The sequence below is a fragment of the Bradyrhizobium sp. JR4.3 genome, from assembly GCF_040547695.1.
GTDB lineage: Bacteria > Pseudomonadota > Alphaproteobacteria > Rhizobiales > Xanthobacteraceae > Bradyrhizobium > Bradyrhizobium canariense.
On the sequence record NZ_JBEPQF010000023.1, the window covers coordinates 1 to 112,244 of the forward strand.

General features: G+C 64.2%; 107 protein-coding genes (1 of these 107 running past the window's edge). 66 read left to right on the forward strand and 41 right to left on the reverse strand.

The genetic code is table 11. The annotated features are described in order from the left end of the window. Together ABIB91_RS29045 and ABIB91_RS29050 are read left to right on the forward strand one after the other, a co-directional pair. Window positions 1–285, forward strand: a 285-nt coding sequence (locus ABIB91_RS29045; protein WP_354169591.1) for a cupin domain-containing protein, incomplete at its 5' end; no start/stop codon positions are given. Between the two features lie 74 nt (window positions 286–359). Beyond that, a complete protein-coding gene (locus tag ABIB91_RS29050) occupies window positions 360–1,250 on the forward strand; it encodes an aldose 1-epimerase family protein (RefSeq protein ID WP_007595264.1) in 891 nt (296 codons plus the stop codon). A gap of 30 nt (window positions 1,251–1,280) precedes the next feature. On the opposite strand, the gene ABIB91_RS29055 is transcribed toward ABIB91_RS29050, so the two are convergent. Continuing rightward, window positions 1,281–2,129 (reverse strand): MBL fold metallo-hydrolase, encoded by an 849-nt coding sequence (locus ABIB91_RS29055; RefSeq protein ID WP_007595263.1) that lies wholly within the window; start codon window positions 2,127–2,129, stop codon window positions 1,281–1,283. 248 nt (window positions 2,130–2,377) lie between these two features. Here ABIB91_RS29055 and ABIB91_RS29060 point away from each other — a divergent pair, with 248 nt between their 5' ends. Continuing rightward, window positions 2,378–3,190 carry a response regulator transcription factor gene (locus ABIB91_RS29060; RefSeq protein ID WP_007595262.1) on the forward strand — a complete coding sequence of 271 codons (813 nt, stop codon included), beginning with the start codon at window positions 2,378–2,380 and terminating at the stop codon, window positions 3,188–3,190. Window positions 3,191–3,422: 232 nt separating this feature from the next. On the opposite strand, the gene ABIB91_RS29065 is transcribed toward ABIB91_RS29060, so the two are convergent. After that, window positions 3,423–4,229 carry a transglycosylase SLT domain-containing protein gene (locus tag ABIB91_RS29065; RefSeq protein WP_219684509.1) on the reverse strand — a complete coding sequence of 269 codons (807 nt, stop codon included), beginning with the start codon at window positions 4,227–4,229 and terminating at the stop codon, window positions 3,423–3,425. Window positions 4,230–4,326: 97 nt separating this feature from the next. After that, complete coding sequence (locus tag ABIB91_RS29070) at window positions 4,327–5,469, reverse strand: alpha/beta hydrolase family protein (protein ID WP_354169594.1); 1,143 nt, start codon at window positions 5,467–5,469, stop codon at window positions 4,327–4,329. 143 nt (window positions 5,470–5,612) lie between these two features. Between ABIB91_RS29070 and pgm the strand changes: the two genes are divergently transcribed. From pgm to ABIB91_RS29095, 5 genes are all read left to right on the forward strand, one after another. Continuing rightward, on the forward strand, window positions 5,613–7,259 hold the full coding sequence (gene pgm, locus ABIB91_RS29075) for a phosphoglucomutase (alpha-D-glucose-1,6-bisphosphate-dependent) (protein WP_354169596.1): 1,647 nt from the start codon (window positions 5,613–5,615) through the stop codon (window positions 7,257–7,259). Window positions 7,260–7,553: 294 nt separating this feature from the next. Next, complete coding sequence (locus ABIB91_RS29080; RefSeq protein ID WP_354169598.1) at window positions 7,554–8,603, forward strand: aromatic ring-hydroxylating dioxygenase subunit alpha; 1,050 nt, start codon at window positions 7,554–7,556, stop codon at window positions 8,601–8,603. Window positions 8,604–8,609: 6 nt separating this feature from the next. Further along, window positions 8,610–9,362 carry a GntR family transcriptional regulator gene (locus ABIB91_RS29085; RefSeq protein WP_007595257.1) on the forward strand — a complete coding sequence of 251 codons (753 nt, stop codon included), beginning with the start codon at window positions 8,610–8,612 and terminating at the stop codon, window positions 9,360–9,362. Window positions 9,363–9,372: 10 nt separating this feature from the next. After that, complete coding sequence (locus ABIB91_RS29090) at window positions 9,373–10,353, forward strand: PDR/VanB family oxidoreductase (RefSeq protein ID WP_219684446.1); 981 nt, start codon at window positions 9,373–9,375, stop codon at window positions 10,351–10,353. A 180-nt stretch (window positions 10,354–10,533) separates the two neighbouring features. Next, complete coding sequence (locus ABIB91_RS29095) at window positions 10,534–11,628, forward strand: serine hydrolase domain-containing protein (protein ID WP_502917022.1); 1,095 nt, start codon at window positions 10,534–10,536, stop codon at window positions 11,626–11,628. A gap of 31 nt (window positions 11,629–11,659) precedes the next feature. Here ABIB91_RS29095 and ABIB91_RS29100 read toward each other — a convergent pair whose 3' ends face one another. Together ABIB91_RS29100 and ABIB91_RS29105 are read right to left on the reverse strand one after the other, a co-directional pair. Next, window positions 11,660–13,621 (reverse strand): putative bifunctional diguanylate cyclase/phosphodiesterase, encoded by a 1,962-nt coding sequence (locus ABIB91_RS29100; protein WP_354169603.1) that lies wholly within the window; start codon window positions 13,619–13,621, stop codon window positions 11,660–11,662. 421 nt (window positions 13,622–14,042) lie between these two features. Beyond that, window positions 14,043–14,414 carry a hypothetical protein gene (locus ABIB91_RS29105; RefSeq protein WP_007595254.1) on the reverse strand — a complete coding sequence of 124 codons (372 nt, stop codon included), beginning with the start codon at window positions 14,412–14,414 and terminating at the stop codon, window positions 14,043–14,045. A 662-nt stretch (window positions 14,415–15,076) separates the two neighbouring features. On the opposite strand from ABIB91_RS29105, the gene ABIB91_RS29110 reads away from it, so the two are divergent. Continuing rightward, window positions 15,077–16,534 (forward strand): DUF1254 domain-containing protein, encoded by a 1,458-nt coding sequence (locus ABIB91_RS29110; protein ID WP_354169747.1) that lies wholly within the window; start codon window positions 15,077–15,079, stop codon window positions 16,532–16,534. A gap of 165 nt (window positions 16,535–16,699) precedes the next feature. On the opposite strand, the gene ABIB91_RS29115 is transcribed toward ABIB91_RS29110, so the two are convergent. Continuing rightward, window positions 16,700–17,065 (reverse strand): nuclear transport factor 2 family protein, encoded by a 366-nt coding sequence (locus ABIB91_RS29115; protein ID WP_219684449.1) that lies wholly within the window; start codon window positions 17,063–17,065, stop codon window positions 16,700–16,702. 98 nt (window positions 17,066–17,163) lie between these two features. Here ABIB91_RS29115 and ABIB91_RS29120 point away from each other — a divergent pair, with 98 nt between their 5' ends. Genes ABIB91_RS29120 through hemC form a run of 3 tightly spaced genes read left to right on the forward strand, consistent with a single transcriptional unit; the run spans window position 17,164 to window position 20,439 of the window. Beyond that, window positions 17,164–17,754: a TetR/AcrR family transcriptional regulator gene (locus ABIB91_RS29120; RefSeq protein WP_354169605.1), complete on the forward strand. Its 591-nt coding sequence runs from the start codon at window positions 17,164–17,166 to the stop codon at window positions 17,752–17,754. A 53-nt stretch (window positions 17,755–17,807) separates the two neighbouring features. Continuing rightward, on the forward strand, window positions 17,808–19,433 hold the full coding sequence (locus tag ABIB91_RS29125; RefSeq protein WP_354169607.1) for a GMC family oxidoreductase: 1,626 nt from the start codon (window positions 17,808–17,810) through the stop codon (window positions 19,431–19,433). 25 nt (window positions 19,434–19,458) lie between these two features. After that, window positions 19,459–20,439: a hydroxymethylbilane synthase gene (gene hemC / locus ABIB91_RS29130; protein ID WP_354169609.1), complete on the forward strand. Its 981-nt coding sequence runs from the start codon at window positions 19,459–19,461 to the stop codon at window positions 20,437–20,439. Window positions 20,440–20,657: 218 nt separating this feature from the next. Here hemC and hemE read toward each other — a convergent pair whose 3' ends face one another. Next, complete coding sequence (hemE, locus tag ABIB91_RS29135; protein ID WP_354169611.1) at window positions 20,658–21,692, reverse strand: uroporphyrinogen decarboxylase; 1,035 nt, start codon at window positions 21,690–21,692, stop codon at window positions 20,658–20,660. A gap of 110 nt (window positions 21,693–21,802) precedes the next feature. Here hemE and ABIB91_RS29140 point away from each other — a divergent pair, with 110 nt between their 5' ends. After that, window positions 21,803–22,018 (forward strand): hypothetical protein, encoded by a 216-nt coding sequence (locus tag ABIB91_RS29140; protein WP_007595236.1) that lies wholly within the window; start codon window positions 21,803–21,805, stop codon window positions 22,016–22,018. Window positions 22,019–22,188: 170 nt separating this feature from the next. Beyond that, window positions 22,189–24,093 carry a sensor domain-containing diguanylate cyclase gene (locus ABIB91_RS29145; RefSeq protein ID WP_354169614.1) on the forward strand — a complete coding sequence of 635 codons (1,905 nt, stop codon included), beginning with the start codon at window positions 22,189–22,191 and terminating at the stop codon, window positions 24,091–24,093. Window positions 24,094–24,099: 6 nt separating this feature from the next. On the opposite strand, the gene ABIB91_RS29150 is transcribed toward ABIB91_RS29145, so the two are convergent. Together ABIB91_RS29150 and trhO are read right to left on the reverse strand one after the other, a co-directional pair. After that, the gene (locus ABIB91_RS29150) at window positions 24,100–24,318 is read right to left on the reverse strand and encodes a SlyX family protein (RefSeq protein WP_007595232.1); all 219 of its coding nucleotides are present in this window, start codon (window positions 24,316–24,318) and stop codon (window positions 24,100–24,102) included. Beyond that, window positions 24,308–25,105, reverse strand: a complete 798-nt coding sequence (trhO, locus tag ABIB91_RS29155) for an oxygen-dependent tRNA uridine(34) hydroxylase TrhO (protein ID WP_219684455.1) — start codon at window positions 25,103–25,105, stop codon at window positions 24,308–24,310. Before trhO ends, ABIB91_RS29150 begins: the two co-directional genes overlap by 11 nt. 185 nt (window positions 25,106–25,290) lie before the next feature. Here trhO and ggt point away from each other — a divergent pair, with 185 nt between their 5' ends. The 5 genes from ggt (at window position 25,291) to ABIB91_RS29180 (ending at window position 31,502) form a co-directional block, all read left to right on the forward strand. Next, a complete protein-coding gene (gene ggt, locus ABIB91_RS29160) occupies window positions 25,291–26,877 on the forward strand; it encodes a gamma-glutamyltransferase (RefSeq protein ID WP_354169617.1) in 1,587 nt (528 codons plus the stop codon). Between the two features lie 169 nt (window positions 26,878–27,046). Further along, on the forward strand, window positions 27,047–27,661 hold the full coding sequence (locus tag ABIB91_RS29165) for a (2Fe-2S)-binding protein (protein WP_354169619.1): 615 nt from the start codon (window positions 27,047–27,049) through the stop codon (window positions 27,659–27,661). Between the two features lie 4 nt (window positions 27,662–27,665). Further along, a complete protein-coding gene (locus tag ABIB91_RS29170; RefSeq protein ID WP_354169621.1) occupies window positions 27,666–28,682 on the forward strand; it encodes an FAD binding domain-containing protein in 1,017 nt (338 codons plus the stop codon). Window positions 28,683–28,684: 2 nt separating this feature from the next. Further along, window positions 28,685–30,976 carry a xanthine dehydrogenase family protein molybdopterin-binding subunit gene (locus ABIB91_RS29175; protein WP_007595217.1) on the forward strand — a complete coding sequence of 764 codons (2,292 nt, stop codon included), beginning with the start codon at window positions 28,685–28,687 and terminating at the stop codon, window positions 30,974–30,976. 61 nt (window positions 30,977–31,037) lie between these two features. Further along, window positions 31,038–31,502, forward strand: coding sequence for an FKBP-type peptidyl-prolyl cis-trans isomerase (locus tag ABIB91_RS29180; RefSeq protein ID WP_007595215.1), 465 nt, complete (start codon window positions 31,038–31,040; stop codon window positions 31,500–31,502). 58 nt (window positions 31,503–31,560) lie between these two features. On the opposite strand, the gene ABIB91_RS29185 is transcribed toward ABIB91_RS29180, so the two are convergent. After that, complete coding sequence (locus tag ABIB91_RS29185; protein WP_007595214.1) at window positions 31,561–31,779, reverse strand: CsbD family protein; 219 nt, start codon at window positions 31,777–31,779, stop codon at window positions 31,561–31,563. 128 nt (window positions 31,780–31,907) lie between these two features. Here ABIB91_RS29185 and ABIB91_RS29190 point away from each other — a divergent pair, with 128 nt between their 5' ends. The 3 genes from ABIB91_RS29190 (at window position 31,908) to ABIB91_RS29200 (ending at window position 33,509) form a co-directional block, all read left to right on the forward strand. Continuing rightward, the gene (locus ABIB91_RS29190; RefSeq protein ID WP_007606929.1) at window positions 31,908–32,420 is read left to right on the forward strand and encodes a cupin domain-containing protein; all 513 of its coding nucleotides are present in this window, start codon (window positions 31,908–31,910) and stop codon (window positions 32,418–32,420) included. Between the two features lie 131 nt (window positions 32,421–32,551). After that, on the forward strand, window positions 32,552–32,980 hold the full coding sequence (locus ABIB91_RS29195) for a VOC family protein (protein ID WP_219684461.1): 429 nt from the start codon (window positions 32,552–32,554) through the stop codon (window positions 32,978–32,980). A 40-nt stretch (window positions 32,981–33,020) separates the two neighbouring features. Beyond that, window positions 33,021–33,509, forward strand: coding sequence for a VOC family protein (locus ABIB91_RS29200; RefSeq protein WP_354169624.1), 489 nt, complete (start codon window positions 33,021–33,023; stop codon window positions 33,507–33,509). A gap of 124 nt (window positions 33,510–33,633) precedes the next feature. On the opposite strand, the gene ABIB91_RS29205 is transcribed toward ABIB91_RS29200, so the two are convergent. After that, window positions 33,634–34,794: a hypothetical protein gene (locus ABIB91_RS29205; RefSeq protein WP_354169626.1), complete on the reverse strand. Its 1,161-nt coding sequence runs from the start codon at window positions 34,792–34,794 to the stop codon at window positions 33,634–33,636. A gap of 2 nt (window positions 34,795–34,796) precedes the next feature. Continuing rightward, entirely contained in the window at window positions 34,797–35,498 is a 702-nt protein-coding gene (locus ABIB91_RS29210; protein WP_354169628.1) for a FecR family protein, read from the reverse strand. A gap of 51 nt (window positions 35,499–35,549) precedes the next feature. On the opposite strand from ABIB91_RS29210, the gene ABIB91_RS29215 reads away from it, so the two are divergent. Continuing rightward, window positions 35,550–36,980, forward strand: a complete 1,431-nt coding sequence (locus tag ABIB91_RS29215; protein WP_354169630.1) for a phospholipid carrier-dependent glycosyltransferase — start codon at window positions 35,550–35,552, stop codon at window positions 36,978–36,980. A gap of 56 nt (window positions 36,981–37,036) precedes the next feature. Here the strand turns inward: ABIB91_RS29215 and ABIB91_RS29220 are convergent, their stop codons facing one another. Further along, window positions 37,037–37,678 carry an OmpA family protein gene (locus tag ABIB91_RS29220; protein ID WP_354169632.1) on the reverse strand — a complete coding sequence of 214 codons (642 nt, stop codon included), beginning with the start codon at window positions 37,676–37,678 and terminating at the stop codon, window positions 37,037–37,039. Between the two features lie 500 nt (window positions 37,679–38,178). Here ABIB91_RS29220 and ABIB91_RS29225 point away from each other — a divergent pair, with 500 nt between their 5' ends. The 3 genes from ABIB91_RS29225 (at window position 38,179) to ABIB91_RS29235 (ending at window position 40,077) form a co-directional block, all read left to right on the forward strand. Beyond that, complete coding sequence (locus ABIB91_RS29225; protein WP_018455000.1) at window positions 38,179–38,424, forward strand: hypothetical protein; 246 nt, start codon at window positions 38,179–38,181, stop codon at window positions 38,422–38,424. Window positions 38,425–38,543: 119 nt separating this feature from the next. Then, the gene (locus ABIB91_RS29230) at window positions 38,544–38,798 is read left to right on the forward strand and encodes a hypothetical protein (protein WP_354169634.1); all 255 of its coding nucleotides are present in this window, start codon (window positions 38,544–38,546) and stop codon (window positions 38,796–38,798) included. Window positions 38,799–38,913: 115 nt separating this feature from the next. After that, window positions 38,914–40,077 carry a winged helix-turn-helix domain-containing protein gene (locus ABIB91_RS29235; RefSeq protein WP_354169636.1) on the forward strand — a complete coding sequence of 388 codons (1,164 nt, stop codon included), beginning with the start codon at window positions 38,914–38,916 and terminating at the stop codon, window positions 40,075–40,077. Window positions 40,078–40,169: 92 nt separating this feature from the next. On the opposite strand, the gene ABIB91_RS29240 is transcribed toward ABIB91_RS29235, so the two are convergent. Next, window positions 40,170–40,598, reverse strand: a complete 429-nt coding sequence (locus ABIB91_RS29240; protein ID WP_007595193.1) for a ribosomal maturation YjgA family protein — start codon at window positions 40,596–40,598, stop codon at window positions 40,170–40,172. Window positions 40,599–40,676: 78 nt separating this feature from the next. Here ABIB91_RS29240 and ABIB91_RS29245 point away from each other — a divergent pair, with 78 nt between their 5' ends. From ABIB91_RS29245 to ABIB91_RS29290, 10 genes are all read left to right on the forward strand, one after another. After that, window positions 40,677–42,011: an MFS transporter gene (locus ABIB91_RS29245; protein ID WP_354169638.1), complete on the forward strand. Its 1,335-nt coding sequence runs from the start codon at window positions 40,677–40,679 to the stop codon at window positions 42,009–42,011. Window positions 42,012–42,233: 222 nt separating this feature from the next. Further along, on the forward strand, window positions 42,234–43,340 hold the full coding sequence (locus tag ABIB91_RS29250) for an efflux RND transporter periplasmic adaptor subunit (RefSeq protein WP_354169640.1): 1,107 nt from the start codon (window positions 42,234–42,236) through the stop codon (window positions 43,338–43,340). A 179-nt stretch (window positions 43,341–43,519) separates the two neighbouring features. Beyond that, window positions 43,520–46,657 (forward strand): efflux RND transporter permease subunit, encoded by a 3,138-nt coding sequence (locus ABIB91_RS29255; protein WP_354169642.1) that lies wholly within the window; start codon window positions 43,520–43,522, stop codon window positions 46,655–46,657. A gap of 35 nt (window positions 46,658–46,692) precedes the next feature. Next, window positions 46,693–47,292 carry a TetR/AcrR family transcriptional regulator gene (locus ABIB91_RS29260; RefSeq protein ID WP_007595185.1) on the forward strand — a complete coding sequence of 200 codons (600 nt, stop codon included), beginning with the start codon at window positions 46,693–46,695 and terminating at the stop codon, window positions 47,290–47,292. A gap of 178 nt (window positions 47,293–47,470) precedes the next feature. Continuing rightward, entirely contained in the window at window positions 47,471–48,094 is a 624-nt protein-coding gene (locus ABIB91_RS29265; RefSeq protein ID WP_354127407.1) for a flavin reductase family protein, read from the forward strand. Window positions 48,095–48,373: 279 nt separating this feature from the next. Continuing rightward, window positions 48,374–50,641, forward strand: coding sequence for an acyl-CoA dehydrogenase (locus tag ABIB91_RS29270; protein WP_354169645.1), 2,268 nt, complete (start codon window positions 48,374–48,376; stop codon window positions 50,639–50,641). Then, a complete protein-coding gene (locus ABIB91_RS29275) occupies window positions 50,641–51,924 on the forward strand; it encodes an acetyl-CoA C-acetyltransferase (RefSeq protein ID WP_354169647.1) in 1,284 nt (427 codons plus the stop codon). Before ABIB91_RS29270 ends, ABIB91_RS29275 begins: the two co-directional genes overlap by 1 nt. A 2-nt stretch (window positions 51,925–51,926) precedes the next feature. Further along, window positions 51,927–54,023, forward strand: a complete 2,097-nt coding sequence (locus tag ABIB91_RS29280) for a 3-hydroxyacyl-CoA dehydrogenase NAD-binding domain-containing protein (RefSeq protein ID WP_354169649.1) — start codon at window positions 51,927–51,929, stop codon at window positions 54,021–54,023. Between the two features lie 37 nt (window positions 54,024–54,060). Beyond that, a complete protein-coding gene (locus ABIB91_RS29285; RefSeq protein ID WP_247372636.1) occupies window positions 54,061–54,471 on the forward strand; it encodes an acyl-CoA thioesterase in 411 nt (136 codons plus the stop codon). A gap of 216 nt (window positions 54,472–54,687) precedes the next feature. Continuing rightward, on the forward strand, window positions 54,688–54,879 hold the full coding sequence (locus ABIB91_RS29290) for a hypothetical protein (RefSeq protein WP_007595173.1): 192 nt from the start codon (window positions 54,688–54,690) through the stop codon (window positions 54,877–54,879). A 223-nt stretch (window positions 54,880–55,102) separates the two neighbouring features. Here ABIB91_RS29290 and ABIB91_RS29295 read toward each other — a convergent pair whose 3' ends face one another. Then, on the reverse strand, window positions 55,103–55,579 hold the full coding sequence (locus ABIB91_RS29295; RefSeq protein ID WP_027516360.1) for a nuclear transport factor 2 family protein: 477 nt from the start codon (window positions 55,577–55,579) through the stop codon (window positions 55,103–55,105). Between the two features lie 154 nt (window positions 55,580–55,733). Between ABIB91_RS29295 and ABIB91_RS29300 the strand changes: the two genes are divergently transcribed. Further along, window positions 55,734–56,408: an HAD family hydrolase gene (locus ABIB91_RS29300; protein WP_354169652.1), complete on the forward strand. Its 675-nt coding sequence runs from the start codon at window positions 55,734–55,736 to the stop codon at window positions 56,406–56,408. 90 nt (window positions 56,409–56,498) lie between these two features. Next, entirely contained in the window at window positions 56,499–57,344 is an 846-nt protein-coding gene (locus ABIB91_RS29305) for a DeoR/GlpR family DNA-binding transcription regulator (protein ID WP_007595163.1), read from the forward strand. Between the two features lie 2 nt (window positions 57,345–57,346). Here ABIB91_RS29305 and ABIB91_RS29310 read toward each other — a convergent pair whose 3' ends face one another. Continuing rightward, window positions 57,347–57,772: a type II toxin-antitoxin system VapC family toxin gene (locus ABIB91_RS29310; RefSeq protein ID WP_354169654.1), complete on the reverse strand. Its 426-nt coding sequence runs from the start codon at window positions 57,770–57,772 to the stop codon at window positions 57,347–57,349. Further along, window positions 57,769–58,050 (reverse strand): type II toxin-antitoxin system Phd/YefM family antitoxin, encoded by a 282-nt coding sequence (locus tag ABIB91_RS29315; protein WP_354169750.1) that lies wholly within the window; start codon window positions 58,048–58,050, stop codon window positions 57,769–57,771. The genes ABIB91_RS29310 and ABIB91_RS29315 overlap by 4 nt, the downstream gene beginning before the upstream one ends. A 231-nt stretch (window positions 58,051–58,281) precedes the next feature. Here ABIB91_RS29315 and glpD point away from each other — a divergent pair, with 231 nt between their 5' ends. The 7 genes from glpD (at window position 58,282) to ABIB91_RS29350 (ending at window position 65,984) form a co-directional block, all read left to right on the forward strand. Then, complete coding sequence (glpD, locus tag ABIB91_RS29320) at window positions 58,282–59,832, forward strand: glycerol-3-phosphate dehydrogenase (RefSeq protein ID WP_354169656.1); 1,551 nt, start codon at window positions 58,282–58,284, stop codon at window positions 59,830–59,832. Further along, the gene (locus tag ABIB91_RS29325) at window positions 59,829–60,968 is read left to right on the forward strand and encodes an ABC transporter ATP-binding protein (protein ID WP_354169658.1); all 1,140 of its coding nucleotides are present in this window, start codon (window positions 59,829–59,831) and stop codon (window positions 60,966–60,968) included. Before glpD ends, ABIB91_RS29325 begins: the two co-directional genes overlap by 4 nt. A 12-nt stretch (window positions 60,969–60,980) precedes the next feature. Beyond that, window positions 60,981–62,066 carry an ABC transporter ATP-binding protein gene (locus ABIB91_RS29330; protein ID WP_354169660.1) on the forward strand — a complete coding sequence of 362 codons (1,086 nt, stop codon included), beginning with the start codon at window positions 60,981–60,983 and terminating at the stop codon, window positions 62,064–62,066. Further along, on the forward strand, window positions 62,066–62,968 hold the full coding sequence (locus ABIB91_RS29335) for a carbohydrate ABC transporter permease (RefSeq protein WP_219684474.1): 903 nt from the start codon (window positions 62,066–62,068) through the stop codon (window positions 62,966–62,968). Before ABIB91_RS29330 ends, ABIB91_RS29335 begins: the two co-directional genes overlap by 1 nt. Beyond that, window positions 62,968–63,774: a carbohydrate ABC transporter permease gene (locus ABIB91_RS29340; protein ID WP_007606994.1), complete on the forward strand. Its 807-nt coding sequence runs from the start codon at window positions 62,968–62,970 to the stop codon at window positions 63,772–63,774. Before ABIB91_RS29335 ends, ABIB91_RS29340 begins: the two co-directional genes overlap by 1 nt. Window positions 63,775–63,784: 10 nt before the next feature. Next, window positions 63,785–64,114, forward strand: coding sequence for a DUF2160 domain-containing protein (locus tag ABIB91_RS29345; RefSeq protein ID WP_354169663.1), 330 nt, complete (start codon window positions 63,785–63,787; stop codon window positions 64,112–64,114). A gap of 127 nt (window positions 64,115–64,241) precedes the next feature. Further along, entirely contained in the window at window positions 64,242–65,984 is a 1,743-nt protein-coding gene (locus tag ABIB91_RS29350) for an ABC transporter substrate-binding protein (protein WP_035993295.1), read from the forward strand. A 188-nt stretch (window positions 65,985–66,172) separates the two neighbouring features. Here ABIB91_RS29350 and ABIB91_RS29355 read toward each other — a convergent pair whose 3' ends face one another. From ABIB91_RS29355 to ABIB91_RS29365, 3 genes are all read right to left on the reverse strand, one after another. Next, on the reverse strand, window positions 66,173–67,273 hold the full coding sequence (locus ABIB91_RS29355; RefSeq protein ID WP_007595144.1) for an alkene reductase: 1,101 nt from the start codon (window positions 67,271–67,273) through the stop codon (window positions 66,173–66,175). Window positions 67,274–67,456: 183 nt separating this feature from the next. After that, window positions 67,457–67,960, reverse strand: a complete 504-nt coding sequence (locus ABIB91_RS29360; RefSeq protein ID WP_007595142.1) for a DUF1993 domain-containing protein — start codon at window positions 67,958–67,960, stop codon at window positions 67,457–67,459. Between the two features lie 260 nt (window positions 67,961–68,220). After that, window positions 68,221–69,522, reverse strand: a complete 1,302-nt coding sequence (locus ABIB91_RS29365; protein WP_354169665.1) for a lytic murein transglycosylase — start codon at window positions 69,520–69,522, stop codon at window positions 68,221–68,223. A 299-nt stretch (window positions 69,523–69,821) separates the two neighbouring features. Between ABIB91_RS29365 and htpX the strand changes: the two genes are divergently transcribed. Both htpX and ABIB91_RS29375 read left to right on the forward strand, forming a co-directional pair. After that, window positions 69,822–70,757: a zinc metalloprotease HtpX gene (gene htpX, locus ABIB91_RS29370; RefSeq protein ID WP_354169667.1), complete on the forward strand. Its 936-nt coding sequence runs from the start codon at window positions 69,822–69,824 to the stop codon at window positions 70,755–70,757. 134 nt (window positions 70,758–70,891) lie between these two features. Further along, window positions 70,892–71,533, forward strand: a complete 642-nt coding sequence (locus tag ABIB91_RS29375) for a tetratricopeptide repeat protein (RefSeq protein WP_354169669.1) — start codon at window positions 70,892–70,894, stop codon at window positions 71,531–71,533. A 4-nt stretch (window positions 71,534–71,537) separates the two neighbouring features. On the opposite strand, the gene ABIB91_RS29380 is transcribed toward ABIB91_RS29375, so the two are convergent. Both ABIB91_RS29380 and ABIB91_RS29385 read right to left on the reverse strand, forming a co-directional pair. After that, window positions 71,538–71,885: a hypothetical protein gene (locus ABIB91_RS29380; protein WP_007595135.1), complete on the reverse strand. Its 348-nt coding sequence runs from the start codon at window positions 71,883–71,885 to the stop codon at window positions 71,538–71,540. Window positions 71,886–72,049: 164 nt separating this feature from the next. After that, window positions 72,050–72,856: a hypothetical protein gene (locus ABIB91_RS29385; protein ID WP_354169671.1), complete on the reverse strand. Its 807-nt coding sequence runs from the start codon at window positions 72,854–72,856 to the stop codon at window positions 72,050–72,052. 230 nt (window positions 72,857–73,086) lie between these two features. Here ABIB91_RS29385 and ABIB91_RS29390 point away from each other — a divergent pair, with 230 nt between their 5' ends. Further along, entirely contained in the window at window positions 73,087–73,380 is a 294-nt protein-coding gene (locus ABIB91_RS29390; protein WP_007607017.1) for an antibiotic biosynthesis monooxygenase, read from the forward strand. A 111-nt stretch (window positions 73,381–73,491) separates the two neighbouring features. On the opposite strand, the gene ABIB91_RS29395 is transcribed toward ABIB91_RS29390, so the two are convergent. Continuing rightward, window positions 73,492–74,937, reverse strand: a complete 1,446-nt coding sequence (locus ABIB91_RS29395; RefSeq protein ID WP_354169674.1) for a helix-turn-helix domain-containing protein — start codon at window positions 74,935–74,937, stop codon at window positions 73,492–73,494. A gap of 226 nt (window positions 74,938–75,163) precedes the next feature. On the opposite strand from ABIB91_RS29395, the gene ABIB91_RS29400 reads away from it, so the two are divergent. The 3 genes from ABIB91_RS29400 (at window position 75,164) to ABIB91_RS29410 (ending at window position 77,786) form a co-directional block, all read left to right on the forward strand. Further along, window positions 75,164–76,795, forward strand: a complete 1,632-nt coding sequence (locus ABIB91_RS29400) for an isocitrate lyase (protein ID WP_354169676.1) — start codon at window positions 75,164–75,166, stop codon at window positions 76,793–76,795. A 30-nt stretch (window positions 76,796–76,825) separates the two neighbouring features. Next, window positions 76,826–77,032, forward strand: coding sequence for a DUF4170 domain-containing protein (locus ABIB91_RS29405; protein ID WP_007595122.1), 207 nt, complete (start codon window positions 76,826–76,828; stop codon window positions 77,030–77,032). A gap of 199 nt (window positions 77,033–77,231) precedes the next feature. Further along, window positions 77,232–77,786: a hypothetical protein gene (locus ABIB91_RS29410; RefSeq protein ID WP_219684479.1), complete on the forward strand. Its 555-nt coding sequence runs from the start codon at window positions 77,232–77,234 to the stop codon at window positions 77,784–77,786. A gap of 113 nt (window positions 77,787–77,899) precedes the next feature. Here ABIB91_RS29410 and ABIB91_RS29415 read toward each other — a convergent pair whose 3' ends face one another. Further along, the gene (locus ABIB91_RS29415) at window positions 77,900–78,781 is read right to left on the reverse strand and encodes a metallophosphoesterase family protein (RefSeq protein ID WP_354169679.1); all 882 of its coding nucleotides are present in this window, start codon (window positions 78,779–78,781) and stop codon (window positions 77,900–77,902) included. Between the two features lie 80 nt (window positions 78,782–78,861). Between ABIB91_RS29415 and ABIB91_RS29420 the strand changes: the two genes are divergently transcribed. From ABIB91_RS29420 to ABIB91_RS29440, 5 genes are all read left to right on the forward strand, one after another. Next, entirely contained in the window at window positions 78,862–79,353 is a 492-nt protein-coding gene (locus tag ABIB91_RS29420) for an NUDIX domain-containing protein (RefSeq protein ID WP_219684481.1), read from the forward strand. A 62-nt stretch (window positions 79,354–79,415) separates the two neighbouring features. Further along, entirely contained in the window at window positions 79,416–80,363 is a 948-nt protein-coding gene (locus ABIB91_RS29425) for a glycosyltransferase family 2 protein (protein ID WP_354169681.1), read from the forward strand. Between the two features lie 67 nt (window positions 80,364–80,430). After that, on the forward strand, window positions 80,431–80,946 hold the full coding sequence (locus ABIB91_RS29430) for a GNAT family N-acetyltransferase (RefSeq protein ID WP_007595102.1): 516 nt from the start codon (window positions 80,431–80,433) through the stop codon (window positions 80,944–80,946). A 35-nt stretch (window positions 80,947–80,981) separates the two neighbouring features. Next, entirely contained in the window at window positions 80,982–81,659 is a 678-nt protein-coding gene (locus ABIB91_RS29435; protein WP_354169684.1) for a methyltransferase domain-containing protein, read from the forward strand. A 33-nt stretch (window positions 81,660–81,692) separates the two neighbouring features. Then, window positions 81,693–82,850, forward strand: coding sequence for a hypothetical protein (locus tag ABIB91_RS29440; protein WP_354169686.1), 1,158 nt, complete (start codon window positions 81,693–81,695; stop codon window positions 82,848–82,850). 22 nt (window positions 82,851–82,872) lie between these two features. Here ABIB91_RS29440 and ABIB91_RS29445 read toward each other — a convergent pair whose 3' ends face one another. The 7 genes from ABIB91_RS29445 to ABIB91_RS29475 all read right to left on the reverse strand — a co-directional run bounded on the left by ABIB91_RS29445 (window position 82,873) and on the right by ABIB91_RS29475 (window position 94,105). Continuing rightward, complete coding sequence (locus ABIB91_RS29445; RefSeq protein WP_354169688.1) at window positions 82,873–85,230, reverse strand: TonB-dependent receptor; 2,358 nt, start codon at window positions 85,228–85,230, stop codon at window positions 82,873–82,875. Between the two features lie 147 nt (window positions 85,231–85,377). After that, window positions 85,378–85,782 (reverse strand): DUF2946 domain-containing protein, encoded by a 405-nt coding sequence (locus ABIB91_RS29450; RefSeq protein ID WP_354169690.1) that lies wholly within the window; start codon window positions 85,780–85,782, stop codon window positions 85,378–85,380. Window positions 85,783–86,008: 226 nt separating this feature from the next. After that, window positions 86,009–87,022: an alpha/beta fold hydrolase gene (locus ABIB91_RS29455; RefSeq protein WP_354169692.1), complete on the reverse strand. Its 1,014-nt coding sequence runs from the start codon at window positions 87,020–87,022 to the stop codon at window positions 86,009–86,011. 259 nt (window positions 87,023–87,281) lie between these two features. Further along, complete coding sequence (locus tag ABIB91_RS29460) at window positions 87,282–89,345, reverse strand: hypothetical protein (RefSeq protein WP_354169694.1); 2,064 nt, start codon at window positions 89,343–89,345, stop codon at window positions 87,282–87,284. Between the two features lie 7 nt (window positions 89,346–89,352). Then, the gene (locus ABIB91_RS29465; RefSeq protein WP_354169696.1) at window positions 89,353–92,166 is read right to left on the reverse strand and encodes a DUF4159 domain-containing protein; all 2,814 of its coding nucleotides are present in this window, start codon (window positions 92,164–92,166) and stop codon (window positions 89,353–89,355) included. Beyond that, complete coding sequence (locus tag ABIB91_RS29470) at window positions 92,163–93,107, reverse strand: DUF58 domain-containing protein (protein WP_007595084.1); 945 nt, start codon at window positions 93,105–93,107, stop codon at window positions 92,163–92,165. Before ABIB91_RS29470 ends, ABIB91_RS29465 begins: the two co-directional genes overlap by 4 nt. Further along, on the reverse strand, window positions 93,107–94,105 hold the full coding sequence (locus ABIB91_RS29475) for an AAA family ATPase (RefSeq protein WP_354169699.1): 999 nt from the start codon (window positions 94,103–94,105) through the stop codon (window positions 93,107–93,109). The genes ABIB91_RS29470 and ABIB91_RS29475 overlap by 1 nt, the downstream gene beginning before the upstream one ends. 276 nt (window positions 94,106–94,381) lie before the next feature. Between ABIB91_RS29475 and ABIB91_RS29480 the strand changes: the two genes are divergently transcribed. The 5 genes from ABIB91_RS29480 to ABIB91_RS29500 are packed head-to-tail and all read left to right on the forward strand — an operon-like array spanning window position 94,382 to window position 97,951. Continuing rightward, entirely contained in the window at window positions 94,382–94,993 is a 612-nt protein-coding gene (locus tag ABIB91_RS29480) for a DUF1285 domain-containing protein (RefSeq protein WP_219684492.1), read from the forward strand. Then, a complete protein-coding gene (locus ABIB91_RS29485) occupies window positions 94,990–95,661 on the forward strand; it encodes a CoA pyrophosphatase (protein ID WP_007595081.1) in 672 nt (223 codons plus the stop codon). The genes ABIB91_RS29480 and ABIB91_RS29485 overlap by 4 nt, the downstream gene beginning before the upstream one ends. Then, the gene (locus tag ABIB91_RS29490; protein WP_354169702.1) at window positions 95,658–95,921 is read left to right on the forward strand and encodes a DUF6111 family protein; all 264 of its coding nucleotides are present in this window, start codon (window positions 95,658–95,660) and stop codon (window positions 95,919–95,921) included. The genes ABIB91_RS29485 and ABIB91_RS29490 overlap by 4 nt, the downstream gene beginning before the upstream one ends. Window positions 95,922–95,930: 9 nt before the next feature. Further along, window positions 95,931–97,187, forward strand: coding sequence for a CCA tRNA nucleotidyltransferase (locus tag ABIB91_RS29495; protein WP_354169704.1), 1,257 nt, complete (start codon window positions 95,931–95,933; stop codon window positions 97,185–97,187). Then, entirely contained in the window at window positions 97,184–97,951 is a 768-nt protein-coding gene (locus ABIB91_RS29500; protein WP_354169706.1) for a sulfite exporter TauE/SafE family protein, read from the forward strand. Before ABIB91_RS29495 ends, ABIB91_RS29500 begins: the two co-directional genes overlap by 4 nt. Before the next feature lie 43 nt (window positions 97,952–97,994). Here ABIB91_RS29500 and ABIB91_RS29505 read toward each other — a convergent pair whose 3' ends face one another. After that, a complete protein-coding gene (locus ABIB91_RS29505; RefSeq protein ID WP_354253291.1) occupies window positions 97,995–98,489 on the reverse strand; it encodes a nuclear transport factor 2 family protein in 495 nt (164 codons plus the stop codon). Here ABIB91_RS29505 and ABIB91_RS29510 point away from each other — a divergent pair. Further along, window positions 98,455–101,976, forward strand: coding sequence for a LuxR C-terminal-related transcriptional regulator (locus ABIB91_RS29510; RefSeq protein ID WP_354169710.1), 3,522 nt, complete (start codon window positions 98,455–98,457; stop codon window positions 101,974–101,976). The two genes, ABIB91_RS29505 and ABIB91_RS29510, sit on opposite strands and share 35 nt — an antisense overlap. Window positions 101,977–102,076: 100 nt before the next feature. Here the strand turns inward: ABIB91_RS29510 and ABIB91_RS29515 are convergent, their stop codons facing one another. Next, a complete protein-coding gene (locus ABIB91_RS29515; RefSeq protein WP_354169712.1) occupies window positions 102,077–102,382 on the reverse strand; it encodes a hypothetical protein in 306 nt (101 codons plus the stop codon). A gap of 300 nt (window positions 102,383–102,682) precedes the next feature. Here ABIB91_RS29515 and ABIB91_RS29520 point away from each other — a divergent pair, with 300 nt between their 5' ends. Further along, a complete protein-coding gene (locus ABIB91_RS29520) occupies window positions 102,683–103,756 on the forward strand; it encodes a TauD/TfdA family dioxygenase (RefSeq protein ID WP_354169714.1) in 1,074 nt (357 codons plus the stop codon). 243 nt (window positions 103,757–103,999) lie between these two features. On the opposite strand, the gene ABIB91_RS29525 is transcribed toward ABIB91_RS29520, so the two are convergent. Both ABIB91_RS29525 and ABIB91_RS29530 read right to left on the reverse strand, forming a co-directional pair. Beyond that, window positions 104,000–104,197 (reverse strand): DUF1127 domain-containing protein, encoded by a 198-nt coding sequence (locus ABIB91_RS29525; protein WP_354127387.1) that lies wholly within the window; start codon window positions 104,195–104,197, stop codon window positions 104,000–104,002. 41 nt (window positions 104,198–104,238) lie between these two features. Next, entirely contained in the window at window positions 104,239–105,648 is a 1,410-nt protein-coding gene (locus tag ABIB91_RS29530) for an MFS transporter (RefSeq protein WP_354169717.1), read from the reverse strand. A 248-nt stretch (window positions 105,649–105,896) separates the two neighbouring features. Here ABIB91_RS29530 and ABIB91_RS29535 point away from each other — a divergent pair, with 248 nt between their 5' ends. Then, complete coding sequence (locus ABIB91_RS29535) at window positions 105,897–106,676, forward strand: ArsR/SmtB family transcription factor (protein ID WP_354169719.1); 780 nt, start codon at window positions 105,897–105,899, stop codon at window positions 106,674–106,676. Window positions 106,677–106,853: 177 nt separating this feature from the next. Here ABIB91_RS29535 and ABIB91_RS29540 read toward each other — a convergent pair whose 3' ends face one another. The 6 genes from ABIB91_RS29540 to ABIB91_RS29565 all read right to left on the reverse strand — a co-directional run bounded on the left by ABIB91_RS29540 (window position 106,854) and on the right by ABIB91_RS29565 (window position 110,671). Further along, window positions 106,854–107,057 carry a YodC family protein gene (locus ABIB91_RS29540; RefSeq protein ID WP_354169721.1) on the reverse strand — a complete coding sequence of 68 codons (204 nt, stop codon included), beginning with the start codon at window positions 107,055–107,057 and terminating at the stop codon, window positions 106,854–106,856. Window positions 107,058–107,428: 371 nt separating this feature from the next. Next, a complete protein-coding gene (locus tag ABIB91_RS29545; RefSeq protein ID WP_354169723.1) occupies window positions 107,429–108,175 on the reverse strand; it encodes an HAD family hydrolase in 747 nt (248 codons plus the stop codon). Next, the gene (gene hemF, locus ABIB91_RS29550) at window positions 108,172–109,059 is read right to left on the reverse strand and encodes an oxygen-dependent coproporphyrinogen oxidase (RefSeq protein WP_354169725.1); all 888 of its coding nucleotides are present in this window, start codon (window positions 109,057–109,059) and stop codon (window positions 108,172–108,174) included. The genes ABIB91_RS29545 and hemF overlap by 4 nt, the downstream gene beginning before the upstream one ends. A gap of 119 nt (window positions 109,060–109,178) precedes the next feature. Next, a complete protein-coding gene (locus tag ABIB91_RS29555; protein WP_354169752.1) occupies window positions 109,179–109,544 on the reverse strand; it encodes a 6-pyruvoyl trahydropterin synthase family protein in 366 nt (121 codons plus the stop codon). A 17-nt stretch (window positions 109,545–109,561) separates the two neighbouring features. Then, complete coding sequence (gene queE, locus ABIB91_RS29560) at window positions 109,562–110,194, reverse strand: 7-carboxy-7-deazaguanine synthase (protein ID WP_354169727.1); 633 nt, start codon at window positions 110,192–110,194, stop codon at window positions 109,562–109,564. A gap of 18 nt (window positions 110,195–110,212) precedes the next feature. Beyond that, a complete protein-coding gene (locus ABIB91_RS29565; RefSeq protein WP_007595044.1) occupies window positions 110,213–110,671 on the reverse strand; it encodes a tRNA (cytidine(34)-2'-O)-methyltransferase in 459 nt (152 codons plus the stop codon). A gap of 288 nt (window positions 110,672–110,959) precedes the next feature. Between ABIB91_RS29565 and petA the strand changes: the two genes are divergently transcribed. Together petA and fbcH are read left to right on the forward strand one after the other, a co-directional pair. After that, window positions 110,960–111,490, forward strand: a complete 531-nt coding sequence (gene petA, locus ABIB91_RS29570; RefSeq protein WP_007595042.1) for a ubiquinol-cytochrome c reductase iron-sulfur subunit — start codon at window positions 110,960–110,962, stop codon at window positions 111,488–111,490. Between the two features lie 62 nt (window positions 111,491–111,552). Next, a protein-coding gene (fbcH, locus tag ABIB91_RS29575; protein ID WP_354169730.1) for a cytochrome b/c1 crosses the window boundary here: on the forward strand, window positions 111,553–112,244 show its 5' end (the start). Its footprint extends 1,381 nt past the window's final position; the window shows 692 of its 2,073 coding nt (coding positions 1–692); it begins with the start codon at window positions 111,553–111,555; the stop codon falls past the right edge of the window.

Here is a 112,244-nt window from a genome sequence, read left to right on the forward strand (position 1 = left end):
CACCAGGTCAAGCGCATCGTGGTCAAGCCGGGCGGACGTCTGTCGCTGCAGAAGCACCATCATCGCGCCGAGCACTGGATCGTCGTCCGCGGCACGGCCCGCGTCACCGTCAACGAGACCGTCAAAAGCGTGCACGAGAACGAGTCGATCTACATCCCGATGGGCGCGGTGCACCGGATGGAGAACCCCGGTAAAATCATGCTGGAGCTGATCGAGGTCCAGACGGGAAGCTATCTCGGGGAAGACGACATCATCCGGATTGAAGACGACTATCAAAGGTCGTGAGCAGAGTGTCTCTCCAACATTCCGCGAACATTTGGAAATTGTCCTGCGAACTGCGATGATCTGAACAGGCTGTTATGACCGACGATACGCACACGATCCGCAGCGGTGGGCTCACGGCCATTATCAAGGCGCAGGGCGCTGAGATGTGTTCGCTGGCGAGCGATGCCGGCATCGAGTTCGTCTGGCAGGCGGAGCCGGCCTGGCCGCGCCATGCGCCGCTGCTGTTTCCCATCGTCGGGCGTCTCGCCAATGACGAATTGCGGCACCGGGGCAGGACCTACCGGATGACCCAGCACGGCTTCGCGCGTGACAGCCGCTTTGCGTGGGCGGAACGTGGCGAAAGTCGCTGTGTCCTGGTGCTCGAAGACAGCGAGACGACGCGCGCGCTCTACCCCTTCGCGTTCCGTCTGACGGCAACCTATGCGCTCGACGAATCCGGTCTCGATCTTTCACTCACGGTCGCGAACACCGGCAAGGAGATATTGCCGGCCTCGCTCGGCGGCCATCCCGCTTTCAACTGGCCGCTCCAACCGGGACTGGCGAAGGAGAGCTACGCGCTGAGCTTCGCGAACGCAGAACCATCTCCCGTCCGCCGACTCGACGGCGGCTTGCTGCGTCCGGCAACGGAGCCGAGCCCGATCAAAGGCTCCGTGTTGCCCTTGTCCGAATCCTTGTTCGTCGACGACGCAATCATCTTCGATCGGATCGCGAGCAATTCGGTCCGCTATGCCGCCGAGCAGGGGGCGTCCACCGGGCCGTGGTTGAAAATGTCATGGGACGGCTTTCGCGAGCTTGGCGTCTGGTCGAAACCGTCGGGCGCGCCGTTCCTCTGCATCGAGCCCTGGCGCGGCTATGCCACTCCGGCCGATTTCGACGGAGAGTTCAGCGACAAGCCGGGTCTGATGCACATCGCGCCCGGAACGGAAGAGCGATTGTCATTTCGGGTTGAGGTTGGATCGGCCTGAGGCCGGACGGCGTTCGCACATCTCAAGTTCTCAGACCTCGATCCGTGTGAGGTCCTCGCCGAGCACGACAGGACCCGAGTAGTCCCGCCTGACGTCCACGAGCAGCGCGTTCAGCATGGAATCGTCGGTGCGAGGCCGGTGATGGGTCAGCGCGAGCTTCTTGACGCCGGCCTTGGCCGCGACCTTGCCGACTGTATCGCCGCAGGCCATCGTGAATTTCGCAAGCCGGCGTAGGTGCTCGTTGTCGATCTCCGGCGTGGCGAGGAAGCAGCACTGGACCAGCAGGTCGGCCCCCTCAGCCAACCGCTCGAGACCGGGGCAGGGCACCGTGTCGCCGGAAATTGCGATGACCTTGCCCTCGGCCTCGAAGCGGTAGCCGAGACACATCCAGCGTGCGAGGAAGGCCGGTGACATGTCGAGGCCGTCGCCATGCGAGACGAGTTCGGCGCTGATCTTCCAGCGCCCGGTGTCGAGAACGGGGCCCGCTATAATGTCGGTCGCGACGACAGGTTTCCAGCCGCCGAAGCTCGGCTCGCCCTGATCGCGCCAGGCGATGTCCTTGTCGTAGACCTGCGTGACGAGCGTATTGACGAGCCGTTCGGTATCCGGCGGTCCATAGATGCGCAGATCGTCTTTGCGCCCGTGCAACCATGAATTGAGCATCACGTCGTAGAGGTCGCCGATGTGGTCGAAATGGTGATGAGTAAGGAACACCGTGTTGATGGAGCCGAGCGGCACGCCGGCCTTGCTGAGCTGCACCATGACGCCGCGGCCTGCGTCGATCAGGATATTTTCCTCGCCGAGCCTGATCAGCGTGGTCGTCGCCATGCGGCGCGGGTCCGGGCGCGGGCCGCCGGTGCCGAGCAGGATGACTTCCATGGCGCCACCTCCTGGGGCAGACTTTTCGGGACGCCACAGTAGATTTGAAGCTCTTGGCGTGGCAAGCGGCCGCGGGATGGGCTTCAGCCCGCACAACAGCCGCGCGTACGGGGCCCTCGAACATGCTGCGCGAGATGAGAAGTGTGGGCCAATTCATACTTAATCCAGCTGGATCGTGACCAATGTTGTTTGGGCGCGCTAACGCGCCTAGTATTGCAGCAGGCAATTCGAGGGGGCTCGAACAAGTCGTGAATGTACGTTCACAGGGCGGCGCGCTCGGCGACCTGAGCTTCCAGGTCGGCCCGCAAGCACACAGGACATCCAACATCGTGGCTGATTCCGCAGTTCAGGAATTGCGTGTCGCCGGCCGCGAGCGACTGATCGTCGTCGAGGACGATCCGGTGACGCGGACGATGCTGGTCGGTTATTTCAGCGAGAACAATTTCGACGTGGTCGGCGCCGGCTCCTGCGCGGAATGCCGCCAGGCGCTGCGGATGCGGACCGATCTCGTCTTCCTCGACGTGCAACTGCCCGACGGCGACGGTTTCGATCTCGCCAAGGAGATCCAGGCGACCAGCAATGCGGGCATCATCTTCGTCACCCGCCGCGACACCGACGTCGATCGCATCCTCGGCCTCGAGGTCGCGGGCGACCACTACGTTACCAAGCCGATCAATTTGCGCGACCTGCTCGCGCGCGCGCGAAGCGTGCTGCGGCGGCGCTCGATCGACCGCAAGGCGGCGCGCACCCACAATTCGATCGCGTTCGGCGACTGGATCATCGACCTGACGCGGCGCGAGCTGCTCGGCAGCGACGGCAAGCCGGTGGCGCTGACACGCGCCGAATTCGACCTGCTCGCGGCACTCGTCGGCGCCGACGGCAGGCCGCTTAGCCGCGACTATCTGATCGAGGTCGTCAGCAACCGCCAGGCCGAGGTCGACATCCGCACCGTCGATGCCTTGGTGGCGAGGCTGCGCCGCAAGCTCGTCGGCAGCGGCACGCCCGTCATCACCACGGTCACCGGCGTCGGCTACAAGCTCGCCCTGAGCGAGCGGCTCTAGACGGAGGCGCAGCACGAAATCGTGCCGGCTGCGCCATCGGGTTCAACCACTGAAACCGACGAGGAACCGAATGGCGAGAAAGGCGGACAGCGCCACGGCGCCGGTCGCGACGATTGCAAACAAAACTCTCAAACTATTGTGCATGATCTCTATTCACGTTCGGTTTCAAAGTTCGGTTTCAAAAATGTCGTTCGTCCAACCGCTGCTCGTCTCAAGGCAAGCAACTCTAATTCTATTGGCGTGATGCGACCCGTTTCCACTTGGCTTCGACGCGAGCCTTGATGAGGCGAACCCGGGCTTCCTGTGCTGCCCAATATGCCCTGCTCGCCGCGGCCGTGCCTTGGCGGTAACGCGCGTAAACGTCCTTCGGCTGTGCTGGTGTTTTTTGATTATGCGCTGACTTCTGATTGTGCGCGGACGTCGAGACGGTGGGTGTCGCTGTTGGCGCCGGTGCCACATCTGTGACGGCCGCAGCCTGGTTTCCTACATTCGTCGAGTTCATGGAGACCAGACGGTTGCGGGCGCGATGACAATAGACCTGCGAGCGCGGAGTCATGGACTCCTCGTCGTGACCTGCTCGATATTTCATCAGGGCACGGCAAAGGTCCCCGCCTGCGAGGCGCCATGCGCGGCTCAGATAGAGAACGCCGTAGTGGATGTTGATATCGGGCTCTGCGAGTTCTGCGTTATTTCCCCGAAATCCAAGCATCGCTGCCGTTTCGGGCCGAACCTGCATGAGGCCGATCTCGCCGACGGCGCCGATGGTGCCCGGATTGTATCCGCTTTCAACGAAGACGACGGCCTCCGCGATGTCCGGGGGCAGATCGGTCTTGGCCGTTTCTCTTTCGATGATTTTTCGGATTGCCGCCCGCGAGGCCGGCGTCTCTCCGGCGCCGAGATCTGCATTGTGACCGCCAGCCGCCAACGCCGGTTCCACGTCGTTCTGGGCGTACACGGAGGTGGATGCCAACCAAAGCACAGCGATCGCAACGTGTGTCCACGTCGCGCGGGCATTGATGTGTGTTCGATCCCGCAGCATGGACACGTATTATATCTTTCGAGTTAACAACCGATTTTCTGGCGGCCCGGGGGACGGCCCGGCCCGGACGGCGCGAGCGGCCGGCGGCGCAGCGAGGCTATCGCGACCGCGAGCTCTGGTCGGTTGATATGCTTGGCGCAGCCCCGGCCAATTTGTCGTCGACCGCATAGAGCGTGCAGGTGGGCGACCATTTTGTGCAGGCGGCAAGTGAATCGCGCTGGGCGTCGTCTACCGTTGCCCGCCCCGAACGCCAGCCGTAACCGCCGTTCGGCGACACCGCAAAGGCCTTGTGCGGCATCGTGCTGGTAAGATAGCGCGCGAACTCGGCGCGCGCGGCCTCGCTGAGCTGGCCCGGCGGCGGGAGCGGATCAGGCGGGCTCAGGACATCGTGGCCGAGACCTCGCTCGCGCAGGAAGGCGTCGAGATACGGCGTCCATTGCGGACGGCTCACGACCGAATAGAGGTAGTGGCCATCGTCGCCGTAAGGCGGCGCTGCGACGAATTTCGCGTTGCCGCCATTGGCGCGAAATTCGTCAAGGAGGCGCCGCGCGAGTTCGGGACCGAAGTATGAATCGTTGGCGGCATAGACCCACAGCATCGGCGCGCGCGAGGTTTTGCCGAACGTGGCGAAGGTCTGCACCAGCCCGTCGGGATTGCAGATATCGTCGTCGTCGCGCGAGCCGCGCCCGCCGGCAAAGCTGATCGCGGCAACGAGACCCGCTGGCGCCTGCGCGGTCAGGGCGACGGTGGCGAACCCGCCGGCAGAATGACCGGCCGCGATCATGCCCGAGGTGGTCACGTCGGCCCTGCGCACCATCGCATCGATCGCCGCGCGCAAATCCGCCACCGCGACCGCCGCGGCCGGCAGATAAGCGGCATTGGCGCAGCCGCCGACGCTGTCGACGCGCCCACCGGGCGAGGTGCCGTAGCCGCGCCGCATCACGATCAGCGCGGCGAAGCCGCGCCGGGCATATTCGAGAGCGATGCCGTAATATTTGTGCGCGGACATCGTCGCGCGATCGTCGAAACTGCGCGGCGAACCGTGGCTGAGCAGCGCGAGCGGATAGCGCTTGGTCCCGGCCGGCCGGACCAGGAACGCCTCCAGCCCCTGCGGTCCAGCCTCGACCATCGGGATACGCAAATCCTCGGTGTAGAACTCCGCGGCCATCGCATCGGGCACGATGCCGGCCGTCGCAAGCCAAGCCATCAGAACAACCAAGAGCCTCTGAAACAGCGTCATGCCCCGACTCGAAAAGCCCCGATCGGAAAGACCATAGCATGATCCCAGGAACGGCCGCCCCATTGCGGGTGTTGTGCTCTTGGCGGGGGCTTGGCCGATGCTATGGTATCGCGCAATCTCTGACGACAGACGAGGTATATCCAGTGGCTGATGTTCATCCCGCGGCGGGCAAGCAGGCCTCGCCGGACGCGCTCACCAACGTTCCGCGGCTGGTGACGGCCTATTTCGCCGGCAAGCCGGATGTCGCGGATCCCGCGCAGCGGGTGGCGTTCGGCACCTCCGGCCATCGCGGCACCTCGTTCAAGACTAGCTTCAACGAGGGCCATATCCTCGCGACGACGCAGGCAATCTGTGATTACCGACGTGAAAAGGGGCTGACCGGTCCGCTCTTTATCGGCATCGACACCCATGCGCTGGCCGAGCCTGCGCTGGTCAGCGCCGTCGAGGTGTTCGCGGCCAACGGCGTCGACATCATGATCGACAAGGACGGCGGCTACACGCCGACGCCGGTGATCTCGCATGCGATCCTGACTTACAACAAGGGCCGCACCTCGGGCCTTGCCGACGGCGTCGTCGTTACGCCCTCGCACAATCCCCCCGAGGACGGCGGCTACAAATACAATCCGCCGCATGGCGGACCGGCCGACACCGATGCGACCTCCGTGATCGAGAAGCGGGCCAATGCCTATCTCGCCGACGGCCTCAAGGGCGTGAACCGCATCGACTACGCCAGGGCGCGCAGGTCTGCGAACGTCCACGCCTATGACTACGTCACACCCTATGTCGCAGACCTCGGCAACGTCGTCGATCTCGACCTGGTCAAATCCGCCGGCGTCAACATTGGCATCGATCCGCTCGGCGGCGCCGCCGTGCATTATTGGCATCCGATCATCGAGCGCTACGGCCTGAAGGCGACCGTGGTGAACGAGGCGATCGACCCGACCTTCCGCTTCATGACGGTGGATTGGGACGGCAAGATCCGCATGGACTGCTCCTCGCCTTACGCGATGGCGAGCCTGATCGCGATGCGCGACCGCTTCGACGTCGCGTTTGCCAACGATACCGATGCCGACCGCCACGGCATCGTGACGCGCACCGGCGGCCTGATGAATCCGAACCATTACCTCGCGACCGCGATCTTCTATCTGTTCGCGCACCGCCCGAACTGGGGCAGGGACGCCGCGATCGGCAAGACCGTGGTGTCGAGCTCGATCATCGACCGCGTCGCGAAAAAACTCGACCGCAAGCTGGTCGAGACCCCGGTCGGCTTCAAATGGTTCGTCGACGGCCTGCTCTCGGGCGGCTTCGGCTTTGGCGGCGAGGAGAGTGCAGGCGCCTCGTTCCTGCGCCGCGACGGCACGGTGTGGACCACCGATAAGGACGGCATCATCCTTGGCCTGCTCGCGGCCGAGATCATGGCCAAGTCCGGCCGCGATCCGAGCCAGCTCTTCAACGACCTCACTGCCGAGTTCGGCGTGCCGCATTACGCGCGCATCGACGTCGCCGCGACCACACCGCAGAAGAACATCCTGAAGTCCGTCACGCCCGAGCAGCTCGGCCTGAAGGATCTCGCCGGTGACCCCGTCCGCGCCACCCTGAGCAAGGCGCCCGGCAACGGCCAGCCGTTCGGCGGCATCAAGGTCGAAACCGATTTCGGCTGGTTCGCCGCCAGGCCGTCAGGCACCGAGGACGTCTACAAGATCTACGCGGAGAGTTTTCGCAGCCCCGAGCACCTGAAGGCGATTCAGCAGGAGGCTCAGGCAGGGTTGGCGAAGGTGTTCGGGGCGTAGAACACTCCAGCGGCAGGTGCCGCTTCTCGCGCTTCTCCGGGGGGAGAGCGCCGTATGCTCGGTGTCATCGTCCGCGCAGGCGGGCGATCCAGTACTCCGCGGCGGAAGTTGTGTGAACCCAACGTCTGCCGCGGAGTACTGGATTCTCCGCTTTCGCGGGGAATGACCGTGGATTTTTTGATGTATACAGCATTTCACTTTAAGGTATTATAATACGCCATATTCGCCCTTGAACGATTCCATTCCCCCGCTATTGTATACATAACGTATTCATAAGCTCTGGGAGTGAGACCGGTGACAAAACCCTTCCCGATGAACGCCTGGTATGCCGCCGCCTGGGACGCCGACGTCAAGCCGGCGCTGCTGCCGCGGATGATCTGCGGCAAGCACGTCGTGATGTACCGCAAGGCCGATGGCTCGGTCGCCGCGCTGGAGGATGCCTGCTGGCACCGCCTGGTGCCGCTGTCCAAGGGACGGCTCGAAGGCGACACGGTCGTCTGCGGCTATCACGGCCTGAAATACAACGCGCAAGGGCGCTGCACCTTCATGCCCTCGCAGGAGACCATCAACCCGTCGGCCTGTGTGCGCGCCTATCCCGTTGTCGAGCGTCACCGCTACATCTGGCTCTGGATGGGCGATCCCGCGCTGGCCGATCCCGCGCTGGTGCCCGACCTGCACTGGAATCACGACCCGGCCTGGGCCGGCGACGGCAAGACCATCCACGTCAATTGCGACTACCGCCTCGTGCTCGACAATCTCATGGACCTCACCCACGAGACCTTCGTGCACGGCTCGTCCATCGGCAACGAGGCGGTCGCGGAGGCGCCGTTCGACGTCACCCATGGCGAGAAGACGGTGACGGTGACGCGCTGGATGCGCGGCATCGAGGCGCCGCCGTTCTGGGCGAAACAACTCGGCAAGTCCGGACTCGTCGACCGCTGGCAGATCATCCGTTTCGAAGCGCCGTGCACCATTGCCATCGACGTCGGCGTGGCGCCGACCGGCACCGGCGCGCCGGAAGGCGACCGCTCGCAGGGCGTCAACGGCTTCGTGCTCAACACCATCACGCCAGAGACCGAGAAGACCTGCCACTATTTCTGGGCCTTCGTGCGCAACTATCAGCTCGGCGAGCAGCGCATCACCACCGAGATCCGCGAGGGCGTCTCCGGCATCTTCCACGAGGACGAGCTGATCCTCGAGGCGCAGCAGCGCGCGATGGACGAGAACCCGGATCGCATCTTCTACAATCTCAACATCGACGCCGGCGCGATGTGGACGCGCAAGCTGATCGACAAGATGGTGGCAAAGGAAAACCCGCCGCAGCACCTCCAGGCTGCGGAGTAAGCCGACATGGCCGAGCGTGAGGTCGACCGCTCCGTCTCGCAGACCGTGAAGGCGCAGCTCGCGCTGCGCGACCAGCTCCTCTCGGGCTCGTTGCGCCCGGGCGAGCGCATCTCCGAGCTCCAGGCGGTGGAGACCACCGGCGCCTCGCGCACCCCGGTGCGCATGGCGCTGGTGCGGCTGGAGGAGGAGGGCCTCTTGGAGGCGATTCCCTCCGGCGGCTTCATGGTGAAGGCGTTCTCCGAGCGCGACATCTCCGATTCCATCGAGCTGCGCGGCACGCTGGAAGGGCTCGCCGCGCGCTTTGCCGCCGAGCGCGGCGTGTCCGCGCGCGAGCTCGAGCCGCTGAAGGAGTGCCTTGCCGCGATCGACGAGCTGTTGCGCCAGGTCCCGATCTCGGTGGATGCGTTCTCGTCCTATGTCACGCTGAACGCGCGCTTCCACGCCCTGCTCACCGAATTGTCGCGAAGCCCGCCGCTGATCCGGCAGATCGACCGCGCCTCGTCGCTGCCGTTTGCATCCCCAAGCGGTTTCGTGATGGCGCAGTCCGCGCTGCCCGAGGCGCAGCAGATCCTGATCATCGGGCAGGAGCACCACCGCGTCGTGATCGACGCCATCGAGAACCGCGAAGGCGCCCGCGCCGAAGCGGTCATGCGCGAGCATGCGCGGCTCGCGGTGCGCAATCTGCGGCTTGCGCTACGCAACCGAACCCATCTCGACCTGCTGCCGGCGCTCGCGCTGATCAAGTCCGCAACCGATTGAGGGGAGTGTCATGCGCTTCATCGAAACCTGGAGTCCGGCGACGCTCGTCTCGACGCGCGATCTCGCGCCGGGCATCCGCGAATTCCTGATCCGGCCGGACCAGTTCGACGGCGCCGCCTATCCGGTCGGCAGCCACATCAATATCAGCGTCACCATCGACGGGCAGCCCGAGACGCGGTCCTATTCGCTGGTCGGGGAAGCGTCGTCGCGGGGTTTAAGGATCGCGGTGCGCCGCGCCGAGGACTCGCGTGGCGGCTCGCGCTATATGTGGTCGTTGCAGCCGGGCGCGCGGCTCGACATCACGACGCCCGCCTCGCTGCTCGCAGTCGACTGGGCGCGCCAACATTACTGCCTGATCGCCGGCGGCATCGGCATCACCCCGATTCTCGGCGCGGCGCAGGCGCTGGCGCGGCGCGGCGCCGATGTCACGCTGCATTACGCGGTGCGCTCGCGCACCGAGGCTGCCTATCTCGACGATCTCGCCGCAACGCTTGGTGATCGCCTGGTCGTTCACGCCAGCGATGAGGGCAAGCGGCTCGATCTCGACGCCCTGTTCGCCTCGGTGCCCAAGGATGCGCTGGCGCTGTTCTGCGGCCCGATGCGGATGCTGGATGCCGCGCGCCACGCCTGGATCGGCGCCGGCCATCCGCTTCCCGATCTGCGCTACGAGACGTTCGGTTCCAGCGGCACGCTGCCGACCGAGACGTTTCGCGTGCGCTTGAAAGGCTCCGATGTCGAGCTGGAGATCCCACGCGAGCGCTCGATGCTGGACGTGCTCAACGCCAGCGGCCACGACGTCATGTACGATTGCAAGCGGGGCGAATGCGGCCTGTGCGCCATCGACGTGGTCGCGATCGACGGCGAGATCGACCATCGCGACGTCTTCTTCAGCGACCATCAGAAGCAAAGCAACCAGAAGATCTGCGCCTGCGTCTCCCGCGCCCGGGGCACCATCACGGTGGACACGCTGCTGCGGGCGGATCCTGTCTGAGGAGAAGCTGGGGCGGGGACGCCGCGGCAACACCTGGTCAATGGCGTCTTTCATGATTTTCGAGTCTTTGGCATGGTCGCGGGCATGTTCTGGTTGCGCCGTGGCCAAATGCAGCCTGGAGACCTGACCATGAATGAGTTGGGATTAAGCCGACGTCGGATGTTGACGGGCGCAGGAGGGGTGTTGATCGGCCAGATGATTGGCGAGAGTTCGGCCGCGGGTTTTGAATGGCAGCCGACCTCGTTGCGCGAAGCCGGATTCTCCAATGATCTGGACGCTCGGCTCGACAAGGCCATTGCCGACAAGCGGGTCTGGAATCTCCACAGCGTCATCGTGGTGCGCAATGGACGGCTGGTCTTCGAGCGCTACTTCGAGGGCGAGGACACCGCGAGAGGAAGCCGGCCCATCGGCGTGGTGTCGTTCAAGCCGGATTCGCTTCACGATTTGCGCTCGGCATCCAAAAGCGTCGTCGGCTTGCTCTATGGCATTGCGCTGGCCGCCGGCAAAGTGCCGGCGCCCGAAGATCAACTGCTGCCGTCTTTTCCCGAATATGCGGATCTCGCAGCCGATCCGGTTCGCAGCCGCTGGACACTCCACCACGTGCTGTCCATGACAATGGGCACCGAATGGAACGAGGCGATGCCCTATACCAACCCGGCCAACAGCGAGACCGCCATGGACATGGCGCCTGATCGCTACCGATATATCCTCGACCGGCCGATGATAATGGAGCCCGGCAAGCGCTGGGTCTATAATGGTGGCGCCACTGCGCTGCTGGGACGGCTGATCGCCAGAGGCACGGGCAAGTCGCTGCATGAATACGGGCGTGAGGTTCTTTTCGACCCGCTCGGTATCGGCCCGACCGATTGGTACGCCGACAACGGCGGTGAACTGATCGCGGCTTCCGGCCTGCGGATGACCCCGCGCGATTTCGCTCGGATCGGCGAGCTGACTTTGCGCGGTGGCGTTTGGAAAGGCCGTTCGGTGGTTCCCGCGGAATGGATCGCGCGCAGCACTTCGCCTTTGGTGCACATCGCGGAAGAGCGCCATTACGGCTATCAATGGTACAATCTGGATTTCACCATGGAGACACCGACGATATCGCGCTCGAACCAGCGTCTCTGGAACGCCGCCGGCAATGGTGGTCAGCGTCTGACCGTGTTTCCCGGGCTCGATCTGGTCGTCGTCACCACAGCAGGCAACTACAACGCCAAGGACAACAATTTGCCGCCGCTGCGCATCATTACCGATGTCGTGATGCCAAGCCTGCTGTGACCCGAGAAAACTTCAGTTGCGAGTATACGCCCTAGGCTGCGTATGTCGCCCGCAGCTTCTTCGTTTCGAGCAGGGCTAGGACTCCATCCGCCGACACCGGCCGGCTGATGAGGTAACCCTGCACTTCGTCGCAACCGATCTGGTGCAGATATTCGAGCTGGTCGGCGGTCTCGACACCTTCCGCGACCACGCCGATGCGCAGGTCGCGCGCGAGCCCAATCACCGATTTCACGATTGCGGCGCAGTCCGGCTGCACCAGCATGTCGCGGATGAAGGACTGGTCGATCTTGATGCGGCTGAACGGCAGCTTGCGCAGATAGGTCAGCGAGGAGAAGCCGGTGCCGAAATCGTCGAGCGCCACGGTGACGCCGAGCTCCAGCAGCGCGTTGAGGACGGACGCGGCGGAGGCGTATTTCGACAGCAGCATCGATTCCGTGATCTCGATCTCGAGCCGGTGCGGGGCGATCTTCGCGTCCGCAAGTGCCTGCACGATGATCTGGAGGAGGCCGTTGTTGTGAAACTGCGCGGCCGAGAAATTCACGGCGACCCTGATCTCTTCGGGCCACTCGGCAACCGTCGCGCAGGCGCGGCGGACGACCCATTCGCCGATCTCGTGGATCAGCCCGGTTTCCTCGGCGATCGGAATGAACTCGCTCGGCGGCACCAGTCCGCGCTGGGGATGCTGCCAACGCAGCAGCGCCTCGAACCCGGTGATGCGGTTGCCGTCGAGGTCGAGAAAGGGCTGGAACACCAGGAACAGCTCGTCCCTGGCGATGGCGCCTTCCAGATCCGATTGCAGCGCCTTGCGGTCGCGTGATGAGCGGTCGTCGGTTTCCTCGAAGAAACACGCCGTGCCGGGTCCGGCCTTCTTGGCGCGGTAGAGCGCGGCGTCGGCGTTCTTCATGATGTCGAGTTGCGTGCTGCCGTCACGCGGCGCCAGCACGATGCCGACGCTGGTCGCGCCGACGATCTGGCGGCCCTCGATCTGGAACGGTTCGTCGAAGGCCGCGACGAAGCGCTCCGCGATCTCGAGCGCATCCTCCGGCCGCGCCAGATTGGCCATTACCAGCGCGAACTCGTCGCCGCCGATGCGTGCGACATGCTCGGCCGCGCGGGTGCAGCGTTGCAGGCGACTCGCGATCTGGACCAGAAACTCGTCACCGGCAGGATGGCCGAACTTGTCGTTGACCTCCTTGAAACGATCGAGATCGAGCAGAAGGACCGCGAATTCCTCGCCGGACAGAGCGAGCCGCTTCAAGGCTGCATCCAGCGTTTCGTTGAAGGCGACGCGATTGGGCAGATGGGTCAGCGGGTCCTGCCGCACCGTACGCTCAGCCTCAATCTGCCGCATCACGCGCCGTGCGAACGCGATCGAATTGACGAACACGCTGCGCAGCAGCACCGATCCGTAGACCACCACCAGGAAAGCGATCAGCAGAAACGCCGGATCGCCATTCCTGCCGAGGCAGATCGCGATGCCAGCGAAGATCGGGGCCGTGAATGCGATCGCCGCGATCGGGATCGTGGCGAAGGCCAGCGCGCCCCCCGCCAGCATCCCCGAACAAAGGCAGGTGATGACGAGCTGCCCGCCGGTTGAGGCATCGGCGAAGAATGCGACCGGAACGGTGCCCCAGGCGGCACCGAGGATGAAAGCATTGCGCACCAGCCGATGCATGGCCCGGCGCGAGACGAATTGCGGTTTGGTGATGCGGCGCGCGGCATGGGATTGCAGGCCGAACGCGATCGCGGCGCCCGCCACGATGGCGGCCCAGATCAAGGCCAGCTTCAAGCCCGGCGAATGCCACAGCGCGACGACGAGCACCCCGGCGTTGCAGGCATTGGCCAGCATGATGCCGACCGAATAGCCGAGCACCAGCGACATCTGTTCGGCGCGGATATGGCCGGCGACGGCTTCGTCGGTTACGGGACCGCCAAAGGCCGACAGATCGCCGGCGAACAGCCGCGCGAAATAGCTGGTCGTTTGAGTCCGCATTCCAGAGCCCAGCAGCATGGGCCGTTTGTCCGGCCCGATCCGGAGAATTCGCTGCAAACCTTTGACGAACTATGAATTATCCCCGCTTGTGACGATAGCCGCGACCACTTCTGCGTGTTCGTCACGTCGTATCGATAACAAATCGATACAAATGCGCGCCGGCGAGGTTACGGTCACGGAGCTTGGGGCGCTGAAGCTACTATGGCGCCATGGCCGGGCTAATCCGTTCGAAGGACAGCGTCGCGTCCGCTCGCCTATGTCCCGGCCATCGACGCCTTTGAGGCCACGAGGGAACGTGCGTCCAAACAGCTTCGAGCCGGCGGTCGGCTCGGTGCTGAGACTTCCGATCACGCGATGCGGTTAGGGCGGGAGCGCCTGGACTTGGCACGGCACCCGGCTGCAAATAATCCTCGGCGCCATCTCACAGCTTGTTTCGGTTCTTGCTCGCTCCCTTCAATTTTGGAGCGTCCGAAGTCGATTTTGCCCAATCTGCCATTTGCATGCAGGTCAGCAGGTCGACATAGCTGTCACTGCCGCCAGCCGTCGCTTCGCCTTCGCATCGGGTTCGAAGGCTGTCGGAATTCGTGAGCCAAACGGAATGAAGTTGTTGCAGCGCGGAATTTTCGTCGCGCATGCAATCGTCGTAGGACTGCGCCAGATCCAGGCCCATCGCCTTGTCAGTGGCTACGGTGGCCTTGCAGGTCGCCTCGACATTGAGTTGAGGGACGCGTTCGCTGACTGGAATTGTTGTTTGGCCGCCTATCATCGCCAAGGTCAGCAATACAATCTTCATGCAGGACTCCCCGTTTGAGATTTCACTGAAGCAATTTCATCAGGCGACCGAGCGGGCATCGTATTGATTTGAATCAAGGGGAACGAAGGAGATTGTCTCTCAATATTGCGCGAGTAAACACACCGACCAGCACCGAGACAGTTTCGGGCAACCAGCCCGATCGCGCGAGCAAGAACACGAGGCAGATTGTGATAGTAGTGGGGTATTGAAGACGCAGACGATCCCTGCTGGCCCAAACGTTCAGGTTGTGCTAAAGTAATTCTAGAGGGCCCGTATTGCGCAAGCGACCGAAGATGCCCCTCAAGCGACGCTAGTTCGACCAGGCTTTATATCTCTGTTTCTAGCAATTTGTTTCGAGTTCTGCAGACGCCGTGCGGCGTTTGATGCGGTCGGTGACGCACGTTATCTTGCAAGCAATAAGCGCCCCTCGCGCTAGATCGAAAATACTTCAATTCATACCGCCGCGAGCGGTGTGAACGCATCTGACATCGGCTTTGCTGCCATTCTTCTCTTCGTTTTGATTGCCGTCGCGCCACTCTGCAAGGCAATACGCTGAGACCTTCAATGCTCAGATCCTCGAACGCGATCATGCCGACGGTAACAAGGTGAATCGAACGAAGTCGCAAATCAGAGGTCACCAAATCAGAAGAGGAGGATTCGACATGTTTCGAGGAATTCTGACGCTGACAATTTCTCTTTGCCTTGGTGCGGCGGCCGTGCCTACCGCGCGGGCGCAGGGCACTGCACCGGCCGTTACCGAACAAGAGGCGCATGCCATCGCAGTGGATGCCTATGTCTACTTTTACGCGCTAATGTCGATGGACATCTCGAGAAAGCAATTCACCAACGGCACGACCGATTTCAGAGGTCCGATGAATACCTTTGTCAACGTGCCGGAATACCCCCCGGCCAATTTCAAGGGCGTGGTGCGGTCGAACTTCGACACGCTGTATTCCGTCTCCTGGCTGAACATGACCAAGGAGCCTGTCGTCATCTCCGCACCAGATACAAGTGAGCGCTACTATCTGCTGCCGATGCTCGACATGTGGACCGATGTCTTCGCGTCGCCCGGCTGGCGAACGACGGGCACCAAGGCCGGTACGTTCCTGATCACACCCCCAGGCTGGCGGCCCGATCTGCGCGAAAGGTTCGCGGAAGAATTCAAGCTTCCGAGCGACACCCAGCGCATCGAGGCGCCGACGCCCCATGTCTGGGTGATCGGCCGCACCAAGACGGATGGCCCGCCCGATTACGATGCCGTCCATAAGATCCAGGCCGGTTACAAGGTCACGCTGCTTTCCGAGTACGGCAAGACACCCAAGCCGGTCGAGTTCAAGCCGGACCCAAGCGTCGACATGAAGACGCCGCCGAAGGTCCAGGTCGATACCATGTCGGCCGGCGTGTACTTCGCCAGCGCCGCAGAACTGCTCAAGCTTCACCCGCCGCATGCTACCGATGAGCCGATCATTGCGCAGATGAAGAAAATCGGCATCGAGCCCGGCAAGAGCTTTGACATCGGTAGGCTCGATCCGGTGTTGCAACGGGCGCTGGAGACCGCTCCGCACGACGGCCAGAAGCTGATGGCCTGGAAAGTGCCGACACTTGCGCGGGTCGCAAATGGCTGGTCGATGAACACCGATACGATGGGTGTCTACGGCAACTACTACTTGAAGCGGGCCATCGTCGCCCAACTTGGGCTGGGCGCGAACCTGCCTGAGGATGCCATCTATCCGCTCAATCTCGGCGACGCGACCGGCAAGCCGCTGGATGGAGCCAACAAGTACACAATTACGTTCGAGAAGGGCGCCGCCCCGCCGGTCAACGCCTTCTGGTCGATCACGCTATACGACCCGGAAGGTTTTCAGGTCGGCAATGCGCTCAACCGTTTTGCCGTGAGCAGCTGGATGCCGTTCAAGTACAACGCAGACGGGTCGCTCGATATATTCTTCCAGAATGATAGCCCGGGCAAGGACAAGGATGCGAACTGGCTTCCGGCGCCGAAGGGAGCCTTTAGTCTGACCATGCGCCTTTACAGCCCGAAGTCCGATGCGCTGACCGGAAAGTGGAATCCGCCGCCGGTCGTGAGGACGCAGGACGGAACGGTGGGCTTGGCCCAATAAAGTTGATTTGAGCGCCGGCGCTTCGGCGCCGGCGTTCGACCGCATGAACACAATGGCGATGCGGCTCAACTGGCCCAGGACCGAAGCACCGTCGATCCTGCCTTCGGGCGAAGGGACGTGGTACCCGCCGGGCGTGAAGCTGGTCTTGTAGAGACAGTCAGCGGCTCAGCGTCCCAACTGCTTGGGGTCGTAATAAAAGCGTTCCTCGACGAGTTCATCCCCCCGCCATGTCTGCCATGCGATCTCATCCAACGTTCGGATGATGCCCTCGGCGGTGGTGAAGCTGAAGGTCCAGCGCGTCGCGACATGATCGCCCTCGATCAGGCTCGGCCCGATGCGCACCGCCTTGACTTCCCTGGAGGCCGCCAGCGCGCCGCGCTCCTTGGCGACGAGCTTGTCGCGGCCGACTGTCGGTGCCGCGTTGTTCTCGTAGGTCGCGGCCTCGGGCGTATAGAACTGCTCGATTGCGCCGATGAAATCCCCGGTCTCCAATCGCTTGGCAAAAGCTTCGACGACGTCACGGCTCGGCATGGCACACCTCACGAATAACCGACTGATGGTTGGTAAATACCGACCGATAGTCGAAAAGTCAACTGGCCGCTTGTGCCGAATTCGATTAGACGAGACCCATGGCAAAACAGGCGGAGCGACGGGCGGGGACATCGGAGGCGATCCTGACGGCGGCGCGTCGCCTGTTCGGGGCGCAAGGATTTGCCGCGACGACGATGGACGAGATCGCCGAAGCCACCGGCGTCGCCAAGGGCGCGGTCTATCATCACTTCAAGACAAAGGAAGCGGTGTTCGAAGCGGTGTTCGACAACGTCTCGCGCGATCTCGTCGCCGAGATCGACGGCGCCGCGCGTTCCGAGAAGGATGTGCTCGCCGCGATGGTCGCCGGCACCCAGCATTATTTCGCCGCAACCGCGAAGGGGCCGACCGGCCAGATCATCCTGCGCGATGGCCCGGCGGTGCTCGGCTGGGAGCGCTGGCGAGAGATCGACGCCAAACATTTCGGCGGCAAGCTGCCGCGCGCGATTGCGGCGGCGATGGAAGCCGGCCTGATTGCGCGGCAGCCGGTCGAGCCGCTGGCCCGGCTGCTGCTCGGCGCGGTAACAGAGGCCGCGGTCGCCTGCGCCGGACGCGCCGATATCGCAAGGGCGGGTGCGGAATATACCCGTGCGTTCAGGTCGCTGGTCGAGGCGCTGCGCGTCGCTGCATGATCGTGCTAAGTGATGATTGGAAACGCCCCCACCAACAAAAAGAACAGTAGCGCATGAACGCAACTTCCTCCCTGACGCCCTCCGACCCTGAATTCGACTACATCATCGTCGGTGCCGGCTCTGCCGGCTGCGTGCTCGCCAACCGGCTGTCGGCGAACGGCAAGCACAGCGTGCTGCTGCTCGAGGCAGGCCCGAAGGATTCCAACATCTGGATTCACGTGCCGCTCGGCTACGGCAAGCTGTTCAAGGAAAAGACCGTCAACTGGATGTACCAGACCGAGCCGGAGCCCGAGCTGAAGGGTCGTCAGGTGTTCCAGCCGCGCGGCAAGACGCTGGGCGGATCGAGCTCGATCAACGGCCTGCTCTATGTCCGCGGCCAGCACGAGGATTACGACAGATGGCGTCAGCGCGGCAACGCGGGCTGGGGCTATGACGACGTGCTGCCCTATTTCAAGAAGGCTGAGAACCAGTCGCGCGGCGCCGATCAATATCACGGCAGCGGCGGCCCCCTGCCGGTGTCCAACATGGTCGTGACCGATCCGCTGTCGAAGGCCTTCATCGATGGCGCGGTCGAGAGCGGTCTGCCCTACAATCCTGATTTCAACGGCGCCACGCAGGAAGGTGTCGGCCTGTTCCAGACCACGACCCGCAATGGCCGCCGCGCCTCGACCGCGGTGGCCTATCTCGGCCCCGCCAAGGCCCGCGGCAATCTCAAGATCGAAACTGGCGCGCTCGGCCAGCGCGTGCTGTTCGAGGGCCGCCGCGCGGTCGGCGTTGAATACCGTCAGGGCGCCACATTGCGTCGCGCCCGTGCGCGCAACGAGGTCGTGCTGTCGAGCGGCGCCTACAACTCGCCGCAGCTGCTCCAGCTCTCCGGCGTCGGGCCCGGCGACCTCCTGCGCAAGCACGGCATCGATGTCGTGCTGGACGCGCCGGGCGTCGGGCACGATCTCCAGGACCACATGCAGGTCCGTATCGTGATGCGCTGCTCGCAGAAGATTACGCTCAACGACACCGTCAATCACCCGCTCCGCCGCACCATGGCCGGCGCGCGCTATGCGCTGTTCCGCAAAGGCTGGCTGACGATCGCGGCGGGCACCGCGGGCGCGTTCTTCAAGACCAGTCCGCGGCTGGCCTCGCCGGACATCCAGGTCCATTTCCTGCCGTTCTCGACCGACAAGATGGGCGAGAAGCTTCATGCTTTCTCCGGCTTCACGGCGTCGGTGTGCCAGCTCCGCCCCGAAAGCCGCGGGTCCTTGCGCATCAAAAGCGCCGACCCGACAGTGCCGCCGGAGATCCGCATCAACTACATGTCGACCGAGACCGACCGCACCACCAACGTGGAAGGCCTGAAGATCCTGCGCAACATATTGCATGCACCGGCGCTGAAGCCTTTCGTGGTCGACGAGTACGATCCCGGGACGAAGGTAGCCACGGATGCCGAGCTGCTGGATTATTGCCGTGAGCGGGGCAGCACCATCTACCATCCGACCTCGACCTGTCGTATGGGCAATGATGCGCTCGCGGTGGTCGATCAGCGGCTGAAGGTGAGGGGCTTCGAAGGCCTTCGTGTGGTCGACGGCTCGATCATGCCTGACCTGGTCTCGGGGAACACCAACGCGCCGATCATCATGATCGCCGAAAAGGCCTCCGACATGATATTGGAGGATGCGCGGTAAACTCGCGTCTTGAGAGGATTTGGGCTTGGCTACGCGATTCAAGATCGGCACACGCAAGAGCGCGATGGCGCTGGCACAGACGGAAGAGATCGCGCGCCGCCTGACCGCTGCCATGCCCGATCTCGACGTCGAGATCGTCAAGTTCGACACCACGGGCGATCTCGACCAGACCAGCAAGCTGTTGCCCCATGGCGGCAAGGGTGGTGCCTTCGTGGCCCAGATCCGCGCCGCCGTGCTGTCGGGCGAACTCCAGGCGGCGATGCATTCGCTGAAGGACATGCCCGGCAACGAAGACACGCCGGGCCTCGTGATCGGCGCCACGCTCTCGCGCGATCCCCCCAATGACGCGCTTGTGCTGCGTGACGGCGTGACGCTGGAGGCATTGCGCCAATCTCGTGGCAAGGGTTTCAAGATCGGCACCAACGCCGTCCGCCGCGCCGCCTATGCGCGGCGATTGTTTCCCGACGTCGAGATCATCCACTTCCGTGGCGCCGCCGACACGCGCGTGCGAAAACTCGACAATGGCGAGAAGCAGCGCCTGCCGGATGGCGGCGCGGTGGGGCCTGCGGACGCGCTGATCATGGCGCGGTCCGGCCTCGACCGCGTCGGCCTTTCACAGCGCATCGCCTACGAGTTTACCGCAGCGGAGATGCTGCCGGCAGCGGGACAGGGCATCGTCGCGGTCGAATGCGCGGCACAGGACTGGCATACGCGTCGTATCCTCGCATCGATCGATGATCCCGCTGCACACGCCTCCGCCGATGCCGAGCGCGAAGTGCTGTGGGTGCTGAACGGCCATTGCAATTCGCCGGTGGCGGGCTTTTCGACCATTGCGGGCGATCAGATGTCGCTCACCGCGTCCGTGCTCGATCTCTCCGGCAACACCATCATCGAAGCCTTGCGTTCGGGCCCCGCCAATCGCCCCCGCGAACTCGGCCGTGCGGTGGGACTGGATCTGCTGGCCAAGGGCGCCGCCGAGATCATCGAGCGCAGCCGTCCGCGGTAAGCTTTCCCGCAGGTTCGCAATGGCGAGGGGGACAGCGCTGCGATGATGGCATCATGCGCCTGTTTTGCCCGACGCGTCAAATGTTGGCGCGACCTGATGCGATGACGGCGCACCTGATTTCGGTCCGCCCTAAGTCATTGATCGGGCGTGGCCTCTCTACTGTGCATGGGGTTGTTTTCGCGTTTTTTTGTTTTTCCGCTCCCCAGGCGCAAAATAAATCAGCCCCGCACACGTTTCAGCATCTGCTCGACATGGGCGATCGGCGTCTCCGGCTGGATGCCGTGGCCGAGATTGAAGATGAACCGCCCCTGCGCAAAATTCGCCAGCGTGTTGTCGACCGCGCGGTCGAGCGCGGCGCCGCCTGTGATCAGCACCAGCGGATCGAGATTGCCCTGAACCGCAACCTTGCTCTGCACGCGCTCGCGGATGAAGGCCGGCTCCGCGGTCCAGTCGATGCTGACAGCGTTGACGCCGGTCGCCTCGACGAACCCGGGCAGTTGCGCACCGGCACCGCGCGGAAAGCCGATGATCTTCGCGTCCGGCACCTTGGCGCGCACGCCTTCGACGATGCGCCGGGTCGGCTCGACCGACCAGCGCGCGAACTCGGCAGGGGGCAGCACCCCGGCCCAGGTGTCGAAGATCTGCAAGGCGTTGGCGCCTGCCGCAAGCTGCGCCAGCAGATATTCGATCGAGTTCTCGACCAGCACGTCGATGATCTCAGCGAACGCCTCCGGATGCCGGTAGGCCATCATCCGCGCCGGCGCCTGGTCAGGCGTGCCCTGGCCGGCGACCATGTAGGTCGCCACCGTCCAAGGGGCGCCGCAGAAGCCGATCAGCGCGATCCTGGGATCGAGCGCCCCGCGCACGATTTTGAGCGCCTCGAACACCGGCGCGAGCTTGCCGAAATCGGCGTGTTTCGCCAGTGTCGCGACCTTGGCGGGATCATCCAGCGGTTCGAGCCGCGGACCCTCGCCGACCTCGAAGCGCACGGAACGTCCGAGCGCATAGGGGATCACCAGGATGTCGGAGAAGATGATCGCCGCATCGAAGCCGAACCTCCGGATGGGCTGCAGCGTCACCTCGGCGGCAAGCTCCGGGTTGAAGCAGAGGTCGAGGAAGCCGCCGGCCCTGGCGCGCACCTCGCGATATTCCGGCAAGTAACGGCCGGCCTGCCGCATCATCCAGATCGGCGGAATGACCTGCCGCTGGCCGGAGAGGACGTCGATGAAAGGCTTTGTCGCAGACTGGGGCACGAACGGTCCTGAGGATGGTTAGGGCTCCTGATACACCGCCGCGGCCCGAAGCGGAACAGGGGAACCAAGCGCAATTCGACCGCGTTGACCAGCCAACGGAGGACGAGACCATGGCTGAGACATTCAACCCCGCGCCGCATGATAAGCACGCCGACGATCTGCACGAAGCGCTCGCCGCCGATCGCCACGCCAAGCTCGATGCCGGGCTGAAAGATACCTTCCCGGCGTCCGATCCCGTGAGCGCCGCCCAGCCAACGCCCTCGAAGGCCGATGCGGAGGCCGACAATCCCTCGCTCTGGGACAAGGTTAAGGCCATCTTCAGCTAGCCGCGGGAGCGCCGGATTCCGATAGGTCTGCTAATGCCCTGTTAGCGATGCGCTGATTCCGGTGTCCGTACGACTACGGGAACCGCCGACATCGCCGCATATTTCTGCGGGCGTTTCAGAGTTCAATAACAGAAGCAGCAGAGTTTCCGATCTTCGGAGAATTCTGCCGCATGAGTGCTGTGACCCAAAGAGCCGGATTGAGCCGCCTGCCGCTGCGGGCAGCTGCGTTCGTCGCGCTGACGTGCGTGGCCATCCTCGGCGTCAGCGGCTGGCGGGAATGGGCGGCCCGCGACGCGGTGCTCAAGGGCGCCGAGACCGAGATGGCCAACGTTGCGCGATCGCTGACGCAGCATGCCGATGACAGCCTCGATCTGCTGGATTCTGGCGTCGTCGGCGTCGTCAGCCGGCTGGAGATGGACGGCACCGAGCCGGCCACGATCGCCAAGCTCAGAACCCTGCTGGAGGTGCGCAAGAAGGCGGTAGAGCGCATCCACAGCCTCGCCATCATTGACGACCGCGGCAACTGGTTGACCTCGCCCGGCACGATCGGCTCGACTCTGAACGACGACGCGTTCTTCCGTTATCACCAGCTCTCGCCGAAACGGGAGCCCCATGTCGGCCGGCCCGTGAAGAGCCTGCTCGACGGCGAGTGGGTCGTCACCCTGTCGCGCCGTTTCAACAAGCTGGATGGCAGCTTCGGTGGCGTGGTGCTCGCGACCATCAGCTCGGGATATCTCTCGCATTTCTACGAACAGTTCGAGATCGGCCGCAACAGCTCGGTGGCGTTGACACACGGCGACGGCCTGATCATCGCGCGCTACCCGAGCAACGAGAAATACATCGGCCGCAGCGTTGCCAATACGCCGCTGTTCCGCGACGCCGCTCTGCAGCGGCCGGGCGGCGTCTATCATTTCAAGTCGCCGCTCGATGGCGCCGAACGCGTCAGCTTCTTCAAGCGCTCTGGCCGTTATCCGCTGGTCCTGCTCGCCACCGTCGACAAGGACGAGCTGCTCGCACCCTGGCGCGCTGCGGTGATCTCCCGCATGCTCTACGTGCTCGCGTTGGTCATGCTGATCGCAATCATTGGTGCGGTGCTGGTGCGGCAGTTGCAGCGGGGCCAGAGCATGGCGGCCGCGCTGGTCGAGAAGGAAGCGAATTTCCGACTGCTTGCCGAAAGCTCCAGCGACATGGTGACGCGTATGGGGCTCGACGAGCGGCTGCGCTATGTCTCGCCATCGTCGATTGGCGTCGTCGGCTGGCGCGCCAATCAGCTGATCGGAACCTTCGCGCTCGCCGGCATTCACGCGGACGACCGGCCGCAGGTCCAGGCTCTCGTCGACGCCATGAAACGCGGCGAGAAGGAGGAGGTGCGCGTTACCTATCGCAACGCGCACCGGCAGAACGCCGAAGTCTGGCTCGAATCGACCATGCGGGTGACCCGCAAGGAGAGTGGCAGCGTCGACGGCGTGGTCGCGATCTCGCGCGACATCACCGAGCAGAAGAAGCTCGAGACCCGGCTCGAAACGCTCGCGATCGAGGACAGCCTCACCGGGCTTGCTAATCGCCGCCGCTTCGATGAACGACTGAAGGAGGAGTGGGCGCGTGCCTATCGCGAGCGCTCCAGCCTTTCCCTGCTGATGATCGACGTCGACCACTTCAAGTCTTACAACGACGAATACGGCCATCCCGCGGGCGATGCCTGCCTCCGGCAGGTGGCGCAGATCATCGCCGCCGAGATGCATCGTTCCGGCGATCTGGCGGCGCGTTACGGCGGCGAGGAGTTCGCCATGCTGCTGCCGAACACCGACGCTGCCGGCTGCGCCCTGATCGGCGACCGGATCCGACGGGCGATCCGCGATGCGGGCCTCGTCCACGCCAGCAACCATGCGGCTGGCTGCGTCACCGCTTCGCTCGGCGGTGCTGCCTGCCGGCCGGCGCTGGAGCGCACGGCCGGCGTCACCTCGCTGATCGAGGCCGCCGACCAGGCGCTCTATGCCGCCAAGGAAGCCGGGCGCAACCGGCTGATGATGTCGGGCGAGGTGAGCAACCTTCTTCTCAAGGCGTCCGGTCAGTAACCCCGCTCAATAATGCGGGGGGCGCTCATTGGCGGCTCCCGGCGCATTCGCCTCGGCCTCCTGCAGCCGCTCGCCGAGCTCTGCGATCCTTCGCGTCAGCGCGTCGATCTGCTTCCACTGCGCGGTGATGGTCTGGTTCAGCGTCTCGATCGCGTCGTCCTGATAGGCGAGGCGCGTCTCAAGCGTGTCGATGCGCTCGCCGAGCGTCTGGATCTCATTCGTCACGTGCCGCGTCCTTATTTCGTTCGGGCGAGCCAAGTTCTTGCAAGCCGAGTTGTTGCGCGCCAAGTTGCTGCAAACCATGACCGAGCGCGACACGTTCGTCGAACACGAAGCATTCGCCGCGCCAGCGACTCTGAGCCTCCGGCACCTCTTCCAGATATTTGAGAATGCCGCCTTTGAGGTGATAGACCTCGGCAAAGCCGCGCGCGAGCAGATGCGCGCTCGCTTTCTCGCAGCGGATGCCGCCGGTGCAGAACATCGCGATTCTGCGGTGTTTGACAGGATCGAGCCGTTCGGCCGCAAATTCCTTGAACTGGCCAAAGCTCTCGATGCCTGGGTCGAGCGCGCCGTCGAACGTCCCCATCGCCACCTCGAAGGCGTTCCTGGTGTCGAGCACCAGCGTGTCGGGCGCCGCGATCAGCGCGTTCCATTCGCTCGCATCGACATAGGTGCCGACCTGCCGGGTCGGATCTGCGGCTTCGTCGCCGAGCGTGACGATCTCCTTCTTCAGCCGCACCTTGAGCCGGCCGAATGGCATCGCCTCGGCGGTCGAGAACTTCAATTCGAGATTGTTCAACCTGCCGCTGAAGATGTCGCCGTGCGCGAGCTCATGGACGAGAGCGTCGATCGCCGCGCCCGCACCCGCGACCGTGCCGTTGATGCCCTCCTGCGCGAGCAGCACGCTCCCCTTCACCGCCAGGCCGGCGCAGAACGCGCGCAGCGGCTCGCGCAACTCCCGGTAATCGGGCAGGGCGGCGAATTGGTAGAAGGCGGCGACCTTGCAAATCATGGCGCCCGTTTAGCAGGCGGGGCGCGCCCGGAAAACCCGCAAGAAGCAGCTCTATTCCCAGCGGATGGCAGCCATTTCCCTGGTATGCCAGCATTGCCCCGGCGGGCCGGAATGTGTCATGTAGGCGCGGCTTTTTCCGAAACGACACGCCATCCGCGCCAGACGCCAACGAGAGCAAGAATTCGATGAGAAACTTCCATTTCCCCGGCAGGTCCACGGTCCACGCCACCAACGCGATGGTGGCGACCTCGCATCCGCAGGCGTCGCTCGCCGCGATCGAGGTGCTGCGCGAGGGCGGCACGGCAGTGGACGCGGCCGTTGCGGGCTCGGCCATTCTCGGCGTGATCGAGCCGCAATCGACCGGCATCGGCGGCGACTGCTTTGCGCTGATCCAGCCGCGCGGCGAGGGCAAGATCATCGCCTATAACGGCTCGGGGCGCGCGCCGAAGGCGGCGAACGCCGACTGGTATCTCGAGCGCAAGATCAACTCCGTGCCGCTGACCTCGGCGCATGCGGTGTCGATCCCCGGCGTGATCGACGCCTTTGCGACCGTTTTGCGCGACCACGGCAAGTTCGGCTTCGACCGGCTGCTTCAGCCCGCGATCAAGGCCGCCGAGGAAGGCTACGTCGTCGCCCCTCGCATCGCCTTCGACTGGAAGAACCAGTTCGAGAAGCTGAAGGGTGGCACCAACACGGAGCGGTATCTGTTGCCGCACGGCAAGCCGCCGGTGGCCGGCGACGTCATCCGCCAAGCCGAGCTCGGCAAGACGCTACGGGCGATCGCCAAGGACGGCCGCGACGCCTTCTACAAGGGCCCGATCGCCGAGGACATGGTGGAGACCCTGCGCGGAATCGGCGGCCTGCACACGCTCGACGATTTCGCCGCGCACACCACCGAGACGACGTCGCCGATCGGCACCATGTACAAGGGCCATGACGTCTGGCAGTGCCCGCCGAACGGACCCGGCCTCACCATGCTGCTGATGTTGAACATCCTGTCGCGGTTCGACCTGACGAAATACGCGCCACTCAGCGTCGAGCGCTTCCACCTCGAAGCCGAGGCCGCGCGCATCGCCTACATGCATCGCGAGCTGCATGTCGCCGATCCCGAGCATATGCAGGTCGAGGTCGCCAAGATCCTTGCCAAGGAATACTGCAACGAGCACATCGACAAGATCCGCATGGACGGCATGCTCGACCTGCCGAACGTCGCGCCGCCGATGAATCCCTCGACCATCTACATCACCGTCGTGGACAAGGACCGCAACGTCTGCTCGTTCATCAACTCGGTCGCGCATTCCTTCGGCTCCGCCATCGTCTCGAACAAGACCGGCATCCTGCTCCAGAATCGCGCCGGCGGCTTCCGCATCCAGCCCGGCCACCCGAATTGCATCGCCGGCGGCAAGCGCCCGCTGCACACGATCATGCCGAGCCTGCTCACCAAGGGCGGCCGCTCGGTGATGCCGTTCGCGGTGATGGGCGGACAATATCAGCCGGTTGGCCAGACCCATGTGGTGACCAACATCCTCGATTATGGCTGCGACGTGCAGGAGGCGATCGATATGCCGCGCGGCCTGCATTACGAAGGCCAGTACCAGCTCGAGGACAGCGTGCCGGCCGCCATTGTCGAAGGCCTGCAGAAGCTCGGCCACAAGACCACCAGCGTCGTCGGTCCGCTCGGCGGCGCGCAGGCGATCTGGATCGACTGGGACAAGGGGACGCTCACCGGCGGTTCCGATCCGCGCAAGGACGGTTGCGCGCTCGGATACTGACCGCCGCGCACGGGGTTCCCCGCGCAACATCAGCAAAATTTGACGAAGGGCGACGCGGCATTTGCTGCGTCGCCCTTTCTCGTTCGGAACGGAGTTCACTGCTTCAGGTTAAGGGCCGATGAGCGGTGCAGGCGTGCGCTGCTCTTGCTCGAAGCGGCGGAGGCCCTCCATGTCCGAAAAATCAGGTTCCGGACCGTCCGGATTCGATCGGCGCGCCTTCATGGCTGGCGCTGCCGGCAGTGCGCTGGTCCCCATGACAGCGCGTGCGGCCGCGCAGGATGCGAGCGTGTCGGCCGCGCAGGATCCGGCGCTCCCCGTCGATGTCACGCTGCGGGTCAACGGCAAGGACAAGCGCCTGCACATCGACGCGCGCACAACGGTGCTCGACGCGCTGCGGGAGCATCTCAAGCTCACCGGCAGCAAAAAGGGCTGCGACCACGGCCAATGTGGTGCCTGCACGGTACTGATCGACGATCGACGCGTGGTGTCGTGCCTGACGCTCGCGCTCGCGGCCGAGGGGCAGGAGATCACCACGATCGAGGGCCTTGCCACCGACGATCATTTGCATCCGATGCAACAGGCCTTCGTCGACAACGACGCGTTTCAATGCGGCTATTGTACGCCGGGCCAGATCATGTCCGCCGTGGCCTGCGTCAAGGAGGGGCATGCGGGCAGCGAGGCCGACATCCGCGAATACATGAGCGGCAACATCTGCCGCTGCGCCGCCTATCCCAACATCGTCGCTGCCGTGAAGCAGGCCGCGCCCGAGATCATGAAAGGCTAGGCCCATGCGATCGTTTTCCTACCAAAGGGCAACAGACCCCGACATGGCCGTGCAGGCGCTCAGCGCTGCCGCAACTGCGAACAATCCGCTGACCAAGGCTACAGCACAGCCGCTCGCCGGCGGCACCACGCTGATCGACCTGATGAAGCTGGACGCGATGCGGCCCGCGGCAATCGTCGATATCAATCCGCTGGCGCGCAGCTGGTCGGCGATCGAGCCCGGCAGTGACGGCTTGCGGCTCGGCGCGCTCGCCAAGATGTCCGACGTGGCCGCGCATGCCGAGATCCAGCGCAACTATCCGGTGATCGCGAATTCCCTGAAGCTCGCCGCCAGCGCCCAGCTGCGCAACATGGCGACGCTCGGAGGCAACGTGATGCAGCGAACGCGTTGCAGCTATTTCCGCGATGTCTCCTATGAGAATTGCAACAAGCGCAATCCCGGTTCGGGCTGTGCCGCCATGGACGGCGTCAATCGCATGCATGCGGTGCTCGGTACTTCCGATCAGTGCATCGCAACCTATCCCGGCGATTTTGCCCAGGCGCTGATCGCGCTGGATGCGGTGGTCGAAATCACCGGCAGGTCCGGCACGCGCAGCCTGCCGTTCGCAGATTTGCACAAGGCGCCCGGCACGACGCCCGAGATCGAGACCACGCTTCGGCCCGGTGAGCTGATCTCTGCGTTCTCCATTCCCGGCCGCTGGCCGCGCTCGGTGTATCTCAAGGCGCGCGACCGTCAGTCCTACGAGTTCGCGCTGTCGTCGGCTGCGGTCGCGCTCGATGTGCAGGATGGCACGATCAGGGACGCGCGTGTCGCGCTCGGCGGCGTCGCCACCGTGCCGTGGCGGGCGCGCGAGGCTGAGGCGCTGCTGAAGGGACAGAAATTCGACGACGGTCTGGCGCAGCGTGTGGCCGATGCCGCCTTTGCCGACGCCAAGGGCCGCCGGCACAACAGCTTCAAGATCGCGCTCGGCAAGCGCGTGGTGGCGCGCGCGCTCCAGCAGGCCGTAACCATGGAGATCTGATCATGACCGCTGCAGCTCCCGAGCCGAAAGCAAACATGGGCCATCCCGTGCCGCGCTATGACGCGGCCGCAAAGGTCACGGGCCGGGCGACATATGCGTCCGACATGCCGCTCGACAATCCAGCCTACGCATTCCTGGTCACCAGCGCCATCGCCAAGGGCCGCATCGACGGTTTCGATCTCGACGATGCCAGGCAGGTCCGCGGCGTGATCGACATCGTCACGCACGAGAACGCTCCGAAGCTGAAGGAATCGAAACTGTTCAGCAATGGCGGCTATGCCGGGACCACGATCCAGCCGCTGAAATCAGCCGACGTCGCCCATGATGGCCAGATCATCGCCGTCGTCATCGCCGAAAGTTACGAGGCGGCGCGCGAGGCCGCCAATCGCGTCAAGGTCAGCTACACGGCCGTGGCGCCGAGTGCGAGCTTTGAGTCGCCGGGGACCACCACGGCGGCGGCAAAAGGACAGAACGCACAGTTCAAGGAAGACCCGGAGGTCGGCGATTTCGCCAAGGCGTTCGACGCAGCCGAGGTCAAACTCACCGCCTCCTATGACACGCCGACCCAGCACCACAATCCAATGGAGCTGTTTACGACGAGCTGCGCCTGGATGGGCGACAACCTCGTCATCTACGAGGGCAGCCAGTATGTCTACGGCCTGAAGAACGGCGTCGCCGAGCAGCTCGGCATCGACGCCGACAAGGTCCGTGTCGTCAATCCCTATGTCGGCGGGGGCTTTGGTTCGCGCGGCTCGATGACGCCCCGCACCGCCATCATCGCCGGCATTGCCAAACGCCTGAACCGGCCGATCAAGCTGGTGCCGACCCGCGACCAGGGTTTCACCATCGCCACCTACCGGGCCGAGACGCGCCACGAGATCAGGCTTGGTGCGGGCCGGGACGGCAAGCTGGTGGCTTTGAGGCACGACGGCGCGGAGGTTTCGTCGCGTCCGGATGCCTATTGCGTCGGCGGCACGAAGACGACGACGCGGCTCTATGCCTGCCCGAACGTCGCAAGTCTGGTGTCGATCGTGCGCGCTGACCGCAATACGCCCGGCTTCATGCGCTCTCCGCCGGAGGTGCCGTATCTCTTCGCGCTTGAGAGCGCGATGGACGAGCTTGCGGTGAAACTGAACATGGACCCTGTCGAGCTCCGCCGCATCAACGACACCACCGTGGAGCCGATCGGCGGCAAGCCTTATACGTCGCGGTCCTTGATGGCGTGCTTCGACGAGGCCGCCAGGGCGTTCGGCTGGTCGCAGCGTTCGCCGCAGCCGAAATCGATGTCGGACGGCGACTGGCTGATAGGCTATGGCTGTGCCGCCACCTGCTATCCGACGCAGATGGCGCCCTCTGCCGCGCGCGTCCGCCTCCAGCGCGACGGCCGTACCCGGGTCGAGATCGCCGGTCACGAGATCGGCACCGGCGCGTATACCGTCATCGCCCAGACCGCGGCCGAGCGGCTCGGCGTGCCGCTGGAGAAGGTCGCGGTGTTCCTGGGCGACAGCGATCTGCCGCCGGCGCCTGTTGCCGGCGGTTCGAACTCGACTGCCAGCACCTGCTCGGCGGTGATGATGGTGTGCGACCGAATTCGTCAAAGGCTGTTCAAGGCCGTGATGCCGAGCGACAGCCTAGCCGACAAGGCCAAAGAGACCGTCGGCATCAGCCAGGCGCCGAGCACGCAGGCGGCGCAGAGCGATCGTCCACTCGATATCGAAAAGGCCTTCGACGCACTCGGTGTCGGTATCGTCGAGGAATACGGCGAGTGGAAGCCCGAAGGCGCGCCGCTGGATTCATTCACGGCGATGCACAGCGGGCACGCGCGGCTCGTCGGTGGCCATCAGATGAAGGACAAGATCGCGTACGCCTTCGGTGCCGAGTTCGTCGAGATCCGCGTCAACCGCTTTACCCATGAAATCCGCTGCCCCCGGCTGGTCGGAGCGTTCGCGGCGGGCCGCATCATGAATCCGCGCACGGCGCGCAGCCAGCTCATGGGCGGCCTGATCTGGGGCATGTCCTCGGCACTGCTGGAGGCCACCGAGATCGACGAGCGCAATGCGCGTTACGTCAACGACAATTTAGCCGACTATCTCGTGCCAGTGAATGCCGACGTCCCCGGTGTCGAGGTGATCCTGCTTTCCGAGCAGGACGATCACATCAACCCGGCCGGCGTGAAGGGCCTCGGCGAGCTCGCCAATGTCGGCACCAATGCGGCGATCTGCAATGCGATCTATCACGCCACAGGCCAGCGCATCCGCAAGCTGCCCGTGCGGCTGGAAAATATCGAGGCCTGAGGGGGTGGCAACGGCGTCGGCGTTGCGCTAGACCCCTTCCGCCTCAAACGTAAGGTGTCTTATGCAGCGTTTACAGCGCGTGCTCCTCGCCATCATGTCGGCACTCGCGATCACCGTGATCGCCGGCGTGTCCGATTTCGTCTCCACCACGGCCTCGGCCCAGACCGCAGGGAAGACCATGACCACAGCTTCAGGTTTGCAGATTACCGACAGCGTCGTCGGCACCGGCGCTTCGCCGAAGCCCGGCCAGATCTGCGTGATGCACTACACCGGCTGGCTCTACGAGAACGGCCAGAAGGGCAAGAAATTCGACTCGTCGGTCGACCGCAACGAGCCGTTCGAATTCCCGATCGGCAAGGGCCGGGTCATCGCCGGCTGGGACGAGGGTGTTGCCTCCATGAAGGTCGGCGGCAAGCGCACGCTGATCATTCCGCCGCAGCTCGGCTATGGTGCCCGTGGCGCAGGCGGCGTGATCCCGCCGAACGCAACGCTGATGTTCGACGTGGAATTGCTCGGGGTGAAGTAAGCCCGCAAACAAAAAGACCGGCCTCTCGGTCGGTCTTTCACTTTGAGTGCGATGCTCGTTATTCCGTCGCGCGCTTGGCCGAAGCCGCAGCGCGATCGACCGCGTCTTTCGCGGCATCCTTGGCATCGCCCATGGCCTGCTGGCCCTTGCCCTTCACTTCCTGGACCGCACCTTCGCCCTTCATGCGCTCGGAACCGGTGGCTTCACCGATGCCCTGTTTGGCCTTTCCCATTGCCTCGTTTGCGGTGCCCTTGATCTTGTCGGTCGTGCTACCCATGAAATCCTCCTTGCGGTTTGCTCGTCAGGACAACGCTCGACGGTTATGAGGGTTCCGATTTTGGTATGGCTCGATGTCGCGGCTTTGGGTTAGTTTGCCGCGCACGGAACCAACAGAAAGCAAGTCTCATGACCGGTCATGACCATTCGCATTCCCACCATGACCACGATCACGATGATCGCTGGAAACATGACGGCGTGCGCGTCATTCCCGGCAACCAGCTCGATACCAACGTGCCGTCGACGGCGGGCATGGACCGCGCGGCCGCGATCAATTTCGCGCGCGTCGGTGCGCAGAAATTGTGGGCGGGCACGGTCAGCATCAAGCCCGACGCCAAGACCGGCGCGCATCACCATGGCCATCTCGAAAGCGTCATCTACGTCGTGAAAGGCAAGGCGCGGATGCGCTGGGGCGAGAGCCTCCAATTCACCGCAGAGGCCGGCCCCGGCGACTTCATTTTCGTCCCGCCCTACGTGCCCCATCAGGAGATCAACGCCAGCCCGGACGAAGTGCTGGAATGCGTGCTGGTGCGCAGCGACGGCGAGGCGGTGGCGATCAACCTCGACATCGAGCCGGTCGAGAAGCCCGAGACCGTGCTGTGGGTCGATCCCATTCACCGCGATCCGAACGAGAAGAAGTGAGGAACACCTGAAAGCCAGTGGGTTCTGTGCGACAGAACCTCGCAGGCAGGGGTCCAAAAAAGATCCGGAAGCCGTGTCGGATCGCCGCTTGGCCATCCGTCCTTGGGCAGAACCCCGCCCAAGGAGCTCCGATGCCCAGGATGATTTTCCTCAATCTGCCCGTGACCGACCTCAAGCGCGCCACTGCCTTTTACGAGGCGGTCGGGGCGACCAGGAACCCGCAATTCAGCGACGAAACAGCGAGCTGCATGGTCTTTTCCGAGACCATCTACGCGATGCTGACGACCCACGAGAAATTCCGGCAGTTCACGCCGAAGCCGATCTCGGATGCAAAGACCTCAAACCAGGCGCTGTTCTGCCTGTCCGCCGATAGCCGGACCGAGGTCGACGATATCGTCAGCAGGGCCGCGGCTGCAGGCGGGGTGGCCGATCCCAGCCCGAAGGACGAATACAGCTTCATGTACGGCCGCAGCTTCGAGGATCCGGACGGCCACATGTGGGGCGTGAACTGGATGGACATGGCAGCCTTCCCGGCGCAGTCCGACATGGCGAACGCCTGATCTAGCGCGCGAACATCACAACTGAAGAGGAGCATTCACGATGTCGAAGGTCGTTCCATGCATGTGGTTCAATGGCGATGCCGAGGAAGCCGCGAAGTTCTACGTCTCGCTCGTGCCGAATTCGGCGATCACGCATGTTCAGCGCAACGTTTCAGATGGCCCGTCCGGCAAGGAAGGCTCCGTGCTCGTCGTCGAATTCTCGGTGGCGGGACAGCCTTTGGTCGCGCTCAACGGCGGCATGAAAATGGAATACACCCATGCGATCTCGCTGATGATCCATTGCGACGATCAGGCCCAGGTCGACAGCGTCTGGAATGCGTTCCTGGCCCATGGCGGCAAGGAAGAGCAGTGCGGCTGGCTCAGGGATCGCTGGGGCGTGGCCTGGCAGGTCGTGCCGAAGGTGATATTCGAACTCCTCTCGAGCCCCGACAAGGCGGCTGCCGCACGCGCGATGCAGGCCATGATGAAGATGGTGAAGCTGGACGTGGAGACCTTGCGCCGCGTGTTCGAGGGCAAGTCGGCAGCGTGATGTGGAAGCCACAGTATCGTAGGGTGGGCAAAGGCGCGCTTGCGCCGTGCCCACCATTTTTTCTCGGCGAGAGAAAGTGGTGGGCACGCTCCGCTTTGCCCACCCTACGAGATTGAGCCCGCCGCTAATAATTGATCCGCAGCCCCACGCCGCCATGGATGGTGTTACCCACTGGCTGCGGGCCGAGCGTGCCGTTGGCGAACAGGTCCACGATCCAGCCCTTCTGCATGCGGAAGCCGAGCCGGCCGCCATATTCGAACCAGCCCTGGTTGCCCATGGTCGGCACCACCACGCCGTCGCCGGTCACGGTGGCGACGATGCCGCTATGGCCAGCGAACGACTGCACCCAGCCGCCATTGATGTTGGCCTCGATATTGCTGCCGTAGAGATGCGTCCACTGGCCGCCGATCTTGACCAGGCTGGTGCGGTCGGTGCCGGTCGCGATGCTGGCATCGAACGGATTGAACGCCACTGCGCTGTCGGTGTAGCTCGAGACGCGCTGCCAGAGCTGCCAGACCTCGATCGAGGCGGCGACCTCGTCGCGGGGCGACACGCGGCTCATCCAGCCGGCGCGGCCGTAGACGGCGTAGTTCGCGGCGTTGGTCGAACTCGTGACGCTCACCGGGCCGAGGCTGGTGTTGTAGCTGCGGGTGTAGCGCGCCTTCTCCCACGGCGTCAGGATCGTGCCGATGTCGAAGAACGGACGCGACGAGCCCCAGTCGGTGAAGTCATAGCGTAGCGCGAATGCGCCGATCGGCGCGCTGGTGATGTTGTAGCCGCCTTCGCTGTATTGCATGTAGGCGATGCCGGCGAGCAGCGACAGATTGTTGGTCAGCTCCTTGCGGCCGTGGATGCCGGCCGAGAACGAGCCGGCGGAGCCGAACGCGCTGACGCAGTTGCTGCAATTGACCTGCTCGTTGACGCCGAGCAGCACCGTGCCGAGCACCCGGTTGGTGATCATCTGGTTGAAGCGCTGGTTGGCGAGGTCGCCGATCGAGCCGCCGCTGGAATCCGCGCCGGTCGGCGTCGGTGTCGGCGTCGGGCTCGGCGAAGAGGACGGATAAGGGCTCGGCGACGATGACGGGTAGGGGCTGGGCGCGGGCGAGGGGCTGTAGGTCGGCGTCGGTGAGGGTGAATAGCTCGGCGCCGGCGTGGGCCCTCCGCAGTCGGACTGGCACGCCGTGGCGGCAGCCGCCGGACGGGCCCCGAACGCGGCAAACGCAAACGTAGCCGCGGCGGTCAGCACGCTCGCGACGATGAAGCGCCTGACGTTGAATACCGCCATCTTCAGCGTCCGCACAGCATGCCGTCGTCGTGGACGGCAGGCGTGATGGTCGGCGAGGCGTCCGCATATTGGTTGACCGCGCACAGTCCCGCGCTCGCGGCGCAGGTCGCGGCAAAGGTCCAGGGCGGCGTATTGGTCTTACTGATGGAGACCTTGCCGCCGGTCGAGCTGATGATTGCGGTGTCGCCGGGCTGGGTGAGCTGCACGCACTGTTGGCTCGTCGTGCAGACACTGGCGGCGCCGTCCTGCAGCACGACGACCGAGCGGCCGCGCTGGGACAGGATATCGAGTGTAGTACCGCGCACGCCGATCGTCGCAAGCGGGGTCGTGATCTTGTAGGCGGTCTTCTCGGAATGTCCGGTGACGAAACGGAATGCGCCGGTCGTCATGCGGATCGCAACGTCACGATAGCTGTGCTCGTCGTTGAAGACGGTGCGGTCGAGCTTGAGCGTGGCGCTCGGACCGAGCGACAGATTGGTGCTGTCGGCCATCACGAAGCGCGCTGCGCTGCCGGCGCCGGTGCGCACGGTCTCGTCCCGCAGCATGCTGTCGCCAATGCTGATCGGTGTCGTGGTCGCGGCCACGCGAACGACCTCATTCTGGATCACGACGGCTTCCCCGACGCGCGTCTGCGCCTGCGCGCAAGGGGCCAGGCACAAGACCGTCGACAACAGCGTGGAGAAAAGCCAGAAACGCAAATTCATTTCGCAACCGATCGATGTGTCCCTGATCGTACCGGATCGCGCGCGCTTGCGATGTGGCGGAATTATCACAAGCAGCGCGAGACCTGCGCTATGCTTAGTGACAGTCGCGGCAGAATGCGTTCAATGAAAACTGCGATGTCTATTATTCTCGGCGGTGACGCAAATTTGCCACGCAAAACATCCCCACAAATGCCGCTCGACTTGCCCGCGGTTCCGAAGGTGTCGCGGAGCGCAGTGATTGCTGTCGCGATTTTCCTGGCCGCGCATCTCGCCCTGCTGATCGGCTTGACGACGCCGGAGAAGTTCGTCTTCGACGAAGTGCACTACGTGCCGGCGGCGCGGCAGATGCTGGCACCGACGATGTCGCAACCGATGCTCAACCCGATGCATCCGCCTTTGGCGAAAGAGCTGATCGCGCTATCGATAGCGACCTTCGGCGACACCGCGCTGGGCTGGCGCTATCCCGCGACATTGTTCGGCGCGCTCGCGATCGTCGCGATCTATCTGTGCGGCCTCGCACTGTTCGCCGCGCAAGGGCCTGCGATCGCCGCTGCGCTGATCGCCGGCTGCAATCAGATGCTGTACGTGCAGGCGCGCGTCGCGATGCTCGACATTTTTGCGCTCGGCTTCGGCCTGCTCGCAATTGCCGCCTTCATGCACGGTTTTCGAAAGGATCGTCCTCATGCGTTGTTCGCGGCTGCCGGCAGCGTGTTCGGCTGTGCTGCCGCCTGCAAATGGAGCGGCCTATTTCCACTCGGAATCTGCATCGTCATCGTCGCGGTGATCCGCCTGATGCAGGGCTGGCACACCCTGTTTGCCGACGCGAAGCCGGGGGATTGGTACCGGCCCGACCTCTGGCCCGACTTCAGATTACATCACGTCGTGCTCTGCTTCACCGTCCTGCCCGCGATGACATATCTTGCGGCCTTCGTCCCGCTGTACGGCGTGTCGCTGCCGGATCTGGTCGAGGCGCAACGCCGGATCTTCGCCGACAACACCACCACTGCCATCGCCGGCCACACTTATATGAGCGCGTGGCCGTCATGGCCGCTGCTCGCGCGCCCGGTATGGTTCCTGTTCGACAAGACCGCGGACGGCAATGTCTCCGCGATCGCCTTCCTCGGTAATCCCCTGGTGCTGTGGCCGGCGCTGCTCGCGCTCGCCGTCGTGCTGCGCGACTTCGTCGTTGCGCGCCGCCGGGATGCGTTCCTGATCGCGGTCTTCTATTTCGGGTGCTGGCTCGCCTGGGCGTTGCTGCCGCGCACGCTCGCCTTCATCTATTACTATCTGCCGGCTGCGACCCTGGCGTCGCTCGCGCTGGTCTATGTGCTGCGCCGGGACGGACTGCCACGCTGGCTGCTGTGGGCCTATGTCGGGGTCGCCGCGATCGGCTTTGCCGCCATGCTGCCGATCTCGGCGGCCTTCATCGGCACGTCGATGCAGACTTTCAACCGGCTGATGCTCTTCCAGAGCTGGATATGATATCGCCGCCTGCCGGGGAACGACAGGCGGCGCCTTTATGGGCGATGACCTGGGAATTACTTTGACGCGGTCTGGGTGTCCATGTTCACGACCTGGACGCGGCGGTTGATCGGGTCGGCGCCGTTGGCGGTGTCTTTCAGCTTGGTCTTGCCGTAGCCGACGGTGACGAGATCGGTGCCGGTGAGTCCGTAGTTCTGCACCAAATACTTCTTGATGGTGTCAGCCCGCCGCTCGGAGAGCCCCTGATTGTACCCCTCGGTGCCGACCGCATCGGTGTGGCCGGCGACCACGAAGGTCGAGCCCTTCAGCGAGGGATCGGACAGCGCCTTGCCGAGCGCCTGCACCGACGGCACCGATGTCTTGGCAATGTCGGCCGAGTTGTAGTCGAACTGGATCTCCAGATCGATCTTCGGCTTGGTCGCGGCGAGCTCGGCAATCTGCTCGCGCTCGCCCGTCGAAAGCGACCGGGTCGAGCGGTTGCGCACCGTGTTCAGGAACGTCGATTCCTTGGCCTGCGCCGCCGGATCGACCTGCGGACCTGCGGACAGCCCGCGGGTCGCCGCCTTCGGCTTCAATGCATCCAGGATCTGGTTGGTCGAGACATTGCCGTCGCCGGCCATAGCCAAGCCGGCTGTCATCGACAGAATTGCCGAGAGGGTCATCGCCTTCAGTGCAAAAGACTTATTGAAACTAGTCATTGTCGTATCCTCGTTGTGACGCCTGATGGCTATTTGATGCTGCAAGCATAGGGCAGGTTCAAAACCCCTGCTGTGATCTTGGTCACGGTGGAAACGGGCCCTCCGAGGCCACGGCAGCGAATTTCAAGCGGTTTCGGGTTCATGGAGGGCCGACCCGCGGTCCACTCCGAGGACCGACGCTGACGCGTGAAGAGAGTGGTCGCACGCTGCCCCGCGAGCGTTCGAGCCGTCGCAGTCCTGTCGTGATCCACATCACTGAGGACCGCCGCGCCCGGTGCCACTCGGGGCCCCGGTTCACTCAGGGAAACCTGTGCTGACCGATTGTCGCAAAGCCGTCGCGTGATGGCCTGTCTGCGGACAATTTTTCGGCCAGATGGACGCCTAGGGCGGAGCCTCCGACAAGCGCAACGAAGGGAGCCGAGTTCCATCCAGTGCCGAGGCCAAGTGATTATCAGTTCTATCGCAGTGGCCCGCCAGATCGGACCGTGTCCCTGAATTCCATGCCCATCTATATCGGGGCCGCGATGATCGCGGTGGCGATCCTGCTGTCGACGCTGATCACGGGGCTGACCTCCCGCTATGTCGGGCTTCAAGCGCCGACCGACGAGAACATGTGGCTGGTCGATCGCCTCACCGGCAACGTCTATCGCTGCCAGGCGGAGGAGCGCGGCAAGGCCTCGTGCGAACCCGATGTCGCCACAGGCAGCGTTGGCGACCGGTCCAAAGCCCCGAAAGCCGGGCGCTGAGCGCTCCGCCTTCGCACCGCAGCAAGAAAATTGTCTTCTCCCCGAAACGTCTTCGCCGGAGAATACGTATTGCGAAGGCCGGCATGACGCCGGTTTCGTTTTACGGAGGAGACTTTTCGATGAAGATCTTGCTCACAGCCGCCGCTTTTGTCGCGTTCACCGTTTCTCTTTCACCGGCATCCGCCGCCATGATGGCGTGCACCGGCGATAACATGATGAAATCGACAGCTATGATGATGGGCACGGCCGATACCCCGGCCAAGGTCGCGGCCAACAAGGAAATGGCCATGGCCAACACCGATATGAGCAATGGCAAGATGAAGGGCGGCTGCATGCATTGCATGAAGGCGCAGAAGGCCATGATGATGAAATAGGGCCTCGGCCACGCCAAGCGGCCGCGCTGTCAGCAGATGGCAGCGCGGCTTTTCTTTTGCTGAGTCCGGTCCGCTTCTTTCTCCCAGCGCGAATTCCGCTACATTCCCTCCTGCAATGTCCCGCGCGCCCAAACCGATTCCACTCACCACGAAACAGGCCCGGCAAATCTGGCTTCATGCCCAGCGCCTGAACGAGCGCGCGCCGTTTGGTGACGGCCCGCAAGCCGTCGCCGACGCGGTCGCCCATCTCGGCTATGTGCAGATCGACACCATCAACGTGATCGAGCGCTGCCACCACCACATCCTGTTCAGCCGCATCCCGTCCTACCGCCGCGCCGACCTGCGCCACGCCCAGAGCGTCGACAAGAGCGTCTTTGAATATTGGACGCATGCGCTGTCCTACGTGCCGGCCGGCGACTTCCGCTTCTTCCTGCCGGCGATGCGCGAGCACCGCCGCGAGGGGCACAAATGGTTCGCCTCGGTGAAGCCTGCCGACATGCGCAAGGTGATGCGGCTGGTGCGCGCCGGCCCGCTGACGATCCGCGACATCGAGGACGACGTGCTCACCGAGAAGGAGCATCTGTGGCAAAGCCGAAAACCCTCGAAGCGGGCGTTGCAGCTCGCTTTCTATACGGGTGCCGTGACCGTCAGCGAGCGCCAGGGCATGCTCAAGACCTATGAGCTGATGACGCGCCATTTCGGCTGGGACAAGCTGCCAAAGCCGGCGTCGGCAAAGGACATTACGGCCTATCTGCTCGATCGCGCGCTGCGATCGCAAGGTGTGGTGAGCCTCGATTCAGTCTGCCATCTCGACGCGCCGCGCAAGGCGGCGGTGGCTGTCCTGATCGGCTCGCGCGTCCGCCGTGGCGAGCTCGTGCCTGTCGCCATCGACGGTGCCGGCAAGCAGGCGCACTGGGCACTGCCGGCTGCGCTCGAGCCGGGCGAGCGCGCGCCACCTGATCTCGTTCACATCCTGTCGCCGTTCGATCCGCTGATCATCCAGCGCAAGCGCACCAATCTCATCTTCGGCTACAACCATTTGTTCGAGGCCTATGTGCCGAAGGCCAAACGCAAGCTCGGCTATTTCGCGCTCCCCGTGCTGGTCGGCGAAGAGATCGTCGCCGCGCTCGATCTGAAGACCGACCGGCAGGCGAAGAAGCTGCTGATGCAGAAATGGACCTGGGTCGGTGAGGGAAAGAAGGCCGCGGGGCGCAAGGAGCTCAAGCAAAAGATCGAGGAGGAGCTCGATCGGTTTGAGAAGTTTCAATTGGCGGAGTGAAATGCGCCCTCGTCGGTCTGTAGGGTGGATTAGCGAAGCGTAATCCACCTCTTTCACTTCCGCGGAGACAAACAGTGGTGGGTTACGCTGCGCTAACCCACCGTACGCACCCTGGCGAGCCGATCAATCCAAACGCCGAACGCAATCCCAACCGCATACGCCAGCAAATTCCATGGCGAGAAGATGCGCCCGAGCAGCAGCGCCCCGGCCGTGGTCAGCCGGAACGCGTCGAGCCAGGGCATGTGCACCAGCCGGGAGAATTCGACCACGACCGCTATCGCGATTGCGATGGCTGCGATCTGCGCCCGTGGCAGCCGCGGCAGCAAAACGCCGACCAGCAAAAACACCATCGTCGCCCATAGCAGCGAGCCGCCGTACTTCACCACGAAGGCCGGCAGGCCGATCGGAAAGCCGTACCAGCGCAGCGAGAGTCCGCAGGCAATAACCGCCAGCGCCAGACCGGCGCGGATCAGCGATGTCCGAAGCGGTGCAATGGGTTTGACCGGTTGTGCCTCGTGCATTGCTTGCTCCATTGACTCTTTCGCGGCGATGCTCAAAACCCCGGATCAGCCCATAAAAGCAACAACCCGGGGGAAGCCATGAGCCAGACCACGACCTATGCCGGTTCGACCGGCGCAGCCAAGTCGGAAATCGAGACCTCGACGATCCGCGCCATTTCCTGGCGACTGATCCCGTTCCTGGTGCTGGCCTACTTCTTCTCCTATCTCGATCGCGTCAATCTCGGCTTCGCCGCGTTGACCATGAATGCCGAGCTGAAATTCACGCCGCTGATCTTCTCCTGGGGCGCCGGCATCTTCTTCATCGGCTATTTCATCTTCGAGGTGCCGAGCAATCTGGCGCTCGAGAAGTTCGGCGCCAGCCGCTGGATCGCCCGCATCATGGTGACCTGGGGCATCATCTCGGCGCTGATGGCGCTCACGAGCGGCGTCACGAGCTTCTACGTGCTGCGCTTCCTGCTCGGCGTCGCCGAGGCCGGCTTCTTCCCCGGCATCATCCTCTATCTCACCTATTGGTATCCGGCCGAATACCGCGCCCGCTTCCTCGCGGCCTTCGCCATCGCCGTGCCGGTCTCCACCTTGATCGGCGCGCCGGTCTCGGGCCTGCTGCTCGGCCTCGACGGCGCGATGGGCCTGAAGGGCTGGCAGTGGCTGTTCATCATCGAGGGCATTCCCTCTGTGCTGCTCGGCATCGTCACCTGGTTCTATCTCACCGACAGGCCGGAGAAGGCGGATTGGCTCACGGCCGAGCAGAAGGCCTGGCTCAAGACCAAGCTCGATGCCGAGATCGCGGCCAAGCAGGCGGTGAAGCATTTGTCGCTCAGTGAGGCGCTGACTTCACCGAATGTGATCATGCTCGCCCTGGTCTATTTCGGCTTCGTTGGCGCGCTGTATGGCATGCAGTTCTGGCTGCCGCAGATCGTCAAGGCGTTCGGCCTCACCAACGCTCAGACCGGCTTCGTCACCGCCATCCCGTATCTGTTCGGCACCATCGCGATGATCCTGTGGGCACGGCATTCCGATGCCACGCGCGAGCGCGTGATGCATGTCGGCGCGCCGTTGCTGCTCACCGCCGTCGCCCTCGGCGTCTCCTCCTATCTCACCGACCCCACCCTGACGATGATGGTGCTGACGGTGGCCGCGATCGGCGTGTTCTGCTGCTTCGGGGTGTTCTGGACCTTGCCCACCGCCTGGCTCTCCGGCACGGCGGCGGCCGGTGCCATCGCCTTGATCAACTCGATCGGGAATCTCGCCGGCTTCGGTGGGCCCTATCTGATCGGCTGGGTCAAGGAAGCCACCGGCCAGACCTCGACCGGACTGCTCGTGCTCGCGGTGCTGCCGCTGATCGCCGGCATCCTGGTCTTCATCGGCGGTCACGAAAGCAAGCACGAGTTCGCGGAGCAGGGGCGGCGATAGCCTCGAAATGTCGCCTCCGCGAAAGCCAGGGCCTATTTCCACGCGGCCCTCTGGGGGACCTGCGGCGCGACGCTTTCTTCGAACAGTCCAGGCTTCCGCCAGGGGCAGCCCGCGGAGGTTACCACCTCTTAACGATCACAGATTCCTGATGACTGACGATTATTGACTTTTATCAGTGATTAGTCGACATTCCTCTCATTGCAGCCGAGGGAGTGTCCTCCGATGTTCGTCCGATCCGTTTTGTCCAGCTATTCGAGGCTCTTGGCCGGTGTTTCGCTGGCGCTGATGGCTGCCGCCCTCGCTGGGTGCAATGACACCGTCGCTGAAAAGGCCGAGCCGCCGCGGCCGGTTCTTGTCGCCACCGCCCATTATGATGCCGAAAAGCCCGAGCGCAGCTTCGTTGGCACCATTAGGCCGCGGATCGAGAGCGATCTGGGCTTTCGGGTCGCCGGCAAGGTCGCCAAGCGTCTGGTCGAAGTCGGCCAGACCGTCGAAATCGGCCAGCCGCTCGCGGTCCTCGATGAGGTCGATCTGAAGCTCCAGGCCGAGCAAGCCGTCGCCGAGCAGACCGCTGCGACCGGCGTGCTGGCCCAGGCCGCCGCCGCCGAGCAGCGCGCCAAGGATTTGAAGGCCAAGGGCTGGACCACCGACGCGCAGCTGGATTCGAGCCGCGCCGCCGCCGACGAGGCACGTGCCCGCCTGAACCGGGCCGAGCGCTCGGTCGAGCTGACCAACAATTCCCTTTCCTACGCGACGCTCAACGCCGACGCCCGTGGCGTCGTCACCGCAACGCTGATCGAGCCCGGCCAGGTGGTCGCCGCGGGCCAGGCTTCGATCCGTGTCGCCCGCTTTGCCGAGAAGGAAGCGGTCGTCGCGATCCCTGAGACGCTGGTCGGACGTGCCAAATCGGGCGCCGCCAGCGTCACTCTTTGGTCGGAGCCGGGCAAGAAATATACGGCCAAGCTGCGCGAGATCGCGCCCACCGCGGATCCTGCGACGCGCACCTATCTGGCAAAGTTCTCGCTGCCCGAGGCCGACGACAAGGTCTCGCTCGGCATGACTGCGACGCTGACGCTGTCGGACGCTGCGACCGAGCGCGTTGCGCGGCTGCCGCTGTCGGCACTGTTCAACGAAGGCGGCAAACCGTCCTTCTACGTCGTCGACGACAACGGCGGGGTCACGCTGAAGCCGGTGACGGTGAAGTCCTACGAGAGCAACGACGTCGTCATCACCGGCGGTGTCGACGAGGGCGCCGAGATCGTTGCTCTGGGTGTGCAGAAGCTCGATCCGGGCCAGCGGGTGCGGATCGTGTCGTCACTGTCCTTTTAAGTCTCGTTTACGAGTTGCGTCGTGTGAGGTGAGTTTCGGCCCGAGCGCAAATGCTTTGGCTGAAGCGGCGAAGCGATCCAGAACCTGCCCAGCCCCCTGGATTGCTTCGCTGCCTCGCGACGACGGTTTGAACAGAGTGGCTGTCGTTTTTTGCAACCGGATCATCTTTGGAGAGTGCGATGAAGCGCTTCAATCTTTCGGCCTGGGCCGTCAGCCATCCGACGCTGATCCTGTTCCTGATGCTCATTCTCGGCGTCGCCGGGTTCTTCTCCTATCAGAAGCTCGGCCGCGCCGAGGATCCGTTCTTCACGGTGAAGGTGGTCAACGTCTCCGTGCTGTGGCCGGGCGCGACCGCGCAGGAGATGCAGGCGCAGGTCGCCGATCCCATCGAGAAGAAAATCCAGGAGCTGCCTTACTTCGAGAAGGTGCAGACCTATTCCAAGCCCGGCTTCACTGCGCTCCAGGTGACCTTCCGCGACTCCACGCCGCCGAAGGACGTTCCGTATCTCTTCTATCTGCTGCGCAAGAAGCTGGCCGACGTGCAGGGCCAGTTGCCCGCAGGGATTCTCGGACCCGTGGTCAACGACGAGTTCTCCGACGTCGATTCCATCCTCTACATGATGACCGGCGACGGCGCCGACTACGCCCAGCTCAAGAAGGTCTCGGAGGGTTTCCGTCAGCGCCTCCTGAAGGTGCCGGGCGTGACCAAGGTCGACGTCTACGGCAACCAGGATGAGCGCATCTTCGTCGAATTCAGCCATGCCAAGCTCGCCACCCTCGGCATCACGCCGCAGGCGCTGTTCGATTCGCTCGCCAAGCAGAACAACGTGACGCCGGCCGGCACGGTCGAGACCTCGTCGCAGCGCGTGCCGCTGCGCGTCACCGGTGCGCTCGACGGCGCCAAGGCCGTCGCGGAGACTCCGGTCGAGAGCAACGGCCGCGTGTTCCGCCTCGGCGACATCGCCACCGTCACCCATGGTTACGTCGACCCGCCGAGCTTCATCGTGCGCCAGGAAGGCAAGGCCGCGATCGGCATCGGCGTCGTCACCGCCAAGGGCGCCAACATCCTCGATCTCGGCAAGGAGGTCGAGAAGGCGACGGCTGAATTCATGAAGGCGGTGCCGCAGGGCGTCGACGTCAAGCTGATCGCCGACCAGCCCAAGGTGGTCGAGCACGCCGTCAGCGAATTCGTGCACTCCTTCATGGAAGCCCTCGTCATCGTGCTGTTCGTGTCGTTCCTGGCGCTCGGCTGGCGCACCGGCATCGTGGTCGCGCTGTCGGTGCCGCTGGTGCTCGGCATCGTCTTCGTCGTCATGAACACCATGTCGCTCGACCTGCACCGCATCACCCTGGGTGCGCTGATCATCGCGCTCGGCTTGTTGGTGGATGATGCCATCATCGCGGTCGAGATGATGGTGGTGAAGATGGAGCAGGGCTGGGATCGCATGCGTGCGGCGTCCTTTGCCTGGGAATCCACTGCGTTTCCGATGCTCACGGGAACGCTGGTCACGGCCGCTGGCTTCCTCCCCATCGGCTTTGCCAATTCCGCGGTCGGCGAATATGCCGGCAGCATCTTCTGGATCGTGGCGATCGCGCTGGTCGCGTCCTGGTTCGTGGCGGTGATCTTCACGCCCTATATCGGCGTCATGCTGCTGCCCAACATCAAGGTGCACCACAATCACGATCCGCACGCGGTCTACGAGACCCGCATGTATCGCGGCCTGCGCGCCATCGTGCAGTGGTGCGTCAACCACCGCATCACGGTGGTGGCCGCGACCGTCGGCGTCTTCATCGCCTCGATCGTCGGCTTCGGCCACGTCCAGCAGCAGTTCTTCCCGCTGTCCGAGCGCCCCGAGCTGTTCCTCCAGCTTCGCCTGCCCGAGGGCACCGCCTTCAACGTCACGGAAAAGGCGGTGAAGAAGGCCGAGACCATGCTCAAGGACGACAAGGATATCGAGACCTACACGGCCTATGTCGGGCAGGGCTCGCCGCGCTTCTGGCTCGGCCTCAATCCGCAGCTTCCGAACGAGGCCTTTGCCGAAATCGTCATCGTCGCAAAGGGCGTCGAGGCGCGCGAGCGCATCAAGGCCAAGCTTGAAAACGCCGTTGCCGACGGCGCGCTCAACGAAGCCCGCGTGCGCGTCGACCGCTTCAATTTCGGTCCCCCCGTTGGTTTTCCCGTGCAGTTTCGCGTCATCGGCCCCGATGCCAACAAGGTGCGCGAGATCGCCTACCAGGTCCGCGACGTCATGCGGCAGAACAAGAGCGTCAAGGATGTCCAGCTCGACTGGAACGAGCAGTCGCCTTACCTCAAGCTCGTCGTCGACCAGGATCGCGCCCGCGCGATGGGCCTGACCCCGCAGGACGTGTCGCAGGCGCTTTCGATGCTGATCTCGGGCTCACAGGTGACGACCGTGCGCGACGGCATCGAGAAGGTCGGCGTGGTCGCGCGCGCCGTCTCGTCCGAACGGCTCGACCTCGGCGCTGTCGGCGATCTCACCATCACCTCGCGTAACGGCGTGGCCGTGCCGCTGCAGCAGATCGCCAAGATCGAGTATGCCCACGAGGAGCCGATCATGTGGCGGCGTAACCGCGACATGGCGATCACCGTGCGCTCCGACGTCGTCGACGGCGTGCAGGCGCCCGACGTCACCGGCCAGATCGCGCCGAAGCTGAAGGCAATCAAGGACAACCTCGAGCCGGCCTACCGCATCGAGGCGGGCGGCGCGTTCGAGGAATCCGCCAAGGGCAACGCCTCGATCTTCATTCTCTTCCCGCTGATGGTCATGGTGATGCTGACGCTGCTGATGTTCCAGCTGCAGAGCTTCTCGCGCCTGATCCTGGTGTTCCTGACCGCACCGCTCGGCATTGTCGGCGCCTCCTTCGGGCTCAACCTCGCCAACGCCCCGTTCGGTTTCGTGGCGCTGCTCGGCCTGATCGCGCTTGCCGGCATGATCATGCGCAACGCGGTCATCCTCGTGGATCAGATCGAGACCGACGTTTCGCATGGCCTGACCCGCCGTGAGGCGATCGTGGAGGCGACTGTCCGCCGGGCCCGTCCGGTGGTGCTGACGGCGCTTGCCGCCATCCTCGCCATGATCCCGCTGTCGCGCTCGGCGTTCTGGGGGCCGATGGCGATCACCATCATGGGCGGATTGTTCGTTGCGACCTTCCTCACGCTGCTGTACCTGCCGGGCCTCTACGCCCTCTGGTTCCGCAAGAGCCTGGACGAGGCGGGCACCCCCGAGCAACCTGCCGCGCCGCAGCATGGGAGCGATGACCAGAACGCAATTCCGCTTGCTGAGGCGGCTGAATAAGTGAAGATGAACTGCTGATTGACGAGTCCTGACAGATGACACTGGTTTCGGAACATATCGAAGGCGACACCCGGGATCGTATTCTCGAGGTGGCCGAGCGGCTGTTCCGCCAGATCGGCTATCTCAAGACCACGGTCGGGGACATCGCCAAGGAGCTCAAGATGAGCCCCGCCAACGTCTATCGCTTCTTCGAATCGAAGAAGGCGATTCATCAGGCGGTGGCCCGCTCACTGATGGGCGAGGTCGAGCTGGAAGCGCAGCGGATCGTGGCGAGGCCCGGTCCGGTAACGCCGCGCTTCCGCGAGCTGCTCACCACCATCAATCGCATGAACACCGAACGCTATGTCGGCGACAATAAGCTGCACGAGATGGTCGAGATCGCGATGCAGGAGGACTGGGACGTCTGCGTCAACCACATGGAGTGTATTGCCGGGGTCATCGGCCAGATGATCGCGCAAGGCGTGGCGTCCGGCGAGTTCGAGGCGCCGGACCTGCAACTGGCCGCGCTCTGCGCCTGCACCGCGATGATGCGTTTTTTCCACCCCCAGATGATCGCCCAGTGCGCCACGAAGCCGGGCCCGACGATCGACCAGATGATCGATTTCGTCATCGCGGGATTGTCCCCGCGCCACTGACGCGGCGACGGATTTCCTCCTATAAGCAGGCCCACCGCCCCGGAATGACGGCTGGTGGCTGGCAAGGACGGATTGACACACTCCGTCATTGCGAGCGTAGCGAAGCAATCCAGACTGTCTCTGCGGAAGGATTCTGGATTGCTTCGCTGCGTTCGCAATGACGAGAAGGAAACAGCGCGTGACCGACAAAGACCTGCACTTCTACGAGCCCGCCAAGGGCCACGGCCTCAAGCACGATCCCTTCAACGCCATCGTCGCGCCGCGGCCGATCGGCTGGATTTCGTCGCGCGACACCAAGGGCCACGTCAATCTCGCGCCCTACAGCTTCTTCAACGCGTTCTGCTATGTCCCTCCGATCATCGGCTTCTCCTCCACCAATTGGAAGGACACGGTCGCGAACATCCAGCAGACCGGGGAGTTCGTCTGGAATCTGGCCACCATGGACCTGGCCAGGCACATGAACGCGACTGCGGCGCACGTCGGCCCTGAGGTCGACGAGTTCGAGGTTGCCGGCCTCACTGCCGTGCCCGGCAGACTCGTCAACGTGCCGCGCGTCGGCGAGAGTCCCGTCGCCTTCGAGTGCAAGGTGTCCGACATCGTCCGGCTCAAGGGCGCCAACGGCAAGGAAGCCAATGCCTGGCTGACGCTCGGCGAGGTCGTTGCCGTCCACATCGACAAGGCCATGATCAAGGACGGCGTCTACCAGACCGCCGCCGCCCGCCCGATCGTCCGGGCCGGCCGCAGCGGGGATTATTTCGAGATCAAGCCGGAAAACATGTTCGAGATGGTGCGGCCGGATTAGGCGCCTCTCTCTCCATCCCGTCATTCCGGAGCGCGCCGTTAGGCGCGAACCTGGAATCCATTCATCGACCAGCGCTGCCGCACCATGGATTCCGGGCTCGCGCTTCGCGCGCCCGGGAATGACATCCCTCCCGGAACTGCCACCACGCCTCGGCCGTTATGGCCCTTGGGCGGCTGCCCGGCCGCGTCAATTCGCGTCTTTTCGCAGGTGAAGTGTTCACCTCCGCCGGCCACTTTCCGCTAAAATGCCCGATCACCGCGCCGATGCATGAGGTCCGCCATGAGCTTCCGCCGCGACACCCTGACCAAGCCGATCTTCTCCTGGGCGCGCGGCGTGCTGCCGGCGATGTCGGACACCGAGCGCGAGGCGCTGGAGGCCGGCGACGTCTGGTGGGACGCCGATCTCTTCACCGGCAACCCTGATTGGTCGAAGCTGCTGAAGATTCCGCAGGCAACGCTGACCGAAGAGGAGCAGGCCTTCCTCAACGGCCCGGTCGACGAGCTCTGCGCCATGCTCGACGAGTGGAAGATCTTTTGGGAATGGCGCGACCTGCCGCCCGACGTGTGGCACTTCATCAAGCGCGAAAAATTCTTCGGCATGATCATTCCGAAGGAGTTCGGCGGCCTCGGCTTCTCGCCTTATGCGCATTCGGAAGTGGTGCGCAAGATCTCGACCCGCTCGATTGCCGCCGCGGTGACGGTGATGGTGCCGAACTCGCTCGGCCCCGGCGAACTCCTGATGCACTTCGGCACCAAGGAGCAGCAGCAGCGCTGGCTGCCGCGTCTTGCCGACGGCCGCGACATTCCCTGCTTCGGCCTCACCAGCCCGGAGGCCGGCTCCGACGCCGCCTCGATGGTCGACACCGGCATCATCTGCAAGGGCACCTTCGAGGGCCAGGAGGTGCTGGGCCTGAAGCTCAACTGGCACAAGCGCTACATCACGCTCGGTCCCGTCGCGACGCTGCTTGGCCTCGCCTTCAAGGCCTATGACCCCGATCATCTCGTCGGCGATCAGGAAGAGCTCGGCATCAGCGTGGCGCTGATCCCGACCAACCTTCCCGGCGTGGAAATCGGCAAACGCCATTTGCCGTCGATGCAGGTCTTCCAGAACGGCCCGAATTGGGGCCGCGACGTCTTCATTCCGCTCGACTACGTGATCGGCGGCCAGGCGCGGCTGGGGCAGGGCTGGAAGATGCTGATGACGGCGCTCGCCGCCGGCCGCGGCATCTCGTTGCCGTCCCTCTCCGCTGCCGGCGCCGCCTATGCCGCGCGCACCACCGGCGCCTATGCCCGCATCCGCGAGCAGTTCGGCATTTCCATCTCCAAGTTCGAGGGCGTCGAGGAGCCGCTCGCGCGCATCGTCGCGACCGCCTATCAGCTCGACGCGGCACGACGGCTGACCTGCGCCGCGCTGAATGCCGGCATCCATCCCGCCGTCATCTCGGGCATCATGAAGCTGCACGCAACCGAGCGGATGCGCACCGCGGTCGACGACGCCATGGACATCCATGGCGGCAAGGCCGTGATCGACGGTCCGCAAAACTATCTCGGCAATCTCCACCGTGCCGTCCCCGTCGGCATCACCGTCGAGGGCGCCAATATCCTCACCCGTAATCTCATCGTGTTCGGACAGGGCGCCATCCGCGCCCATCCCTATTTGCTCGACGAGATGAATGCGCTTGCCGATGCCGATCGCGAGCGCGGGCTCACCGCCTTCGACAAGGTGTTCTGGAAGCATGTCGGCCACAGCTTCGAGACACTCTTGCGCGCGTTCGGCCGGAGCTGGAGCTTTGGTGTCTTCGCGCTTGCACCCGATGCGGGTGACGCCAGGCCCTTCTATCGTCAGCTCTCGCGCTACTCCGCGGCGTTTGCCCTCTGCGCCGATATGGCGCTGCTGACGCTCGGCGGAGCGCTCAAGCGCAAGGAGATGCTGTCGGCGCGCTTCGGGGACATCCTGTCCGAGCTGTATCTGCTCTCGGCCGCGCTCAAACGCTGGCAGGACGAGGGCCGGCAGAAGGAAGATTTTGCCGCGCTCGAATGGTGCATGGCGACGGGCTTTCGGACCATCGAGAACCGGCTTGCCGAGATTCTCGCCAATCTGCCGAACCGTTTCGTCGCAGGCATCCTCAAGTTCGTGGTCCAGCCCTTCGGCGCTCGCGTGCTGGGTCCCTCCGACCGGGTCGTGCATCAATGCGCGAGCCTCGTGCTGGAGCCGTCGGCAGCGCGCGACCGCCTCACGCCCGACCTCGCTTATGTCGATGACGATGGCGGCTTCGCCCGGCTGGAGCGCGCGTTCAAGCTGGTCGCGGCCACGGACGCCATCGCCAGGCGCATGCGCGCGGCGCATCTGAGCGACTGGAAGGATGCGGTCGCCAAGGGTGTGATCACGCAGGCCGAGGGCGAGCAGCTGGCCGCGGCCCGCGAAGCGGTGACAAAGGTGATAGAGGTCGACGATTTTGCGCCGGAGGCGCTGTCCCCGATTTACAAGAAAACCGGCGACGTGCATCAGTTCTTCCAAGAACTCGGTGAACAGAGGGCGGCGAGCTGATGGCACGACCGGTTTTCATCGTCGACGGCAGCCGCACGCCGTTTCTGAAGGCGCGCTCGGGGCCGGGGCCGTTCACGCCGGTCGATCTCGCCGTGCAATGCGGCCGGCCGCTGCTGGCGCGCCAGCCGTTTTCGCCTGATAGCTTCGACCAGGTCATCCTCGGCTGCGTCAACGTGATCGCGGACGAAATGAACCCGGCCCGCGTCGCCGCGCTCCGGCTCGGCATCGGCGAGGACATGGTCGCCTTCACCGTGCAGATCAATTGCGGCTCCGGCATGCAGTCGATCGACACCGCCTATCGCTACATCCGCGAGGGCCATGCCGACATGATCCTCGCCGGCGGCACCGAGGCCTTGAGCCACGCGCCGCTGGTGTGGCCGAATTCCGGCGTGCGCTGGTTTGCCGGGCTCGCCACCGCCAAGGGCGTCGCCGCGAAGCTTGCCGCGGCCTTCAAGCTGCGGCCGCGCTATCTCAAGCCGATCATCGGCCTGGAGCGCGGACTGACCGATCCCATTACCGACCTGAACATGGGCCAGACCGCCGAAGTCGTCGGCCATCTCTTCGACATCACCCGCGCGCAGTCCGATGCCTATGCCGCCGAGAGCCATCGCCGGCTCGCGCATGCGCAGGCCGAAGGTTTTCTCAAGGGCGAAGTCGAGACCGCGTTCTCGCGCGATGGAAAATTCTTCGAGCATGACGATGGCGTGCGTCCGGACTCGACGGCCGAGACGCTGGCAAAACTCCGACCGGTGTTCGAGCGTCCATGGGGCCAGGTCACCGCCGGCAATTCCTCGCAGATCACCGACGGCGCGTCCTGGGTGATCCTGGCTTCCGACGAAGCGGTCGCCAGGCACAAGCTGACGCCGAAGGCCGTCATCGTCGACAGCAACTGGGCCGCACTTGATCCTGCTATCATGGGCCTCGGTCCCGTGATGGCGGCGACGCCGCTACTGAAGCGCAACGATCTCACCATCCAGGACGTCCAGACCTGGGAGCTCAACGAGGCCTTCGCCACCCAAGTGCTCGGCTGTCTCGCCGCCTGGAATGACGACAAATTCTGTCGCGAGATTTTGGGGCTGGACGGCGCCGCCGGCGAGATCGACCGCGAAAAACTCAATGTCGATGGCGGCGCTATCTCGCTTGGGCATCCCGTCGGCACCTCCGGCAATCGCATCGTGCTGCATCTCGTCAACACGATGAAGCGGCTCGGCACGCGGCGCGGCGTTGCCACCGAATGCATTGGCGGCGGGCTCGGCGGCGCCATGCTCATCGAGGCGGTGTGACGATGGATTCCAAGATCATGACCGCGCTCGGCGACCGCCTGCTGGAGTTCGGGCCCAAGCCCGCTGCCGATAGTCCCTACAAGCACTTCAAGCTGACGCGCGACGCCGACGGCGTCGCCTGGCTGCTGTTCGACCGCGCTGACGCCAGCGCCAACACGCTGTCCTCGGACGTGATGGAGGAGTTCGACGCCGTGCTGGCGACGATCGAGACCGAGCGTCCGGCCGGCCTCGTGATCCGCTCCGCAAAGCCGTCCGGCTTCATCGCGGGCGCCGACGTCAACGAATTCCGTGGCGCCGGTGATGCCGGGATGGTGGAGACGCGGATCCGCGCCGCCCATGCGGTGGTCGACCATCTGGAAGCGCTGAAGCTGCCGACCGTCGCGGTGATCCACGGCTTCTGCCTCGGCGGTGGGCTCGAAGTTGCGCTCGCCTGCCAATCGCGCATCGCCATCGACGGCGCGCGCTTTGGTTTCCCTGAGGTGATGCTGGGCTTGCATCCCGGTCTCGGCGGCACCGCTCGCTTCACCGCGCTGATCAATCCGACCCAGTCGATGGCCCTGATGCTGACCGGCCGCACCATCGATGCCCGCCGTGCCAAATCGCTCGGCCTCGTCGACACCGTGACGCAGGAGCGCCACGTTCGCAACGCCGTCAAGGATGCACTGTTCGGCCGCCTCAAGCGGGCGCGGCCGGGTTTTCTGACGCGTGCGGCGAATTTCGGCCCGGTGCGCGGGCTGCTGGCCCGGCGCATGCGCTCGGAGGCGGCGAAGGCCGCGTCTCGCGAGCATTATCCTGCGCCCTATGCCTTGATCGATCTCTGGGAGACCCATGGCGGCAGCAAGGCCGCGATGCTCAGGGCAGAGCAGGCTTCGTTCGCCAAGCTGATGGTGACGCCCACCGCGCAGAACTTGATCCGCGTGTTCTTCCTGCGCGAGCAGATGAAGAAGGCAGCAGGCTCCGGCAACACGGTCAGGCATCTCCACGTCATCGGCGCCGGCGCGATGGGCGGCGACATCGCGGCCTGGTGCGCGGGGCAGGGGCTGCGCGTCTCGCTCGCCGACATGAAGGCGGAGCCGATTGCGGGCGCGGTCAAGCGCGCCGCCGAGCTCTATGGCAAAATCATCCGCAAACCGACCGAGGTGCGCGACGCGCTCGATCGCCTGATCCCCGACATGGACGGGGAGGGCGTCCGCAACGCCGATCTCATCATCGAGGCTGTCCCGGAGAAGCTCGAACTCAAGCAGAAGGTCTATGCCGGCCTCGAGCCGCGAATGAAGCAGGGCGCGATTCTCGCGACCAACACCTCGAGCATTCCGCTCCAGGATTTGCGCACCATGCTGGCGCGGCCGGAGCGGCTGGTGGGCCTTCACTTCTTCAATCCGGTGTCGCGGTTGCAACTGGTCGAAGTCGTCAGCCATGACGGTAACGATACGCAGGTGCTGAAGGAGGCACTCGCTTTCGTCGGCGCGATCGATCGGCTGCCGTTGTCGGTGAAGAGCTCGCCGGGGTTCCTCGTCAACCGCGCGCTGACGCCCTACATGCTGGAAGCGATGGTGATGCTGGACGAGAAGATCGACCAGCGCCTGATCGACGCCGCCGCGGAGCAGTTCGGCATGCCGATGGGACCGATCGAACTGGCCGACCAGGTCGGGCTCGACATTTGTCTCGACGTCGGCGACATGCTGCGTAGCAAGTTCGGCGATCTGCTGCCGCCGACGCCGGCCTGGCTGCGGGAGAAGGTCGCCAAGGGCGAACTCGGCCGCAAGACCGGCAAGGGTTTTTACGTCTGGCGCGACGGCAAGGCCGAGAAGGCGCCGTTGCCCGAGACCGGTCCGCGCGTTACCGACCAGATGATCGACCGCCTGGTGCTGCCGATGTCCAATGTCTGCGTTGCGGCGCTTCGCGAGGGTATCGTCGATGACGCCGACATGGTCGACGGCGCCATGATCTTCGGCACCGGTTATGCACCGTTCCGTGGCGGTCCGCTGAATTATGCGCGCACGCGTGGCGTCGATCATGTCGTATCCACCTTGCGCGCGCTGGCCGGGAGATTCGGCGAGCGCTTTGCGCCGGATCCGGGCTGGGATAATTTCAAGTGAGCAATCTTCAAGTGAGCAATCTTCAAGTGAGAGCGGCATGAACGAACAAGCCAATGCCGGGCCGGGCGGCGATCTCTGCATCCGTACGCTGGCGATGCCGGCCGACACCAACGCAAACGGCGACATCTTCGGCGGCTGGTTGCTCAGCCAAATGGACGTCGGCGGCGGGGTGTTTGCGTCAAAGGTCGCGAAGTCGCGCACGGTGACCGTCGCCATCGAGGCGATGAATTTCCGCAAGGCGGTCTATGTCGGCGATCTCGTTTCGGTCCACGCCCACCTCGTTCGCGTCGGGCGCACCTCCATCACCGTGCATCTGGAAGCGTGGGCGCTGCGCCGCGGCGAGCAACAACCGTTCCTCGTCACCGACGGCAACTTCACATACGTATCGATCGACGAGCATGGCCGCCCGCAGCCGGTTCGCCCGACCGACACCGCGATCGCGACGTAATCGCGCGCGGCGTTGCGCCTCATCTTGCGTGCGGCACCGCCAAACGCGGCGCGACTGAGTCACGGCGCCGCGGCTTTGCCAAGAACCAGTCATAAAACGGATGAGGTCCCGGCGTACTCCATCGCGTGTCGATCCGGGGTGGAAACGGCGTCAAAATGCCCAGGAACCTTTGGGCAGAACTGCCGTTATTTGCCCGCACTGAGGAATCCACGGACCATGCCGGACAGCTACATCATCGAAGTCGATTCGCAGACCGCAGGTATCGTCGTTCGTTCCCAGGGAGGCTACTGCTTTTTCGCCTCATCCAACCGCTTCAACCGTCTCGAAGGCCAGCTCTTCCGCAACGCCCGCGAAGCCGAGCGCGCCGCGCGCAAGCTGGTTAACGGTGACGTGAAGGAAGCGGCTTAGTCCTCCCGCTGGTCATTCCGGGCCGGGCGTGGCGCGAGAGGTGGGAATCTTTTGCCGCGAACTCTGCCTTCCCTTCTCCCCCTGTGGGAGAAGGTGGCGCGAAGCGCCGGATGAGGGATCGTCTCCGCGAATTCCAATGCGAGAGATCAATCTGCGGAGAGAAACCCCTCACCCGACTTCGCTTCGCGAAGCCACCCTCTCCCGCAAGGGGAGAGGGGAAGCATCACAACTTCGTCGCCGCCCGCGAGAGCAGCTTCCAGTCGTCGCCCTGCTTCTGCCAGTTCATCAGGATGTGAAGGTTGGTCGGCACTTTTTTCCCATCGGCCGCCATCTCCTGTTCCGCCACCCAGTGGAAACGCACGATCGCGGCGGGGCCGACGACCTTGATGGTCGGGTCCTTGTACTCGATCGACAGGAATTTGGATTTGCCGTCGGTGGCGTTGGCGACGAAGGTCGCCTTGTCCTCGACCTTGCCGCTGGAATGGCTGTAGCTCACCTCATCGGCGCAGAGCGCGCCGAGCGCCTTGGGATCGGCCGCGATCTGGGCGAGACGGAACGCCTCGACCTTCTTCGCCACGGCTTCCTCGTCCGCCGAGGCCGCCAGCACCGGTGTTGTGAGCGCTGAAACTGCAAGAGTGGAGACGGCAAGAGCTGGGACTGCAAGAGTCGAGAGAGCCAGATCGCGTCGGTTGATCGTCATCGTTTCCTCCTTTTTGATCTTGCATGGAGTGTTGCAGCCGCGCTCGACTTTGTCGAGTGTCGCGTGGTGGTCATGCACGTGCGTCATTGCGCGATTGGCGGTGTATTGATACGGCTTTCGTATTGATGCGTCGTATATTCGGGAAGGTACGGACATGATCGAGGCTATCGGCAGGGCGTTGCTGTTCGACATCGACGGTACGCTCGCCAACACCGATCCGCTGCACCTGAAGGCCTTCAACCAGGTGCTCGGCCCGCGCGGCCATGTCTTCGATCACGCGCGCTTCTCCAGAGAGCTGCAAGGCTTCGCGAATGTATCGATCGGCGAGCGCTTTCTGCCCGACGAGGCGCCGGAACGGCGTGCCTTGATCCTCGATGAGAAGGAGGAGGTCTTCCGCGAACTCGTCGCCGGACAGATCGAGCCGCTGCCTGGCCTGATGGCGCTGCTCGACAAGGCGGATGCGGCCGGTATTCCCATGGTTGCCGTGACCAACGCCCCGCGGCTCAATGCGGAGCTGCTGCTGTCCGGCCTCGGTATCACGCACCGTTTCAAGGCGCTCGTGATCGGCGCCGAGCTGTTGCACGGAAAGCCGCATCCGCTGCCTTATCAGGAAGGGTTGCGCTTTGCCGGCGCCAGCGCGATGGCCTCGATCGCGTTCGAGGACTCTCGCACCGGCGTGCAATCGGCCGCAGCGGCCGGCATTCCGACCATCGGCATCCGGACCAGCCTCAGCCATGCTGATCTCGTCGCCGCCGGGGCTATCGCCTCCGCCAGCGCCTTCGACGACCCGGACCTGCTCGCGCGCCTCGCCGCTGCGATGGCGTGGTGAAGACCTCGTCCGTTAACCGTGATCGGCGCGCGCATTGACCGAACGCGCGAACCGCCGCACCATGCAGCTTCCTGACTTGAGGCCATCGCCGTGACCGGACTGACCCATCGCCAAGCCGAAATCCTCAACATCGCGCGCGCCTCGGGCCGCGTCATGGTCGAGGAGCTGGCGCGCCGGTTCGAGGTCTCGGCGCAGACCATCCGCAAGGATCTCAACGATCTCTGCGAGCGCCGCTCGCTGACCCGCATCCATGGCGGCGCCATCATCGCCTCCGGCGTCGAAAACCTCGCCTACGAGGCGCGGCGCTTCGTCGCCGCCGACGAGAAGAAGGCGATTGGAGCTGCGGCCGCCTCGCTGATCCCGAACGGCTGCTCGCTCTTCATCAACATCGGCACAACGACCGAGGAGGTTGCGAGCGCGCTGACCTCGCACGAGGACCTCCTCGTCATCACCAACAATCTCAACGTCGCGATGCTGCTCTACCGCCATCCCCGCATCGAGGTGGTGGTTGCCGGCGGCACGGTGCGGCGCGCCGACGGCGCGGTGGTCGGCTCGACCGCGACGCAGCTGATCGGCCAGTTCAAGGTCGACTACGCCATCATCGGGGCGTCCGCGATCGACGAGGAGGGCGCGCTGCTCGACTTCGACTATCGCGAGGTGCAGGTGGCGCAGGCCATCATCGCCAATGCCCGCAGCGTCATGCTGGTCGCCGATTCAACCAAACTCCGCCGCAGCGCGCCGGTGCGCATCGCCCATATCAGCCAGATCCAGACCTTCGTCACCGACCAGGAATTGCCTGAGCGCCTCGCCACCATCTGCCACGGCAAGGGCATCGAGGTGATGGCGGCGATGCCGAAGGGGGCGGATGTCGATGAGGCTCAGGCCGATGTGCAGGATGCAGCACCTGAATCGGCGCCGGTGGTGCGGCTGAGGTAGGACTATGGGTTGTCCCACGGGTTCAGCAGCGGCACGCCGAATACCGCGAAATCCTTCACTTTGCGTGTGACGAGCATGAGGTTGTTCGCGAGCGCGGTCGCGGCAAAGAAGCCGTCCATGACAGACAATGCGACGCCGCTTCTGCAGCTCTGAGCCATGAGGTCACCCCAGCGTTCCGCCACCGCGTGGTCGATCGGCAGGGTGCGCCCGGCAAAACGCTCCGGCAGATCGTGGGCAAGCCAGGCGGCCAATGCTGCGCGCCGACGGCCGTCCTCCAGCAATGCGATGCCGCGGCGAAGCTCGGCGATCGATGCCACGCTGATGAACGCACGATCCTCGTCGATCGTATCAAGCCATGACAAGACTTTCGGCGAAGGGGCCGGCCTCTGGACCTCCGACAACACGTTGGTGTCGAGCAGTAGATTCACGGCGTCTCGTCGTGCGGCGCGTCGTGCACGCGTTCAAGCTCGAGGTCGGCGCTGCGCAGCGGCGAAGCCAGCAGGAATTCGGCCAAGGTTCCTTTGCGCGCCGTCTTGCGCGCCCATTCCTCGGTGGAAACGATCACCGCATTGGGCTTGCCGTGTCGGGTGATGATTTGCGGGCCGGCTTGGGCACGGTCGATCACCTCGGAGAGCCGGGCCTTGGCGTTGGCAAGCGTCCACGAGTCAGTCGCCGGTGAGTCTGGTGCAGTGCTGTGTTCTGTCATGCAGATAAAGACCAATATGACTATCGTAACTAATAATGGTCGTCGACGACTATTCAAGAGCAATAATGCTGCGCGAATCCCGTCCCGAACTGCCCATTTCCACACCCATATGCCCACTCGAAAGTTCCGCTTTCACTTCCTTTCTCCCCTCTTTCATCTTGCTTTCGTTTTCTGGTGTGATCTAATCAAAAGCGAAAGTAACCGCTCGATTGAACGGGCGGTCGCCGGGGGATGCGTCTGTTGGAGCGGATTTTCGACCTCGCCATTATTGGAGGCGGTGTTAACGGCTGCGGCATCGCGCGCGACGCGGTGGGCCGCGGCAACACGGTTTTCCTGTGCGAAATGAACGATCTGGCTAGCGGGACCTCGTCCTGGTCGACCAAGCTGGTGCATGGCGGCCTTCGCTATCTCGAATATTACGAGTTCCGGCTGGTCCGCGAGGCGCTGATCGAGCGCGAGATTCTCTGGGGGATCGCGCCTCACATCATTCGCCCCCTGCGTTTCGTTTTGCCGCACCATGCGGGCCTGCGGCCGGCCTGGCTGCTGCGCCTCGGCCTCTTCCTCTATGACCACATCGGCGGCCGTCATCTGCTGCCGGCGACGCGCTCGGTCGACCTTGGGCGCGACGAGGTCGGCCGCCCGCTGATCCCGAACCGCTACCGCCGCGCGTTCGAATATTCCGACTGCTTCGTCGACGACGCCCGTCTCGTCGTACTCAACGCGCGCGATGCCGCCGACAAGGGCGCCGAGATCCGTACCCGGACCCGCGCAACCGATATTAAACAGACCGACGGCATCTGGACCGTCAGCATGATCGACACGCTGACCGGCGCGCGCTCGTCGATCCGGGCCCGTGCGCTGGTCAATGCCGGCGGGCCCTGGGTCGAGGATGTGCTCGGCCGCGGCGCCGGCGTCAACGCCAGAGCCAAGGTGCGCCTGGTGCAGGGCTCGCACATCGTCGTAAAGAAACTCTACGACCACGACCGTGCCTACATGTTCCAGAATGCCGACGGCCGCATCATCTTCGTCATTCCCTATCAGGACGATTTTACGTTGATCGGCACCACCGACCGCGACTATGACGGCGATCCCGCCAAGGTGAAGGCGACGGCCGAGGAGATCCAGTATCTCTGCACGGCGGCAAGCGAATATCTGGCCAAGCCTGTCACGCCCGATGACGTGGTCTGGACCTATTCCGGCGTGCGTCCGCTCTATGATGACGGCGCCAGCGAAGCCAAGGCCGCGACGCGCGACTATGTGTTCGAGCTCGACACGCCCGGCGGCGTGCCGCTGCTGTCGATCTATGGCGGCAAGATCACGACCTACCGCCGTCTCGCCGAGGAGGCGCTGGAGCGGCTCGCGCCCTATCTTCGCAGTGCGAAAGCGCGCGAAGGCTGGACCGGCAAATGGCCGCTGCCCGGCGGCGACATGGGTGTGTCCGATGTCGACGGCCTGATCGCCGAGCTTCAGCGCGGCTATCCTTTCCTCAGCCACGAGCATGCGCGGCGCCTCGCACGCGCCTATGGCACGAGGGCGATCAAGCTGCTTGGCGATGCGAAATCGGCGGCCGATCTCGGCCAGGCCTTCGGTGCGACGCTGAGCGAGCGCGAAGTCCGCTATCTCATGGCCAACGAATGGGCCGTCACCGCCGACGACGTCGTCTGGCGCCGTTCCAAGCTCGGCCTGCGACTAAGTGCCGACGAGATCGCGGCGCTTGATGACTGGATCAGGACCCACGCCGTGCAGCAAAGTCCCCTGCTGGAAGCGGGAGGACGCTCATGACAGTGGCACTCGATCACGTAACCCGGACTGTCGACGGTATCGAGCACATTCGCGACGTCTCGCTGACGCTCGAGAGCGGCACGCTCAACGTGCTGCTCGGGCCGACGCTGTCGGGCAAGACCTCGATCATGCGGCTGCTCGCTGGCCTGGACAAGCCGACATCGGGCAAGCTGCTGATCAACGGCAAGGACGTCACCGGCGTCGACGTGCGCCAGCGCTCGGTCGCCATGGTCTATCAGCAGTTCATCAACTACCCCTCGCTGTCGGTCTACGAGAACATCGCTTCGCCCTTGCGCGTGCAGGGCAAGCCGCGCGCCGAGATCGAGGCGCGGGTCGCGGAAGCCGCCCGGCTGCTCAGGCTCGAGCCGTTCCTGAAGCGCACGCCGCTCCAGCTTTCCGGCGGCCAGCAGCAGCGAACTGCGATGGCGCGCGCGCTGGTGAAGGGCGCCGACCTCGTGCTGCTCGACGAGCCGCTCGCCAATCTCGACTACAAGCTCCGCGAGGAGTTGCGCACCGAGCTGCCGCGCATCTTCGAAGCGTCCGGCGCGATCTTCGTTTATGCCACCACGGAGCCGACCGAGGCGCTGCTGCTCGGCGGCAACACGGTGTGCATGTGGGAGGGGAAAGCGCTCCAGATCGGCGAGACGCCAAACGTCTACCGGCGGCCGCAGACCTTGCGCGTCGCGCAGGTGTTCTCCGATCCGCCGCTCAATCTCGTCGGCATCGAGAAAAAGAACGGCTCGGTGCAATATGCGGGCGGCATTGCCGCGCCGGCGTCCGGTCTCTATTCCTCGCTCGCGGACGGCGCCTATCGCGTCGGATTTCGTGCCCATCAGCTCGCGCTTGCCAATGGCGAGACCGACCGCCACGCCTTCCATGCCACGGTAACGGTGACCGAGATCACCGGTTCGGAGAGTTTCGTGCATCTGACCCGCGACGGATCGAACTGGGTGGCGGTGTTGCACGGCGTGCACGAGTTCGAGCCCGGGCAGACCATCGATGCCGTGCTTGATCCCAACGACGTTTTCGTGTTCGACGCTGGCGACCGCCTGGTCGCGGCGCCCGGTCCCATAGCGTTTTCAAGCGAAGTGCCGAGCGGTTCGCGTGAAGAAAACGCGTCAAAGAAACAAGCTTGAGGGGGATGCGACATGGCCCGCATTGACCTCGTCGATCTCGCTCACTCCTACGGTGGCAATGATGCGCCGCAGGACAGCTTTGCTCTCAAGCCTGTCACGATGACCTGGCGACAGGGCGGCGCCTACGCGCTGCTCGGGCCGTCCGGCTGCGGCAAGACCACGCTGCTCAACGTCATCTCGGGCATCATCACCCCGTCGCGCGGGAAAATCCTGTTCGACGGCGAGGACATCACACCGCTGTCAACCCAGAAGCGCAACATCGCCCAGGTGTTCCAGTTTCCGGTGATCTACGACACAATGACGGTGGGGCAGAATTTGGCGTTCCCTCTGAAGAACCGCGGTGTACCGAAGGCCGAGATCGACAAGCGCGTCGCTGAGATCGGCCGCCTGCTCGACCTCGATCCCTATCTGAACCGCAAGGCGACGCGGCTCACGGCCGATGCCAAGCAGAAGATCTCGCTCGGTCGCGGCCTGGTCCGCTCGGACGTCGCCGCGGTGCTGTTCGACGAGCCGCTCACCGTGATCGACCCCGAGCTGAAATGGCAGCTCCGCTCCAAGCTGAAGGCGCTGCATCGCGAGCTCGACCTGACGATGATCTACGTCACCCACGACCAGACCGAAGCGCTGACCTTCGCCGACACCGTGGTGGTCATGCATGACGGCCGCGTGGTGCAGAGCGGCACGCCGGCCGAGCTGTTCGACAAGCCGGCGCACACCTTCGTCGGCTATTTCATCGGCTCGCCCGGCATGAACATTTTGCCGGCCGAGGTAAGGGGCCGCGAGGCCAGGATCGGCGGTCACGTCATCGCGCTCAATCGCAGCTACGACAGCCTTCCGCCAAGCGCGAAGATCGAGATCGGCGTCCGTCCGGAATTCGTTGAAGTCGTCGCGCCTGCACCCGGCCTGCTCAGTGCGAAGATCGAACGCGTCGACGACCTCGGGCGCATCCGCTTCGCGCGTGCGCGGCTCGGTGATGCAAAGCTCGCAGCGCGCGCGCCGGCCGGCTTCACCAGCCCGGACGGCACGGCCGGCCTGAAATTCGACCCGTCGCACGTCCACGTCTATGCCGACAGCCTTCTGGTGGAGGGAGCCGCCTGATGGACAAGACCGTCAACCAAAAAGCCTGGTTCCTGGTGCTGCCGGTGTTCCTGGTCGTCGCCTTCTCGGCGGTGCTGCCGTTGATGACGGTGGTGAACTATTCGATGCAGGACACCTTCGGCAACAACCAGTTCTTCTGGAACGGTGTCGGCTGGTTCAAGGAATTGCTCGATCCCTCGACCGATCTCGGCGGCCGCTTCCTGGCTTCGCTCGGGCGCAATCTGTTCTTCTCGCTGGTGATCCTCGCGATCGAGGTGCCGCTCGGCATCGTCGTCGCGCTGTCGATGCCGCGACAGGGGTGGACGGTTGCGGCCTGCCTCGTCATCCTGGCGCTGCCGCTGCTGATCCCGTGGAACGTGGTCGGCACGATCTGGCAGATCTTCGGCCGCCCCGACATCGGCCTGCTCGGTTATGTCCTCAATGCCATCGGCATCGATTATAATTACGTCTCCAACGATATCGACGCCTGGGTCACCGTCATCGTGATGGATGTCTGGCACTGGACCAGCCTGGTCGCGCTGCTGTGCTACGCCGGCCTGAAGTCGATCCCCGAAGCCTATTATCAGGCGGCGCAGATCGATGGCGCCTCCCGCTGGGCGGTGTTCAAGGCGATCCAGCTGCCGAAGATGAATCGTGTGCTGCTGATCGCGGTGCTGCTGCGCTTCATGGACAGTTTCATGATCTACACCGAACCGTTCGTGGTGACGGGTGGTGGGCCCGGCAACTCGACGACCTTCGTGTCGATCGAGCTGGTCAAGATCGCGCTCGGCCAGTTCGATCTCGGCAAGGCCGCCGCGCTGTCGCTGGTCTACAACCTCATCATCCTGATCGTCTGCTGGATCTTCTACACCGTCATGACCAATGCTGGCGCCGAGCGGAAGCCGCAGGAAGGAGCCGCGTGATGCATTCGATCCCCGGCCGTCGCCTCATCATGGCGCTGTTTTTGATCTTCCTGCTGTTGCCGATCTACTGGCTCGTCAACATGAGCTTCAAGACCAACGCCGAGATCGTCTCGACGATGACGCTGTGGCCACACGCGCCGACGCTCCAGCACTACAAGCGCATCTTCACCGACGAGAGCTGGTATTCCGGCTATATCAACTCGCTGGAATATGTCGTCCTCAACACCATCATATCGATCTCGGTGGCGCTGCCGGCGGCCTACGCGTTCTCGCGCTACCGTTTCCTCGGCGACAAGCATCTGTTCTTCTGGCTGCTGTCGAACCGCATGGCGCCGGCCGCGGTCTATGCGCTGCCATTCTTCAATCTCTATTCGGCGATCGGCCTGTTCGATACGCCCTGGGCGGTCGCGCTGGCGCACTGCATCTTCAACGTCCCGCTGGCGGTGTGGATCCTGGAAGGCTTCGTCTCCGGCGTGCCGCGCGAGATCGACGAGACCGCCTTCCTCGACGGCTATTCCTTCCCGCGCTTCTTCATCAAGATTCTGGTGCCGCTGATTGCGAGCGGCATCGGCGTCGCCGCCTTCTTCTGCTTCATGTTCTCCTGGGTCGAGCTGCTGCTGGCGCGCACGCTGACCTCGGTGCAGGCCAAGCCGATCGCGGCGATCATGACGCGCACGGTGTCGGCCGCGGGCATGGACTGGGGCCTGCTGGCTGCGGCCGGCGTGCTGACGATCATCCCGGGCGCGCTCGTGATCTGGTTCGTTCGGAACTACATCGCGAGCGGTTTCGCGCTCGGTCGGGTTTAGGGAGGCATCAATGGAAGCTATTGCATGGATGGCTTGGACGCCGCCGACGGCAATCTTCTTTGTCGCGCTCGCCTGCACGCTCGCCGTGATGACCTGGCTTGGGGTGGCCTATCCCGAAGCCGAGCGCGTCGGCGTGCTGCGCATCCCGACCACGCGCGGCGACCGTCTGTTCATCTCCCTGATCACGGCGGCGGTCATCCACTTGCTGTGGATCGCCTTCGCCGGCACCGACGCCCTCGCCACGCTGCCGATCGGCGAGGACGGAGTTGAAATTTCGCGCCTTTGGATCGCATCAGGAATTTCGCTGGCCACGGCCGTACTCGTTTTCCGCACGGTCTAGCCCGCGAAGGAACGGCCAGATCCGGGACCAACCCGGGCCTGTAAAAAGTTTGTCGCTGCAACGGAGGAACAACATGCGGCAGTTTAGGAGAAGGGAACGTCCATTGACCAAGAATAGCTTTTTGACGATGTCCAGCGTCGCCGCCATGGTCGCGGTGTCGTTGGCCGTCTCGGCGCCGGTGCGCGCCGCCGACGACGCCGCGATCCAGAAGTGGATCGCGGAATTCCAGCCCTCGACGCTGTCGAAAGACGAGCAGAAGAAGGAGCTGGAGTGGTTCGCCAAGGCCGCCGAGCCCTTCAAGGGCATGGAGATCAACGTCGTCTCCGAGACCATCACGACCCACGAATACGAGTCGCAGACGCTGGCCAAGGCGTTCTCCGAGCTCACCGGCATCAAGCTCAAGCACGACATCATCCAGGAAGGTGACGTGGTCGAGAAGCTGCAGACCCAGATGCAGTCCGGCAAGAACGTGTACGACGGCTGGATCAACGATTCCGACCTGATCGGCACCCACTTCCGCTACGGCCAGACCATCGCGCTGTCGGACTACATGACCGGCGAGGGCAAGGACGTCACCGATCCCATGCTCGACGTCAACGACTTCATCGGCAAGTCGTTCGGCACGGCGCCGGACGGCAAGCTCTATCAGCTGCCCGACCAGCAGTTCGCGAACCTCTACTGGTTCCGCTACGACTGGTTCACCAACCCCGACTACAAGGCCAAGTTCAAGGCCAAGTACGGCTACGAGCTCGGCGTGCCGGTGAACTGGTCGGCCTACGAAGACATCGCCGAGTTCTTCACCAACGACATAAAGGAGATCAACGGCGTCAAGGTCTACGGCCATATGGACTATGGCAAGAAGGACCCGTCGCTCGGATGGCGTTTCACCGACGCCTGGCTGTCGATGGCCGGTAACGGCGACAAGGGCATCCCGAACGGTCTGCCCGTCGACGAATGGGGCATCCGCATGGAAGGCTGCCGTCCGGTCGGCTCCTCGGTGGAGCGTGGTGGCGACACTAACGGTCCGGCCGCGGTCTACTCGATCACCAAGTACCTCGAGTGGATGAAGAAGTATGCTCCGCCGCAGGCCCAGGGCATGACCTTCTCCGAATCCGGTCCGGTGCCGGCGCAGGGCAATATCGCCCAGCAGATGTTCTGGTACACCGCCTTCACCGCCGACATGGTGAAGCCGGGCATCGCCGTGATGAACGCGGACGGTACGCCGAAATGGCGTATGGCTCCGTCGCCGCACGGTTCGTACTGGAAGGAAGGCATGAAGCTCGGCTACCAGGACGCGGGCTCGGCGACGCTGCTGAAGTCGACTCCCGCTGACCGCCGCAAGGCGGCCTGGCTCTATCTTCAGTTCATCGTCTCCAAGACGGTCAGCTTGAAGAAGAGCCATGTCGGTCTCACGTTCATTCGTGAATCCGACATCTGGGACAAGTCGTTCACCGAGCGTGCGCCGAAGCTCGGCGGCCTGATCGAGTTCTACCGCTCGCCCGCGCGCGTGCAGTGGACCCCGACCGGCAACAACGTGCCCGACTATCCGAAGCTGGCGCAGCTGTGGTGGCAGAATATCGGCGATGCGTCGTCCGGTACGAAGACGCCGCAAGCCGCGATGGACTCGCTTGCCGCCGCGCAGGACTCCGTCATGGAGCGTCTGGAGAAGTCCGGCGTGCAGGGCGCCTGCGGTCCGAAGCTGCACAAGAAGGAGACGGCCGAGTACTGGTTCGCCAAGGCCCAGAAGGACGGCACGATCGCCCCGCAGCGCAAGCTCGCCAACGAGAAGCCGAAGGGCGAGACGGTCGACTACGACACCCTGATCAAGTCGTGGCCGGCACAGCCCCCGAAGCGCGCTTCGCTGCAGTAAGGCACTTCAACATAACGACGAAAGGCCGGGAGCAATCCCGGCCTTTTTCTTTTTATTGTCGTGGATTTTGCTTCCACACCGTCATTGCGAGCGAAGCGAAGCAATCCAGAGTCTTTCCACGGAGGTAGTCTGGATTGCTTCGTCGCTTCGCTCCTCGCAATGACGGAGGGTGGAGCGACGACGACGCCTTACTCAGCCGGCTCAGCCGCCAGCGTCGGGTAATCCGTGTAGCCCTTGGCGCCGCCGCCGTAGAACGTGTTCTTGTCCCAATCGTTCAGCGTCGCGCCCGCCTTCAGGCGCTCGACCAGATCGGGGTTGGAGATGAACGGCTTGCCGAAGGCGATGAGATCAGCCGCGTTCGCGTCCAGCACCTTGGCGGCGAGATCGAAATCATAGCCGTTGTTGGCGATGTAGGCGCCGGGGAAGCGCTTACGCACGCCCGCATAGTCGAACGGCGCGATGTCGCGCGGACCGCCGGTGGCGCCCTCGACGACATGGAGATAGACGAGCTTCAGCGCCGCGAGACCATCGACGATATGGTCGTACAGGGCTTGCGGGTTCGAATCCGAGATGTCGTTGGCAGGCGTCACCGGCGAGATGCGGATGCCGGTACGATCGGCTCCGGCCTCCGCCACGACGGCCCTGGAGACTTCCAGCATCAGTCGCGCGCGGTTCTCGATCGAGCCGCCATAGGCGTCAGTACGCTTGTTGGTGCCGTCCTTGGCGAACTGCTCGAGCAGATAGCCGTTGGCGCCGTGGATCTCGACGCCGTCGAAGCCGGCTTCGAGCGCATTCTTCGTGGCGCGCTTGAAATCGTCGATGATCCCTGGAATTTCGGAGAGTTCGAGCGCACGGGGCTCAGAGACGTCAGCGAAGCCGCCGTTGACGAAGGTCTTGCCCTTGGCGCGGATCGCGCTCGGTGCCACCGGGGCTGCGCCATTGGCCTGAAGGTCGACATGCGAAATGCGGCCGACATGCCAGAGCTGGATGAAGATCTTGCCGCCGCGCTGGTGCACCTGATCGGTGACCTTGCGCCAGCCGGCAACCTGCTCCTTGGAATAGATGCCGGGGGTGTCCTGGTAGCCTTGGCCCTGCTGCGAGACCTGGCTCGCTTCGGTGATCAGAAGCCCCGCAGAAGCACGCTGGGCGTAATAGTCGGCGGCGAGCGCGCCCGGTACAAAGGTGCCGGGAAAGGCGCGGTTGCGCGTCAGCGGCGCCATCACGAAACGGTTCGCCAGCGTGATCGGGCCGAGCTTGTAGGTCTCAAACAATTTGGTCGAACGGCTCATGAGAATGCTTCCAGGCGGTGAGAGATCCGGAACACTTGTGCATCGCGGCAATCAGCGCAAGGGAGGAGCCATACGGAAACTGCAGGCGAGATGCGCAGCGGGGCTACGCAGCATAAAGCATGTGCAATTTCAGCCGCGGCAGCAGATTCGATCTCCCGCCGCGGCCGCCTGAATCATCGGGTATTAGTTCGCGCCGAGGAAATCGCGTTTGCCGACCTCGACGCCGGCGTGGCGCAGAAGGCCGTGGGCGGTGGCGGCGTGGAAATAGAAGTTGGGCAGCGAGAACGCGCTGAGGAATTGCTGGCCCTTCATGGTGATGGATTTGTCGGGACCGGCCGGGAAGGTGACGTCCTTGGTGTCGGCGCCCTCGAACTGCTCGGGCTTGAACGATTTCACATAGTCGATGGTCTTGGCGAGCCGCTGCTTCAATTCGGCAAAGCTAGTCTCGGTGTCTGCTGTGGAGGGCACTTCGCTATGGGTCAGCCGGGCGCAGCCTTTGGCTGCAAAATCGCTGACCAGCTGGATCTGCTTCGAGAGCGGCAGCATGTCCGGAAACAGGCGGGAGCCCAGCAGGACGGCGGGATCGACCTTCTTGGCCGCGCAATGCGCCTCGGCTTTCGTGAGCAGGCCGGTCAGGCTGTTCAGCATTTGCAAATAGGCGGGAACGACGGCGTCGTGGAAGGACATGTGATGCTCGCTATTGTGGTGGGAAATCTCAGGAGAAACCTGAGCCACTCACATGGGAACCTCATGGAAAAATACAATCGTGGGAGCGGCTTGTGCAGTGCGAAAATTCTACCGAGCGGGCTTGTGGTGCTATCGGCGCCCCGCTGTCATCGTCCGGCTTGACCGGACGATCCAGTACTCCGAGGCAGCTGTGATTGAATCGATAGGCCGCGGCGTACTGGATGCCCCGCTTTCGCGGGGCATGACAGCGATTCTAGTGCTTAGCGGATCGTCCCCGCCGGCTGTGCCTGCGCCGTGCCACCGCGCATCCGGGCCAAAAGCTCGGCCGTTGGCCAGGAATCGGCGGGCAGACCGTATTTGATCTGCATCGCCTTCACCGCGGCGCGGCTCTGCTGGCCCAGCACGCCGTCGACCTTGCCGACATTGAAGCCGGCCTGGACCAGAAGCTGCTGCAATTGCTTGAGCTCGTTGAACGGCAGCTGCGCGACCGGTGTGGACGGCTTTCGCATCGGAGCCGCGCCCGCGATGCGGGTGGCGAGATAGCCTGCGGTGGTCGAATAGATCAGCGAGTTATTCCACTCGGTGTAGGCCGCGAAATTCGGGTACGCCATGAAGGCTGGCCCGAAGCGCCCCATCGGCAGCAGCACGGAGGCCGCAAGATTGTCGTTCGGCAGCGGCCTGCCGTCGGGATAGGTCACGCCGAGCTGCGCCCATTTCGAGCGCGGCAGCTGCACCGTGAGGTCGGTCTGATCCCACGGCAGGTTTTGCGGCACCTTGATCTCCTCCAGCCACGGCTCGCCGCGCCGCCATTTCAATCCGTTGGCGATGTAGTTCGCGGTCGAGCCGATCACGTCGTCCTCGCTGCGGAGGAGATCGCGTCGTCCGTCGCCGTCATAGTCGACGGCATAGTTGACGTAATGCACGGGCAGGAACTGGGTCTGTCCGAGCTCGCCGGCCCAGGAGCCGACCATCTCGTCAGGATGCAAATCGCCGCGGTCGATGATCTTCAGCGCGGCAATGGTCTCGTTCACGAACATCTCCGAGCGGCGGCAATCATAGGCCAGCGACACCAGCGATTTCAGCGTCGGCAGATTGCCCATGTTGACGCCGAAATCGCTCTCCAGTCCCCAGAACGCTGCGATCACCGCCGGCGGCACGCCGTATTCCTTTTCCGCGCGCGCGAACGCGGCCGCATGTTGCTTGATGTGCTGCTGGCCGTTCTGCATGCGATAGGGCGCGGCCATGCGGCCGGCAAATTCGGTGAAGAGCTGGCCGAACACGCGCTGGCCGCGATCGCGATTGACGATGCCCTGGTCGTAGATGAGGTAAGGCGAGGCCGCCGCGATCGTCCGCTGCGACACGCCGGCGGCAACGGCCTGTTGTTTCACGTCGGCCAGAAACCGATCGAAGTTCGCGCCGTTATGGCACGCCGCCGCGCGCGGCGAGGGCGCGGTCGCCCTGGGGGCTGCTGGTTTTGCGGGCGCTGGCGCGAACTGGGCGGAGGCGGTTGCAGACAGCGCGACAAGAGTGACGGCCGCGATCGCAAATCGGGTCTGGAGCATGAGGTTTCCGGGGGGAGGGCGCGTGGGGAATCTTGCCAAAGCTTAAGGGAATTGAGCGCCTCAAACCATCCTTTCGTCATGGCCGGGCTTGTCCCGGCCATTCACGCTTTCGGCCTTGCGCCGGAGGGAGAACGTGGATGCCCGGGACAAGCCCGGGCATGACGGAAAAGCAATGTTGGTCAATGGCCGCGGCTCCGCGACGCACCTTGAAACCTTGCACGCGGACGGGGGGCATCCCTACCTCATGCTTGCCGGCCTGCAACGCCTCCAGCGGCCACGGCCGGCCTCGGGAGACGGCCATGAACTATCTTCGTACCGCAATGCTGCTCGCAGGCCTCACCGCCCTGTTCATGGGCGTCGGCTATCTGATCGGCGGTGCCGGCGGCGCCATGATTGCGCTCGTCATTGCCGCGGCGACCAATCTCTTCACCTACTGGAACTCCGACCGCATGGTGCTGTCGATGTATGGCGCCCATGAGGTCGACCGCAGCAGCGCACCGGAGCTGGTCGGGCTCGTCGCCGAGCTGGCGGGCCGGGCCGGCTTGCCGATGCCGCGCGTGTTCCTGATGGACGAGCCGCAGCCCAACGCGTTTGCCACCGGGCGCAATCCCGAGAATGCCGCGGTTGCGGTCACCACCGGGTTGATGCGCCAGCTCAGCCGCGAGGAGCTCGCCGGCGTGATCGCGCACGAGCTCGCTCATATCAAGCACCACGACACGCTGCTGATGACTGTGACCGCGACCATTGCAGGCGCGATCTCGATGCTGGCGCAGTTCGGCATGTTCTTCGGAGGCAACAACCGCGACAACAATGGTCCGGGTATCGTCGGCTCGATCCTGATGATGATCCTCGCCCCGATCGGCGCCATGCTGGTGCAGATGGCGATCAGTCGTACGCGCGAATACGCCGCGGACAATCTCGGCGCACGCATCGCGGGTCAGCCGATGTGGCTGGCATCGGCGCTGGTGAAGATCGAAGGCGCTGCGCATCAGGTCCCGAATGTCGAGGCGGAGCGAAATCCCGCCACCGCGCACATGTTCATCATCAATCCGCTGTCGGGCCACGGCGTCGACAATCTGTTCGCCACCCATCCTTCGACGCAGAATCGCATCGCGGCACTTCAGCAGCTCGCAGCCGAGCTCGGTGCGCAGGCCTCGCCGTCGGTCGGCGCCAATGAGAACTATCCGCCGCGGAGCCCATGGGGCCGCTCTTCTTCACGCGGCCCTTGGGGCTGACGCGGAAGCAGCGCGAATTTGCTCGCTTTGTGACCTGTCGCACACAGGGCGGTCCCGGCCGGTGTTAACACCCTGCCGTGACAGTTCCTGCGAAAGGGGATGCGTGGCCGGCCCTCTGCCTGCCACCCTCGAAGATGACCAAAGCTGCAGTACCATTGTTGATTGCCCTGGGCATGCTGATTGGCCTGTCCACGCACATCGTCGTCAATTGCGGGGACGAGGACGAGCCCGACATCTGCTCGGCAGTGATCGGCTTCTCGCCGCTGCGCGGCTCGCTGATCGCTTTCGCCTATGAGGGGCGTGGACGGATCGCGTTGCGCCACGGCGACTGGCGGCGGGCGATCGCGGATTTCGACGAGGCTATCCATCTCAACCCCAACCGCGCCTCGCTCTATCGCGATCGGGCGTTGGCGCGCCGGCAGAACGGCGACCTCGAACTTGCCATCGAGGATTACGACGAGGCGATCGCGCATGATCCCAGGCACGCCGCGCCCTATCACCAGCGCGGTCTCGCGCTCGCGGCCGCCGGCGATCTCGATCGCGCGATCCTGAGCTACAACACCGCGGTCCGCCTCGACCCCTCGGATGCGCAGCCTCGGCTCGACCGCGGCCTCGCCTTCCTCGCCCGGGGCCAGGCGAATGAGGCGCGCGCCGATTTCGAGGCCGCGCTGGCGCTGCCCGCCGGCAAGGACGTCCGCACCCGCGACGCGGCACGCGCAAAGCTCGCCGAACTGGCGAGCGCCGAGCCGACCCGGCTCGGCGCTCCAGGAAAGTGAGCGTCTACTTCGCCTTCTTGGCTTTGGCCTTCTTCGCTTTCTTGGCCGGTTTTTCCTTGGGCGCCTTCTTCTCCACCTTCACCGCGACCGGCGTGCTGGCGGCGATCCGCATCGACCGCGCGTAGCTGTCGGCGACGTTGTCGGCGGACATCTGCAGGCGCTTGGCGGCGGCAATGGCCTGCTCCATGGTGGCCTTGGCCATCATCTTGAAGCGGTCGCCGGTCTCCTTGCCCTTGGCCTTGGCCGCAAGGCCGTTGAATCGGTCCCGCCGCTCCTTGGCGCGGGTCATCAGGCCCGTATGCAGCTGTCTGGCCAGTTGCCGGATCACGACATCCAGGTCGGCTTCCGCCATGTTGTTCTATCCTCTTCGAAAACGGTATCGATGCGGGCGGGACTATGCAGATCGGGCCCCACCTTGGCAATTCCCGGCCACGCGTCATCCGCAGCTTCCGGTGACCAAAACAAAAGAGCCGCGCTGCGCGCGCGGCTCTCGGGCTTGGTCTGGCGCTTTCTGTCTTACTTCAGCGAGGCGACCGGGCCGCTCGAGGCTGCCGGATCGGGATCGAAGCCGAACACGCCGACCAGATATTTGTAATAGTCCGGCAACTTCTCCTTGAGCGCCTCGCGCGACTTCGGGTCGTGGAATTCGCTCTTCCCGGCCAGGAAGATGCTGGCGGTTACCGCGAAGAACTCCATGTGATTCTTCAGCGCGTAGGATTCCTTGGGCAGGAGATCCTTGGACTTGGCGTAGGCGTAATAGCCGATCACGCCCTTGTTGGCGTAGCCGTCCGGCAACAGCCGCGCGTGGTAGGCGTGCAGCAGCTCGTGCAGCAGCACGGCTTCCTTTTCGTAACGCATCATGTCCGGCCGCAGCATGATCACGCCAAGGCCGGAATCGACCGCGAGGTCGACGGCGTTCGGATTGCTCCAGCGCTGCTTGTTGGGGTCCCAGACCGTCAGTGTGCGGGGAGCGGTGCGCTGGATGTCAGGCGTGACCCGGCCGTAGCAGGCGGTCGCGGCGCCTTCGTCGAGGCAGGCCAACTCGCTGGCGATGATCGGGACGGTGCGGAAGAAGCGCAGCACGCGCGGCGAGAGGCCGGCAGCCTCGACCACGTCGATCTGGCTCTTCACATTGTCGGTGAGCTTGTCGACATCCTTGCGGTCGGAATTCTCCGACAGGTCGAACATGTAGCCGCGGTAGCTCTGGAAGCCCGGCGGTAACGCCTGCGCTGCGCCGGCGGACGCATCCAGCGGTCCGGCATGGGACGAATTGGCAAAGAGCGCGCCGACAATGGTCGCGGTCAGCAGCAACGCAATGCGCATGATGAACCCCCTGATGTCACTTCACGCGGCAGGATAAGCCGCCGTTGTTTGCGAAAAGTGAGTGGGGCGAGACTAAGGCAGCGATGTTGAGGCGTGCTTAATCGATGGTTGCGGATCGCGGAAGGGAATTAGTGCCGGGTTAACCAAGCGTGGATTGCCCGCGCGCTTCGGCGTAGCATGGAGATCCGGGCACCAGGCCCACAAACCAGATAGCCGGAAGGGAGGATGCCATGTATGCCGCCATCCGTCAGGCCAAGGCAAAAAGCGGGAGCGCCGAAGAGCTGGCGCGCCGTATCAAGGAAGGTGCCGTTCCGATCATCAGCGACGTCGACGGCTTCCGCGCCTATTACGTCGTCTATGCCGGCGACGACACGGTCACGGCGATTTCGATCTTCGACAAGTTCGAGCAGGCGGAGGAGGCGAACAGGCGTGCGATCGCCTGGATCGAGAAGGATCTGGGTGCGCTCCTTGCAGGCGACGCCCGCGCCGCCGCGGGACCGGTGATCGTGCATACGCTGGCGTAAGTCCTTCGTCATTGCGAGGAGCGAAGCGACGAAGCAATCCAGGCTGTCACTGCGGAGACAGTCTGGATTGCTTCGCTTCGCTCGCAATGACGAGGAGGTAGATGTGCCCCTTCACAACTCCCGCGCATTCGAGAACGCAAAACTCGACACCCGCCGCGTCGTCTCGTCCAGGATCAGCGTGCGCGTGATCGGCGGCTCGGCGCGCTGGGCGCAGTTTTCGCGCTCGCAGAGACGGCAGTTGACGCCGATCGGCGTGCCCTCCGTTTTCTCCAGATCGATGCCGGCAGCATAGACGAGGCGCGCGGCGTGACGAATCTCGCAGCCGAGGCCGATGGCGAAGCGCGGCTGCGGCAGCGGGTGCGGCGCGACGGGACGGCGCACCATTTGTGCGATCGAGAAATAGCGCGTGCCGTCCGGCAGCTCGATCACCTGCTTCAGCAGGCGGTCAGGCGTGTCGAAGGTCGAGTGCACGTTCCACAACGGACAAGTGCCGCCGAATTTCGAGAACGGGAACGTGCCCGATGAAAATCGCTTCGAGACGTTGCCGGCATTGTCGACACGAAGCAGGAAGAACGGGATGCCGCGCGCGTTCGGCCGCTGCAGGGTGGTGAGCCGATGGCAGACCTGCTCGAAGCCGGAATTGAAGCGCTGTGCCAGCAGATGGATGTCGTAGTTCAATGCTTCGGCGGCAGCCAGGAAAGCCGGGTAGGGCATCATCACGGCGGCCGCAAAGTAGTTGCCGAGCGTGATCCGGAACAGGCGGCGCGGTGTGTCGTCGAGCGGGCCGGCGCGGCCGATGATGGTCTCCAGATGCTGCGCGCATTCAACCAGGCCGAGCTGAAAGACGAGCTGGAAGGCGCGGCCGGGCGGGTCGACCAGTTCGGAGATCAGGAGCTGGCGCCGGTGGCGGTCGAAGCGCCTCAGCGTCTCGCGCATCACGTCCACCGGCATGATGCGGGTCTGGATCGAATGCTTTTCGCGCAGCCGTGCCGCGAGCGCCGCGTAAAGCTCTTCGGCCGGCACGTTCAGCTCGTCGCGCAGAGTCTCCGCGGCCTGCTCGAGCTCTGGAAAGTAATTGCGGTTGGCCTCGATCAGTTCGCGGACGCGCTCGACCGGATTGGCCTCATAGCGGGTGCCGACGTCTCGGTCAGCCATTTGTGCCGCGGCCAGCGTCTCGCCCTGGCGGGCCTCGGTATAGGCGGCATAGAGCCGTTGCAGCGCATGGGTGACGCCGGGGCAAAGTTCGGCCAGATCGCGTAATTCTTGCTTGGGAACGTCGATCTGACGGAACAGCGGGTCGGAGAAGATCTCGTTGAGTTCGGCGAAGAAGCGGTCCTCGTCGGCGGTCGCGAGGTCGCGCAGGTCAAGGTCGTAGGTTTCGGCCAGCCGCAGCAGGATCTGGGCGGTCACCGGGCGCTGGTTACGCTCGATCAGATTGACATAGCTCGGCGAGATCCCGAGCCCCTCAGCGATCTGGGTCTGCGACAGCCCCAATTGCTGCCGGATCCGCCGGAAGCGCGGGCCGACGAAGAGCTTCTTGCTGGAACCGGCGGGCATTCTCAGGTCTCCGGAGGCATCAAGGGCAGGCTTGCTGACGTTTTGATTTACAAGATTTACAAAGTGACATTTGTTACAAGTACCGATGTTACATGACATCACCATTCAGATACAAGCCTACTATACGAGCTGAGCTTTCTCGCGTTTAGCTTCTGACACGCATCTCGCAATGCATTGTCAAGAATGTCGATGGCTGGTGGCCATCGTCAGCGAAAGGATCAGGCACATGAATTACCAGCCCCGCGGCATCAGCACCCTCCAGGCCCCCGCCTCGTATCAGAGCGAGGTCGAGGCGGCCCGGTCGCTCCTGGAGACCCAGCCGACCTGGAACGGGGTGTCGGCCGAGGCCGTCGCCCGCATGCGCCTGCAGAATCGCTTCAAGACCGGCCTCGACGTCGCCCGCTACACCGCGGCGCTGATGCGGGCGGACATGGCCGCCTATGACGGCGACCCCACCAAGTACACGCAGTCGCTGGGCTGCTGGCACGGCTTCATCGCCCAGCAGAAGCTGATCTCGGTCAAGAAGCACTTCGGCAAGACCGATCGCACCTATTTGTACCTGTCCGGCTGGATGATCGCGGCGCTGCGCTCCGAGTTCGGCCCGCTGCCCGACCAGTCGATGCACGAGAAGACCTCGGTGCCGGCGCTGATCGAAGAACTCTACACCTTCCTGCGTCAGGCCGACTCGCGCGAGCTGAACGATATCTTCCGCAACCTCGATAAGGCCCGCAAGGAAGGCGACAAGACCCGAGAGAAGGAGTTGATCGAGAAGATCGACAACTTCCAGACCCATGTCGTGCCCGTCATCGCCGACATCGACGCCGGCTTCGGCAATGCGGAGGCGACCTATCTGCTCGCCAAGAAGATGATCGAGGCGGGTGCCTGCGCGCTCCAGATCGAGAACCAGGTCTCGGACGAGAAGCAGTGCGGCCACCAGGACGGCAAGGTCACGGTGCCGCACGAGGTGTTCCTGGCGAAGATCCGGGCCTGCCGCCACGCGTTCCTCGAACTCGGCGTCGAAGACGGCATCGTCGTGACCCGTACCGACTCGCTCGGTGCCGGCCTGACCCAGCAGATTGCGGTCAGCCACAAGCCCGGTGACCTCGGCGACCAGTACAACAGCTTCCTGGATTGCGAGGAAGTGACGGCGGAGAACGCCCGCAATGGCGACGTCATCATCAACCGCAACGGCAAGATGATGCGTCCGAAGCGGCTGCCCTCCAATCTCTATCAGTTCCGCCCGGGCACCGGCGAGGACCGCTGCGTGCTGGACTGCATCACCTCGCTGCAGAACGGCGCCGACTTGCTCTGGATCGAGACCGAGAAGCCGCATATCGAGCAGATCGCCAAGATGGTCGACCGCATCCGCAAGGTGGTTCCGAACGCGAAGCTGGCCTACAACAACTCGCCCTCGTTCAACTGGACCCTCAACTTCCGTTGGCAGGTCTACGACGCGATGAAGGAAGCCGGCCAAGACGTCAGCAAGTACAATCGTGCCGAGCTGATGAAGGTGGAATACGACGATACGCCGCTGGCAAAGGAAGCCGACGAGCGCATCCGTACCTTCCAGGCGGATTCGGCCAAGCGTGCCGGCATCTTCCACCACCTGATCACGTTGCCGACCTACCACACGGCGGCGCTCTCGACCGACAATCTGGCGAAGGAATATTTCGGCGACCAGGGCATGCTCGGCTATGTCAAGAACGTCCAGCGCGCCGAGATCCGTCAGGGTATCGCCTGCGCCAAGCATCAGAACATGGCCGGCTCCGACATCGGCGACGACCACAAGGAATACTTCGCCGGCGAGGCTGCCCTGAAGGCGGGCGGCGCCCACAACACGATGAACCAGTTCGGCTAACGCATCACGCTAATCGACAGGAGACTGACAATGACCAACAGCAATTTCTGGGTGATCGGCGGCGAGTTCGGCTCGATGAACTTCCACAAGCTGGTGGAAGGCTCGGCCCAGGTGCAGGGTCCGTTCAAGACCCGCAAGGAGGCCGAGGACGCCTGGCGCTCGGTCTCGGAAGAGAACCGCCACAAGGCGGGCGTCCGCTTCTCGATTGTGGAAGAGCCGTCGCGGGTCTCGGCGTGAGAATCTGAACTAACATGCCAATCTGAATAAGAAGACGTCCAAGGACGGAGGGTCCCATCCGGCGCAAGCCGGGTGGGACCGTCTGTTTTTGGCACAGGTGAATAGCCTGTGGGCTCCGTAAGTAACTGGAATTGTAGGGCCTTTGCGGACACATTGGTTGCTGATAGGTTAATCCGGCCAAGTGAGGACGAGGCCGCCAATGTCAGAGCCCGAGACCAGCGGGATCCATCCCAGCCAGCCGCGCCCGGTGCGGCTGCGCGATGCGCTGTTGCGGGCGCGGATCGAGGCTGCCGACCGGACCGGCGTCGTCGTCGATTTGCGCGATGCCGAGGTGGCACGGCTCGAGATCCTCAACGATTCGCTCGATCCTCTGTTCGCGCAGGTGCCTGACAAGATCGACCTGTTCGACCGCGGTATCAGCCAGGGCGATACGCCCAGGCTCTGGATCGACGTCGTCGCGCACATCGTGATGGGGCGCGACAAGCGGATGTACCGCTTCGTGCAGGACACCCGCTTCGGCCGCATCGTGCTCGCTGAATCGCACGACACCGCTGTCATCGTCGAGGCCGTGACCGATTACGTCGCGCGCCGCATGATCGAGCGCGAGCATGCGATGGTCGTCCCGCCCGAGCCGAAGCCCGAGGTCGCGCAGCCGCAGCGCCGCTCGCGCCTCTGGCCATTCGTGCTGGGGTTCGTGCTCGGTGCCGCCGCACTGTTCGGGGTTGCCGTGCTCGCGGCCCTGCGGAGCTGGTGAGGCGTCGTCATTCCGGGGCGCGCGAAGCGCGAACCCGGAATCCATTTATCAGCACGTATCGCGGCCCGATGGATTCCGGGTTCATGCTTCGCATGCCCCGGAATGACAGCGGTCTAAATCAACTTCACATGCTTGATCTGCCCGATCTGAAGTCCAGCCCCCAGGCTCCGCACCGTCTGCTCGCAACGCCAGCTGGCGTTGTCCTTCTCGATCGTGAACAGATTGTAGGCCGCAGCCGGGGTGTGCCCGTGCGCGAGCGCGGAGGCCGATGGCACGCCGATTGCGGGAATGTTGCCGTTGGGGCCTTCGAACCACATCGTCGAATGAATGTGGTCGTGCCCGTGCAGGATCAGTTCGACGCCGTGGCGTTTCAAGAGCGTCAGCAGCTCGGCCGAGTCGATCATCCGCTTGTGGCGCGCGCCGGACTTCAGTGGATGATGCACCAGCAGCACGCGAAAGACGTCCTCGGCTGCGAACCGCTCGAGCATCTCTTCGAGCGACGCGAGCTGATCGCGTCCGAGCGCGCCTGTCGCCATCAACGGCAAGGTGGGCACCGCCGTGGACAGGCTGATCAGCGCGAGCGGCCCGCGCCGGCGCAGGCTCGGAAAGCCGATACGGCCATCGTCACCCGCAAGATAGGGCGCGAAGGTTTCGCCGAAGCGATGAAAGGTGGCGCGGACATAAGCGTCGTGATTGCCGGGAATCGTGGTGACGCGGTCGGGCGGACCGAGGCCGTCGAGCCAGGCGCGCGCCGGCGCGAATTCCGCCTCCAGCGCCAGATTGACGAGATCGCCTGTGACCGCGATGTGGTCGGGACCTTGCGCCTTCATGTCGGCGACGAGTGCGTCGAGCACCTCGCGGCGCTGATACTTGTGACGGTTGCGCGTCCAGTTGACGTAGCCGAACGCGCGCTTGCCGGCGAGCTCGATCAGCCGCGGCTTCGGCAGCGGCGGCAGATGCGGGTCCGACAGATGGGCGAGCGTGAAGGGGGCCATTGGGGGCGATTGCCTCGCTATTCGCCCGCTGTAATGGCAAGGTCGCAGGCCAGGTGCAAGCGGGGCATCAAGGGAGCCCGATGGCGGATCGTCTGAACAGCGTCCGACGCAGATTCGAGCCGCTGCTGCGGCAAATCTTCCACGCCTATTTCCTGCTGGTCCGCGGCATGACGCTCGGCGTCCGCGCCGTGGTACTGGATGCCGACACCAGGGTGTTCCTGGTCAGGCACAGCTACGTCACGGGCTGGTATCTGCCCGGCGGCGGCGTCGATCTCGGCGAGACCATGGAGCAGGCGATGCGCCGCGAGCTCAAGGAGGAGGGCGATATCGATCTCACTGGCGATGCCGTGCTGCACGGCATCTTCCTCAACAGCCACGTCTCGCGCCGCGACCACGTCGCGGTCTACGTCGTCAGGCAGTTCAAGCAGGATCGCCTGCCCGCGCCCAACCACGAGATCGCCGAGTGCGGGTTCTTCGCGGTCACCGCGCTGCCCGAGGGGACCACGCCCGGCACGCGGTTGCGGATCGCGGAAGTCCTACACGACAGGCCGCGGATTGCGACGTGGCGATGATGGCTGCCTGTGCTAGTAAATCGCCGCACCTGCGGTGTCGGCGCATGGACGAGGGATGAAGATTGTCTGAATCGACGAGGTCATGGCCGTTTCGGGTCGCCGTGCTGGTGCCCTGCTACAATGAGGAAGCCGCCGTCGCGACGGTCGTTGCCGATTTCCGCAAGACACTGCCTGCGGCCGAGGTCTACCTGTACGACAACAACTCGACCGACCGTACCGCGGCGGTCGCGCGCGAGGCGGGAGCGATCGTGCGCAGCGAGCGGCGCCAGGGCAAAGGTCACGTCGTGCGCCGCATGTTCGCGGACATCGAGGCCGACATCTACGTGCTCGTCGATGGCGATGCGACCTACGACGCGCCGAGCGCGTCGCGCATGATCGACGAGCTCCTCGACGAGCATCTGGATATGGTTGTCGGTCTGCGTGTCGATCAATCGCAAGCGGCCTACCGGCGCGGTCATCGCATCGGCAATCGGCTGTTCACCGGTTTCCTGGCATCGACCTTCGGCCACGCCTTCAAGGACATCCTGTCCGGTTACCGCGTGTTCTCGCGCCGGTTCGTCAAATCCTTCCCGGTCCTGTCCGGTGGCTTCGAGATCGAGACCGAGTTCGCGGTCTATGCGCTGGAATTGTCGCTGCCGGTCGCCGAGGTCGAGACGCCCTATTACGCGCGCCCGGAAGGCTCCTTCTCCAAGCTCGACACCTGGCAGGACGGGTTGCGCATCTTCAACACGATGCTGAAGCTCAATCGGTCGGAGCGGCCGCTGCGCTTCTTTTCGGCGATCGGCATCGTGCTCGCGCTGCTGTCGATCGCTTTCGGGCTGCCCGTCGTGATCACCTTCCTCGAAACCGGCCTCGTCCCGCGCCTGCCGACCGCCGTGCTCTCCATGGGCCTGATGATCATGGCGCTGCTTTCGGCCTCGTCGGGGCTCGTGCTCGACACCGTGACGCGCGGGCGGCGGGAAATGAAGATGCTCGCCTACCTGTCCCAACCGCCGCTCTGGAGGACCTGAAATTGCCTCCGGGGCCGGGCGCAATCCCATGGACCGCTGCCCTCCAAGGTGATATCCCGCCGACGCGATGAACGATCTCTCCCTCACCATCCGGTCGGAAGCCGCCGGCGATGCTCAGGCGATCGAGCGGCTGCACGAACGCACCTTCGGACCCGGCCGCTTCGTGCTCAGCGCGTACCGAATCCGCGAGCATGTGGATCATGTGCTCGATCTATCCTTCACCGCCCGCGTCGGTACGTTGCTGGTCGGATCCGTACGGCAGTTGCCGATTTGCGTCGGCGACACGCCGGCACTGCTGCTCGGGCCCCTGACGGTCGAGCCTCCGTTCCGCAGCCGCGGCGTCGGCCGGCTGCTGCTCGAGCGCGCACTGACGGATGCGAAGGCGCAGGGCCATCGCCTGGTGCTGCTGGTCGGCGACGAGCCCTATTACAGCCGCGTCGGCTTCAAGCAGGTCCCCAAGGGACGCGTCACCATGCCGGGCCCGGTAGATTACAGCCGGCTCCTCGTCATCGAGCTGGTCGAGGGCGCGTTCGAAGGCGTATCGGGACCGGTCGGTCCGGACTGGAGCAAGACGCGCACCTGACGCCATCGCTTCGAAGCTCACATGAAGGTAGGGCAGTGCCGGTCGATCAGCAATATTACCGGGAAGTGGCGTCCGGGAGCACGGCGGAAAAGCTGCTGATCGCCGCGCGCGACCGCATCTTCCAGGATTTCATCGCCCGCATGCAGCCGTCTGCCTTGGACGAGATCCTGGATGTCGGCGTATCCGACGTGATCAACGACGGCGCGAACGTGCTGGAGCGAAGCTACCCGCATCAGCACAAGATCACGGCGTGCGGGCTCGGCGAAGGAATCGGGTTCAAGGCGGCTTTTCCGCTTTGCCGTTACGTGCAGATCGAACCGAATACACGGCTGCCGTTCAACGACAATGCGTTCGATGTCGCGACGTCCAATGCCGTGCTCGAGCATGCCGGTAGCCATGAAAATCAGGTGCTCCTGGTCGAGGAGCTTTGCCGCGTCGCGCGGCGGGTGTTCATCACCGTGCCCAATAGGTTCTTTCCGGTCGAGCACCACACCGCCATCCCGCTGGCGCATTATCTCGACGGCACCTTCAGGATCGCCTGCAGGATCGCCGGCAAGTCGGAATGGACCGACGAGCAGAACCTGATCCTGATGACGCGAAAACGGCTGCTGGGGCTCGCCGCCAAGTCCTCCGCCCCTAAGTCCGCGGCCGTGGGCTACACCGGTTTGTCGCTCGGCCCGCTATCGTCCAATCTCTATCTTGCATTCCGCTAAAGCAGCGCCGCCTCCGTCGCATCATGATCCCCGATGAAGAAGATCCACACCAGCAAAGCCGTCTTCGCCGTGTTGTTTCTCGCGGTGCTGATCGGCCATTTCTGGACCATGATGCGATGGAATGAGGCGCGCGGCGTCTATGACGACATCTGCTACCTCAGGCAGGCGCATCTGTTCCAGAGGTTCGGGCTGGTGGAGGGCTTCGACACCAACCTCGGCCGCGACGACGATGGCTATCAGAAAGCGAAGCTGAAGGAGATCGGCTACCCGGACTGGAACGATACGACCGCGGCGCCCTGTCACAATCTGATGCCGGCCACGGGGAAGGTCGTCATTCAATATCCGCCGGGTGTCGGCCTCGTGTTGGCGCTGTTTCCGCCAGGTCACCAGGTCGTGCCCATGTACATGCTGGCGACCATTATCGTGCTCGGCTTTGCGCTATTTGCGCTTTCTCTCGCGCGCAGCATGCGGTCGGTCCTGATGGCCGGGACGTTCGGCTGCCTTGCGATCTACCAGATGGTCAATCCGGTCAAGGCGAGCTATTCGATGGCCCCGACCGTCGTCGTCTGCGCGCTCGCGGGATGTCTCACGGCGCGATGGCTGGCGAGCCCGCGATCTCAACCGAGGATCTGGCCGCTGGCGCCGATCGGCTTCCTGCTCGGACTGACCGTTGATTTCCGGTTGGCCAATCTCTTCCTGGCGTCCGGCTATGGCCTGTTTCTCCTCGTCGCGTTCCTTGCGGAACGGACGTTGTCCCGGTTCTTGCAGGGGCTCGTGTTCGGCCTCGCATTGCTGGCCGGCGTGATCCCGACCATCGTCTCTTACGCCGTCAACGCCGGCAGTCCGTTCGCGTCGACCTACGGCAACAACCCCGATGTCAGGCCGCTGGATTTTTCGTTCGCGGTGGTCCGGGACTATCTCGCCGACCCGCTCCAGACCTTGCTGATCGTCATCGGAGTTGCAGGCTCGATCTGGCTGTTGCGGCAGGCGAACGGCACTCGCCGCGTCGCGCTGCTCACGATGGCCAATCTGGCGCTCAACCTCGCCTTCTTCTTCACCTATCCGATCGCGACGCCATACTACACGATCCCCATTTCTCTCCTGACATTGTGGACCCTGCTGTTCGCCGTGCTGTTTCGGGAGGCGGCAGAGGCTTCCCCCGATGCAGCCGCTCTAGCCGAACCGCGATGAGCTCCGGCTAGCTATCGCGCTTTCAGAACTTGAAGTTCGCGAACGCCCGCACGCCGATGCCAGGCATCAACACCTCGTCCTTGGTGTAGGACACCGAGTTGCGGATGTTTTCGTTCAACAGATTGTTGCCGACGAGGCCGACCAGCATCTCGCGCGCGCCGAATGCATTCGGGTTGAGCTTGGTCTTGTAGCTGACCTCCGCCTTCAGCAAATTGTAGCCTGCCGTCGGAGTCTCCGCGATCACGGCGACATTGTTCTGCGCGAACGCGTGCAACAGGTTGACGCGCATCAGCCAGTTGTCGTCGCGCCAGAACACGCCGCCACCCAGCCGCACCGGCGGAATCCGCGGCACGTTGGTGCCGTCGCTGAAGGTGGCGCGGACCACGTCGAGCTGGTTCTCGATGCCCCAGATGCCGCCCTGGAACGCGCCGATATCGAGCTGCGACTGGAATTCGCCGCCGCGGAAGTTGGCATTGCGCTGTGAGTAGACCGCCTGGTTCAGCTCGGCGCCGGGCGCACCGCAGGAGGCAAAGTCGCCGTCGCACATCACGCCGGTGAGGCGGCGATAGATGAAATTGTCGAAGTGCGTGTAATAGGCGGTCGCCTCGAACCGGAGCGGTCCGGCCGCCTTGCGCACGCCGATTTCGACCGACTTCGCGGTCTCGATGGTGAGGTTCGGATTGCCGATGTCGAAGGTCGCGGTCGCATCGTGGCCACCGCGCGAGAACAACTCGGCCGGCTTCGGCGCACGCTCGACATATTGCGCGGTGATGCTGCCGACCATGCCGCCCGGCAGGTCCTGCAACAGGCCGATGCTGCCGCTCTTCGGCGTGAACGACGGATTGCGGACGATGCTCGTTTGCGGCGTCCCGTCGGGCAGGAAGTCTGCCGGGAAATCGGGCGTCGACCCGTGCAGTTCGACATGTTCGATCCGGCCCGCGATCTGCGCCCTGGTCTGTTCGCTGAACTTGAACTCGTTGAAGACGTAGCCGGCGACGCGGTAGTTTCGGTTCGGGTCCCACAACCCGTTGAACAGCGCGCCGGGATCATCCGGGCTTGGCGCCGTCAGTTCCTGGTGGCCCGCCTGGAAGCCGAACGCCGTCGTCACCTCGGCGAAGCGCGCGTTGAACGGCATCAGCTGCACCTCGGTGCGAAGCTCCTGCTCCTTGTTGGTGAAGGTCTGCCGCACGCCGTCGGTGGTGGGATCGGCCGGATCGGCAAGGCCGATCTCGTTGTGCCGGTAGTCGGTCGCGCCGGCCCAGAAGCGGACGGCGTCGATTGCGGCCGCGTCGGGGTGGTACTCGCCCTTGACGGTGATCTTGGTCTGGTGGCCGTCGATCCGGGTGTTGTGGTCGGCGCCGTCGATGCCGGGGATGTGGTAGAGCGAGTCGTTCTGCGTGATCGCCGCGCCGACATAGCCGCCCTGGAAGAAATAGGAGCCGCCGATCGAGGCGCCGTCCGAGCGCGTTGCGGAGTTCGGCTGGCGGCCGTTGGCGACGGAGCGTGTCTGGTCGTTCAGATAGGGATAGCTCGGGATGCTGTAGTCGGTGGTGTTGCGCCCGTAGACGTCGGCATGGAAGGCAAAATTGCCGCCGCCGGTGTCGAGCAGCACGCCGCTTTCGACGCCGCGGTCGACCGAGCTGAAGGCGCTGCGCGTCTCGGCGGTGACGCAAGGCGATGTCGCGGCGCTCGCGAGCGGCGCCTTGGCCGGCATGCCGTAAGCCTGGAACGACGGAGCGCAGTTCGGCAGCGTGTCGGGAATCCGGTTGTTGGTGGCGCTGACCACGCCGCCGATCGAGGTCGAGCCGTAGCGCAGCGCAGCCGGCCCGCGCACCACCTCGACCTGGTTGGTCGCGAGCGGATCGATCGGGACGAAGTGATCCTCGCCGAGATCGGAGGCGCCGCCGGCATTGGTGCCGTTCTCGACGATGCCGACGCGGTTGACGTCGAGCCCCCGGATGATCGGCCGGCTGGAAGCGCCCGGCGCGAAGCTCGAGCCGGTGATGCCGGGTTTCGAAAACAGGAGATCGCCGAGCTGGCCGCCGCCCTCGCGGCGGATCTCCTCGTTCGGCACCACCGTGACGGTCGCGAACTGGTTGGTCACGATAGGCAGCACGCCCTGCTGGGGTGCGGCCGGCGTGGAGGCTGCCGGCGTGGCGTCCGTGGTGCGCTCGGGGCTGCGCGCCCGCGCGGTTCGCGTAGGGCGGCCGGGGTTGCGGGTCGGCACCACCGCCCTGCGTACGATGGGGCTCGGAGCCGTCACGGTGACGGCGGGGATCTCGGTCGATGACTTATCCTCGGCCAGCGCCGAGGTGGCGACGCCGATCAGGAGCAGGCTTGCTCCGCCAAGGCGCTGCGTGCGCCGCAATTTGAATGACATGGTCCTGATTCCAGTCAGGCGCCGTCCGCATGTTGGTCTGCTGATCGGAGGCGGCCTGCCGTCGCTGCGCGACGGAATTCGACTTCAACTGCTCCCGGGCACGCGCCTGAAAGCGGCGAGCCGAGCGTGATCAAGCGTTGTTGGAAGTCAGGACGCGGGAGGTGCGCGCGGTTGGAATGCCGTGCCGGCCGATTTCAGATGGACGAATTCGGCGTCGGTGGTGCGGTAGAGCAGGTCGATCGCCTGCGGCAGCAACAACACCGGCGGCGCCGCGAACATGACGGTGCCGGCCATCGCGACCAATGCGCAGATCGCGCAATTGTCCTCACCCGGCTGCTCCCTGTGGGGGCCAGCGGGAGATTGCTTCTCGACCGCGGCGCGGTCGATCGAAGTGGGAGCTTGGTTGCTGTCGGTCTGCTGAAGCGAGGACTGAGCGAGGGGAGCGGCCTGGGCGAACCAATGGCTGTGGCCGAACGTCAGCGCGAACTGCACCAGCATCGCGAAGATCGCGAGCCGGGCGCCGTGCTTGATATTCGACCGGAACCACTTCATCCGAAAACGCCACCCCCACATCGCGAGGCATCATCCCCTGATCCCGCGATGTTATAATGTAACATCGCCCGATCGGTCAGCGGATGTCAACCGCTGTCGAGCCGACCCGAGCGGGCCGGCTCCTCGCCGTGTCGTGCGGGCAACTGAAAGATCTAGGCTGAGGACCTATCGAATGGCTTACGGGAACGGCGATTGATTGACTCAGTGCCAGCGCGAGGAGGCGGCATCAGAGCTTTTTGCTCTGGAGCCAGGTGCGGATAGCCTCGATGTGTTCTGCCTTGCGCTCCAGCGGCAGCCAATGCCCTGCGGGCAGGCTCGTCACGGTCAGGTCCGGGCAGGCGGCCCGCATCGGGTCACCTTGGCGATTTCCGGTGATGCTGCAGATCTGATCAAAGTCGCCGTTAACGAACAGCACCGGCTGCGACAGGCGGCCGCCACTGGGTGCCTTGCGCGCATAGGCGATGTTGGCGTCGTCGTTCAGGTACCACACGCAGGATGGGCGGAAGCCATGAGTCTTGAACGTCTGCACCAGCACGTCGAAGTCCGCCGGCGGCCAGAGAGCCGGATCAGGCTCAGTCGGCGGGGCGCGGTGCGCGGCGCCAAAGCGCCCTCCATTGCGCGTGACCATCGCATTCGGCGAAACCTTGCCGATGCCGGCGGGGTCGCCTGGCCGAAAGATCGACGCCAGCGATGCTGCCAAATCTGCATCGAGGTCGGCGACCGCCGCCTCGAAGTGCGTGGTGTAGTAACGGTAGTAATCCCATTGGCCGTCCGGATATTGGTCAACCGGATAAATCGTTCGGTCGACCAGCGGGACGACAGTGCGCAGGGCGTGCCCGTCGGGCTGATACGCCAACGAGGTCAGCGCTACTCCGCGGCTGCGCTTTGGCTGATGCGCGACCAACTCACCGACCACAACACAGCCCCAGTCGTGGCCAACCCAGATCGCAGGCTTGCCGCCGAGGTGATCATGAAGTTCGGCCATGTCCATCACGATTTCCTCGATGGTATAGGCGTCGTTGGCTGCAGGGGTGGAAGAGCCGCCGTAGCCGCGCAGATCGGGAGCGACGCAGTGCCAACCGTCGACGGCAAACGCGCCCATCTGCGCGCGCCACATCAAGCTGATGCTCGGCCAGCCATGGACGAAGATCATCAACGGTCCGTCGGCCGGCCCGCACGCGATGTAGCGCGTTGTCTGACGAGGCGAGCTGAACGTGCGCTGGTGAAGTGTGTCTGTCATGGTCGAGTAACTCCGCTTCTCATCGAACGCTCGCGCTGTTTGGGTGCTGCGAAGGCTCCGTCGAGAACTGCTCTTGTCCGCGGGGAGCGATGCCTGGACAGGGACACGCCTGCCCAGGGCCGAGGAAGAACCGCCCCCAGATTTCACAACGCGCTACATTCGACCGAGTTCGGGGTCGAAGGCGCTATGGAGCTTCCGGCGAAGAAGTGACGATTGGATTATCCGACTAACGGGAAGCGAAGGGACGCGCGTAAGCCGCCTAGCGCCCTTCACGGACCCACGTCGCAGCAAACGCGCCGAGCAGCAGCAACAGGCCGATCAGGCCGGCAAAGATCGGCAGCACGCCGACGCCCTTCACGACGCTGGCGTCGCGCATCCGCACGCCCATCCAGCCGTCACCATGGAAGACGCTCGCCGAGCGGACCGGCAGAATGCGCGGCAGCTCGACGCTGGCGCCGTCGACCACGCGCACGGCGTCACCGCCGGTCGCCTGGGTCAGCGGCTTCAACGTCTCAGTGGTGGAGGTGACTTCCGAAAACTCCTTCGGATTGGTCGGGCCGACATTGATCAGCGCCTTCAGCGTGCCGTCGGTGGCTTGCCACAGGCCGAGCTCGCTCGCCGGCAGGCTGGCGCGCCATTCGCCGGGATCGCCGGCTGCAAGCGTCAGGTCGCGCGACACGCCCGACGGCGAGATCACGCTCACCGGCTGAACGCTGTCCGCCATGGTCTGGCGCACCACCACGAGATTCTTGCCCTGCACCTGCAGGCGCAACGCTTCCTCATCCAGATCAGGTTGCTTCATCAGCCAGTGCGACATCCGCCGCAACAGATCGAGATGCGGGCCGCCGCCTTCGTAGCCGCGCGCCCACAGCCAGATATGGTCGGAGAGCAGCAGCGCCACGCGGCCCTCGCCGAAACGCGATAGGAACAGCAGCGGCTTGCCGTCGACGCCCGTCATGACGGGCGGGTTGACCGCATTGCGGGTCTCGACGGTGCGGAAGAAGCGGCTCCAGCGCGGCGGCTCGGAGGCGGAGCCCTCGAGGCCGCGCGTGACAGGATGGCGTTTGCCGACGTCGGACAGATGCGCGTAGAACGGCTTTTCCGTCACCCCGACCGGTTCGGCCGGCAGCACCGAATCCAGCGGCGTGCGCCAGATGCTGGTGTTGGACGCGTAATCGGGGCCGGCCGAGACCAGCACTGCGCCGCCGGACCGCACGTAGCGCGCGATGTTGTCGAAATAAGCGATCGGCAGCACGCCCTGGCGAGCATAGCGGTCGAAGATGATCAGCTGGAATTCGTTGATCTTCTGCTGGAACAGCTCGCGGGTCGGAAACGCGATCAGCGACAATTCGTTGATCGGCGTGCCGTCCTGCTTCTCCGGCGGCCGCAGAATGGTGAAGTGGACGAGATCGACGCTGGCGTCGGACTTGAGCAGGTTGCGCCAGGTGCGCTCGCCGGAATGCGGCTCACCCGAGACCAGCAGCACGCGCAGCTTGTCGCGCACACCGTCGATGGCGACCACGGCGCGGTTGTTCACCGGCGTCAATTCCCGCTCGAGCGGCGAGGCCTCGATCTCGACGATGTTCGGCCCGGAGTGCTTGATGTCGACCTCGACGCTTGCGGCCTGGCCGCTCGAAAGCGTGCGCTCGTTGATGACCTCGCCGTCCCTGCGGACCGTGACCTTGGCGCGCTCGCCGCTGACGCCCTGGTCGTCGAGGCGGTAGGTAATGGTCTGGGGCTGCCCGACGATGCCGAAGCGCGGCGCGGCGATGACCGCAATACGGCGGTCGCGCTCGTCCTTCTGCCCCGTGATCAGCGCGTGCACCGGCGCCTGGAAGCCGAGCCCGGCGGCGTTGGCCGGAATGTCGTGGACACGGCCGTCGGTGATCAGGAACGCACCGGCGACGCGGTCGACCGGCACGTCCGACAAGGCCGAGGCCAGCGCCCCGAACAGCTTGGTGCCGTCGGTCTCGCCGTCGGCCTGTCCGGCATCGACGACGCGGACCTCGAGCCCCTTGATCTTCTTCAGGCTGTCGACCAGCGCTTCCTGCGCCTGAGCGGCCTCGCGATTGCGATTGCCGAAATTCTGGCTCGGGCTCTTGTCGACGACGATTGCGGTGACCGAGGTGAGGGGATCGCGGTCCTCGCGGGTGAAGGAGGGATTGGCGAGCGCCAGCAGGAACAGCGCCAACGCGGCCACGCGCACGGCAGCGCCGCGCGCCCGCGCCAGCAGCAGCACGAGCGCGATGACGACGACCGCGGCCAGCGCGAGCCACAGGACAATCGTGGGAACCAGCGGCGTGAATGCGATGCCGTAATTCATATCGATCCTATTGCCCCAGCCGTTCGATCAGGGCCGGTGCGTGCACCTGGTCGGCCTTGTAGTTGCCGGTCAGCGTGTACATCACGATGTTGGCGCCGGCGCGGTAGGCGAATTCGCGCTGGCGGGGGTCGCCGCCGGTCACCGGCAGCATGGCCTGTCCGTCGGGCCGCACGGCCCAGGCGCCGGCAAGGTCGTTCGAGGTGATGATGATCGGTGAGACGCCGTCGCCGCCGCGTGCCGGCCGTTGCGCGCTGTCGTCGTCGTCTTCCCGCGGCAAGGTCTCGACCCAGGTCTGGCCGGTGGTGAAGCGGCCGGGGAAGTCGCGCAAGAGAAAGAAGGTCTTGGTCAGCACGTGCTCGCGCGGCACCGGCTCCAGCTCGGGCACGTCGAGCGAGGACAGGATCTCGCGGAGCGTCTGCATGGCGGGGGTCTGCGCGGCGCCGTTCGCGCCGGGCGGGGCTTCGACCGCATCGCGGGTGTCGAACAGCACGGTGCCGCCCTGCTTCATGTAGGCGTCGATCTTGTTGATGGCGTCCCGCGACGGCTTGGGCGCGCCCGGCACGATCGGCCAGTAGATCAGCGGGAAGAAGGCGAGCTCGTCGCGCGCCGGGTCGATGCCGACGGGATCGCCGGCCTCGAGCGCGGTGCGCTGCGCCAGGAACAGCGTCAATCCTGATAGTCCGGCCCTGACGATGGAATCGACATCGGCATTGCCGGTCACGACATAGGCGAGGCGGGTCTGCGACACCGCCTTCATCGCGAACTCGTCGGACGCGCTGTCTGCGTGTGACGGCGTCGGCACGAATGAGGCGAGGCCAGCGAGCACCAGTCCGAAGACGATCATCGCGGGCGCGGCGCGGCGGCGCAGCAGCGCGGCAAGGCCGCCGCCGAGCACCGCGACGATGATGGCGTCGACCAGGAACAGCGCAAGCGCCGTCGACAGCAGCCAGCCGCGCAAGTCCTGCGGCTCGGCATTGGTGTAGGTGGCGTGCCGGGCGCGCAGGCTCGCGGTGTTCAGCGCTGCGATACGGTCGGCGCTGGCAAGCGTGTTCACGGCGAGCGGTCCTTCTGCCGGACCATAGAAGCCCGGCGGATGATCGGGTGTGGCGCGGTCGCGATAATCCGCGGGCAGCGGCTTGGCGGCGGCCGGCGGCGGGCCGAAGGCGCCGAAGCCGTCGAGGATATGCAGCGGCGCCACCGTCTCGGCGGTCGCCTCAGTGGCAACGCCTGCGCCCGGCTTGGCGGTATAGCCGGACATGTCGACGACACGACGCAGGATTTCGACGAAGGTGCCCGACATGGGCAGATCCGACCAGCGCATGTCGGCGCTGACGTGGAACAGGCTGACGACGCCCTTGCCGCGATGCTCGCCCGTCACCAGCGGCGTGCCGTCTTCCAGCGAGGCCCAGCTCTTGGTGGCGAGCACGGCGTCGGGCTCGGCCAGCACCTGGCGGCTGATGGTGACGTCCTTGGGGACCACCACGCCGGCAAACGGACCATCGGCGGCAAAGGAGGCCAGATGTTGCGGCTTTTCCCAGGTCAGGCTGCCGCCGAGCGTCCGGCCGCCCTTGCGCAGCTTGACCGGGACGAGATCGTCCTCGGCCTGCGCCAGCCGCGGACCGGCGAACCGCACCAGCACGCCGCCCTGGTCGATCCAGGCATTGAGACGCTCGCGGATTTCAGGGGCGATGGTGCCGACATCGGCGAGGATGATCATCGGCAGCTTCTGGTCGAGGAACTGCGTGATGCCCTGCTGCGGCGAGCCCTTGTCGGCGAGCCGCACGTCAGCGAACGGCGCCAGCGCGCGGGTAAGATAGAAGGTCGGCGCCAGCAGCGGCTGCGCGGTCTCGCTGGTCGAGCCCGAGACGATGCCGATGGCGCGGCGGCGCCAGCGCTTGTCGAGCAGCTGCACTGCGCCTGCGGAGCGCTCACCGGCAATTTCCAGCCGCGTGATGTCATTGCGCAGCTCGACCGGCAGATCGAACGACGCTTCGGTTTCCTTGTCCTGCGGGCCGAACGAATAACGCGCTTCGCCGATCGGCGAGGCTTTCTGGTCCAGAGCGCGCACGGTGCCGATTGCGATGCCGCCGTCGGTGCGCAGCACCTTTACCGTCATTTTGGCGGCGGCGTTCTCGGCCGCGACCAGGGCCAGCGGCGACGAGGTGCCGCCTTCGAATACGGTCAGGCTGCGATCGCCGATGGTCTTGCCGAGGCCAGCCACGAATTCCTCGCCGCGACCGGTGTCGACGCTGTCGGAGAGCCAGGCGATCTCGCAGTCGCCGGTCGCTTTCAGGAAGCGATCGATTGCGGTCAGGGTCTCGACGCGCTCGATCGAATACGGCTTTGGCGTCAGCTGCCGCAACGCGACGCGCGCGGCGCCCGCCGGCATCAGGGTGATATCGCGGTTCGGCTCCGACAGCGGCACCAGCGCAATCGCGCGGCGGTCGTTCTCGGCACTGGCGATCAATTCGTCGGCGGCCCTGATCCTGATGTCCCAGTTGGACGCCGCGCTCCAGCCGTCGTCGAACATGATCATCAGCGGCGCCTTGCTGGCGGCGGCGCCTGTTTGCGGATTCCAGATCGGGCCGGCGGCGGCGAAAATGACCAGCGCCGCGGCCAGCAGCCGCAATGCGGTCAGCCACCACGGCGTCCGCGACGGCGTCTCTTCGCGCGGTGCGATGTCGAACAACAGGCGCGTCGGCGGAAACTCGATGCGGCGCGGCCGCGGCGGCATCACGCGCAGCAGCCACCACAGCACCGGCAGGCTGACGAGGCCGATCAGGAGCAGCGGTTCGGTGAAGGCGAGCGGCAGTCCCATCATGCTGCCGGCCCCGCCTTGATCGTGGTGGTGCGGGCGCCCGACTTGCTCACCTGCATGCCGGCATGGAGGAACAGCAGGAGCTCGGCGGCCGAGCGGTCGGTGGCGTGCGTCGTGAACAGCCAGTCGAGCTTGTTGGTCTCGGCGCGGATCTGGTCGCGGTGGAGCGCGAGCCGGGCGGTGTAATCCTGCGCCCAGCTCTCGGCGCGGCCGGCGGTGATCACGCCGAACCCTTCTGGCTCGACGAACTCGACGCGGCCGGAATAGGGGAATGATTCCTCGGCGGGATCGACGACCTGCACGAGCGTGCCATGCGCACCGGAGCCGGACAGGCCGCCGAGCGTGGTCCTGATCTCGGAGATCGGCGACCAGAAGTCCGACAGCACGATCGTCTCGGCCAGCGCCGCGGGCACGAAGGACGGCGGCAGGCTCAAGCGGTCGGCATCGTCATGCAGCATCGCCTGCGCCATCTTGTCGATGACGCTGCGGCTCGCGGTCGGTGCCATCAGCCCGGGAATGCCGACGCGTTCGCCGCCGGAGACGAGCAACTCGGCCAGCGCGAAGGCGACAATCAGCGTCCGCTCGAGCTTGGATTCGCGCGCCTGTTTTGAAGCGAAGGCCATTGAGGGCGAGCGGTCGGGCCAGATCCAGACCGTGTGCGAGGCTTCCCATTCGAGCTCGCGGACATAGAGCAGATCGTCGCGCGCCGATCGCCGCCAGTCGACGTTCTGCGACGGCTCGCCGGAGACGAAGCGGCGGTACTGCCAGAAATTTTCGCCGGAGCCGGCGCGACGGCGGCCGTGCAGGCCGTGAATGACGTTGGCGGCGATACGGCGGGCCTCGAGCACCAGGCGCGGCAAGGAAGCTGCGAGCGTGCGGCTTTCGCCATCGGCACGTCGGATCGCGATGATCTCCTTTGCTGCGTGCCCGTTCTCCGCCGCCATCAACCGATCCGTGTCTTCAGTTGCCGGATCACGTCCGGAATCGTGCGGCCTTCGGCACGCGCCTGGAACGTCAGCGCCATGCGGTGCTTCAGCACGGGCTCGGCGAGGTCGAGCACGTCGTCGATCGAAGGCGCGAGGCGTCCGTCGATCAGCGCGCGTGCGCGCACCGCGAGCATCAGCGATTGGCTGGCGCGCGGGCCCGGGCCCCAGGCGATGAATTTGCTGGTGTCGCCGCCGTCCGGACCCGGACGGGCCGCGCGCACCAGCGACAGGATCGCCTCGACCACGGAATCGCCGACCGGCAGGCGCCGGATCAGTCGCTGCGCGGTGATGAGTGCGTCAGGTGTCATCGTGCCCTTCGCCAGCGTCTCGTCGGCGCCGGTGGTTTCGAACAGGATGCGGCGCTCGGCGTCGCGGTCGGGATAGTCGACGTCGATCTCCATCAGGAAACGGTCGAGCTGGGCTTCAGGCAGCGGATAGGTGCCTTCCTGCTCCAGCGGATTTTGCGTGGCGAGCACGTGGAACGGCTTCGGCAGATCGTGACGCGCGCCGGCAACGGTGATGTGCTGCTCCTGCATCGCCTGCAGCAGCGCCGACTGCGTGCGCGGGCTGGCGCGGTTGATCTCGTCGGCCATCAGCAGTTGCGCGAATACGGGGCCGGAGATGAAGCGGAAGGCACGCTTGCCGGAGGTGCTCTCGTCGAGCACTTCGGCGCCGAGAATGTCCGACGGCATCAGATCGGGCGTGAACTGGATGCGCTTGGCATCGAGGCCGAGCGTGACGCCGAGCGTCTCGACCAGCTTGGTCTTGGCGAGGCCGGGGACGCCGATCAACAGCGCATGGCCGCCGGAGAGGATCGTGACCAGCGTGTTCTCGATCACGCGATCCTGACCGAAGATGACGGAGCCGATCGCCTCTTTCGCCGCGCGAATCTGGCTCGACACCTGCTCGGCCGAACGGACGATTCCGTCTTCGAGCTTCTCGACACTCTCCGCCATCCGTTAGCTCCTTCAGCCTGCCATGCAGCTCGCTTGCGTCGTCATGTCGTCACGTCCTCAACTCAAGACGTGGGCCCTATGCTAGACTTGCAGGAAGGCCATGTATTCGTTGAATTAACCTATCCCCACCTTATCGGCTTAGGGATATGTAGGGCATCACGAAGTGGCGACCTCCACACCGGATGAATCCGGGGTGGAACCGTGCACCGGCATACAACGTAGACTTACAATTCAGACTTGCACCGATCGTGCCAAATGACAAAGTCAGGGCAAACCATGGCGAACCAAGGGCAGAGCGCCGATCGCGGTCTCGAGGGGCTGACTGCCGCTGCCAAAACTGCTGCCGATGCCGAAGGTGCCAAAAAGGGCCTGCCTCCGGTGCATTTGTGGAATCCGCCATTCTGCGGCGATCTCGACATGCGAATCGCATCCGATGGTACTTGGTTCTATTTGGGGACGCCAATCGGCCGTCATGCCTTGGTTCGCCTGTTCTCGACCATCCTCAAGCGTGAAGGCGACAAGCATTTCCTCGTCACGCCGGTGGAGAAGGTCGGCATTCGCGTCGACGACGCGCCGTTCATGGCGGTCGAGATGCAGAAGGACGGCGAGGCCAACCATCGCGTGCTCCGCTTCCGCACCAATGTCGACGACTGGGTCACCTGCGATGCGGCGCACCGGCTGCGCTTCGAGCAGGCCAGAGACGGCGGGCTGACGCCCTATCTGCACGTCCGCGCCGAGCTCTGGGCCAAGGTCACCCGCGCGCTCTATTACGATCTTGTTGACATGGGTGAGGAGCGGATGGTCGATGGCCAGCCGATGTTCGGTGTCGAATCGGCCGGCGAATTCTTTGCCATGGCCGATGCGGAGCAGGTGAGGGCCGCGCTTTGAACAAGCCTATCTCCAGGAACGATCCCGCCGTGATCGGTGCGGCCGATTTCTTCGCCCGCTCCTCCGCGCGGCTCGGCTTCGACGTTCCGCCCGGTCTCTACGATCCCAACATCATTCCTGCCTCGGGCGATCCCGGTACCGACAAGATGCTCGAGATCATCGCGCGCGAGCAGCCGGTGCGGCCGGCGGCGGTCCTGATCGCGGTGGTCGATCATCCCGAGCCGACCATCCTCCTGACGCAGCGGTCGGCGCATCTGAACGACCATGCCGGCCAGATCGCCTTTCCCGGCGGCAAGATCGACGCGACCGACCGCTCGCCGCTCGATGCGGCGCTGCGCGAGGCCGAGGAGGAGGTCGGGCTGTCCAGAGACTTCGTCGAGCCGATCGGCTATCTCGATCTCTACGGCACCGGCTTCGGCTTCCGCATCCTGCCGACGGTTGCCAGGGTGCGCCCGGGTTTTGAGCTGACGATCAACCATTCCGAGGTTGATGATGCGTTCGAAGTGCCGCTATCCTTCCTGATGAACCCGGCCAACCACCAGGTGCACAGTAAAGAATTCCGCGGCATGGAGCGGTCCTACTACGCGATGCCGTTTGCCGAACGCTACATCTGGGGCGCGACGGCCGGCATGCTGCGTGTGCTCTACGAGCGGATCTATTCGTCATGATCCGGCCGATCCTGACCGAGATCGGAATCTTCCTCGTTCCCTTTGTCGTCTATGCGCTGTTCCTGGCCGCCACGCGTTCCGGCCTGTTCGTGCAATCGTCCTGGCCGACCACCATCGTCGCGCGTCTCATGCTGGCGGCGCTCGTGCTGGTGATCGCGGGGCTGATCGGCTTTGCGCATTACTCCGGCGCTGCGCCGGATTCGACCTATGTCCCCGCCCATGTCGAGAACGGCAAGCTCGTGCCGGGCGTGGAAAGATAGGGCCGGCCGATGAGCGCGGTGCCCATGCTCGCCGATGCGCCCTGGCTGATTTCGGGCGGGACCGCGCGCGTCCTGCAATTGCTCAACGCGGATGGCGAGGAGGCGCGGGTTGTCGGCGGCGCCGTGCGCAACGCGCTGCTCGGCCTCGTGCCCGGTGACATCGACATCGCAACCACGGCGCTCCCGCACGAGGTGATGCGGCGCGCCAAGAGCGCCGGCATCAAGGCCGTGCCGACCGGCATCGACCACGGCACGGTCACCCTCGTCATCGACAGCCAGCCTTACGAAGTCACGACGTTGCGCGAGGATACCGAGACGTTCGGCCGCAAGGCCAAGGTTGCGTTCGGCCGCGACTGGGTGAAGGACGCCGAGCGCCGCGACTTCACGATGAACGGCCTCTCGGTCGATGCTGACGGCGTCGTCCACGATTACGTCGAAGGCATCGCAGATGCGGCCGCGCGGCGCGTGCGCTTCATCGGCGATCCCGACCAGCGCATCGCCGAGGATTTCCTGCGCATTCTGCGCTTCTTCCGCATCCACGCCGCCTTTGGTGCCGGCGATCCCGACCGCGACGGCTATCTCGCCTGCATCCGCGGCCGCGCCGGACTTGCCAGCCTCTCGGCCGAGCGGCTGCGCATGGAGACGCTGAAGCTTCTGGTCGCTCCCGGTGCGTCCGCCGCCGCGCTTGCGATGGCCGATGGCGGATTGCTGCAGGCGTTGACCGGCGGCGTCGCCTATACCGGGCCGCTCTCGGCGATGATCGCGATCGAGCGCGAGCTTGGCCTCACCGCGAGCAGCACGCGGCGCCTCGCCGCGCTGACGGTCGCCGTGACCGAAGACGCCAAGCGCGTCGCCACGCGCCTGAGGCTCTCCAATGCGGAAACCAAGGCGCTGGATTCGATGGGGCATCGCTGGTGGCGCCTGGCCACCAAGGGCGAAGCCGATGCGCGGCGATTGCTCTACCGGCTCGGTGCAGAGCGCTATCACGATCGCGTGTTGCTGGGCTGGGCGCGAGCCGGCGGTGACGTCGGCTCGTCGCGATGGCGGGCGCTCGCCGAGCTGCCGCAGCGCTGGACTGCGCCGAAATTTCCGCTTCGCGCCGCCGACTTCATCGCGCGCGGCATGGCGGAAGGACCCGCGCTCGGACATGTGTTGACGCTCGCCGAGGACGCTTGGCTTGCGGCGGATTTTCCCCTAGAGCAAGCCGCACTCGCTTCCATCGCCGATCAAGCTGCGGCACGAATCAGCCGCGACGAGAGAACGTGACCATCGTCTCAGGCTTTGCCGACATCTCGATCTTTCAGCTCCTGCTGGTCGCGTTGATGGCGTTGTTTGCTTCGATCATCGGCGGTCTCGCCGGCTACGGCACCGGCGCCTTGATGCCGCTGGTGCTGGTCCCTCTCGTTGGCGCCGAGCCGGTGGTGCCGATCATCGCGATCTCCGCGATCTTCACCAATTCCAGCCGCGCGGTTGCCTATCTCCGCTATGCCGATCGCCGCCGCGCGCTGATCGTGCTGGCCTGCGCGGCACTGACGACCGCCCTTGGTGCCTACGGCTATACGCGGCTGACCAATGCCGGCGCGGCACTCGTGATCGGCTCCATGCTGATCCTGAGCGTGCCGCTGCGCCGTGTGCTCCGCCGCCGCCAGGTCAAGATCGGCGACACCGGTCTTGCGGCAGGCTCGGTCGGCTATGGCGCGCTGGTCGGCGGCACCTCCGGCTCCGGCGTGATCCTGCTGTCGCTGCTGATGGCCGCGGGCCTCGAGGGCGCCGCCGTGATCGCGACCGATGCAATGATCTCGCTCGGCACCGGCCTCATCAAGATCTCGGTGTTTGGACTGGCCGGCGCCGTGACCGCGCAGGTGCTCGCCTTTGCACTTCTGATCGGCGCGATTGCCATTCCCGGCGCGTTCCTGGCCAAGGCCTTTGTCGAGCGGATGCCGGTGCACATCCACACCGCGATCCTCGACGTCGCGGTGATCACGGGCGGGCTGGTGATGATTTCGGCAGCGGCGAGGCAGCTCATCTAACGCCGCCAGGTGTCCCGCTGCGGGTTTGGGTTACGCCGCAGATCTAGTGTGAGGGACTGCAGTCCAGTTCCTTGATCCTGCCGGAGGCGTCAAACGCCAAAAGTGCGCTCATCACACCAGCACTGGTGATGTACGAGATAATGGTGCGGTCGTTGTGCGAGGGATTGAGATCATCCAACGTGCCTGCCGGATATTTTCGGAGGCGATCGACCCAATAGGCACGAAGTGCCTCGCGGCCGGTAATGGTTTGGACACCGGCGCAGCCGCAGTGCACAACGGCATCTTCGGCATAGAGCTCCAAGATCGCCTCGATATCGCCCGCGCGATAGGCATCAAGCCAGTCAACCGCAACGGCCATCGGGTCAAAGGACATATTTTTCACTCGCATGCCGTCCAAATCTGCTTCAGGCTCTGGAACTGCCGAGCCTTTTTTGATTTTAATATCCCACCCGGGCACGGCCATATGGCGAACGACATAGAGGACCGGGCCGAGGGCAAGATCGATGTTGGACGCGTCCGCCAGGCAGGGGATACTCAAGCCCATCCGGCTTGTGATCGTCGATCCACAGCCGATCGTTTTGCAGGGACTGAGGTCGGTTCTCGGGACGCAGCCGGACTTCGACGTTGCCGCATCGTCCAGCGATCGGACAAGCTGCCTCGAAGCAATTCGAAAGCTGACACCCGACGTCGCGCTTCTTGCCGACAAGGTGCCGGATCTGACGGTCCCCGAGATCCTCGCGATCGTGAAAGCTGAGAAGCTCTCTACGCGCCTGGTGTTCTTCACCGAGTCCGACACCGACCACGATCTGACGTCCGCCATCGCAGCCGGCGCCTGCAGCGCAATTTCCAAGTATGCCTCTCCCGCCACGATGCTGCGATCGCTGCGGCTGATGACGAAGAGCGGTGTGGCACTGGAGAAGTCCGATCTCTCGGCAGCCGGCAAGGAGGTGGACGGCGACGGCAAAGTCGAAAAGATGCTGGAGCTGTTGACGCAACGGGAACGTCAAATTGCACGGCTGGTGTCGGAAGGACTGTCGAACAAGGAGATCGCGCGCCAGCTCAACGTTTCCGACGGGACGGTCAAAGTCCACTTGTACAATATTTTCCAAAAGCTTGAGATCACCAACAGGACCGTGCTCGCGACCATCGCATTGCTGCAGCGCCCCTCCGGCCTGGCCGCGCTCTCCCTGGCGTTTCTGGCGTTGGCAATTGCGGACGAACTCAAGGCGTCCGAAGCGAACGACATCTTTCCGGATCAGAACGGCGTCGGCCATGCCGACGAGCACGCCGCGTACGAGCCCTGGAAAAAAGGCATTCTCCGGCACCTCATCGCCTGGGAATCCGGCGAGACGCCCACGCTCGCCCAGAGAGACTTGTTCGCCAAGGCCGCCCAAATCACCAACCCGGCGACGGCAATGGAAGCGCTGCGCGCGGCCGAGCAATCCGGGGGCGCGAAAGCGTGGACACACCACGGTCCAGCTGGATCGGGCGCGCCCGATCTTTCTGGGCTCTTGCCGCGAGCAGCAAACGACATACAGGTCGGAGTTGACCCGGCCCCGGAACATCAATTCCCGCGGCTTCTTTCCAATGCGATGTCGATGCAGGGCGGGTATGGCAACTTCGCTATTCTCGCCGGTGCGTTGATCTACGCACTGCAGGATCCCCATCTCGCCGCGCAGGCGCATGACCTCCGTGAAGCGTCGATCGACAGCATCCTGGCCGTTACTGAAGAGAGTGCGACCACAAAACTGGCCGCGATCACCCATGCTGCCGCCAATCATGACGACAATTCAGCCCCGGGTTTCCTGTCGCACGATGTCCGCCTGTCTTCCGCCGTTGCGACCGCTGGACACGACGACGTCGCGGAAGGCGCTCTGGGCCAAAAGGGCCCGGGCGATGCGAGTGACAACCTCCATAAACCCGTTGGCGCGGACCTTGGTCACGATGCCAGTATCGGCTTGGGCGGCAACGTTGAAAAAATTGTTTATCGCTCCCCGATCGATTCCGTGTCTAACGATTCCAAGTCGACCGCTTCCGACACCGTGTTCGATTTCGCATCTGGGTCGAGCAGGATCAATCTTGCGGCTTTCGGAGCGCTTGCTTGGCTGCATATGACGGCGGCAAGCAAGTCTATACCGCCACATACACTCGCCTGGGTCTACGACTCCGCAAGCAACGAAACGATCGTCTATGTGAATGCGACCGATCGTATCCTTGATATCGGCGATCGCGGCTTGCTGGAAATTCATCTGGAGGGAATTGTAGCCGTTGCGGAGGCGGATGTCGTCTCCGAGCCAGATGGCGCGGCTGTCGCGACCACTTTGGAGCAGCTCGAAGCCGCGCTGATACCGGCGACCGCACTCGATGAGGCTGTTTCGAGCAAGGACCATGTCCAGACCAGTATCGAAGGGGGCGAGAGCACGCTCGGGACGGCCGGAGCCTGGGCCCTTCTGGCCAATAACGGCTCGGGTTTCCATTTCGGGCAGACCCGGACCGGCTTGGGAACGCCGTCGAAGTTCGAAACCTCCACGGACCCGTCCGCGGATGCAACGGAAGAGAGCGATGGTGCGTCTGCCGCGTCGGCTCACGGATCATCCATCGAGCTTGCTCATAGTGCCACAGCGCCGGCAGTCGCAAATGTCACGTCGCACAGTGGCCCGACCGACACGGGCACCGGCGTTTCGTCGATTGCACCCAACGAGATCGGCCAACCGAGCGTCGTAACGGCCGACAACGCGGGGCACGGCAACTCGCAGCACGCTTCAGAGCTAGGGTCTGCAAAGGATGCAGCTACCGAATCGACTGAAGGTGGCTCCAAACCGGGCAAGGGCGACGACAATGGCGCCGAGCATCACGCATCGGCTTCGGAAGCTCCGGGAGGGGCAACGCAGAAGGCAGAACCAGCGGGCGCGGAACACGGCAAATCCGGGCACTCAACCGCTGCAAGCCCGCCGGACGGAGCAGAGATCGATCCGGGCGTCGCAACGGCCGCCGGCGCGGGCCACGACAACTCGCATCACGCATCGGAGCCAGGGTCTGCAAAGGCGGCAGCTACCGAATCAACTGAAGCTGGCTCCAAACAGGGCAATGATGGCGGCCATGGCGGCGATCATCATCACGCTTCGGCTTCCGACGCTGCGCAACCACCAGCGACGACGGCAGAACCAAGCGGCGCGGAACACGGAAAATCCGGGCACTCAGCCGCTGCAAGCCCGCCGGACGGAGCAGAGATCGATCCGGCCGCCGCAACGCCCGCCAGCGCGGGCCACGGCAACTCGCAACACGCTTCGGAGCCAGGATCTGCAAAGGCGGCAAGCACGGGATCGACAGAAGATGGGGGCAAACCGGGCAACGGCACCGGCGATGGCGTCGAGCATCACGCTTCGGCTTCTGAAGCCGCGCAAGCGCCAGCGACGACGGCTGAACCAGGCGGCGCGGAACACGGCAAATCCGGGCACTCAACCGCTGCAAGCCCGCCGGACGGAGCAAAGATCGATCCGGCCGCCGCAACGCCCGCCAGCGCGGGCCACGACAACTCGCAACACGCCTCGGAGCCAGGGTCTGCAAAGGCGGCAAGCACGGAATCGACGGAAGATGGAGGCAAACCGGGCAACGGCACCGGCGATGGCGCCGAGCATCACGCTTCGGCTTCGGATGCTGCGGGGACCATGAAGACGGCAGAACCAGCCACCGTGGACCACGGTAACTCGCAGCACGCTGCGCAATCTGCAGCAATCGCATCAGACGACGCACACCCGGCCAAGGCTGCGTTCGAAATCGGCGGCGCAGACCAAGGACCGGTGTTCCGGTTCGATAGCGGACCAACTCCTTCTCCTCTCGTGGCGATAGTTGAGGTTAAAGAGTTCAATGATCCGCTCGATGCGCACGTTCCGCCCAGTCAGGAAGAGAGCCTCGGGTTCAACGCCAAGCTCGTCCCTCATGCACTGAACGGACACGCGGACGATCACGGCAATAACGGCGCGCATCAAGCCATTGTCCCTGCGCATCATGATCTGCTGATTTGAACCGCTGCATCGTCATTGACCGAAAATGGCAACTGTCACCGCAGTACAGGTCTCAGGAACACGACGCCTTCGGCGGATCAGCCTCATTGAGCGGAATTGTTCAGGGTTGTAGCCGTGAGAGCAGACGTTGCCGATCCTGATCGCGACGTCGCTGCTCCATCCGCATCCGTTCGAGTTCGCCTTCCGCCTTGGCTGTGTCCTCGTTCTGGCGCTTCATTTCAATGATCAGCGCCTCCTGCTCTGCGAGCCGGCGTTCTCCTTCGACGACGTCGCGCTCGATCTGCCTCAGCTCATCGTATATCGCCGTCGTGTACATCGCGGTCCTCGCGCGGCCGTGCCGCGAAGCACGCCGCAGAGTAGCTTTCGCCTCTTCCAGAGCCTTATCCGGGCCGCGCGGTGCGGCCATGACCGCAGCGCGACGCGCATGACTTTTAACTCAGCCAGCTTCGTGAACGTTCCGGCTGATGCCATTTTTTCCCGGGCTTTGTCCGGTCGAACGAAGCGCCGCGTTGTAATCATTTTGGCGGAAGCGGCTCACCTAACACGCGACTGCCTGGAACGGATCTCGTCACGGCGAAAATGCGCTCAGCTCACGGCGGCGCTTTAGCCAAGTTGCAAACAAGTGGTCGGCACAATATCGTCGATCGTCCGCCCCCACGTCTTCCGCCCCCATGTCTGACGTCCAATCTCTTCGGGAGCCAACACTATGAATTTGGTCTCAGTGCCCGGCGGGATTCATCGCCCTCCGGGGAAGGTCGATATCCCGTCTGCCTGGCTGGGCGCTGAGATGAAAGCCAATCCTGATCGATGGTTGATATCGCTTGCGGCCGGCGAGATTGCGGAACTCGAGGGCGCGGCTGAAACATATCTTGGCAGAAACAAAAAAATCGCCGAGATCACGAAGGAAAGCTTTCCGCTTCCCCACTTCGGCAGGCATCTGGAAGAGCTTAAGACAACGCTCCTGGCTGGCCTTGGCTTCGAAGTCATACGCGGCCTCCCGGTGGCAAAATATAATCAGGAGTTTGCCGCTACGATCTTTTGCGGAGTGGGCGCGCACCTTGGATCGGCGCGGTCTCAGAATGCAGCGGGTCACATTCTCGGTCACGTCCGTGACACCGGCGCCGATGCAAGGGATCCCAACACCCGAATTTATCAAACGTCGGACCGGCAGACATTCCACACGGATTCGGCCGACGTGGTTGGATTGTTATGCATTCGCGAGGCGATGGAGGGAGGGGATTCTCTCCTCGTCAGTACGACGACAATCTACAACGAGATGTTTGACAGACGTCCCGACCTTGCCGCCCTCTTGTTTGATCCGATCGCGACGGACCGGCGAGGCGAGGTGCCGGAGAACGAAAAGCCATATCTTGAAATCCCGGTGCTGAATTGGCATGTGGGGTTCCTGACCGGGTTCTATCAGCGCCAGTATATCGATAGTGCCCAACGCTTTCCCGATGCGCCAAGACTGACGCCGGCTCACGTCGAGGCGCTCGATCTCTTTGACGCGCTCGCAAATGATCCCGCGCTGCATTTCGGCATGCGGCTTCAGCCGGGCGACATGCAGTTCGTTTACAATCATGCCTTGTTGCACGATCGGACCGAATTCCGCGATTGGCCCATTGCAGGCCAAAAGCGTCATTTGTTGCGCCTTTGGCTCAGCACGGAAGGCGACCGGCCGCTGCCCGATTGTTTCAAACAGCGCTATGGCTCGATTGAGATCGGCAACCGTGGTGGCATCATCACCAAGGGTACCAGTTTGAACGTTCCGTTGGATTGACGTTCGAAGCATCCAGCGATGTCCGCTCTTATGCCGATATTGGTAGAGGAGCGGACATCGTTGCTGCGAAGCCTGGCACTAGATCGAGGCAGGCCATCTCGAGGCCACGGTCCGGCGCCATTTTCCTTTGCGCAACCGCGGCAAATGTCGCGATGGGCCAAAAGCGGAAGAATTTAGTTGGACAAGGGTCCGCCTTCTTTGGCCGGCCTCGTCGCGCAGGAGGCCGCTCTATCCGAGTGCTATTCAAGCCCGCCAGAAGGACTTTTTGATTTCCAGAGCGATGTCAGACCAGGACAATCCGACATCATGTAAGTCGTGGTCAGTCCATTGCGCCAATTCGCGGCGCTGCCGAACCCGTTCGCGCCAAATTTGCAGTGTGACAAACGCGCGCTTCACTGCGTCAGAAAGCTGCGAACCGTCGGACCCCACGGTCTTCGACATCCGGGCACCATATGAGGTCGATCGGCCCCTCCCTTTCACCGTCAGTCCTTTGCTCGGCCAAGCCAGATCGCGACCGCACCGGCGAGCAACACAGCGGCCGAAATGAGCAGCGAGGTATGTGCGCCCGCAATGAACACGTTGTTGTCTCCGACCAGCGAGCCGAATAGGGCAACGCCAAGCACGCTGCCGGTCTGCCGCGTTGCGTTCAAAACGCCCGCGGCGATGCCGGATCGCGACTTCTCGACACTGCCGAGCAGCGTCGAGGTCAAGGACGGCACGAGCAAGCCGAGCCCGCCGCCGAGGATCACAAGCTGAGTGCCGATCGCCCCGTAGCTGGTGCCTGAGGCCATAGGCAGCAGCGCAACGCAGCCCGCGGCAGTAATCGCACAAGCCAGTGCAATGGTTTGCGGCGCGCCGAGGCGCTCGCTGACCGATGCGGCGACGAGGTTGGCGGGCAGCACCATGCCCATCATGGGAACGAAAGCGAGACCCGTTGCGAACGGCGACCAGCCATTGATTTTCTGGAAGTAGAGACTGAGCACGAAGATCAGGCCGTAGAAGGCGATGTTGAAGAGGAGCCCGACCAGAGCGGTCAGCGCAAACACGCGGTGGCGGAACAGCGAGAGTGGCAGCATCGGTTGTGGCGCGCACGCCTCGCGCCATACGAACAGGAGTCCGATCACGGCCGCTGCCACGAAGCCCATGATGACGAGCGGATGGCTCCAGCCGAGCACGCCGCCTTCGATCAGGGCGCCGGCCAGCGTGCCGAGGGTTGCAATCGCCGCGATCTGTCCCGGCAGATCGATCTCGCGCTGCGCGAGCCGCGGCGTCTCCTCGGCATAACGCCAGGCAAGCCAGAGGCCGGCGGCGCCAATCGGCAGGTTGACGAGAAAGATCGCTCGCCAGCCGACCAGCGCGATCAGCGCGCCGCCGACAAACGGCCCCGAAGTCAGTGCGACGCTCGCACCTGCGGCCCAGAAGCCGACCGCGCGGCCGCGCGCCCTCGGATCGGCATAGGCATGATTGAGCAGCGTGAGCGAGTTCGGCACCAGGATCGCTGCTGCCAGGCCCTGCACGGAGCGTGCGGCGATCAGGAATATCGCCGACGGCGCCAGCGCGCAGGCGAGCGAAGCCAACGTGAAGATCGCAAAGCCCGCGATGAATATCCGTTTGGCGCCGACGCGGTCACCGAGCGCGCCGGAGGTCAAAATGAAGGCCGCGAATGCGATGGTATAGGCGGTCACCACCCATTGCAGCTCGGCCACGCTACCGCCGAGCGAAGTGCCGATGCTGCTCAGCGCAGTATTGACGATGGTGATATCGAGCTGCACCACGCCAAGGCCGAGGCTCGTGGCAGCAAGTGCCAGCGCCGTCGCGAGAGGCGAGCGGGATGACGTGTTGTCGGCGTGGGCTAGTTCCGGCTGTCTTGTATTGAACGAAGTTGTTGGCATTGATCACACTCAGTTGCCTGCGAGAATTTGACGGCCCTGATCAGCCCACTTCGCGATGGTCATTCGATACCAACCGAATACTCGGAGCCGCGGGATGATCTTTCTCCTCGTCGCGGCATTTCTTCACCGGGCCTACTGGCGTCCGGGCAACCTATGTTTCGTGATCGATCCAGTCTCGCGGAAACACTACGGTCTTGACCGAAGTATCCGTGCTTGGCACTGCGTCCTTATCGGCATACGAGAAGGGCATGGACACGGGACCCAAAATCGCCCAAGTCGCAGCGGTCATCGGCGACCCGGCGCGGGCCAACATGCTGAGCGCGCTGATGGATGGCCGAACGTTGACCGCCTCGGAGCTCGCCTATGTGTCTGGCGTGGCGCCGCAGACAGCGAGTGGCCATCTTGCGAAACTCAGCGACGCGGGATTGCTCGCGCTCGCAAAGCGGGGCCGACGGCGATATTTCCGCCTGGCCTCTCCGCACGTCGCGCGCGTGCTAGAAGGTCTCATGGTCGTGGCGCAGGACGGCCCCGCCCGGCAGCGCAATCTCTGGCGCGGTGGAGAAACGCTCCGGCACGCGCGCACGTGCTATGACCACATGGCCGGCCGCATCGCCGTCGCAATCGCCGACCGGTTGGTCCAACAGTCGTTTATTCTGCTCGACGAGGATGGCGGGCAACTCACCGACGCCGGCCGGTCATTCTTCAATGAGTTGGGCGTCGATCTTGGCCTCGCCTCTAAGCGCCGGGTGTTCTGTCGCCCCTGTCTCGACTGGAGCGAGCGCCGGCCGCATCTGGCCGGGGCAGTCGGCGCCGCCATTCTTGATCACGCTCTCGAGCACGATTGGGTCGAGCACGTCAGGGATAGCCGAGCGCTCGTCGTAACCCCGGTTGGCGTTAGAGAACTCGCCACAAGGTTCGGCATTGAGGGCGTACCCCCGACGGACGGTCACGATGGGCGTGTTGGATCACTATCCGGAGGCCGGGTATCAGCTATAACGGTCGAGTCAGCGCCTCCCGGACGGAGGTAGTAGCGCGATTAGCCATTTTAGGCTGTGGTGACCGGAGCTAAGGCAGATGCGCTCCATTGTGGCCGTTCTGCGCCCTGCAGCGATGTCCGCTACCGCGCCATTGTTGGCGAAGAAGCGGACATCACGCGCGCCGGAGCTGTGCGCTACGATCAAACCTTGACGCGGCCTCAGCCGCGCCTACTCCTCGTCTTCGTCGTCCTCGTCTTCGTCTTCGTCGAGCTCTTCCAGTCGATCGAGGACCGCGAGCGGCAGCGTCTCGCGAAACAGATCGCCTTCCGCGCCCATCCAGAGACAGATCACGTCGTCGCCCTTCACGTCCGCGACGGTGAGCGGCTGCCCGCCGGATTTCAGCATGACGATATCGCCGGCTTTTAGTTCCATGGATGGTCCTTTCGGGTTGATTGACGGAGAAGCTAGCAAACCGGCATGACATGCCGATCACGGGCTACTCGGTCAGTGGATGTGTTGCGGTAGCGCGCATCCGCCGGCCGTGCTGCTGAAACGTCGATCAGAGAGCTTTAGGCCGGAGCGATCCCATCACGAGAGGCAATGGCGCCTGTTCGATGGATGGCGCAAGGGCTCTTCCGTCCCGTGCGTCGCGACCATGACACCATGCGCCTGTTTTGCCCGACGGAGCAACCGATTTCGTCGGATCCGCAGTTCGCGTTTTCCGCAAGTCGTTGATTTTGCTGCGGCCGTCTACTGTGCATGGGGTTGTTTTCGATGTTTTTGTTTACGCACCCTGATTGCAGTCAGCCCGGCACCAGTTCTGTCAGCGAGCGGATGATGCGGTCGGGCTTGACGATCGAGCCTTCGGGCAGGCCGTCGCCATGCACGTCGATCCAGATCGAGTAGATGCCGAGACGCTGCGGCGTCACGACTTCCCATTCCAGATTGTCGCCGATCATCCAGGTATCCCCAGCGGTGACGCCAAGCGCGTCCATCGCGTGCAGATAGGCACGCTCCTCGGGCTTGCCGAAGCCGTGTTCGCCCTCGATCTGGATGTGGTGAAAGCGATGCGCCAGCTCGAACCGCTCGACCTTGGCGCGCTGGGTGTCGGCGGCGCCGTTGGTCACCAGCGCGAGCTTGATGCCGAGCGCCTTCAATTTGTCGATCGCATCATGCGCGCCGGGGAAGACGAACATCTCCTCCTCGCGATAGGCGGTGAAACGGTCGGCGAGACGAATGGCGAGGTCGTCGGGCAGGGCGCGATGACCGGCGGCCGCGAGCGCGGCAAAACCGCCCTTGACGGTGAGATGCCGGGCCTCGGCGAGCTTCATCCGCCAGGAGGCGTCCGCATTGGCCCAGAAGTTTTTCGCGAACGCCAGGACGGTGCTTGCGACCAGTTGCGGCGGTAGCGGCGCGAGCTCCTCCGCGAACTCCGCTGTGATCGTGTTCCAGGCGATCTCGGGCCGCGCATAGGCCGACAGAATGGTGTCGTCCATGTCGATCAGCATGGCGCGCGGCAGCGGCCTCATTGCGGGCTTCATCGTCGTCATGGCCACTTCACCTCCGGCGGCAGCGACGACAGGATCGAATCCACATTGCCGCCGGTCTTGAGACCGAAGATGGTGCCGCGGTCGTAGAGCAGGTTGAACTCGACATAGCGGCCGCGCCGGATCAATTGCTCCTCGCGATCCTGCGCGGTCCAGCTCGTCGCGAAATTGCGCCGCACGATGTCGGGATAGATCTTCAGGAAGGCGCGGCCGACATCCTGGGTGAAGGCGAGGTCGGCGTCCCAGTCGCCGCTGTCGTGCCAGTCGTAGAAGATGCCGCCGATGCCGCGCGCCTCTTTCCGGTGCGGCAGGTGGAAATACTCGTCGCACCACTTCTTGTACTTGTCGTAATCGGCGACGCCGTTCGGCTGCGTGCAGGCCTGTTTCATTGCGGCGTGGAAGGCGACGCTGTCGGCATCGTCCTGCGTGCGCCGGCGGTCGAGCACCGGCGTGAGATCGGCACCGCCGCCGAACCAGGCTTTCGTGGTGACGACGAAGCGCGTGTTCATGTGCACCGCCGGCACATGCGGATTGCGCAGATGTGCGATCAGCGAGATGCCGGAGGCCCAGAATTTCGGGTCGTCCGCCGCACCGGGAATCTGCGCGCGAAACTCGGGCGCGAATTCGCCGTGCACGGTCGAGCAATGCACACCGACCTTCTCGAACAGGCGGCCTGACATCATCGACATCACGCCGCCGCCGCCGGCCGCGCCGGTATGATCGGTGCGCTGCCACGGCGTGCGTTTGAAGCGGCCGGGCTCGCCCGAATAGAGGCTTTGCGGGGCATCGTCCTCCAGCCGCTCGAAGCTCGCGCAGATGTCGTCGCGCAGGGCTTCGAACCAGGCGCGTGCGCGGGTCTTGCGGTCTTCGATCGTAGAAACGTCCATATGCAAATCCCAACGAACGGGCTCGTAGGGTGGGCAAAGGCGCACTTGCGCCGTGCCCACCATCTATCACCGTTTATCTTGAATGGTGGGCGCGCTACGCTTTGCCCACCCTACGAATTTCACCCTTGCGGACCGTAATAGGTGCAGCTCTCGTTGCAACTGTCGCGGTGGATGCTGACGCGGGTGAGCTTGCCGATAGGGGCCAGCCGCTCCCAGACGAAGCGCGAGAGGTTTTCCAGCGTCGGTGTGCCCAGCGCCTCGATCTTGTTGAGGTACTTATGGTCAAGCGTCATGCGCACATCCTCGATGGCGCGCTGGACCAGGCCGAGATCGACCACCATGCCGGTCGCAGGGTCCGGCGTGCCGCGCAACGTCACCTCGGCGCGGAATGAGTGGCCGTGGATCTCTTCGCTATCAGCGCCGAATGTCGTTCCCGACAATGAGTGCGCCGCCTCGAAGCGAAACGATTTCGTCAATTCCCACATCTGTTCGAAAACCAATCCTATCTGATACCGAGCGATTTATGCGTCTGCACGCTGAGCCGCCATTGCGGATGATTCAGGCAATAGTCGATTGCGCCTGCGGTGTTTTGGGCGACTTCGGGCCCGTCCATCGGCTGCAGCGAGAAGCGTTCGAAGGCGAGGCCCGCGAAGGCCTCCGGCATGGCGAGCGGCTGCGGATAGACCAGCTTCAGCTCGTGGCCGCGCCGGATCACCAGATCGCTGCCGCCCTTCGGGCTGACGCAGATCCAGTCAAGCCCCTCGGGCGGGGCGATCGTGCCGTTGGTCTCGACGCCGATCTCGAAGCCGCGGGCATGGAGCGCGTCGACCAGCGCCGTATCGACCTGGAGCAGCGGCTCGCCGCCGGTGAGCACCACGTAACGGTTGTCGGTGGAGGCCGTCCATTGCGCGGCGATGGTGTCTGCGAGGTCCGCGGCCGAGGCATAGCGCCCGCCGAGCGTGCCGTCGGTGCCGACGAAATCGGTGTCGCAGAATTTGCAGGTCGCCTCGCCGCGGTCCGCCTCGCGCCCGCTCCAGAGATTGCAGCCGGCAAAACGGCAAAATACGGACGCGCGCCCGGCATGGGCGCCTTCGCCTTGCAGTGTCAGGAAGATTTCCTTGACCGCGTAACTCAACCGTCTCTCCTCAACATATCAAACTTGCGGGTTCCGGAGCTGCCGCAGCGCTTCGCCTGCGGCCATCGCCGCGGTCATGGCGACATTGAGCGACCGCAGCCCCGGGGCGATCGGGATCACCAGCCGCGCGTCGGCGGCCTCGACCACCGCCTCGGTGACGCCGGCGCTCTCGCGCCCGAATAGCAGGATGTCCGCCGTCTGGTAACGGAAATCGCGGTAGTCGGTCGCCCCCTTGGTGGTGAACAGCAGCAGGCGGGCGCCCTGCGCCGCGCGCCATTGCTCGAATTTTGACCAGGAGTCATGCCTGACGATGCTGACCTGATCGAGGTAATCCATTCCCGCCCGGCGGAAATGCCGGTCGGAGACGGGGAAGCCCGCCGGTTCGATGATGTGGGCGGCCACGCCCAGACAGGCGCAGAGCCTGAGAATCGTGCCGGTGTTCTGGGGGATGTCGGGTTGGAAAAGCGCTATCTGCATGGGCTGTGCATGGGCTGTCTCGGTTCGGTGCGGGCCGGAAATGTCTCAATAAAACATCGCTGGCCGGGGAATTCGTGCATTGCACGCTCCCGCGCCGATAGCGGGCTTGCGCTCGCCCGGCAAGGGTGCCAATAGAACGATTCTGGACTGCTGTTTTCGCCTTGTTTTGGTGGGGGCACGTGAAGTTCTGCCGCCGCGGGGGGCCGCGGGCGCCGGCAGGCTGTTCTGGGGACCTTGGGGGCTCCCGGAGCGGTTCCGCCGGCTGCATAAGAAGAAAGGGTTGGAATCGTGACGACAGCGTCTTCGGCGGACCATCCGACACGCCGTGATTTCTTATTCGTTGCAACGGGGGCAGCTGCAGCAGTAGGGGGCGCAGCCGCGCTCTGGCCCTTCATTTCCCAAATGAATCCTGATGCGTCGACCATCGCCGCCGGTGCGCCGATCGAGGTCGATCTCAGCCCGGTCGCCGAGGGGCAGGACATCAAGGTGTTCTGGCGCGGCAAGCCGATCTATATCAGCCACCGCACCAAGAAGCAGATCGACGAGGCGCGCGCCGTCAACGTGGCGAGCCTGCCCGATCCGCAGTCCGACGAGGCCCGGGTCAAGTCCGGCCATGACCAGTGGCTGGTCGTGATCGGCATCTGCACCCATCTCGGCTGCATCCCGATCGCCCATGAAGGCAATTACGACGGGTTCTTCTGCCCCTGCCATGGTTCGCAGTACGATTCGTCCGGCCGCATCCGCCAGGGGCCCGCGCCCGCGAACCTGCCGGTGCCGCCGTACCAGTTCGTTTCCGACACCAAAATCCAGATCGGCTGAGCTTCGGGCCCTCGTCCGAAGCTTCGCGCCGTCTCGTCGTACTATTTCCTCAGGATCGCATCATGAGCGGACCATCCGACTACCAGCCGAGCAATCCGGCCCTGCAATGGATCGAGCGACGTCTGCCGATCCTCGGCCTCATGCACTCTTCCTTCGTGGTCTATCCCACCCCGCGCAACCTGAACTATTGGTGGACCTTCGGCGCCATCCTCTCTTTCATGCTGGGGATCCAGATCCTGACCGGCGTGATCCTGGCGATGCACTACACGCCGCATGCCGACCTCGCCTTCAAGTCGGTCGAGTTGCTCGTCCGTGACGTCAATTACGGCTGGCTGCTGCGCAACATGCATGCCGTCGGCGCCTCGATGTTCTTCGTCGCCGTCTACGTCCACATGCTGCGTGGCCTTTATTACGGCTCCTACAAGGAGCCGCGCGAGGTGCTCTGGATCCTCGGCGTCATCATCTACCTTCTGATGATGGCGACGGGCTTCATGGGCTACGTGCTGCCGTGGGGCCAGATGAGCTTCTGGGGCGCCACCGTCATCACCAACCTGTTCTCCGCCATCCCCTATGTCGGCGAGAGCATCGTGACGCTCTTGTGGGGCGGCTATTCGGTCGGCAACCCGACGCTGAACCGCTTCTTCTCGCTGCACTATCTATTGCCGTTCCTGATCGCGGGCGTCGTCGTGCTCCACGTCTGGGCGCTGCATGTCTCCGGCCAGAACAACCCTGATGGCGTCGAGCCCAAGACGGA

Bases quoted from the DNA above. Each gene is read 5' to 3' on its own strand.
- ABIB91_RS29480 (WP_219684492.1), top strand. From the start codon at position 94,382: ATGGCGAACCAAGGGCAGAGCGCCGATCGCGGTCTCGAGGGGCTGACT.
- ABIB91_RS29525 (WP_354127387.1), bottom strand. From the start codon at position 104,197: ATGTCGAAGACCGTGGGGTCCGACGGTTCGCAGCTTTCTGACGCAGTG.
- ABIB91_RS29540 (WP_354169721.1), bottom strand. From the start codon at position 107,057: ATGGAACTAAAAGCCGGCGATATCGTCATGCTGAAATCCGGCGGGCAG.
- ABIB91_RS29385 (WP_354169671.1), bottom strand. From the start codon at position 72,856: ATGCGCATTGCGTTGCTGCTGACCGCGACCATTGTCGGCGCGCTCTTT.
- ABIB91_RS29190 (WP_007606929.1), top strand. From the start codon at position 31,908: ATGACCGGTCATGACCATTCGCATTCCCACCATGACCACGATCACGAT.
- ABIB91_RS29495 (WP_354169704.1), top strand. From the start codon at position 95,931: ATGAGCGCGGTGCCCATGCTCGCCGATGCGCCCTGGCTGATTTCGGGC.
- ABIB91_RS29055 (WP_007595263.1), bottom strand. From the start codon at position 2,129: ATGGAAGTCATCCTGCTCGGCACCGGCGGCCCGCGCCCGGACCCGCGC.
- ABIB91_RS29105 (WP_007595254.1), bottom strand. From the start codon at position 14,414: ATGAAGATTGTATTGCTGACCTTGGCGATGATAGGCGGCCAAACAACA.
- ABIB91_RS29140 (WP_007595236.1), top strand. From the start codon at position 21,803: ATGGCTGAGACATTCAACCCCGCGCCGCATGATAAGCACGCCGACGAT.
- ABIB91_RS29335 (WP_219684474.1), top strand. From the start codon at position 62,066: ATGGACAAGACCGTCAACCAAAAAGCCTGGTTCCTGGTGCTGCCGGTG.
- ABIB91_RS29490 (WP_354169702.1), top strand. From the start codon at position 95,658: ATGATCCGGCCGATCCTGACCGAGATCGGAATCTTCCTCGTTCCCTTT.
- ABIB91_RS29065 (WP_219684509.1), bottom strand. From the start codon at position 4,229: ATGCTGCGGGATCGAACACACATCAATGCCCGCGCGACGTGGACACAC.
- ABIB91_RS29170 (WP_354169621.1), top strand. From the start codon at position 27,666: ATGCGATCGTTTTCCTACCAAAGGGCAACAGACCCCGACATGGCCGTG.
- ABIB91_RS29050 (WP_007595264.1), top strand. From the start codon at position 360: ATGACCGACGATACGCACACGATCCGCAGCGGTGGGCTCACGGCCATT.
- ABIB91_RS29225 (WP_018455000.1), top strand. From the start codon at position 38,179: ATGCCCATCTATATCGGGGCCGCGATGATCGCGGTGGCGATCCTGCTG.
- ABIB91_RS29445 (WP_354169688.1), bottom strand. From the start codon at position 85,230: ATGTCATTCAAATTGCGGCGCACGCAGCGCCTTGGCGGAGCAAGCCTG.
- ABIB91_RS29085 (WP_007595257.1), top strand. From the start codon at position 8,610: ATGGCCGAGCGTGAGGTCGACCGCTCCGTCTCGCAGACCGTGAAGGCG.
- glpD (WP_354169656.1), top strand. From the start codon at position 58,282: ATGCGTCTGTTGGAGCGGATTTTCGACCTCGCCATTATTGGAGGCGGT.
- hemF (WP_354169725.1), bottom strand. From the start codon at position 109,059: ATGGACGTTTCTACGATCGAAGACCGCAAGACCCGCGCACGCGCCTGG.
- ABIB91_RS29565 (WP_007595044.1), bottom strand. From the start codon at position 110,671: ATGCAGATAGCGCTTTTCCAACCCGACATCCCCCAGAACACCGGCACG.
- ABIB91_RS29475 (WP_354169699.1), bottom strand. From the start codon at position 94,105: ATGGCGGAGAGTGTCGAGAAGCTCGAAGACGGAATCGTCCGTTCGGCC.
- ABIB91_RS29325 (WP_354169658.1), top strand. From the start codon at position 59,829: ATGACAGTGGCACTCGATCACGTAACCCGGACTGTCGACGGTATCGAG.
- ABIB91_RS29300 (WP_354169652.1), top strand. From the start codon at position 55,734: ATGATCGAGGCTATCGGCAGGGCGTTGCTGTTCGACATCGACGGTACG.
- ABIB91_RS29420 (WP_219684481.1), top strand. From the start codon at position 78,862: ATGGCGGATCGTCTGAACAGCGTCCGACGCAGATTCGAGCCGCTGCTG.
- ABIB91_RS29240 (WP_007595193.1), bottom strand. From the start codon at position 40,598: ATGCACGAGGCACAACCGGTCAAACCCATTGCACCGCTTCGGACATCG.
- ABIB91_RS29220 (WP_354169632.1), bottom strand. From the start codon at position 37,678: ATGACTAGTTTCAATAAGTCTTTTGCACTGAAGGCGATGACCCTCTCG.
- ABIB91_RS29070 (WP_354169594.1), bottom strand. From the start codon at position 5,469: ATGACGCTGTTTCAGAGGCTCTTGGTTGTTCTGATGGCTTGGCTTGCG.
- ABIB91_RS29465 (WP_354169696.1), bottom strand. From the start codon at position 92,166: ATGATGGGACTGCCGCTCGCCTTCACCGAACCGCTGCTCCTGATCGGC.
- ABIB91_RS29470 (WP_007595084.1), bottom strand. From the start codon at position 93,107: ATGGCGGCGGAGAACGGGCACGCAGCAAAGGAGATCATCGCGATCCGA.
- ABIB91_RS29530 (WP_354169717.1), bottom strand. From the start codon at position 105,648: ATGCCAACAACTTCGTTCAATACAAGACAGCCGGAACTAGCCCACGCC.
- ABIB91_RS29145 (WP_354169614.1), top strand. From the start codon at position 22,189: ATGAGTGCTGTGACCCAAAGAGCCGGATTGAGCCGCCTGCCGCTGCGG.
- ABIB91_RS29535 (WP_354169719.1), top strand. From the start codon at position 105,897: ATGGACACGGGACCCAAAATCGCCCAAGTCGCAGCGGTCATCGGCGAC.
- ABIB91_RS29375 (WP_354169669.1), top strand. From the start codon at position 70,892: ATGACCAAAGCTGCAGTACCATTGTTGATTGCCCTGGGCATGCTGATT.
- ABIB91_RS29460 (WP_354169694.1), bottom strand. From the start codon at position 89,345: ATGAATTACGGCATCGCATTCACGCCGCTGGTTCCCACGATTGTCCTG.
- ABIB91_RS29245 (WP_354169638.1), top strand. From the start codon at position 40,677: ATGAGCCAGACCACGACCTATGCCGGTTCGACCGGCGCAGCCAAGTCG.
- trhO (WP_219684455.1), bottom strand. From the start codon at position 25,105: ATGATTTGCAAGGTCGCCGCCTTCTACCAATTCGCCGCCCTGCCCGAT.
- ABIB91_RS29360 (WP_007595142.1), bottom strand. From the start codon at position 67,960: ATGTCCTTCCACGACGCCGTCGTTCCCGCCTATTTGCAAATGCTGAAC.
- ABIB91_RS29510 (WP_354169710.1), top strand. From the start codon at position 98,455: ATGTTGGACGCGTCCGCCAGGCAGGGGATACTCAAGCCCATCCGGCTT.
- ABIB91_RS29200 (WP_354169624.1), top strand. From the start codon at position 33,021: ATGTCGAAGGTCGTTCCATGCATGTGGTTCAATGGCGATGCCGAGGAA.
- ABIB91_RS29195 (WP_219684461.1), top strand. From the start codon at position 32,552: ATGCCCAGGATGATTTTCCTCAATCTGCCCGTGACCGACCTCAAGCGC.
- ABIB91_RS29290 (WP_007595173.1), top strand. From the start codon at position 54,688: ATGCCGGACAGCTACATCATCGAAGTCGATTCGCAGACCGCAGGTATC.
- ABIB91_RS29390 (WP_007607017.1), top strand. From the start codon at position 73,087: ATGTATGCCGCCATCCGTCAGGCCAAGGCAAAAAGCGGGAGCGCCGAA.
- ABIB91_RS29205 (WP_354169626.1), bottom strand. From the start codon at position 34,794: ATGGCGGTATTCAACGTCAGGCGCTTCATCGTCGCGAGCGTGCTGACC.
- ABIB91_RS29215 (WP_354169630.1), top strand. From the start codon at position 35,550: ATGTGGCGGAATTATCACAAGCAGCGCGAGACCTGCGCTATGCTTAGT.
- ABIB91_RS29235 (WP_354169636.1), top strand. From the start codon at position 38,914: ATGTCCCGCGCGCCCAAACCGATTCCACTCACCACGAAACAGGCCCGG.
- ABIB91_RS29555 (WP_354169752.1), bottom strand. From the start codon at position 109,544: ATGTGGGAATTGACGAAATCGTTTCGCTTCGAGGCGGCGCACTCATTG.
- ABIB91_RS29110 (WP_354169747.1), top strand. From the start codon at position 15,077: ATGTTTCGAGGAATTCTGACGCTGACAATTTCTCTTTGCCTTGGTGCG.
- ABIB91_RS29260 (WP_007595185.1), top strand. From the start codon at position 46,693: ATGACACTGGTTTCGGAACATATCGAAGGCGACACCCGGGATCGTATT.
- ABIB91_RS29520 (WP_354169714.1), top strand. From the start codon at position 102,683: ATGAATTTGGTCTCAGTGCCCGGCGGGATTCATCGCCCTCCGGGGAAG.
- ABIB91_RS29345 (WP_354169663.1), top strand. From the start codon at position 63,785: ATGGAAGCTATTGCATGGATGGCTTGGACGCCGCCGACGGCAATCTTC.
- ABIB91_RS29295 (WP_027516360.1), bottom strand. From the start codon at position 55,579: ATGACGATCAACCGACGCGATCTGGCTCTCTCGACTCTTGCAGTCCCA.
- ABIB91_RS29165 (WP_354169619.1), top strand. From the start codon at position 27,047: ATGTCCGAAAAATCAGGTTCCGGACCGTCCGGATTCGATCGGCGCGCC.
- ABIB91_RS29185 (WP_007595214.1), bottom strand. From the start codon at position 31,779: ATGGGTAGCACGACCGACAAGATCAAGGGCACCGCAAACGAGGCAATG.
- ABIB91_RS29400 (WP_354169676.1), top strand. From the start codon at position 75,164: ATGAATTACCAGCCCCGCGGCATCAGCACCCTCCAGGCCCCCGCCTCG.
- ABIB91_RS29270 (WP_354169645.1), top strand. From the start codon at position 48,374: ATGAGCTTCCGCCGCGACACCCTGACCAAGCCGATCTTCTCCTGGGCG.
- ABIB91_RS29115 (WP_219684449.1), bottom strand. From the start codon at position 17,065: ATGCCGAGCCGTGACGTCGTCGAAGCTTTTGCCAAGCGATTGGAGACC.
- ABIB91_RS29275 (WP_354169647.1), top strand. From the start codon at position 50,641: ATGGCACGACCGGTTTTCATCGTCGACGGCAGCCGCACGCCGTTTCTG.
- ABIB91_RS29330 (WP_354169660.1), top strand. From the start codon at position 60,981: ATGGCCCGCATTGACCTCGTCGATCTCGCTCACTCCTACGGTGGCAAT.
- ABIB91_RS29545 (WP_354169723.1), bottom strand. From the start codon at position 108,175: ATGACGACGATGAAGCCCGCAATGAGGCCGCTGCCGCGCGCCATGCTG.
- ggt (WP_354169617.1), top strand. From the start codon at position 25,291: ATGAGAAACTTCCATTTCCCCGGCAGGTCCACGGTCCACGCCACCAAC.
- htpX (WP_354169667.1), top strand. From the start codon at position 69,822: ATGAACTATCTTCGTACCGCAATGCTGCTCGCAGGCCTCACCGCCCTG.
- ABIB91_RS29120 (WP_354169605.1), top strand. From the start codon at position 17,164: ATGGCAAAACAGGCGGAGCGACGGGCGGGGACATCGGAGGCGATCCTG.
- ABIB91_RS29100 (WP_354169603.1), bottom strand. From the start codon at position 13,621: ATGCGGACTCAAACGACCAGCTATTTCGCGCGGCTGTTCGCCGGCGAT.
- ABIB91_RS29285 (WP_247372636.1), top strand. From the start codon at position 54,061: ATGAACGAACAAGCCAATGCCGGGCCGGGCGGCGATCTCTGCATCCGT.
- ABIB91_RS29440 (WP_354169686.1), top strand. From the start codon at position 81,693: ATGAAGAAGATCCACACCAGCAAAGCCGTCTTCGCCGTGTTGTTTCTC.
- ABIB91_RS29255 (WP_354169642.1), top strand. From the start codon at position 43,520: ATGAAGCGCTTCAATCTTTCGGCCTGGGCCGTCAGCCATCCGACGCTG.
- ABIB91_RS29090 (WP_219684446.1), top strand. From the start codon at position 9,373: ATGCGCTTCATCGAAACCTGGAGTCCGGCGACGCTCGTCTCGACGCGC.
- ABIB91_RS29395 (WP_354169674.1), bottom strand. From the start codon at position 74,937: ATGCCCGCCGGTTCCAGCAAGAAGCTCTTCGTCGGCCCGCGCTTCCGG.
- ABIB91_RS29455 (WP_354169692.1), bottom strand. From the start codon at position 87,022: ATGACAGACACACTTCACCAGCGCACGTTCAGCTCGCCTCGTCAGACA.
- ABIB91_RS29315 (WP_354169750.1), bottom strand. From the start codon at position 58,050: ATGACAGAACACAGCACTGCACCAGACTCACCGGCGACTGACTCGTGG.
- ABIB91_RS29415 (WP_354169679.1), bottom strand. From the start codon at position 78,781: ATGGCCCCCTTCACGCTCGCCCATCTGTCGGACCCGCATCTGCCGCCG.
- ABIB91_RS29250 (WP_354169640.1), top strand. From the start codon at position 42,234: ATGTTCGTCCGATCCGTTTTGTCCAGCTATTCGAGGCTCTTGGCCGGT.
- ABIB91_RS29405 (WP_007595122.1), top strand. From the start codon at position 76,826: ATGACCAACAGCAATTTCTGGGTGATCGGCGGCGAGTTCGGCTCGATG.
- ABIB91_RS29340 (WP_007606994.1), top strand. From the start codon at position 62,968: ATGCATTCGATCCCCGGCCGTCGCCTCATCATGGCGCTGTTTTTGATC.
- ABIB91_RS29430 (WP_007595102.1), top strand. From the start codon at position 80,431: ATGAACGATCTCTCCCTCACCATCCGGTCGGAAGCCGCCGGCGATGCT.
- ABIB91_RS29350 (WP_035993295.1), top strand. From the start codon at position 64,242: ATGTCCAGCGTCGCCGCCATGGTCGCGGTGTCGTTGGCCGTCTCGGCG.
- ABIB91_RS29230 (WP_354169634.1), top strand. From the start codon at position 38,544: ATGAAGATCTTGCTCACAGCCGCCGCTTTTGTCGCGTTCACCGTTTCT.
- ABIB91_RS29180 (WP_007595215.1), top strand. From the start codon at position 31,038: ATGCAGCGTTTACAGCGCGTGCTCCTCGCCATCATGTCGGCACTCGCG.
- ABIB91_RS29365 (WP_354169665.1), bottom strand. From the start codon at position 69,522: ATGCTCCAGACCCGATTTGCGATCGCGGCCGTCACTCTTGTCGCGCTG.
- ABIB91_RS29210 (WP_354169628.1), bottom strand. From the start codon at position 35,498: ATGAATTTGCGTTTCTGGCTTTTCTCCACGCTGTTGTCGACGGTCTTG.
- ABIB91_RS29450 (WP_354169690.1), bottom strand. From the start codon at position 85,782: ATGAAGTGGTTCCGGTCGAATATCAAGCACGGCGCCCGGCTCGCGATC.
- ABIB91_RS29410 (WP_219684479.1), top strand. From the start codon at position 77,232: ATGTCAGAGCCCGAGACCAGCGGGATCCATCCCAGCCAGCCGCGCCCG.
- ABIB91_RS29280 (WP_354169649.1), top strand. From the start codon at position 51,927: ATGGATTCCAAGATCATGACCGCGCTCGGCGACCGCCTGCTGGAGTTC.
- ABIB91_RS29515 (WP_354169712.1), bottom strand. From the start codon at position 102,382: ATGGCCGCACCGCGCGGCCCGGATAAGGCTCTGGAAGAGGCGAAAGCT.
- ABIB91_RS29125 (WP_354169607.1), top strand. From the start codon at position 17,808: ATGAACGCAACTTCCTCCCTGACGCCCTCCGACCCTGAATTCGACTAC.
- ABIB91_RS29175 (WP_007595217.1), top strand. From the start codon at position 28,685: ATGACCGCTGCAGCTCCCGAGCCGAAAGCAAACATGGGCCATCCCGTG.
- ABIB91_RS29355 (WP_007595144.1), bottom strand. From the start codon at position 67,273: ATGAGCCGTTCGACCAAATTGTTTGAGACCTACAAGCTCGGCCCGATC.
- ABIB91_RS29380 (WP_007595135.1), bottom strand. From the start codon at position 71,885: ATGGCGGAAGCCGACCTGGATGTCGTGATCCGGCAACTGGCCAGACAG.